Here is a 115343-nt window from a genome sequence, read left to right on the forward strand (position 1 = left end):
CTATCAAAAATCTTGAAACCCGGATGATGGTAAGAAAAGGGACTGCGCTCAATGACCATAAAGGGTAATTGATCATAAAGGGTCAACATGCTAGTCAGCGGCCAATGCGAGGATATTCAGGCTTGATATTCAAGCTATTGCTCTCTGGACAATAAAAAGCCCTCGCATTCAATGAATGCGAGGGCAATTATCGTCATTCCACAAATTTAACGCTTTGCGGATGCCAGTTTCAGTAATATGCCCTGCAGCACGTCGATTTCCGCATAGGTGTTGTAGAACGCAAGCGATGGCCTGACCGTGGTTTCCACGCCGAAGCGCCGCAGGATTGGCTGCGCGCAATGATGGCCGGAACGCACCGCGATGCCTTCCTGGTTCAGGGCTGCGCCGACCTCTTCGCTCTTGTAGCCTTCCAGGTTGAACGAAAGCACGCTGGCTTTTTCCTGCGCTGTGCCGATCAAGCGCAAGCCCGGCACCTTGCTGAGCGCGGCGGTGGCGTAGACCAGCAGCTCGTGCTCGTAGCGCGCGATGTTTTCAATGCCCAAGCGCTCGACATATTCCAGCGCGGCGCCCATGCCGACGGCATCGGCGATATTGCCCGTCCCTGCCTCGAACCTGGCTGGCGCGCCGTGATACACGGTTTTCTCGAACGTGACGTCCTGGATCATGTTGCCGCCGCCCTGCCAGGCCGGCATGTCGTCCAGCACTTCCCGCTTGCCGTAGAGCGCTCCGATGCCGGTGGGGCCGAACACTTTGTGGCCCGAGAATACGAAGAAATCGCAATCCAGCCACTGCACATCGGTACGCATATGTGAAATAGATTGCGCTCCATCGAGCAGGACTTTCGCACCGGCTGCATGCGCCATAGCGATCATCTGCTGCGCGGGCGTGACCGTACCGAGCGCATTGGATACCTGAGTGAATGACACCAGCTTGGTGCGCTCCGTCAGCAGCTTCTGGTATTCGTCCAGCAACACCTGCCCGCTGTCGTCCACCGGGACGACCTTGAGCCTGGCGCCGTTTTCCTGGCAAAGCTGCTGCCAGGGGACGATGTTGGCATGGTGCTCCAGGTTGGTCACGATGATTTCATCGCCTTCTCCCAGATGCTTCCTGCCCCAGGTCTTGGCCACCAGGTTGATCGCCTCCGTCGTGCCACGCACGAACACGATGTTTTCCACCGCGGGCGCATTAATGAAACGGCGCACGGTTTCGCGCGCGCCTTCATAGGCATCCGTGGCACGCGCCGCCAGTTCGTGGGCGGCGCGGTGAATGTTGGAGTTCTCGTGCTGGTAGAAGTAGCTGAGTCTGTCGATCACGGCCTGCGGCTTCTGGGTCGTGGCTGCATTGTCCAGCCAGATCAGCGGCCTGCCATTGACCAGCTCGCGCAGGATGGGAAAATCCTTGCGCACCAGATTGGCATCGAAAGGCGGATGTGCAGACCCGGACAATTCCGGGACGCCAGGCTTTTCTGCGAGGAAATAATATGGCGCGGCCGCCTTGTCTACGCTGCCAAGTCCCGGATTCGCCGGACTACCCGGCACCGCGAACAAATCCTGCAGGTCCACGGCATAGGGAATCTCCACGCCGCCCAACAGGCTACTGATGTCCAAACCCGGGAAAACTGGCGCTGGGCCCGTCGCCCCGGCACGCTCATTGCTGAACTCGGGAGGTAATTGTGATGGCGATACGCCAAGGCTGGGCTGCCTGACAGGTGTAGTTTCATAACCCGGGATGACATTGCCTGCGGCGGGCACGGCTGAAACTACCGAGGGTGCTGGCGGCACAGGCGCGCCTATCCCGGGGCTGTCAGCAGTATAAGGCACGGCGGCATCCGACATGGAGGCAGTAGAAGGAAAGCCTTGCGCGCCCGGCAGAAAGCCCTCGGCATAGATTTCGTTCGCTATTCGCGTCAGCTCGTCGACATCCAGATGCCCGCCCGTCTGCGCTTCCCGGCCAACGGCCAGCGCCGCCGCCATACGCGGATGCTCGCCCGGCAGTGCAGCGAGAATTGTTTCCGGCTCGAACGATGATAGGTCGTCGAAATTACTTGTAGTCATAGTAGTTGCCTACGTCGACATTCTCGAGCACGGCAATCGCATCCTCGGTCAACACCGCCAGCGAGCAATAGAGGGAAACCAGGTACGACGCGATCGCCTTGTGATTGATACCCATGAAGCGCACGGAAAGCCCCATGCTCTGCTGGCCCGGCAGATTGGGCTGGTACAGGCCCACGACACCCTGGCGGCTTTCACCGGTGCGCAGCAGCAGAATATTGGTCTTGCCTTTGGTCACGCGCAGCTTGTCGCACGGAATGATGGGAATGCCGCGCCAGGTGATGAATTGGGAGCCGAACAGGCTGACGGTCGGGGGCGGCACGCCGCGGCGGGTGCACTCGCGGCCAAAGGCTGCAATCGCCTGCGGATGCGCGAGGAAGAAGGCAGGCTCCTTCCACACGCGGGAAATCAGCTCATCGAAATCATCCGGCGTGGGTGCGCCGCTACGAGATTTCACCTTCTGGCTTTCCGCGACATTGTGCAGCAAGCCATATTCCTTGTTGTTGATCAGTTCGCTTTCCTGGCGCTCCTTCACCGTCTCGATGGTCAGGCGCAACTGCTCGCGGATCTGGTTGTGCGGGCTGCTGTAAAGGTCGGAGATGCGGGTATGCACATCCACTACAGTGTTGACGGCGTTCAGCACATATTCGCGGCCCCATTCCTCGTAATCGACGAAGGTCGCTGGCAGCTCGCGCTCGTCCTTGTTGGAACAATCCACCTCGACATGGTGATTGTCCTTGACCTTGTTGACGCGGTAGATGCCCGCCTCGACCGGCACCCACTGCAACAGGTGCACCAGCCAGCGCGGCGTGATGGTACCCAGCATGGGCACGGTTTTTGTGGCATTCGACAGCGTGCGGGCGGCGACATCGCCTAATGCGGTATGTCCCTGATGGATATCGGTCATTTAATACTCTCCTTGTTGATATGCAATTGGTAGATTCGGGCTGCGAAGCCCCTTGGATTCATTGATGGGTCACAGCGCCAGTATGTTGGCTCGTGGGAGCTCCTTCTCTCATCTGCGCCTGGGTGATATTGCTGTTGGCGGGAACGCTGTGCGTCAGCCAGACATTGCCGCCGATCACCGAGCCGCGCCCTATCGTGATGCGGCCCAGAATGGTGGCGCCTGCGTAGATCACCACCTCGTCCTCGACCACCGGATGGCGCGCATTGCCCTTGACCAGGCTGCCGTCCGCATCCACCTGAAAACGCTTGGCGCCCAGCGTCACTGCCTGATACACCCGCACATGGCGGCCGATGATGCAGGTTTCGCCGATCACCACGCCGGTGCCGTGGTCGATGAAAAATCCCTCGCCGATCCGCGCCCCGGGATGGATATCTATCCCGGTAGCGGAATGGGCGATTTCCGTGATCATGCGCGCGATCAATGGCACGCCCAGGCCGTGCAGCACATGGGCGAGACGGTAATGCATGATGGCGTTGATGCCGGGATAACACACCAGCACTTCGTCCACACTGCGCGCGGCGGGGTCGCCTTCATAGGCAGCGCGGATATCGCTATCCAGCAACCGCCGCACTGCCGGCAACTGCGCGGCAAAATCGCGCGTCAGCCGGGTGGCGCGTTCCTGGGGTTGCTGCGCGGCATCATCAATCAGTTTCAGCTCCAGGCGCACCTGCGCCAGCAATCCGCGCAACGCTACATCCAGCGAATGGCCGACGAAATAATCGATGCCGTCATCGCGCAGGTCCGGCATTCCCAGCCGGTTGGGGAACAAGGCCGCGCCCAGGCCGTCGACAATCTCGGCCAACGCCTTGCGGGACGGCAGCTTGGGCGGCCGGTTCAGGCGGTTGCGATGCTCCAGCGAAGCCAGCCTGACATTGCGCAACTCCTGCACAATGCGGCTGATATCCAGCTCATCGCCAGCTTCCGGGCTTGTCTTGCTATCTTTCATTCACATGCTTTCTTCCTGACGCTGAAAACAAAAAAGCCAGTGACCCCATGCGGGGTTCACTGGCTTCCGGTTGTCCGGTCAGCGCATCGCTAACGTACTTATTTTTTATGTCCAGACAAGCGGCGCTTCGGCCTCTTGCTGATCAAGTCGGCTAATAATGCAGCAATTTTTGTGGGAATGGAAGCTTCATCTTTAGTTCAGGATATTTTTTATTGGTTACCATTTAAAATGCAATAAAATTATAAATATATAGAATTATATTCTTTCACATTATTTAATAAATTCTCTATATTCAGTTACGTTCCGTATTCCACTTCTCCGAGGCTCCCATGCTAAGAAAAATAATCTCCATTGGCATCCTGCTGGCTGCTTCTGGCTTTGCTCATGCAGATACAACACTACTCAATGTTTCCTACGACGTGACGCGTGAGTTCTACAAGGATTTCAATCCGGCATTTAGCAAATTCTGGAAACAGAAAACCGGAGAGACTATCACCATCAACCAATCCCACGGGGGCTCCAGCAAACAGGCACGTGCGGTGGCCGATGGCTTGCAGGCGGATATCATTTCCATGAACCAGAGCAATGATATCGACATCCTCTACGAGCGCGGCAGGCTGATTCCTGCCGATTGGCAAAAGCGCCTGCCCAACGCCAGCTCGCCGACCACTTCCACCACCGTGTTCCTGGTGCGCAAGGGCAATCCCAAGCAAATCAAGGATTGGCCCGACCTGGTCAAGCCTGGCGTAGGCGTGATCATCCCCAACCCCAAGACTTCCGGCAACGGCCGTTACAGCTACCTGGCAGCCTGGGGCTATGTCATCAAGCAAGGCGGCGATGACGCCAAGGCGCGCGATTTCGTCACCAAGCTGTTCAAGAATGTGCCGGTGCTGGATGCTGGCGGTCGCGGCGCGACCACTACTTTTGCGCAACGCGAGATCGGCGATGTGTTGCTGACCTTCGAGAACGAAGTGTTCCTCATCAACAAGGAGCTGGGCAACCATTACGACGTGGTTTATCCATCGTCCAGCATCCTCGCGGAAAACCCGATCTCACTTGTCGACAAGGTCGTGGACAAACGCAAGAGACGCGCTGCTGCCCAGGCTTACCTGGATTTCCATTATTCAAAAGAAGGCCAGGAAATTGCAGCCCGCCATTACCTGCGGCCGCGCTTGGCTGAAGTGCTGGCGGCCAACCAATCGCAGTTCAAGCCATTGACGCTGTTTACCGTGGATGAAATTTTCGGCGGCTGGCAGAAGGCGCAAAAGACGCATTTCGCAGATGGTGGCGTGTTTGACCAGATTTACAGCAATAAATAAGGCACAGCCTCATGTCCAATCCCAATATCGCCCCGCTAACCAGCACAAGCGGTCTTCTGGCAATCGACGCCCTGAAAACAGAGTTGCAGGCATCCCTGTCGCTGGATCTGGATGAATACGCGCTGGAAGAGCAAGTATCAGGTGAGTTCAACAGCACGTTCATCGGTGTGCAATTGAATAGCGCCTTCCAGCCGATTTACGACAGCGCCGCTGGCGAGCTGTTCGGGCATGAGGCCCTGCTGCGCCCTTCGCTGGGCGCGCAACAAGCCGTCAGCCCCGAGTTCGCTTTCAATTTTGCCGACCAGGTCGGCAAGCTGGTCAAGTTCGACCGCGTGGTACGCACCCTGCATATACTGAATTTCCGTCAGATTTACGCAGAAAACGGCTTGCTTTTTCTCAATGTGCATCCGCATTTGCTGGCTAGCGTCAATGAACACGGCAAGGTATTCGAGCGCATCCTGCACTCCAACTCCGTACCCACTCATAGAGTGGTGATTGAGGTCCAGGAAAGCACAGGTGAGCACGAAAGTCGATTGGCAGATGCCATCAGGAATTATCAGGAACGTGGCTATCGCATTGCGATTGATCATTTCGGCGGCAAGCATTCGCACATTGAGCATCTCTGGAAGCTATCGCCAGAATTCGTCAAACTCGATCTCGGCATTCTCCGGCAAGCACGAGAAAATATCCGCGCTCGTGCCGCCCTGTCCGCACTGATCAAACTAATACATGATATCGGCGCACAACCGGTCATTACCGGCATCGAATCGCAGGCAGATCTGGAAATCGCCATCGAATCCGGCAGCACGCTACTACAAGGCTATTTCCTCGGCGAACCGGTGGCTGCCGGCAAGCTGCATCTCAGCCAGGCGCTAAAATCCATCCTGCCGCAGCCTCATCCGCCATCAACAAAACAGATTGCATGAAGCATTACCAGTAAACTGCCCGGAATCACAACATGGCCAAAAAAAATAAACCTCATAACGTCCTACCAGGATTCAATCTTTCGTTGGGCTATACCCTGCTCTATCTCAGCTTGATTGTCCTGATTCCCTTATCCGCCGCCTTTTTCAAGACAACTGAGCTCAGCCTCGCCGAATTCTGGCACACCGTCACCACACCACGCGTGCTGGCTTCGTACAAATTGACATTCGGCGCCTCGCTGTTCGCCGCCGTCACCAACGCCTTCTTCGGCCTGCTGACCGCCTGGGTGCTGGTGCGTTACAGCTTTCCCGGCAAGAAGATCATCGACGCCCTGGTGGACCTGCCGTTCGCGCTGCCGACCGCCGTCGCCGGCATTGCATTGACGGCTGTCTATTCCGGCAACGGCTGGATTGGCAGTCTGCTGGAGCCTTACGGCATCAAGGTCGCATTCACGCCGCTGGGCGTGGTGGTCGCCCTCACCTTCATCGGCCTGCCTTTCGTGGTGCGCACGGTGCAGCCGGTGCTGGAAGACTTGGAAGCCGAAACCGAGGAAGCCGCCGCCAGCCTGGGCGCGAACCGCTGGCAGACCTTCCGCCGCGTGATCCTGCCCGCGCTCTGGCCCGCGCTGCTGACCGGCTTCGCGCTTGCCTTCGCCCGCGCGGTCGGCGAATACGGCTCTGTGATCTTCATCGCGGGCAATATGCCCATGGTGTCCGAAATCACGCCGCTGATTATCATCACCAAGCTGGAGCAGTATGACTACACTGGCGCGACCGCCATCGCCGTGGTGATGCTCATCATTTCCTTCCTGCTGTTGCTCGCCATCAACGGCCTGCAATGGTGGAGCAGCCACCGCAACCATTCGGCCAAATAGGAATAATTCATCATGTCATCCACTATTTCCCAGCTCTCGTCATACCATGCCAAGGTGGCGCGCAGCCGCGCGACCTCGGAACCCGCCTGGGTGCGCTGGACGCTGATTGCGTCGGCGCTGGCATTCCTCACGCTGTTCCTGTTCATCCCGCTGGCCGCAGTGTTCACCGAGGCCTTGCGCAAAGGCTTTGACACCTATATCGCCGCGCTGGTCGAACCGGATGCCGTCTCCGCGATCAAGCTGACCCTGATTGCCGCCGCCATCTCGGTGCCACTCAATCTGGTGTTCGGGGTGGCAGCCGCCTGGGCCATTGCCAAGTTCGACTTCAAGGGGAAAAGCATCCTGATTACCCTGATCGACCTGCCTTTCGCTGTCTCCCCCGTGATTGCGGGGCTGATCTATGTGCTGATCTTCGGCCTGCAGGGTTGGTTTGGCGAATGGCTGATCGATCATGACTTTAAGGTGATTTTCGCGATTCCCGGCATCGTGCTGGCGACAGTGTTCGTCACCTTCCCATTCGTGGCGCGCGAGCTTATCCCGCTCATGCAGGCGCAAGGCAAGGAAGAAGAGGAAGCCGGCCTGGTGCTGGGCGCATCCGGCTGGCAGATCCTGTGGAAGATCACCCTGCCCAACATCAAATGGGGCCTGCTGTACGGCGTGATCCTTACCAATGCCCGCGCCATGGGTGAATTCGGTGCCGTCTCGGTAGTATCGGGCCATATCCGCGGCCTGACCAACACCATGCCGCTGCATGTGGAAATCCTCTATAACGAGTACAACTACGCCGCCGCCTTTGCCGTGGCCTCTTTGCTGGCGTTCCTGGCGTTGATTACGCTGGCGCTGAAATCCTATATTGAATGGCAAGGCAGCCAGGCTGCCAGCGCCAGGGAAAAGACAGCTCACACATGAGTCTTTTCACGCCCTAACAACCCTGTCACAAGGATGGCATCATGAGTATTGAAATTCGCAACATCAACAAAGAATTCGGCAGCTTCACTGCCCTGAACAACGTCAACCTGGACGTGCCCAGTGGCGAACTGGTCGCCTTGCTGGGTCCGTCCGGTTGCGGCAAGACCACCCTGCTGCGCATCATTGCCGGGCTGGAATCCCCTGATTCCGGCAGCATTCACTTCCATGGCGAGGAAGCGACCAACCGCGACGTACGCGAGCGCCAGGTGGGCTTTGTTTTCCAGCATTACGCGCTGTTCCGCCATATGACCGTATTCGAGAATGTCGCCTTCGGCCTGCGCGTGCGCCCGAAAAAGCAGCGTCCGACCGAAGGGGAAATCCATCGCCGCGTGCATCAATTATTGGAACTGGTGCAGCTCGACTGGCTGGCAGACCGCTACCCGCCCCAGCTTTCCGGTGGACAGCGCCAGCGTATCGCTCTGGCACGCGCATTGGCAGTGGAACCCAAGGTCCTGTTGCTGGACGAGCCTTTCGGCGCGCTGGATGCCAAAGTACGCAAGGATCTGCGCCGCTGGTTGCGCCGCCTGCATGATGAACTACATATCACCAGTGTATTCGTAACCCACGACCAGGAAGAGGCGTTGGAAGTGGCAGACCGCATCGTGGTGATGAACCAGGGACATATCGAACAGATCGGCTCGCCGCAGGAAGTCTATGACAACCCGGCCTCGCCGTTCGTCTATAAATTCCTCGGCAACGTCAACCAGTTCCACAGTCGCGTCGATGCGGGGCGGGCGCATATCGGCGATCTCGCATTCACGCTGAACGACCACCAGGCGGCGCAGAATCATGATGCATTGGCCTATGTCCGTCCACACGACATCGAGGTTTATACCGAGAAAAATGGCGATCCGGCGTTACAAGCCGTGGTTAGCCATATCCACGCCGCTGGCCCCTTGGTCAGACTGGAGCTGCAAGCTGGTAACGATGCCGATACCATCGAAGCGGAAATCACGCGGGAACGCTTCCGTGAATTGAAGCTGGGGCATGGCAGTCAGGTATTCCTGAAGCCTCGTCATGTGAGGGTGTTTCTACAACAAAACCAGCCTGGCTAAAAATGGCCGCCCCGGATAGATCAGAAAAGGGGGAGAATCCGGGGCAGCCAATCAACCTACATCATCTGCATCTCGGGCAGATGGGAAAACTCATCTGACGGCTTGATATCAAAGGCAATGCAGATACGCTGCTCGTCTGAATGGAATGGGATAGTACGATGAAACAGCGATGATGGGAACAGCACGATATCCCCCACCGCAGGCTGAATGGTCTTGACCGGAAAATCGTCGTGCAACCTGGGGTAATCATCGCCATCGGTGCTGAATTCGATACAGCCCTCATTGCTCCCTTCCAGCCGCTGTGGCAACGCTAAATAAACACAGCCACTCAACCAGCCGATCTCATGGATATGCGAGGTGAGATGCCCGCCCTGGCGCATGCGCACATACCACGAGCTGGCATAATCGACCTGCTTGGGAAAATAGCGCATCAGGTCGCAATCATGCCCGGCAAAATGCTCCGCGTAGGCGACCACTTCCGCCTTGATCAACTCGGCCAGCTGGCGGAACGATTCCTCCTTGCGCTTGAAGAGGTTGCCTGCGGACTGCATGCCGTGGTACAGGCGTCCCTGCTTGCGCTCCGCGATCTCGGTCAGCTCGATATCTTCCAGCAATTGGGTCAGCAAGGCGCTGCCCGGTTGGGCCAATGGCTGGATGCTACGGTGGAAAACGTAATCCATCGGGTTCTTGCAGAACCGGTAGCTATCCTCGGTGCGGAAATTGGTGGCGTAGTGCGTGGACAAGGTCGCGAGAAATGGCGACACATGCTCCGGCGCTGCCAACATGGCTTGAAAGCGCTGCTTGAATGCATCGTACTGTTTTGATTTATAAAGGCAATAGAGGATTCTTTCCTGCCAGTCTTGTTGGCGTGAAGTCTCGAAATAGGGAATCGCCTCGCTGAAGCGCTTTGCTTCATAGAGAAATTGAGCCATGTTGTAGGAAGCAGCCGGATGCGCGGGCGCCATGCGCAAGGCTTGCAGATAGAAATTTACAGCATCTTCCATATTGCCCTGGTCGCGGAATACTTCGCCCAGATTGTTGTGGGCATCAGCATAATTCGGCTGCATCACAATAGCCTGACGATAATGCGATATTGCCTGCTCCAGCGCGCCACGGTCGCGCAGCGCAGTCGCCAGGTTGAAATGCCCCAGCGCATGATCGGAGATGGCCAGCGATTGGCGGTAGCAGGCAATCGCATCGTCCAGGTGGCCTTGCTGCTGCAAGGCAGTACCCATGGCACCATAAGCCTCAAAGAACCCCGGCTCTATCCCGACCGCCTGCTGATAATGCCGGACAGCTTCATCCAGCTGCTGCTTTTTCTGCAACAAGGTCGCCAGGTTGAAGTGCGCCACTGCCAGCCTGGCATTAAGCTGAATGGCGCGCCTATAGGAAGCAATCGCCTCATCATCCCGCCCAAGCTGGGTCAGGACCGAGCCCAGGTTGAAATGCATTTCCGGGATAGCGGGATTGAGCGTGAGCGCCTTGCGGTAGGCCTGCGCCGCATCCGCGAACTTCTGCTGGCCTTCCAGCGATACGCCCAGCACGTTATACACGACCAGCGCATCGGGATATTGTCGAAGCAATGCGCGCGCTTTCTCTTCAACAGCGAGCAACTGGCCGGTATTGTATAGATTGAACAGCGCCTGAATCTCGCCCTGGCTTGGTTGTCTGGCCATTTGCATTCCTTGCTTCATTCCATATGCTTCACAATCGTCACATGCAGCGCGACCTTCTCGGCCACTCATGCAACACTGTGCCAATTCTCCCTTATCGCCGTATGGATTGGCAATAGCGTTCAGGAATCAATCCCATAACACTACTACCATGCAAACAATAAAAAAGCCCTGGAAAACCAGGGCTTTTCACCAGACCATCAGGCCAGAATTGGGAAATTATCCCTCCTTGGATGCACGCTTGCGCTCGTGCTCCAGCAAGTGGCGCTTGCGGATGCGGATATTCTTCGGCGTGATTTCGACTAGTTCGTCGTCGTCAATGAATTCCACCGCGGATTCCAGCGTGAGCTGCACAGGAGGAACCAGACGCACCGCTTCATCCGTGCCAGAAGCCCGGACGTTGGTCAATTGCTTGCCCTTGATCGGGTTGACTACCAGGTCGTTGTCACGGCTGTGAATGCCGATGACCATGCCTTCGTACAGCTTATCGCCAGGAGAGGAGAACATGCGGCCACGGTCCTGCAACTTCCATAGAGCATAAGCCACAGCTTCGCCCTGCTCGGAAGAAATCAGCACACCATTGCGGCGACCGGGCAGATCTGCCTTCACAGGAGCGTATTCATCGAAAATATGCGCCATCAGGCCGGTGCCACGTGTCATGGTGAGGAATTCGCTCTGGAAGCCGATCAGGCCGCGGGCTGGAATCTTGTATTCCAGGCGGGTACGGCCATTGCCGTCGGACTCCATGTTCTGTAATTCACCACGACGGCGACCCAGCTCTTCCATTACAGTGCCCTGGCAATCATCTTCCAGATCTACGGTAAGAATTTCATAAGGCTCGCACCTCTGGCCGTCGATTTCCCGATAGACTACGCGCGGCTTGCCCACGGCGATTTCATAGCCTTCACGGCGCATGTTTTCCAGCAGGATGGTCAGGTGCAATTCGCCGCGGCCGGAAACGCGGAAGATATCCGCATCCGCTGTATCTTCAACGCGCAAGGCGACATTGGTCAGCAATTCCTTGGTCAGGCGGTCGCGAATCTGGCGGCTGGTAACAAATTTGCCTTCGGTGCCAGCCAATGGGGAAGTATTTACCATGAAGTCCATGGTCAAGGTGGGCTCATCCACAGCCAGCAGCGGCAGGCCGACAGGATTATCACGGTCAGCCACGGTCACGCCGATACCGATTTCCTCGATACCGGAAATGATGACGATATCGCCAGCCTCGGCTTCATCGACAGGTACGCGCTCCAGGCCCTGGAAGCCCAGCACCTGGTTGATACGGCCTTGTGCAATCTGCTCGTCGCCCTTCAGCACCGATACCACTTGGCCTGGTTTGATGCGGCCATTCTGGATGCGGCCAACACCAAGGCGGCCAGTATAAGTAGAGTAATCCAGCGCGGAAATCTGCAATTGCAGGCCGGCGTTTGGGTCACCGGCAGGCGGCTGCACATGGCTGAGGATAGTTTCGAACAAGGGACGCATGTTGTCCGACTCGTCTTTCAGGCTCAACTTGGCGAAACCGTTCAGGCCAGATGCATAGACGACAGGGAAATCCAGCTGCTCGTCGGTTGCACCCAGATTGGCGAACAGATCGAAAGTCTGATTGATGACCCAGTCAGGACGCGCGCCCGGACGGTCAACCTTGTTTATGACCACGATGGGGCGCAGGCCGAGCGCCAGCGCCTTCTTGGTGACGAAACGGGTTTGCGGCATGGGGCCCTCGACAGAGTCCACCAACAGCACCACGCCGTCCACCATGCCCAACACGCGCTCGACCTCGCCGCCAAAGTCGGCGTGTCCAGGTGTGTCGACGATATTAATATGCGTGCCTTCGTAATTGACAGCAGTATTCTTGGCCAGGATGGTGATGCCGCGCTCCTTTTCGATATCCCCCGAATCCATGACGCGTTCGGAAACCTGCTGGTGGGCTGCAAAAGTGCCTGCCTGCTGCAGTAGCTTGTCCACCATGGTGGTTTTGCCATGGTCAACGTGGGCGATAATGGCGATATTACGAAGAGCTCGCGACATGTGTAATTACTCTGATTAGTTAGCGAAAAGGGGGCGATTTTAGCACACTAGTTGTTAAACCCGCGCGAAAACCTTTGACAAATTAGAGACAACCTATATACTGCCGGGCTGATTCGATTCGCCATTTGCTGAATTGATGATTCATCGCCCTAGCCTACCCGAAGCCCGATGCATTTTTTGCGGCTTGCTTGCTTTTGTTACCGGTTAGTGGCTATGCCCGTGCGCCGGTAAGAATGCTAAAAATTTTTAGTCATTGCGCCTGAACTCTTTTGCTCACAGCAAAAGTCTTTGTGGCTGCTTGCGCCCTTTTGGGCCTTGTCTGACAAGGTCTTTCAGTTTTCCTTGAAAGGGAATTTTGTGTCTTTTGAAAGTTTGAACCTACATCCTGCCATCCTGCGTGCCCTGACCGAGGCTGGCTACACCAACCCAACGCCTATCCAGGCCCAGGCTATTCCTGAAGTGCTGGAAGGCCACGATCTCATGGCCTCTGCCCAAACCGGCACCGGCAAGACCGCCGCATTCACTTTGCCAGCGCTCAACCTGCTGGCAACTCCGCATCCCGCCAAGAGCCGCGGCCCGCGCATCCTGGTATTGACCCCAACCCGCGAACTCGCTGCCCAGGTCAATGACGCCGCCCGCAAGTACGGCAAGTTCCTGCGCGCCCGCACTGTCAGCATCGTCGGCGGCATGCCTTATCCATTGCAGAACAAGCTGCTGTCGCAGCCTATCGACATCCTGGTTGCTACCCCTGGCCGCTTGCTTGATCACATGGAGCGCGGCCGTATTGATATGTCCCGCCTGCAAATGCTGATCCTGGACGAAGCCGACCGCATGCTGGACATGGGCTTCATGCCGGATATCGAGCGCATTTCCGCCGCGCTGCCCGGCGAACGCCAGACATTGATGTTCTCCGCAACTTTCGAAGGCCAGATCGCCAATATCGCCAAGACCCTGCTCAAGGAGCCCAAGGTCATCCAGATTGCGGCAGTGAAGGAAAAACACGCCAACATCGAGCAGAAACTGCTGTTCGTCGACGATATGGCGCACAAGAACAAGCTGCTGGAACATTTGTTGATCGCCCCTGAAGTCAACCAGGCCATCGTCTTCACTTCCACCAAGCGTCATGCCGACCTGCTGGCGGAAGACCTCTACGCCGCGGGCCACAAATCCGCTGCGTTGCACGGCGACATGACCCAGGGCGCGCGCAACCGCACCCTGACCAAGCTGCGTCATGGCGACGTGCGCGTACTGGTGGCGACAGACGTTGCCGCCCGCGGCATCGACGTGCAGGGCATCACCCACGTCATCAATTACGACCTGCCCAAGTTTGCCGAAGACTATGTGCACCGCATTGGCCGTACCGGCCGCGCGGGCAACACCGGCGTGGCGCTTTCCTTTGCTTCGCACATCGACCGCCATCAACTGCGCAAGATCGAGCAATACACAGGCCAGCGCCTGGAAATCTCCGTGATTGAAGGCCTGGAGCCAAAGCGCCCAGCTCCACGCATGGATAGAAACGACAAGCCGCGCAGCGGCCGTCCAGGTCAACGCCCAGGTGGTAACGGCGGCGGCTATAAATCCCGCGGTCAAGGCTATGGCAACAACCGTTCTGAAGGTCGTGCAGAAGGCCGCTCTTTCGGCGACCGCAACGCGCGTGGTGATGGCCAGCGCAGCGAAGGCCGTTCCTTTGCCGGCCGTAATGAAGGCAATCGTGGCAGCGGCAACAGCCGTCACGATGGCAATCGTCCCGCCCGCCGCGCTTAATCCATTTGTATAGACACTGCTAAAAGACAACGTGAATACAGAAACTATCAGCTTTGCATCGCTGGCTCTGGCGCCTGAACTATTAAAGGCGCTGGATGAGTCCGGCTATACCACACCGACCCCTATCCAGGCTCAGGCGATTCCGCTGGCGCTGAAAGGCACCGACCTGATGGCCGGCGCGCAGACAGGCACCGGCAAGACGGCCGCATTTACCCTGCCGCTGCTGCAGCAACTGCTGCCGCTAGCCAGTACCAGCGCCTCGCCTGCTCGCCACCCGATCCGCGCCCTGATTCTGGCGCCGACCCGGGAGCTCGCCATCCAGGTAGAAGAAAGTGTGAAAGCCTATGCCAAGCATACAGCTCTGCGTTCACTGGTTGTCTTTGGCGGCGTCGATATCAAGACTCAGACTCCCGCCCTGATGAAGGGTGTGGAAGTCCTGGTAGCGACACCCGGCCGCCTGCTGGACCACGTCGAGCAGCGCACCCTGCAGCTCGGCCAGGTGCAGATGCTGGTGCTGGACGAAGCGGACCGCATGCTGGATATGGGTTTCATGCCCGACCTCAAGCGCATCCTTGCCCTGCTGCCCAAGAAACGGCAGACCCTGATGTTCTCGGCCACGTTTTCGTCCGAGATCAAGAAGCTGTCAGAAGAATTCCTCAATAAACCCACTCTGATCGAAGTCGCCCGCAGCAATGCCACAGCCGAGAACGTCACGCAGAAAATCCTGCTGGTGGAATCCGCAGACAAGCAACACGTATTGGCTGACCTGCTGCGCAAGGAAGCGACCCAGGTGATCATATTCACCAAAACCAAGCTTTCCGCCAGCCGCCTGGCACGCCACCTGGAACGCGAAGGCATTGCCGCCGGCGCGATTCATGGCGACAAAAGTCAGCTTGAGCGTATCCAGGCGCTGGATGCCTTCAAGCAGAACAAAATTACCGCGCTGGTAGCAACTGACGTTGCCGCGCGCGGGCTGGATATCGACCAACTGCCCATGGTGATCAACTATGAGCTGCCCAGCGCCGCAGAAGATTATGTGCACCGTATTGGCCGCACTGGTCGTGCCGGCGCTTCCGGCGTGGCGATTTCACTGGTTTCCAGCGAAGAGGAAAAGAACCTCCTGGAAATCGAAAAACTCATCAAGCGCGCCATTCCCAAAGAGCGGGCAGAAGCTCCACAGCGCCCTGGCCGCGACTACCGCAAGCAGTCCTCGCAAACTCAGGAATCTGCTCCCGTGCCACGTCCGCGCCAAGCCGCACGTAAAAAAGAAGATGAATGGTTCTTCAAGCCTTATGAACCTTCCACTGACGCGCCTATTCCCAAGCCCATGTTCAGCAGGGATAAGCCGAAAAAGGAAATTGCCGCGTTGCTGGGCGGACTGGTACGCAAGCAATAATCTGTATTGACTCCAGATATGATAAAGGCGCTTGATAGCGCCTTTATCATATCTATTACTGTAGATCCGCAGACCAGATAACTTCACCCTTCGCGGTTGCGCATGAAGTCAGCCACGCCATGCAGCGCTGCTCCCATTTTCTCGATCAGCTCCTCATCCATCTCAAGCTCGTGCATGGCCTTGATCATGCAATACATCCATTGGTCACGCGCGGATTCATCAATCGGGAATGGCATGTGGCGCATGCGCAAACGGGGATGCCCGTAACGCTCCATATAAAGTTGCGGCCCTCCGGTCCAGCCAGTGAGGAACATGAAGAGCTTTTCACGCGCCGAGTCAAGGTTGGCCGGATGCATGGCGCGAATGCCTGCCGCGCGCGGGTCGCTGTCCATGATGTCGTAGAAACGCTCTACCAGCGTCCTGATCTGCTCCACACCACCCAATACCTCAAACAATGTGGCCTTGCTACTGCCGGGCTCACCTATCTTATCCAGCATGCCTATGCTCCATCCGTTGTTTTGATCAGGCCAGCCACCAGGCGCGCACGCGTCCTTGCTTCATCAACATCGCTGCCGGTAGCGAGCGCCACGCCCATGCGGCGACGCTCGAAGGATTCAGGCTTGCCGAATAAACGGATATCGGATTCCGGCACTGCCAGTGCCTGCTCCACATTCTCGAATACCAGCTGTTGGGTCTCCTGACCACCGTAAATCACGGCACTCGCGCCCGGCTGTCTCAAGCTCACGTTCACGGGCAAGCCGAGAATCGCGCGCGCATGCAGTTCAAATTCGCTGAAACGCTGGCTGGCCATGGTGACCATGCCGGTATCATGCGGCCGTGGGCTGACCTCGGAGAACCATACCTGCTCCCCTTTCACAAACAACTCCACACCGAAAATTCCCAGGCCACCCAAACTATCCGTCACCGCGCGGGAAACTTCCTGCGCGCGCTGCAGAGCCAACGGATGCATGGCTTGCGGCTGCCAGCTTTCGATATAGTCGCCCTTTTCCTGCAAGTGGCCGATAGGCTCGCAGAAGCTGGTCTCGACCTCGCCCTGCGCGTTCATCGCTCGCACGGTCAACAATGTGATCTCATAATCGAAATCAATCTGCCCTTCGACAATCACCTTGCCTTGGTTCACCCTGCCGCCAGTGGCGGCATATTCCCAGGCAGCGGTAATCTGGTCCGGCGAAGTAACGCGCGACTGCCCCTTGCCGGAAGATGACATTGTGGGCTTGATGAAACAGGGATAACCGATACCGCTCTCGATAGCGTCGCGCAAGGCCTGCTCGCTGTCGGCAAAAGCATAAGGGGAAGTTGGCAGCTTCAACTCTTCCGCCGCCAGGCGGCGTATGCCTTCACGGTTCATGGTCAGTTGCACGGCCTTGACCGTGGGAATCACGCGGGTATGCCCGGCGGCTTCCACCTCTGCCAACAACTGAGTGTTCAATGCCTCGATCTCCGGCACGATCAAGTGCGGCTGCTCCTGGGCAATCAAGGCACGCAATGCTTCCGGATCTGTCATATCAATCACATGGGATCGATGCGCTAGTTGGTGTCCAGGCGCATCCGGATAGCGATCCACGGCAATCACTTCAACCCCCAGGCGTTGCAAGGCGATAATCACCTCCTTGCCCAGCTCGCCACTGCCCAGCAGCATGACACGGATGGCAACAGGGGTTAAAGGGGTACCGATCTTCATGAGGTCTCCGGAATTGAGTGCGGGGGAATGGCGGGAATGATACCACGAGCCTCCCGCCCTCGCTCAGGCAGGTATCAGCAAAGGCAATGCACTGAGATTAACAGCGCGGCCTATCAAACCTTGATGCCGTGCCGCTCCATGCGGTAGCGCATGGCCATGCGGGTAATTCCCAGCTGCCGCGCAGCTTCCGAGACGTTGTTGTTGGATTGGCGCAAGGCGTTTTCGATCAGTAGTCTTTCTGCTGATTCCAGGGTCACGCCACTTTCAGTAATCGTTGCGACCTGCTCGCTCTGAAGGCTGCCAGGCAACGCCAGGTCATGCGGCATGATCTGGCTTTCGCGGCCAAGCAGCACCGCACGGCTCACCAGGTGCTTAAGCTCACGCACATTGCCGGGCCATGGATACTCTTGCAGCACTCGTGCCGCTTCCGCCGAAAATGGCCGAGGCTGCAATCCATAACGGCGCTCCGTCTGGGCGGCAAAATGACGCGCCAACAGCAGGATATCGTCGCCGCGTTCATGCAGGGGCGGCATATGCATCGTCAGCACATTGAGTCGGTAAAATAAATCGGAACGGAAAGCACCATCCAGCACCATCTGGTGCAAATTGCGGTTAGTGGCTGCCACAAACCTGGCCAACACCGGATGCTCCTTGGTCGAGCCTAATCGCCGTACCACGCGCCTTTCCAGCACATTCAAGAGCTTGGCCTGCAAGGGCAATGGCAGCTCGCCGATTTCATCCAGAAACAGCGTGCCGTCCTCGGCTGCTTCGATCAGTCCGCAGCGCGGCCCTTGGGCGCTGGTGAACGCTCCTTTCTCATGGCCGAACAACTCGCTCTCGATCAATTCGGCAGGCAAGGAAGCGCAATCCACATGCACAAAAGGCCGGTCGCTGTTGGCGCAGGAAGCATGCAACAGCCGGGCCGCCACATCCTTGCCGGTGCCTGTCTCGCCCTGTATCAACACCGTCGGTGGAATCGCATCGGAAAAAGCTGCAAGCTGGGCAAAACGCTCTATCTGCGCCTGCACACTTTTCATGGCTGGGCTATTTCCCAGCAGTTCAACACCTTCGACAGCGTGTACATTACGCTGCCGCGAATAATCCAGATGATATTTCAGATGGGTCGCAGCCTGGGCTTTCTGTACGGCCAGTAGCAACTCATCAAGGTCCACTGGTTTCTTGAGATAGTCTATCGCCCCCAGTTTCATGGCATGGACTGCGTCGGACACCTCGCCATATGCCGTCATGGCAATCACGGAAATACCCTTTGCCACCAGTTCCGGCAACAAATCCAGGCCATTGCCATCCGGCAGCCGCATATCCAGCAATACCAGGTCAGGCCCTATCTTCTGAACCAGCGCACGTCCGTTTTCCAGGGTTGCCGTATGCTCGCAATCATATCCAGCCTGCTGCAAGCGCTTGGCCACCGCGCGCGCAAAAACCACTTCATCCTCAACGAGCAGGACACGTACCCTGGTCTTGAATTGACCAATTTCAGACTGCTGATTCTGTTCTGGTAATTGTGCCTGCATCGCGAGGGTTACTCCTTTAATACAATTTAGTTAGAGGATGCTACATTCTTGGGTCCACCAAATTCCCAACGCACGCCTACCCATCCAGCGCGCGGAGCGCCCGGAGCACGCAGGCTGGCACGGTGGTCTTCGCCGCCATCGTAAGCGCCATTAGCCAGGAAATAGGATTCACCGATCATGCCACCGCTGCTGTACTCACGATCAAAAATATTGATCGCCTTGGCGAACAAGTGCCAACCGTTGCCGAAGTTGTAGCGGGTGTCCAGGTTGACGATGGTGTAACCACCCAGTTTCGCGCCCTCGCCACGGTCACGGTTGTTCTCGTTGCCGTGCGAATACATGTCGGAGTACATCATGATGTTGGTACCAACAGTCCATTTGGGAGTAATGGCATATTCACCACGCAGCTTCAGGCGATGTTCAGGAATGCCCGCCAAACGGTCGCCCTTGCTGACATTGATGACGTCGTTCTGTGAGGTAGTGTTGACTTCATTGGCCAGTGTCAGGTCGCTTTCATACGTCGCCTTGATATAGCTGTAACCCACTGTCCAGTTGAAATCACCTTGACTGCCCATCAGGTTGGTATCAAGCCCCATGCGGCGTGTCTTGCCCACGTTGTCGAAATATCCCATGCCATTGGTTGCGTTGGCATAAATGAACTGGATGTCATTATGGTTCTGCGCGCGGTAGACGCTGGCTGTCCAACGCAGACTTTCAGTCAGATTGCCACGCAAACCTGCTTCATACGTCTTGGCAACTACTTGCTTCAACGGCGGATCGCCTGCCATCGCATTAGGCAGCTTGCAAGGCTCGTCCGGGTTGGCGCAACCCAGCTCAATCGCGGTTGGCGCACGGCTGCCTTCGTTATAGGAGCCGTAGAATGTCCAATCCTTGCCAGGCGTGAAGTTCAGGCCGATCGCTGGGTTGATACGATTATAGGTATGGTTGCCGGACAGGGACTCGGAACCGGTAGGCTCAAGCTTGTCGCGGTTTCTCACGGACGTATGGTTGTAGCGCGCCGACATGGTCAGATGCCAGAGATCGTTCAATGACAAGGTGTCTGTGGCAAACAGGCTCCATGTGCGGGTACGGCCTGTGAGCTTGACATCACCTTCATCGCTGAACTCGCCGATGCCGTCAACACCGCGGCTAGGATTCACAATGCCAAACTCCGTAGACTGGCTGAATCTAGTCTTGCCTTCATCATAGCCAAAACCAACGATAAACTGATTTTTCTTGCTGAGGACGTCCTGGTTGAAGCTCAGCTGTGTGTTGAAACCATAGCTGTCTTTGCGTGAATTGCTGCGGTTCAAGGCGCCATTACAGGAGTCCTCATATTCCCAGGTAGGATCAGTTCCACAGATACCCACATCATCAATGGCATCCTCGTCCACATCATCATTACCATCACCGTTCAGGGTACGGGTTTTAGAATGACGGAAATAGATGTTGCCGCTCAGCATCACGTCGTCATTGAACCAGTGATAACCGTTCAGATTCACAAAAGACAGGGTGTTACGCGTCTGATCGGGACGGGTCAGGATGGTGTCGCGGCCAAGGGTGCGCATCATTTCGGAAGGAATGAGGCCGTTGCCGATCATGTCGTTGTCGGCACCGGTATAGCTCAGCTCCAGGCGGCTGCTTTCGTTTTGCCAGCCCACCTTGGCAAACATCTGGCGCACATCAGTGGGGGAGTAATCACGCCAGCCATCCTCACGAAAGGAATTGGCAGTAATAAAGAAATCCACTGCACCATCATCCGATAGCACGCCATATTCCACGGAACCAGTCTTGCGGCCCCAGGAGCCAGCACCCAGTTCCAGCGCAGCCCCTTGATGATCACGTCCATTCTTGGTTTGCAGGGACAAAGCGCCACCCAGTGTATTCAGGCCAAACAGAGGATTGGAGCCAGGGATCAGCGCCATATTGGAAATAGCGCTCATGGGAATCAGATCCCAGCTCACCACATCGCCAAATGGCTCATTGACGCGCACGCCATCCACATAGACCGACAATCCTTGCGGTGTGCCGAGCAGCGGCGATGCGGCATAACCGCGGAAGCTGATATCAGGCTGGAACGGGTTGTTCTGTGTGTCGTTGACATTGACGCCCGCGATATTGTTCTGCAAATAATCAGCGATGGTCAGGCTACGCTGTTGCTTCATCTGCTCCCCGCTAATCAGCTGGATGCTTGCAGGCACTTGCGACAAAGGCAGGCCGAGCGACGGCAGCGGCGTGGTGCCTACTACACTAACCTTATCTGTCGTGATGTAAGCCTCTCCAGCATCTGACGCATGCGCCTGGAAATTGATACACGCATTGGCTACCAGCACGGCGACCGTGCTTAGCCTGAAACTCTCTCTCTTAAACATACTTACTCCAAATTAATGTGATTTTTATGATGGACTGGTTTATTTGGATTTATTCCAGCCTTTTCACTTATCAAGATTCGTGCCGGTTTTTAGCAAGGAGATAAGTGGTTGTATTGGCACAAACTCTGCTGGAGAAAGAATGGATATTGTATTGATATTGGCTATATATAACCAATTTTATTGGTTATATATAGCCAATTGGTTGTATGCAGCCATCAATTACATGCTTTGCAGTATGGCTCTTGGAGATTGGTTAAGAAAGCCACGGATACCCAGCCAAGCAGCCGCTGGCACCAGCAAAGCTGCTCCCAGCATAATGCCGGTAGCCGCTGGCAGGTTGAATTGATAAGGAATATTAAATACCTGGCTACTGAGATAATATGCCATGGCGGCGGCAGCCAAAGTGGCAACCAGCGCTGCCAATGCGCCGATAATGGCGAACTCCGTCCAGAGTGCTTGCAATACCTGACGCCTGGAGGCGCCCAGCACCCTTAGCAAGGTCGCTTCCCTGACCCGCTCCTCGCGCGTGGCGACCAGCGCCGCATACAGCACAGCTAGGCCAGTCAGCAAACTGAAGGCGAATACATATTCCAGCGCATGGCTCATCCTGTTCATGATTTCGCGCACCTGATCGAGCACGGCAGCCACGTCGATCACCGTCAAATTGGGAAACTCGCGCACCAACTGGTTGAGCACTTGCTCTTGCCCGCTCGGCAAATGGAAGCTGGTGATATAGCTGGCAGGATAGGCATCAAGCACGCCGGGTGGCGTCACGGCAAAGAAATTGGCCCGCATGGTATCCCACTCCACTTTGCGTATGCTGGTAATTTCCAGCTCCAGCCGTGTGCCCGCCACATCATAGGTCAGCGTATCGCCCAGCTTGAGGCGCAAATCATCGGCTATGCTTTGCTCCAGCGAGAGCATGGGCTTGCCATGATCGGATGGCTGCCACCATTGGCCCTCGAGCAGCTGGTTGTCCTGTTGCATATCAGCCGCCCAGGAAAGGTTGAACTCACGCTCGGCCATCCGGCGCGCCCTTTCATCCTGGTAACTCTCCAGATTGACCGGCTCATGGTTGATTTCTACCAAGCGCCCGCGCACCATGGGGAAAATCTCCACTTTGCCCAACCCCTTATGCTCGAAGAATTGCTTGATGGATGCAATCTGATCCGGCTGCATATTGATAATGAAGCGGTTGGGCGCATCTTCAGGCAAGCTTTGCTGCCAGCTGGTCAGCAGGTCGCCTCGGACAATAGCCAGCAAGATCAGTGCTGTCAGCCCAAGACTAAATCCCGCTATCTGGGTCACTACCATACCCGGCCTGCGTTTCAAGGCTGCCAGCCCTAAACGCCATGAGCCGGTCACATCTTGTGGCAAGTGATTCAATAGTCGCAAACCAAGCCAGGCCAACACAGCCACCGTCAAGAGCAGGCCAGCCAAAGCCAGCAGCACTATCACGGCCAGTTTTACCTGCCCAGCCTGCCAGAAGATCAAGGCGGACAGCACTGCCAATGCTGGAATGAAATGCAGCCAATGCGCCTGATATTGTTCGCCCAGATCGCGGCGCAGAATGCGCAAGGCAGGCACATCGCGCAAACGCGCAAGATGTGGCCAAACCACAGCCAACATGGTGGCGAATCCTGCCGTCACACCCGCCACAGCAGGCATGACCCCTGGGGCAGGCAAAGTTTCAAGCAATAAGCGGTCGGCCAGTGCTGCCAGTCCTGCTTGCGCGGCAAAGCCTATCAATATGCCGATACCGCTACCCAAGGCGGCAATCAGCAGGGTTTGGCTCATCAGGATGCGAAAGATAAAACGCCGCGAAGCGCCGAAACAGCGCATGAGCGCGTAGCTATCCAGACTTTTTTGCACATAGGGCTGACTGGCGAGAAACATCGCAACCATCGCCAGGATCACGCTGACCATAGCTGCCAAGCCAAGAAACTGCTGGGCCTTCTCCAGGGCATTGCGCATTTCAGGCCGCGCATCGATAACGGTTTGCACCTGTTCGCCACGCGCCAGTCTGGATTTAGCCCAATCGGCATATGCTTCAATAGCATCGGCATCGCCAGCCAACAGCAGCTGGTATTTCACGCGGCTGCCGAACTGGATCAGGCCTGTGGATGCCAAATCATCCGCGTTCATCATCACTCGCGGCGCGATGCTGAACATATCCCCGCCGCGCGAGGGTTCACGCTGAAGAATGGCGGAAACCTGCATGCTACGCTCCCCCACCTCCAGCTTATCGCCGATATTCACGCTCAGATTCGCCGCAAGCCGAGGCTCTATCCAGACCGTACCGGGCGCGGGAATATCATCTGCCGCCTGCCCTCCTGTCAGCATCAAGGCAGCTTCCACTTTCTGCCGCAATACAGTCAACTCCCCCCGCAAAGGGAAACCGGCGCCCACCGCCCTGATTTCAGCCAACTGGCTATCGTCGCCATGCAACACCATGCTGGGGAATTCAGCAGTGGACGTGGAGTGCAACCCGCGCTGGCTGGCTTCGTCTGTATAAGCTGCCGGGAGGACATGGTCCGCACTTACCACCAGGTCACCACCCAGTAACATACCGCCCTGCCGCACCAAGGCAGACTCGATACGATCAGTGAAAAAACCTACCGACGTCGTCGCGGCCACTGCCAGCACCAAGGCGAGGATCAATACCTTCACCTCACCAGCCGCCCACTGGCTGCGCAACTGGCGCCAGGCAATCAAGAAAGCCATCACGCGTCCCTTTCCTCATGCAGCTGACCGTCATGCAGGCGTAGCCTGCGCTCACAGCGCCGGGCCAGAGTCATGTCGTGCGTCACGAGAATCAAGGTGGTAGCGGATTCAGCGTTCAGGCTGAACAGTAGCTCAACAATGCGCTGCCCCGTCTGCTCATCCAGGTTACCTGTCGGTTCATCGGCAAACAAAATAGATGGTTGCGGCGCGAAGGCGCGGGCGATTGCCACACGCTGCTGCTCTCCGCCAGACATCTGGCGCGGATAATGTGAAAGCCGGTGCACAAGCCCGACCCGCTCCATCGCGGCCAGTGATTGCTCCCGAGCATCCTTGCGTCCAGCCAGTTGCAGCGGCAACATGACATTTTCCAGTGCCGTGAGGGAAGGCAGGAGCTGGAATGACTGAAACACGAAGCCCATGTTCCGGCCTCGGACGGCAGCCCGGCCATCCTCGTCAAGATGACTGATTTCGCTGCCATTGATCAGCACTTTTCCACCACTGGGGCTGTCCAAGCCCGCAAGCAGGCTCAACAGGGTCGATTTTCCCGAGCCAGAGCTGCCGATAATGGCAATCTTTTCCCCGACTTCCACCTGGAGCGACAAGGACTGCAAAATATCGAGCCTGCCTGCTCCATTTTCTATATATTTATCAAGATCAACTGCTTCAACAGCCAAAGGTAATTGCATCAATGAGGTTCCGTTTCGTATTGTTATTCAGCCTGGTCGGTGCTTTATTAGTTGGCAATGCTGCCCATGCCGCCAGCATTCTGGTTTATGGCGACAGCCTTTCCGCAGCTTATGGCATTCCCCGCGAACAAGGCTGGGTCAGCCTCCTGGAGCAACGGCTAAAACAGCAATATCCCGATTATCAGGTAATCAATGCCAGTATCAGCGGCGAAACCACCAGCGGTGGCCTGAACCGTATTGCAGCAGCCATCAAGCAGCACAAACCCCGCATCGTCATCTTGGAGTTAGGCGCCAATGACGGCTTGCGCGGACTACCGATTACCGATATGCGCAACAACCTCGCCAGTATGATCAAAGCCAGCCAGCAGGCTAATGCCGAGGTGTTATTGGTCGGCATGATGATTCCACCGAACTATGGCCCCAAATACACGCGAGAGTTCACAACCAGTTATGCGGCCTTGGCGAAGGAATTCAAGCTGCCTCTGGTGGATTTCCTGCTGGATGGCGTTGCCGGGCAGGCAGAATTCGTCCAGCCTGACGGCTTGCACCCTACTGCCAACGCCCAGGAGAAAATCCTGGAGAATATCTGGAAAAAATTGCGGCCTCTGCTCAAACCTGGCAAGGCAGCTTCGTAGCATCTCTTGAAGTATTTAACAAACAACTCGCAGTAAGGCTCACTGCTGCTGGCGATTAGATTGCAGCCAGGAGGAATATTTGTTAGCAGCTCTTGCGACTTTTCAATTCGGCAGGCTGCCATTCCACAGTCACGCCCTGCTCGCCCGGCTGGGCCTGCCAACTGGCCGCAACGCCTATCCCAGGCACCAGCACCAGCTCATCCTCAAGGTAAAGCAATGGTAATCGCTCTCTCAGCCACGGAGCGAGATCGGCTTCCTGGAAGAGATATTTAAGCGTGCGTGTCGGACGTCGGGCATTCGGTTTGAAGCGCTCTCCTCCGGACCTATAGCGTATATGGAGCGGTCGATCCTGCAAGCGTGACAATGCCAAGCCAGTTCCTTGCTCATGCCGAAACAACAATCGCCCATTAGCAGGCAGTTGTAGCTCTGTCTCACCTTGCCAGGACAAACTGGCTTCTACAGGAATAGCTGGCTCCCCACTGAGAGAAGCCCAGCCCTGGTAGCGGCGTAGGTACACTGAATCCTTGATATGCACTTTGATACATGCCAACTCACTGGCATGCTGCAACTGCTGCAACATCTCATGCATGCGCTGCATGCCCGGCATAGGCAAACCATGCATGGATAACCACCAGCGCAGTAGATTGCGCGCTCGCTGGCCTGATAATTTGCTCAACTCTCCTACATGAAGCCTGTCATTCACGATGACACTTCCCGCATCCATCGCCGCCAGCTCATCCAGCAATTCTACAGCTTCGGCAATATGCGCGGCAGAGCGAGCCAGCGTGCTCCTGGCTGAAGGAAAGCGCTGCTCAAGCACGGGGAATATTTCATGCCGGCAGAAATTCCTGTCATAGCGCGTATCGAGGTTGCTTTCATCCTCTATCCATTGCAGGCCCATCTGCCTGGCATAGGCTTCAATCTCTGCGCGGGAAATCTCCAGCAATGGCCGCAGCAAGCGGCGCGTCGGGTCATATGCCGCCATACAGGACAATCCCTTGACACCTGCTCCACGCAGCAATTGCAACAGCAAGGTTTCAGCCTGGTCATCCTGATGCTGGCCCAGCAGAATATGATCAGCCTCTCTTGCATGCAAGGCCGCATAACGCACCTGTCGCGCGCTCGCCTCTATCCCCAGGCCCGATTGCTTGTCCACCTGCACATGCGCGCAATCGAATGGCACCTCCAGCTTCTGGCACTCCATTGCGCAAAACCCGGCCCAAGCATCGGCATTCGGGCTCAGTCCATGATGTACATAGATAGCTTCCAGGGTATAGCCATGGTGCGGCCTGGCATCAACCAGCAATTGCAGCAGCACACGTGAATCCAACCCGCCACTGAATGCGACAAGCAAGTGCTGCCCTGGTTTGGTATGCAGGGAAAGAAATTGATCCAGATGAAGCGCCAGATCCGGCGATGAGTGAGGCATTGCGGCAGGCTCGCGGGAATGGAAAGATCGCTCTCCATTCCCGGATGAGGATTTACTTGACAGGGATTTCCTTGAACTTGCCATAACTCATGAGGCGTTCATGTCGCACTTCCAGCAAGTTTTCCAGCGATTGTCCCCGTAGCTGGGCCAACTCTTCAGTCAGGGCACGGCGCAGGTTCTGCATCATATCCTCAGGCGCGCGGTGAGCGCCGCCCATGGGCTCCGGCACGATACGGTCGACCAGCCCCAGTGTCTTGAGTCGTGAGGCGGTAATGCCGAGTGTTTCAGCAGCCTCGGAGGCCTTGTCCGCGCTCTTCCAGAGAATAGAGGCGCAACCTTCGGGGGAGATGACCGAATAAGTGGAATATTGCAGCATCATGAGATGATCCACCACACCCAACGCCAATGCGCCGCCGGACCCCCCCTCGCCGATAATCACGCCAATGATGGGCACGTTCAGCTCAGCCATGACATACAGATTGCGCGCGATCGCTTCCGATTGCCCGCGTTCTTCCGCGCCAATGCCGGGATAAGCGCCCGGGGTATCGATCAGCGTAATGATAGGCAGCCTGAACTTCTCGGCTAGGCGATAAAGTCGCAAAGCCTTGCGGTAGCCTTCAGGCCGCGGCATGCCGAAGTTGCGGTACTGACGCTCCTTGACGTCGCGGCCTTTCTGATGACCGATCACCATGACAGGCTGTCCATCGAAACGGGCAATGCCGCCTACAATGGCAGGATCGTCGGCAAAGGCGCGGTCGCCATGCAATTCCTCAAAATCCGTGAAAATGCCGCGGATGTAATCCAAAGTGTAGGGGCGTTGCGGATGCCGCGCGACCTGGGAAATCTGCCAAGCGGTGAGCTTGGCATAGATATCCTTGGTCAGCGTCTTGTTCTTCTGCTGCAGGCGGTCAATCTCCTCAGAGATATCCAGCGCGGAGTCATCCTGCACATAGCGCAGCTCTTCGATCTTGGCTTCCAGTTCGGCGATGGGTTGCTCGAAATCCAGGAAGCTGGTTTTTACATTGTTGGTTTTGGCGTTCATAGGCGGTCAATTATAAAGTATTTTCACGTTTTCATCGCTGAGCCAACCTTTCAGCCCATGCAATAACTCATCCTGCAACTCCACACGCCAGTCATTACCCAGCATGAGTTCCACCTGCGCCTCCTTGTTGCGGTAGGCTATTTTCACTGCGCAGCCACGCCCGGTTTCTGGCGTGCCGGGTTTGCAATAAGGCGCCAATAATGTACGCAACTTGTCGGCATCGGCCTGGCCGTTGCAACTCAGTCTGAGCAGGTTGGCATATGCGTTGCGCGCGCCGGCAATGTCAGTCACGCGCCGCGCGTTCACGCGAATGCCGCCCGAGAAGTCATCATGACTTACCCTGCCTTCGACCACCAGCAACTGGTCTTCCTTGATCAAGGCCGCGCTTTCGTTGAGCACTTCACCGCTCACCACGATATCCACGCGGCCTACCATATCGTCCAGCGTCACAATCGCCATCTTGCCGCGCCCGGTCATGCGCACGCGCACACCCATGACAATCCCAGCCATCAATTCCGCCTGGTCGCCAGGCTTGAGGCTGGCAAGATCGTGACGCACAAAGGTAGCGACTTCCTTGCGATATGCCGCATAGGGATGGCCGCTGAAATAAAAGCCAAGTGCTGTCTTTTCTTCCTGTAATTGCTGCTTTTCAGGCCATGGCTCCGTTTCCGGCAGTACATGCACGGCGCTATCTATCACCGAGCCGAACAGGCTATCCTGCCCGCTCGCCGCTCCGTTCTGCTCAGCAGCCGTGATCGCCAAACTCACTCCAGCAAGCAAGGCGGCCCGGTTGGGTTCCATCTTGTCAAACGCGCCTGCGCGAATCAGCGACTCGATCACGCGGCGGTTGACCTTGCGCAGGTCCAGACGGTTGCAGAAATCAAACAAATCCTTGAAATCGCCGCCTTCCTTGCGCGCGGCAATGATCAACTCAATCGCCGCCCAGCCCGTACCCTTGATGGCACCCAGGCCATACAGTATCTGCTTGTCGTTGATCGGCTTGAAGCGGTATTCGCTAGCGTTGATATCCGGCGGCAGCACCTCCAGGCCATTGAGTATGCAATCGTCATAGAACAGGTGGACGTTGTCCGTATTATTCATGTCGGCAGACATGGTGGCGGCAAGGAAAGCCGCAGGATAATGCGCCTTGAGATAGGCGGTCTGGTAGGCAACCAAGGCATAGGCAGCAGCGTGCGACTTGTTGAAGCCGTAGCTGGCGAACTTCTCCATCAAGTCGAACAATTCCCCGGCCTGCTTTTCAGAGGTACCGTTCTTGACGGCTCCCTCGATGAAAATGCTGCGCTGCTTGGCCATTTCCTCGGGTTTCTTCTTGCCCATGGCGCGGCGCAACAGATCCGCACCGCCCAGGCTGTAGCCTGCCACTACCTGGGCAATCTGCATCACCTGCTCCTGGTAGACCATGATGCCATAGGTCTCTTTGAGGATGGGCTCGGTCGCCGGATGCGGATATTCCACGCGCTGCAGGCCATGTTTGCGGCGGCAGAAATCCGGAATCAGATCCATCGGTCCGGGGCGGTAAAGCGCCACCAGGGCAATGATGTCCTCGAAGACGTCCGGCTTGGCCTGCTTCAGCATATCCTTCATGCCGCGCGATTCCAGCTGGAACACCGCCGTGGTATTGGCCGCCTTGAGCAACTGGAAACTGGCCTTGTCGTCTATGGGCAAGGTCTCGAACTCAAGCGGCTCCAGCCCTTGCTCGGCACGCTGCAGGTTCGCGCTTTCCAGCGCCATGTCGAGAATGGTAAGGGTGCGCAGGCCCAGGAAGTCGAACTTGACCAGCCCGACCGCTTCCACGTCGTCCTTGTCATATTGGCTGACCACGCTCTCGCCGCCAGCCTGGCAATAAATGGGCGAGAAGTCGGAAATCTTGCCTGGCGAAATCAGCACGCCGCCTGCATGCATGCCGATATTGCGGGTCAGGCCCTCAAGCCGCAAGGCAAGCTCAAGCAGTTCTCCCACTTCTTCTTCCTGCTCGCGGCGTTCCTTGAGCTGCGGCTCTTTTTCTAGTGCATCGCTCAGGGTAATACCCAGCTCGTTCGGGATCAGCTTGGCCACGCTATCGACAAAATTGAACGGCAGATCGAGTACCCGGCCCACATCGCGGATAACGGCCTTGGCGGCCATGGTACCGAAGGTGGCAATTTGCGATACGGAATCCAGGCCGTATTTACGCTTCACATAGTCGATGACGCGATCGCGGCCTTCCTGGCAGAAGTCGATATCGAAGTCGGGCATGGAAACCCGCTCAGGATTGAGGAAGCGCTCGAACAGCAAGGCATACTGCATTGGATCGAGGTCAGTAATCCCCAAAGAGTACGCCACCAACGAACCCGCGCCGGAACCCCGGCCAGGGCCGACAGGAACGCCATTGTTTTTGGCCCAGTTGATGAAGTCGGCCACGATGAGGAAATAGCCAGGGAACCCCATCTGGATAATGATATCGGTCTCGAATGCCAGGCGTTTTTCATATTCGGCCCGCTTGGCCTCGCGCCTGGCTTCATCCGGGTAAAGCACCTTAAGTCGCTCTTCCAGTCCAACCTTGGCTTGCGTCACCAGATATTCATCGAGGCTTTCACCGTTGGGTGTCGGGAATTGCGGCAGGTAATTCTTGCCCAGAGTCAGGGTCAAATTGCAGCGCTTGGCAATTTCCACGCTGTTGGCGAGCGCTTCGGGAATATCGGCAAACAGTTCAACCATCTGCGCCTGAGTCTTGAAATACTGCTCTGCCGTGAATAATTTTGGCCGGCGGTTATCTGCCAGCACATAACCTTCGGCAATGCAGACGCGGGCCTCGTGCGCCTTGAAATCGTCCGGCGCCATGAACTGCACAGGATGGGTCGCCACCACCGGCAACTCCATCTCGCTGGCCAACGCCAATGCGGCAGCAATATAGGCTTCCTGCTGCGCATGGCCCGCGCGTTGCAATTCGATATAGAACCGTTGCGGGAACAGCGATGACCATGTCGTAGCAAGCTGTTGTGCCTGGCTCATATTGCCTTGCAGCAATGCCTGGCCCACATCGCCGCCCATGGCGCCAGAGAGCAGGATCAAGCCCTCTGTGCCGCCCTCCTGCAGCCATTCGCGCTTGATCTCAGCGCGACCGCGATACTGGTTATGCAGATAGGCTCGGCTCAACAGTTCACACAGGCGCAGATACCCGGCGTGGCTCTGGCACAGTAACAGCACGCGGTAAGGCAGGTCGCGCTTGGATTCATTTTCCAGCCAGATATCTGCCCCGATCAGCGGCTTGACGCCCTTGCCTCGGGTAGATTTATAGAACTTAACGGCGCCAAACAGGTTAGACAGATCAGTCAATGCCAGCGCGGGCATCTGATCTGCCGCCGCCTGCCTGACATAATCGCCGATACGCACGGTGCCATCGACAACAGAATATTCGCTATGGCAGCGCAGATGGATAAAGGAAGGATTCGACATACTGTCCCAATTTTACCTGATTCAGGCCTGCTTGATGTCACCAGTTTGCATCAGCAGGCCCGCACTGGGACCGCTCTCAGGTCAATAACTGACGCAAGGTGACAGCAAGCTCGTCCTCATGCACAGGCTTGCCAAAGAAGGCGCTGACGCCGAGGCTTCTGGCCAATGCCTGGTGTTTTTCCGCCGTGCGCGAGCTCACGATCACCAGCGGGATATTGCGTGTGCGTTCGTCATCCCGCACATTGCGGGCAAGCTCGAAGCCATCCATGCGCGGCATCTCGATATCGGTCAGTATCACCGCTGGCAAGGCCTGCTGCATGGCCTGAATCGCTTCTATGCCATCCTTGGCTGTGACTACTTCATAACCCTCACGCTCCAGGAAGCGGCCCAGCACCTTGCGCATGGTCAGCGAATCATCCACAAGCAATGCCAACGGTTTGCTTGGAGCCGCAGAAGCTCCCACTGTCACGGCAATATTAAGGCTGCCTGCGGACAAAGCCTCGCGGTTGGCAAGCTGTAGCGGATTGATGATCAACACAATGCTGCCGTCCCCGAGCACGGTAGCTCCCATCATGCCCGGCACGCGCGCGAGCTGTGGGCCAATACGCTTCATCACCAACTCCTGGTTCCTCAGGATGTCATCGACATGCAGTGCAATCCGGTAATGGCCGCTACGCAACAACATGACAGGCGTATAGCGCTGACTTTCCGCCGCGACCTGCATATCGCCGCACAGCCTGCCAAGGAAATAAACTGGATAATCCTGGTTGGACCAGCGCAACTTGCCATCCGCATAAGCCGCAGCCAAGGCATCAGGCTTCAACTTCAGCACCTGCTCCACTATGACGGCCGGTAAGGCAAACTGTCGACTGCCATAGCGCACCAATACCGCCTGAGATACCGAGAGCGTCATCGGCATGAAAATAGTGAATACCGCTCCTGCACCAGGATGGTTGCTGATATCGATCCGTCCGCCCAATGCCGTGATATCGGTACGCACGACATCCAGGCCCACGCCTCGCCCTGCTATCTGCGACACACTGCTGGCAGTGGTAAATCCTGGCTCAAAGATCAATGCCAATAACGCTTCGTCACTTATTTCCTGACCGGGCTGCAATAGATGTTGTGCCAGGGCACGCTCACGCACCTGCTCAAGGTTGATACCCATCCCATCATCGCTGACCGTCAGGATGATTTCATCATTTTCCTGGCGCACCTTGAGCGAAATATTGCCTGCTCCGGCCTTGCCATGCTGCTGACGCACCTCCGGGCTTTCCACGCCATGCGCCACTGCATTGCGCAGGATATGTTCTATCGAAGCGCCCATGCGCTCCAGCACGCTGCGGTCAATCTCGGTATCGTCGCCGTCCAGTGTAAGCTCAACCTGCTTGCCAAGCTCACGCGCCGTCTGGCGCACGATGCGATGCATCCTCTCCGCCATTACCGAGAACGGCACCCGGCGTATATTCATCAGGCCGTATTGCAAGTCGCGATTCATGCGTGATTGCTGTTGCAACGCTGCCTCGGTTTCACTGAGGTTATGCAGCAAGCCGTGCTGGATGGTGGAAACGTCGTTAACGCTCTCCGCCATCATGCGGGTGAGCTCCTGCAAACGGGTGAAGCGATCAAATTCCAGCGGGTCGAACGTTTCGTTCGATTCCTGCAACAGCGTCATGCGCGATTGCAATTGGCTCTCGGCTTCAATTTCCAGTTCACGCAGGTAATTACGCAAACGCTGCACGCTCTCAGTCAAGTCTAGCGAAGATTGCTTGAATGCCTGCATTTCGCGCTCCATGCGTGAGCGAGTGATACTGACTTCACCAGCCTCATTGATCAGGCGATCCAGCACCTCGGCACGCATGCGCAGGTATTGAACACGTCGCTCACGCCCGGCCCGGGGCGCAGTTGCGGCCTGTCGGCCGGCCGGCAATGTCGTTTGTCCACCCAATGCCTCTTCCAGTAAGGCACCCATGCGATCCAGACCAGCAAACATCTCTGTAAAATCATCAGCCTGCGGCGCATGCTTCATGGCACGCATGACCAGGTCTTCCATACCATGCACCGCATCGCCGAGACTGCCCTGTCCCGCCATGCGCGCGCTGCCTTTCAGGGTATGCAGGGCGCGTTGCAGCATATCAGGGTGTTCTGCTTCCTGCGGCTGCGTATGCCAGGCCCGCAACTCCCGCCCGATCAAGGGCATCAGGTCATTGGCTTCTTCCACAAAGAGTGTGAATAGTTCCTGGTCAACCGGCAACCGCTGCAGGGGCTGTGCATGTTGCGTACCGGCATCAAGCGCTTCCAGCTCATTGACCGCAGAGTTGTTGATCATCTCGTTGACCGCTGCTTCTGCCTCCAGCAGGCTGGCCATGACATCCTCGGATTTTGCAAGCCGCGGCGCCAGGGCCACTACATTGCTGCCTGTCGCCAGATCAATGACAGGAACGGAAGCATCCTTGGTTGCTTTTTCAAGAGCACGCAACAAGGCGGTGGCTGCCCTGGATTGCTTACGCTCACGCGCCTTGTCGAGCATTTTTTCCAGGGTGTCAACAGTATTCTGCAAGAGTTCAACAGTTTGAGCGGTCCAATTCCCCTGGTGGTCATCCAGCCAATGCTCCAATGCGCGCGCAACATTGGACAATGCCCTGAAACCAATGGCCGCTGCATTGCTAGCCAGGGTGTGGACCGCCCGACGTGTATTATTGTCAGGGAGCAATACGGGTTCACTGCGATGCAACACCATTTGCAGGCCGTCCTGCAATTGCTCGAGATGTTGGCCTGCTTCCTGGATGAACATGGCAAACAAGCTACGGCTGACCTTGCACGTGCCCCCGATCACCACCTCTTCTTCCACCTGTTCAGCAGAGGGAGCTTGCGTCAACGCTGTGCGCAGGTCATTCGCGCGTCGCTGCCAGTAAAGCACATCCACATTGAGCGCTGCCTTATCCTGTAACTTGGTTACCCAATCGGCAAAACCGGCACTGGCTTCCTCCACAAAAGCAATCACACTTGCCTCCGGCGCCAGTTTTCGTTCCAGCAATTGGTTAAGCAGCATTTCCACGCTGGCAGCCACATCCCCCAGGTCAAACAGGCCTACAGTACGACCGCTACCCTTGAGTGTATGGAAACCGCGCCTGACCTCCCCCAATGCCTGTTGATCTGTAGGATTGATACGCAATGCCTGTAGGTGCTGCGCAATGCCGGCCAGCACTTCTTCCGCCTCGGTGAGATATATCTCCAGCAGCTCTTCATCAATGGCAGCAGGCGCAGCCTGAATATCAGGCTGGCCTGTAAGCTCAGCTGTTATGCCAGGATCAGCTTGCCGCACCTCCTGTAGCCTGGATAAGGCATCTTCCAGCGCCAATGTGCCGCTGACCGCATGTGGATATTGCTCTACATACATCCCCACCAGGCTCAGACTGTCCGCAAGCACCTCAAACACTTCCTGTCCCGGCTGGATATCATTGGTCTGCAAGCCAAGCAGGACATGCAATGCCGCCTGTGTCAGCGAACCCACTTCTGGCATATCCAGTATTTCCAAAGTGGAGCCGACCTGCTGCAAAGGCACGATAGCCTGCGAGACCGGCAACAGATCATTGGGTTGGCGGAAATACGTATCAAGCAATTGCTCGACTATTTGCAATGTCGCCCCGGTTTCGCGTGCCAGCGCATGCTGAGCTGTGCTTTGCACGCCCGCATCAGGTGCCAGATCAGGCTCATGCCCAGCAAGCAGTTCTTGCAGGCGCTGCTGCTGATTTTCCAGGGCCAGTTGCAACTGCGGTGTCTGGTCGCCATATTGCTGCAGCGCTTCGGTCAGCAATGTCAGTGTCGCTGCCACCTCGATCAACAAATTGTCCTGATGGCTGACATGACCGTTCTGCAATGTCTGTACCGCCTCCGCAACCAGAGCGAATAACTGCTTGACCGTTGTATTGGATAATCCCTGATAGGTATTGAGGATGCCCCCAAAACGCGCCAGGAACTCCTGAAATACGGCATGGCCTTCGCTGGCGCGATCCCAGATATCCTTGAGCGCCTCCAGCGCTACCTGGCATTGCGCCACGCATTGTCGCTCTTCAGCACCGGGCACGGCTGTCGCCGCCTGAGGAATCAGATGCTGCAATTCAAACAGCTCACGTACCACCGCAAGGCGCTCGGAATCCCGCTTGCTGATGGCAATAAAATACAAAAGGTCACGCAGCAGCAGGCTTGCCGGGCGGCTGCCCCCTTCGCTGGCTGAGCGTAGCTCCTGATCCAAACGGCGGCACAACCGCTTGACGCCAGCATCATTGGCCTGGGTTTCATCAGTCAGGGTATCGATGAATGCGGTGGCAACCCACCATAATGTCTTCTGAGCAGCCTGACTCTGTACCAACTGCACTTTTTCCAGCGCAGCCGACATTTCATACAAGCCCTGCTGGTCGCCCTTGAGCCAGGATAGTAATGATTTCTGGAAACGTGCCCGTTGTTCTTTCAAGACACCGGGCAGCCCACCCCCTTCGGCATCCAATGTTTCTAGAGGAATATCCCGCGGCAGCCGCTGACTGGTATCAGGAAAAAACAATTCCGACTCTTCCAGTGCCTCACCATGCACCGCTGCCAGGCGCTGCAATTGGCCAGAGAGCCGTAACGGTTGGTCCGGCTTGCCGTTCATCAACTCCTGCAAATATTGTTGCAGATGCAGAATCGCCTGCCGAAGCACATCCAGCGCTTCGCCTTCCAGCTTCAACTCATTTTTTTCCAGCTTGGCGACAACGGTTTCCATTTCGACGCAATATCGCTTGCAGCCTTCCAGGCCCACCATATCCAGCGCGCCGTTGACTTGATAAAGGTGCGTCCTGGCAAACCGCAGCGGTGAAAGATCTCTGGGATTACCTGCAAGAGCCGCCAGCTGGACCTGTACCTGCTCCAGCGCCTGGTCTATTTCTTCCTTGACCCAGCTCAATGGGCCGATATCGAAATCTTCCACCACTTTTCAGGATCCTAATGCAGCTTGAAGCCTGCAACTGAAGAGCGCAGCTCTTCTGCAAGCGTGGTGAGCTGGCCTATCGAACTGGCAGTTTTTCGCGTACCTTCTGAAGTTTGCAAGGTAATATTTTGAATTTGCTGCATATTCAAGCTTACGGTTGCAGCAGCCTTGGTCTGCGCTTCTGTCGCATTGGAAATTTCCTCGATCAACCGCGCCAGGCTATTGGTCACGTTATCGATTTCACTCAAGGCCTGGCCCGCAGCATCGGATAACCTTGCCCCTTCCACCACGCCTTCCGTGCTTTTTTCCATCGCTGCCACAGCGCTATTGGTATCTGTCTGGATGGTTTTCACAATCGCGCCGATCTGCTTGGTGGCTTCGGAAGAGCGCTCGGCCAAACGCTGCACTTCTTCCGCCACCACCGTGAAGCCACGGCCTGCCTCGCCTGCGGAAGCAGCTTGGATCGCTGCATTCAAGGCCAGGATATTGGTCTGCTCGGTAATATCGGAAATAAGGTCAACGATTTCACTAATTTCCTGAGAACTCTCGCCCAATCTCTTGATTCTTTTTGATGTTTCCTGAATCTGCGTGCGAATTTCATTCATCCCGACAATGGTATTCTGCACAGCCCGCGCACCCTGATTGGTCGCATCCAGAGAGCGGCGCGCCACACTGGAGGCTTCCTCGGCGTTCCCGGAAATCTGCAGGATGGACTGGGTCATGTGGTTGACGGCCTCCCCTGTTTCGGTGATTTGCTGCGATTGAAGTTCGGCTGCATTCAGCAGCGCACTGGAAGTATCCTGCGCCTGAGCTGTCGCCTGGTTCACCTGCTCTGTCGCGCGGTTGATCTCGGTGACCAGGTCACGCAGGCTATCAATGGTGTAGTTGATGGAGTCGGCGATCGCGCCAATCACGTTTTCCGCCACCTCAGCCTTCACGGTCAGATCGCCATCAGCGAGGTCGCCCATTTCATCCAGGAGGTTCAGAATCGCTTCCTGGTTATTGAGGTTGGTCTGCTCGATTTCCTCGAACCGCTCACGCGCGCCTGTCACCTGCTGATATCCCATGCGCACAACCAGCGCCAGCACCACAATGCTTGCCACCACGGAGAGCGCCAGCCACCAGCCAGCCTTACCTTGCTCCTGGTAGCTTGAGCGCATCTGATGCGCTGCCCGCATGGTGTCATCGCTGGCAGCAGCCAGTCCAGTTAGCTCGCCCGACTGCGCCTGGCTCTTCAGATTTGTCCATGCCCGCTCCAATTGCTGCAGGCTTGCCTGGGCATCCGCTGTTTTCAGTATTGCCGCGTCCTGTAAGTCGCGCACCCCGGCAAGGTCACTAGTCGCCTGGTCCAATGCGCCACGCATGCGGTCTGCCGCGGCGGCATCGCCTGCATCCTTCATTGCGGCATCACGCGCCACCTGCTGCATGGCTGCATTGAGGGAAATCACGGTATCAGTGAATTGATTGTTCCGCGCCGCCTGGAACTGATTCAAGCCCAACCCAAGCAAGGCCAGTACCAGCGCCAGCAGCAATGCAACCAAGGTGAGCCGGTTGCTTTTTCCGACTTCATCGGAACCTCCTGCCGCTGCCTTTTTGCCGAATAATTTTTTAAAAGCGAAAAAATCCAGTGCCATTGATGTCTCCCAGTGCTCTTTCAGGCCGCAACCTGAAGAAATTCCCTTTTACCCAGGAGCCGCGCCATATCCAGCGCCTCCCATTGGTTGTGCTGTTGATCCTCGTATCGTGCGGTCACATAGTCGGGCACATCCGCCACCAGTCCCAGCGGTTTCAACTCGCCCAGATTGCGCAACCCTGCCAGACCATCAATCAGGAAGCCGGCATTGAGGTCAAAATCATCATGCGCCAGCAGTATGCGGCTATCCGCCATAAGGACCGGCTGTTGCTGCCTGATGCCGAAGAATTGCGCCATGTCCGTGATGGCGTACAGATTGCCGCGCACATTGGCCATACCTAAAAACCAGGCTTGCGTCAGCGGCACATGCAAAATCTCCGGAACGGGCAACACTTCGCTGATTTCATGCAGGGACACCAGATAGCGCTGGCCGCCGGCATAGACGCCCAACCATGCGCTATCGACCTCCTGCGCTTCGCTGACGTGTTGCAGCCGCTCAAGAATATATTGCTGGTATTCCTGCAAATTGAGTCTGGATTTGCTCATCTCAGCCCAACTCTGCAATCTTGCCCAGCAATTCGTCGTAATCCACAGGCTTGATCACGCAGGCCTTGGCGCCTTGCCGTAGCGCCCACAGGCGATCGGTCGCCTGACCCTTGCCGGTACAGACAATCACGGGAATATGCGCTGTTGCAGGATTTTTGGATAAAGCGCGCGTTGCCTGGAAACCATTGAGCCGTGGCATGACCACATCCATTAGCACCAGATCCGGCATGGAGTCATTGACCTTGTCCAGGCAGTCCTGGCCATCTTCGGCAGTATTAACCTCAAAACCCGCCTTTTGCAGCATCTCGCTCAAATACAAACGGTCAGTCGCCGAATCGTCAACCACCAGGATTTTCTTGATTGCCATCTGTTATGTCACCCTGTTATTTATCTGTGGCATGCATCGTATGCTGTCGCACTGCATCCAGCAGGGAGTTTTGTGTGAAAGGTTTGGTGAGATATTGGTCTGAGCCTGACATGCGTCCGCGCGCGCGATCAAACAAGCCATCCTTGCTGGAAAGCATGATTACCGGAATGAACTTGAAGCGCGCATTGCGCTTGATCAGCGAGCAGGTCTGGTATCCATCCAAGCGCGGCATCATGATATCGACGAAAATCACGTCCGGCAGATGCGTGGCTATCTTGGACAAGGCATCAAACCCGTCCTCGGCGAGAAACACCTCGCATCCTGACTGACGCAGGAAAATTTCAGCGCTTCTGCGTATGGTCTGACTGTCATCAATCACCATGACCTTCACACCAGATAGATCAGTTTCCCCCACCCTTTAATCCCCTGTTGTATTGGCAGGCTGCATCAAGCAGCAGGCTTGTATGGACACAAAACAGCATGCCCGGTTTCCAGCCATTCTATCTATAGAGTTCAACGCGGCGCAATACCACACCTGCAAAAGCGGGTTGTCAATCCCTGAACAAAAAGGTTAAATAAGCTGCTCGGCCGGGCATGATGATTTATACCGGCATACAAAAACAATATCTCCAATAACACAAAATACCGCACTCCATCTTAATAAGCGGCCCTGTAGGGAACATAGATCATGCAAGTCAGACAAGAAGCCCTTACGGCAAAGATGAGCCTCAAGGATTTGCCACCATCCTCGCCGTTGCCCAATGCGCAGCTGGTGCTGGTATTCGGCTCTGTCAGGCGCTTCAGCGATGCCAAACTTCCGGCACAACTCAAGGCTCGGTACCCTACTGCCCAGATCGTCGGCTGTACTACCTCCGGTGAGATTGGCCCCGATGGTGTCAGCGACGACAGCCTACAGATCACCGCCATTACATGGGACAAATCCACACAGCGTGTCACCTACGCACGCGCCAACAACATGCAGACCTCCGCCGAGACAGCCATCAATCTCGCCAAGCAGCTCAAGGCCGACAATTTGCGTACCGTGCTGCTGCTCTCTGATGGCCTGCACATCAATGGCTCCGAATTACTGCAAGGCTTCCAGAGTGTATTAGGAGATATACCGATTGTCGGCGGCATGGCAGGCGACAATGCTGAATTCTCCAAAACGCTGCAACTCCTCAATGACAGTGTGGAAGAAGGTTTGGTCATCGCAATTGGCTTGTACGGCGACAAGCTGATTACTGCCAGCGGGGCGCTCGGCGGCTGGAAGCCTTATGGCCCGCCGCGCAAGATCACCAAATCCGAAAAAAACATCGTCTACGAAATGGACGGTAAGCCGGCTTTGCCGCTCTATCGCATGTATATCGGCGACCAGAATGCCAAGACTTTGCCCGGCTCCGGCCTGCGCTTCCCGTTCGCCGTCATTGAGGAAGGCAAGCGCGAAGTAGAGAAAGTGCGCACCTTGCTCGCCATCGACCCGGCAAAAAACAGCTTGACCTTCGCAGGCAATGTCGAAGAAGGCGAAACCGTGCGACTCTGCCAGACCAACCATGACCGATTGGTGGAAGGAGCAAGCGGCGCTGCCAGGCTGGTTACCGGCAATCTCAATACCAGCCAGCCGGGGCTGGCCTTGTGTGTCAGCTGTGTTGGGCGCAAACTAGTGATGGCTGACCAGATTGCGGATGAAATCCATGCGGTACAGCAGGCATTGGGGCACCAAACCGTGCTGACCGGTTTTTACTCTTACGGCGAGTTCTGCCCTCGGCCCAACACTACAGATAGCGTATTGCACAATCAGACCATGACCATCGGCTACCTAAGCGAAGCTTTGTAATAGTGGAGCTTTGGTAGTCAGGAAACTCTGTGACTGGTCTACCCTCAAACCTACTCAACCATTAGAAAAGGACATAATCCATGGCAACCGTGACTCTCAAAGGCAATCCTGTACAGATCGGCGGTAACCTGCCGCAAACAGGCGAAACCGCCCCTGATTTCCAGCTGGCAGATGCAAAGCGCAACCTGGTCGGCCTGGCCGACTTCACTGGCAAGCGCAAAATATTGAATATTTTCCCCAGCGTCGATACGCCGACTTGCGCCACATCTGTGCGCACGTTCAACAAGCAGGCCAGCGGCCTCGACAATACCGTGGTGCTGTGCATTTCTGCCGACCTGCCATTCGCACAGAGCCGCTTCTGCGGCGCCGAAGGCCTGGAAAACGTCGTGACCCTCTCCACTTTCCGCGACACCGCCAAATTCTCCAAGGATTACGGCGTGCAAATTGTGGACAGCAGCCTTGCAGGCCTGACTGCACGCGCGGTGGTTGTGCTTGATGAAAACAACAAGGTGCTGCACAGCGAGCTGGTCAGCGAAATCGCCAACGAACCTAACTACGATGCCGCGCTGGCCGTTCTGTAAATACCGTAATTGCACAGCCGTAGCCTAGTTGCGGCTGTGTTTTCATGTTTTTGTCTTTTTTACTCACTCCTTGAGCTCTTCCCCGTATCTCATTCTCGGCTATCAGGTATTCAACGCCGCGCTACCCAAAACCTGGCTGACGCAGGCGCATGCCGCCGCTGCATCCGCTATCCAGCGCTATCGGGAAACAGAGCCTGTCACGCATGCCAATGGGGTCAGCCTGGGGGAGTTTGCGCAGGCCAGTCCGCACCGCAACCCGAGTGTCGACGGCAGCGCATTCCTCAATGAGCCTTACATCATCGGGGATCTGCTGGCGGTAGACAGGTGCTTTGGGCCGCTGCTCTCAGAACCAGCGCTATGGTCAATCGCGGCCAGCCTGCTGGATGTGGAATTGAGGCATGTCGTTTTCCACTACTCCAACCTCACGCGCAAACCGGCAGGTATCGGGCCGTCGATCAGTTGGCACCGCGATGCGGAAACTACTTATTTCTGCCCTGACGACGACCGCTTCCTGCGCCTGTTGATTCCGCTGCAGGGCATGTCGCAGGAAAATGGTGGCACCGCGGTGATGCCGGGTAGCCACTTGAACAAAATCAGGAAAAACGAACTGGACGGCAGCGCCGTTATTTACCCCAGCCTTGCCGCAGGCGACGTGCTGGCGATCCACCCACAGTTACTGCACGGCGGCGAACCCAATCGCAGCAGCAAGGAACGCGACGTCCTAATCGTACAATTCGGCGTCTCGGGCGCTGGCTTCCGCTATCAGGAAACGATGGAACTAGGCTCCCTGCACGCCCGCGACACCTTCATCGCGCTTTAGGTCAGGCCACTGCCAGTTCTTCCGGCAGCTCTCCCGGTTTGCGATGTATTTGGTATCCCATCCACAAGCTGTTCGCAATCTTGCCTGCCATGAGTTCGGCCTGGGCCTGCATGGCCCGGTTGGGCTGGTTGGCAAGGGCCTGGTGGAACAAGGCCAGCCAGTGTCCAAACAGCTCCGCGCTCAGGTCCGGCAAGGCAATGTGCTTGGGCATGGGCGCCCCGGAAAAACGCCGGCTTCCTAGCAGAATCGCGCACCAGAAATCCTCCAGCTTGCTCAGGTGGGCATCCCAGTCGCTGATATGTCCGTTGAAGATCGGCCCCAGGCGCTCGTCCTGGCGCACAGCAGCATAAAACGCATGCATCAGCGATCTGATCTCACCTTCCGTACAAATTGCACCGTTATCCATTTCCCGCTCCTTTGGAATCCCTACCGATTAAACGACAATTGTTTCATTAAATATACAACAATAATGCAGAAATGAATATTCCCCTGGCTGCATATTGCAGCAAACCAGGAGGAAATATATCGATATTATTTCAATTCAAACACTTGCTGACCACTTCGAATACATCACGTGAAAGTCCGGATGTATCCATAATGGTTTCCAAAGCATTTTTCATCTGTATCTGCAATACAGGCGTATAGCGCCGCCATTCGCGGAATGGCGTGATCTGGCGCGAAGCAATCTGCGGATTGATGGCATTCAGCTCAATGATGGCATCCCTGACCAAGGCATAGCCCTGGCCGCTGGGATCATGAAACTTCACGGGGTTATTGACGGCAAATGCCGAGTAAAGCGCGCGCACGCGGTTCGGGTTCCTGATATTGAACTCGGGATGTTGGCGCAGGCGGGCGAAATCCTCGAAGATGCTTTCCCGGTTGGCGATCGCCTGCAACGAAAACCACTTGTCCACCACAAGTTGGTAATCCTTGAAACGCTCATAGAAATCGCCAAATACTTCATCGCGTTGTGGCTGGTGACTGTCGGCCAGGCTGGCCAAGGCCGCTACCCGGTCCGTCATGTTGTCGGCCTGCTCGTAATGCGCCTTGCCGCGCGCCGCGCAGCCAGTGCCATTGGTGACGGTCAGCAGTTCAAGCACGGTATTCCGCAACGCCCTGCGTCCCATCGCCTGCGGCGTGATGGAGAACTCGCCACTGCCGCCATTGCATTCGTAGAGGCGCACCAGCGTATCCTTATGCGCGCGCTTGATGGCCTTCAGGATGGCGGTGCGCGCCTGGTCGATCGCCGCGGGATCGACGACCTCCTGCGCTTGCGCGATCACGGCGACCGAGGGCAAGGACAAGGCCCGCGCGAGCAACGCCTTGTCGGTCTCCTCATGCATGCCCTGCTCCAGCAGGATGCCGACATCATCGACAAACTGCGTAATATCGGCCTCGGGGTTTGCTATCAGACGATGGATGGTACGCAACGCGATGGTTTGCCCGGCTTCCCATTTGTTGAAGCCATCAATATCCTTGAGCCGCAGCAGGCGCAAGTCGTCGTCGCTGAGGTCCGTAGTCAGCTTCACCGGCGCGGAAAATCCGCGCAGGATGGAAGGCACAGGCCGGGAAGCGACCTCGTCGAAAACGAAGCTTTGCTCGCGCCCGGTCATTTCCAGAATGCGGGTGGCATGCGTTTCCTCGCCCACTTCATTGAGCAAGCCCACCGCCACCGGGATCAGCAGCGGCTTTTTATCGGTCTGCCCCGGCGTATCCGGCTGGGATTGCTTCAGCGTCAAAGTATATTGGCGGCTTTCTGGGTTATAGCTGCCGCTCGCCTGCAGGCTTGGCGTGCCCGCCTGTTTGTACCAGAGGAAAAATTGCGACATATCCCGGCCCGAGACATCGGCCATGCACTGCACGAAATCGTTGATCGTGACCGCTTGCCCGTCGTAGCGGTCGAAATACAGGTCGGTCGCCTTGCGGTAGGTGTCCGCGCCCAGCAAGGTATGCTGCATACGAATGAGCTCTGCGCCTTTTTCATACACGGTCATGGTGTAGAAATTGCTGATCTCGATGAAATTGTCCGGTTGCACAGCATGCGCCAGCGGACTGGCATCTTCGGGGAATTGCAGCCGGCGCAACTGGTCCACGTCGTCGATCCGCTGCACGGCGCGCGAGTTCATATCTGCGCTGAATTCCTGATCACGGAACACGGTCAACCCCTCCTTCAGCGACAACTGGAACCAGTCGCGGCATGTCACGCGGTTACCGGTCCAGTTATGAAAATACTCATGCGCAATCACCGCCTCGACGCTGAGAAAATCCGCATCGGTCGCCGTTTCCTGGTGCGCCAGCACCAGCTTGGTGTTGAAAATATTGAGCGAGGTATTTTCCATCGCTCCCATGTTGAAATCGCTGACCGCCACAATGTTGAACAGATCGAGCTGATATTCGCGACCGTACTTTTCCTCGTCCCACTGCATGGCCTTTTTCAAGGAAGCCATGGCATGGCCGCACTGCCCTTCGTCGCCTTGCCTGACATAGATATGCAGATCCACATGGCGGCCAGAACGGGTCTGGAAAGTGTCGGCGATACGGACCAGGTCGCCGGCGACCAGGGCAAACAGATAGCAAGGCTTGGGGAACGGATCGCGCCATTCGGTGAAGTGGCGATCATCGCCGATCTCGCCAGAAGCCGCCAGGTTGCCGTTGGACAGCAGCACCGGGTAGCGGGCCTTGTCCGCCTCGATGCGCACTGAGAAAATACTCAACACATCCGGCCGGTCCTGGAAAAAGGTGATGCGGCGGAAGCCTTCCGCCTCGCACTGCGTGCAGAATGTCCCTTGCGATTTGTATAAGCCTTCCAGCGCGGTATTGGATTCCGGGTGTATCTCGGAAGTAATGGTCAGTGTGAACTGTTCCGCTGGCTCTTCGATGATGAGCGCGTCATCTTCCAGCCGGTAGCCTGTAAATGGCTTGCCATCCAGTTCCACCGCCAGAATGCGCTGGTCCTGCCCGTTCAACACTAATTGCCGGGAAACGGCTGCCGGGTTCCTGCTATAGACCACTTCCGACCTGACGATAGTCTTGTCCTCGAACAGCTCAAACCTGAGGCTGATATCCGATGCCAGGTAAGGCGCGGGAGTGTAGTCCTTGAGGTAGATGGTCTGCGGCGTAGTTTCTTTCACTGGCAACATGGCTGGCACTTCTTCTTTAAGATGGTTGAATTTCGATGATAGCTGGCAGTCAGGCAACTACCCTCGACATAATATTACTCCTGATACGCCGTGTATTTGGCATTGCTGCCTCTGGCCTTTTCCACCGGATATTTCTTTGCGTTGAGGTCTATCTTGGCATTGGCAGCGGCAATCAGGTCTATGCCGCACACCTCTGCAATGCGTAACAGGTAAACGAACGTATCCGCCAGTTCGTGGCCGATCTCGATTTTGCGCTCATCGCTCAAGGCCGCGCTTTCCTGCGGCGTGTCCCACTGGAAATGCTCCACCACTTCCGCCGCTTCGACGATCATCGCCATCGCCAGGTTCTTGGGCGTATGGAACTGGTCCCATTCGCGCTCCGCGACGAACTGGTTGATGCGCGCGCGCAGGTTTGCCAGGGAATCCTGTTGCGGCTCAGTCATGGAGTTTCTCCTTGCGGTTGGAGCCTGCCACCATCTTGATCTCGAACAGGCGACACTCCAGCGCGCCATTGAAGAGCGGTGTGCGCTTGCTGGGCGCGAGGCGCATGAGCTTGGGCAGACGCATGTCGTTGGTGAGGAAATAGGCGTTCCAGCCGGCAAACTGCTTTTTGAGCACTTCGCCCATCTTCGGATACAGCGCCGCGAGTTCCTCGTCCTCGCCGATACGCACGCCATAAGGAGGGTTGGCAACCAGCACGCCTTCCGCAGCAGGCGGGACAACCTCGACGAAATCGCGGTGCGCCACCTGCACGGCATTGAGCAAGCCTGCTTGCTCCAGGTTCTTGCGCGTGACGCGCACGGCGCGCAAATCTGCATCGCTGCCGTACAGCTTCTGGAAAGTCACCGGCTTGGCGCGCGACTTAGCTTGTTTGCGCAGGGATTGCCAGGCGGCGGCATTGAAATTGCGCAGTTTTTCGAAGCCAAAGCTGCGGTTGCTGCCCGGCGCGATATCCAGCGCAATCATGGCCGCTTCCAGCAGGAAGGTGCCGCTGCCACACATCGGATCCAGCAACGGCGTGCCGGGCTGCCAGCCGGAAAGCTTGAGGATGCCCGCAGCCAGATTCTCGCGCAGCGGCGCCTCTATGCTGGCGCGGCGCAATCCACGCTGGTACAGGGGGTTGCCCGAGGTATCAACATATAACTGGTACTCCTCCGCGCCGAGATAGGCATGAATGCGCACATCCGGCTCGCGCGTATCAATCGAGGGACGGCTGCCGACTCCTTCTCTGAAGCGGTCGCAGACGGCGTCCTTGATGCGCAGCGTGGCGAATTCCAGGCTCTTGAGCGGGCATTTGACGCCCGTGACCTTGACCATGAAGTCCTGCTCGACGTCGAACCATTCGCTCCAGTCCACCTTGCACGCGCTCTGGTACAGCTCGTCCTCGTTGCTGTAATGCCCTTTGGCGACCCGCAACAGAATACGCGTCGCGATGCGGCTTTCCAGGTTGGCACGATAGCAGAGCAGCAGGTCGCCGGCAAAGCCGACGCCGCCGTCCGTGGGCGTGACCTGGCGGGCGTGCAGCCCCTTGAGCTCTTCTTCCAGCAGGGACTCCAGCCCGCGTGGACAAGTGGCGAAAAATTGATAATGCATAGATAGCCTTATTCAGGATTCAAACAGCAAGCGGTTGTTGGTGCTGGGGTTGTGCTCACGCAAGCGCTCGACGAACTCCAGGAATTCGATCTTGTGCTCCACCTCCAGCGCCTTGGCGCGTACGCGCAAGGTGCTCCAGCGCAAGTCGTTGGGTGCGCGCTTGAAGCCAAACACCACCACGTTACCCGGCCTGCCGGTGGGCATGACCAGCATGCGGCCGTGAAAGCTGGTCTCGATGCGTTGCAGGTAAACATCATAGTTTTTGTCGCTGCCCCAGAGGTTGATGGCACACATGCCATCCAGCGTGATGGCCTCGAAACAGGAATCGAAAAAATCCTGCGAGCATAACTCTGCAGGCAAGCCGCTGCTGCCAAAGGCATCCATCATCAACATAGAAGTTGTGGCCGGATTGTCATGCAGAAAAGCCACCGCATCGCCTTCGATAATCTCGAAGCGCTGGTCATTTTCCGGTGTATAAAAATGGCTACGCGCGACCTCGATAATGCGTGGGTTGATTTCTACTACGCGCGTTCTGACCTGCGGCAGATGATGATAAACATATTTGGGAATCGAGCCGCCGCCGAGGCCGAGCACGACAAGGTCGCGCGGCTGCTTCTGGAACAGCAGGTAGACCATCATGCCGCGCGAATAGCGCAGCTCCAGCGCATTCGGTTCCTTGACCCGCATCGAGCTCTGAATGGTATCCGAACCCAGGTGCAGGGAGCGCACCCCATCCACCTCACTGACATCCACTCGATCCTCGTTGGTGATTGACTTATGGATGCTGCGTGCAATTTTTCTGCCCACCCTCAGCATCAGGCAGCCTCGTTTTCTGCAGTCGCCTCGTGATGCTCCACGGACTTGAAGCGGCTTTCCAGCTCGATCAGCAAGGTATCCACCTTCTGTATCTCGATCAGCACACGGCTGCCCGGCGCCAGCTCTGGCATGCCGTGCACCTTGACCATCAGCGGCATGCCGTCCAGCCTGACCAGGCTTTCGCGCCAGACCGTCGCGCCGATTTCATGAATATCCTCCTGCAACAGATATTGCAGGCACCAGTAGCGCTCCATGCGCGTCTGGAAGTCGCCATAGGCGTTGTAGGTCAGGTCGAAATTGCGCATGACGACGACAATATCGTCGCTGCCTTGCGGGTACACAGGCTCCTGTTCCTGCACCACCGAGATGATCTGACGCTGGTTGACGAGATCGACCGCGCGGCGCAACGGCGACGTGCTCCAGCTATATTGATCGACGCCCAGCCCCTGGTGCGGCTCGGCCTTGACCGTCATATACACCTTGCCGTTGCCCTGGGCGCGGTAGATGCCCGGCACGTGGTGCTCCGCGAGCAACCCGCCCCAATGGCTATTGGCCTCGATCATGAGTTCCGACACCAGCTTGTCGATCGGCGCGCCGCGACGGCGGCCGACAATGCTCACGCGACCGTTCCGCACATAGAAGTTATAGTCGGTCTGCGGCGGACGGGTCGGGTCGTATTTGCCCCGCCCCTTTTCCAGCGCCTCGGCCAGCTGAAACAGGAACAGCAGCTTGTGCCAATAAGGATGCCCGCTATCCTGCTCCAGCGTGTTTTCGTTGAAATAGGGTTCCAGCGTGTCGTGACGCAAATTGGCCGCCACCTTGACCTGCTCCACCCGGCTTTCGCGCGCGAGAATGCTAAAATCGGGCGCGACATCCAGGTAAAGCGACAAGGCGGGCCGCCATTCCCCTTCGTTGAGACTGAATGGGGTTACCACGTCTTCTGGCAGCATGGTGATCTTGTTGCCAGGCATATACACCGTGGACAAACGCTGCAGCGCCACCTGGTCCAGCGCGCTGTCCGGTTCGATGCCCAGCGCGGGTGCTGCGATATGGATGCCGACGCGGGTCACGCCGTCGGCCAGCGGCACCAGGGTAAAGGCATCATCAATCTCCGTGGTGTTGCTGTCATCAACACTGAATGCTTCTGCCTCGACGCGTGGCAGATCCTGTGGCAGCACTAGAGGTTCAAAGGCCGGGAAGCCCTCGCCCTCGGCAAAATACTCGCGCAGGAAAGCGCCCAAATGGTAATCATATTCAGAAGAAATGGCACCACATGCCGCCAGCACGCGCACCATGTGCTGATGGGTCTCTGTCGCCGCCTGGTCCAGCGCCTTCCACTCCAGGCTGTTCTTGTCGGGCTGATAGAGCAAGGCATCAATCACCTTGGCATCAAATTCGGCAGGCAATTGCCCGCTCTTGAGCTGCTCCACATATTGCGCCACTTTTTCAGCCTGCAGGCGCTTTTTCTCCAGGCCGGCCAATGCCGCCTGCAAGGTTTCCTCGGGTGCCGCCTTGTAGCGGCCCTTGCCCTTGCGATAGAAATACATGGGGTTGCCGTGCAGGCGAAGTGCAATCGCCGCGGATTGGGTAGCGGTAGGCTTGCCGCCGTAATACTCCTGCGCCAGCTCATCAAAACCAAACTCCGCCTCGTCGCAGCATTCCCACAGGAAAGGCACATCCAGCGTCTCGGCTTCGGCGGCGGCGTTTTCCATAAACCCCGACAACGCACCTTCAAAATGCATCAGCACATTGGAGGACTTGATCTTGGAGCGTTTGCCGGAAATGGATTCCACCTGGAGAGAGCCGGGGTTTTCCGTCATGACCGAGGCAACCTTGAAACTGCCCTCTTCTTCAAAAAATACGTTCATAATCCTGCTTTTTTAGCGTACCCAGTTGACGGCACGCGTTGATTGTCTGTAATTTACCGGCTATGCACAAAGCCGAACGAATGATACATGAGATTGGGCAACGCCCCACCTCTTCCCGTGTTGCCGTATTGAACATCCTGCTGGAATCGGAATTTCCGCTCACGCACCATGAGTTGCTGCACACATTGACCCAGGATGCGCCGTTTGACCGCGTGACCCTGTACCGCGTCCTTGACTGGCTTGTGGAACACAACCTTGTGCATCCCATCATGGGAGAAGACCGCGCCAGGCGTTTTCAACTGACCCTGCGCAACGCCAAGCACCAGCACGCGCATTTCGAATGCTCGTCCTGCGGCAAAATATTCTGCCTGGACGAAGTCAAGCCGCGCATTCCCAATAGCGTACCCTCGCATTTTACCGTCGAGTCGGTCGAACTCAATATAAAAGGTCAGTGCGACCATTGTAATTCCGCGAAAAACTAACCTAGTTTAGGCCAGCCTTTCACATATCGCTGGCCAATTTCAATATTTCCCATCCAGACATCTATTCCACCTCCCCAATATTAAATGCAACATAGTTGCAAAAATAAGCACCACACCTTAAAATGCAATAATGTTGCACAAATACCTTAAAAACCATGCCGAGTCCTGATATCGCCAGCATTGAAGCATTGCTCTCCATGCCGGATGAGCAATACATGAATCCGCAGCAACTCGCCTTCTTCCAGCGTTTACTCGAACAGCAGCTTGCGCATATCCGCGACAACGCCGCCGAAACCGGCAAGCACCTAAGGGAGCATGAGGAATTTCCCGATCCGGCAGACCGCGCCACGCAGGAAGAACTGCATTCGCTGGAGTTGCGCACGCGCGATCGGGAACGCAAGCTGGAAAAGAAAATCAACGCGGCATTGCAGCGTATCCGCGACGGCGTATATGGCTATTGCGAAGAATCCGGCGAGCCCATCGGCCTGCAGCGCCTGCTGGCCCGACCGACCGCTACCCTTTCGGTGGAAGCGCAGGAGCGCCATGAAAGGCGCGAGCGGCAATTCAATCATTAGGAACGGCTGACCAAGCTCAGCGAAACGATCCCGGACAAGCACTCTGCCCGCGAGCAACAGAAAAGCCGGGAGCGTTTTGCTAGCCATCCTCAAGAATCAAGCAAACCCAGGAGCCACCATGCACACTACCCGCAAACTCCCCGTCACCGTGCTGTCCGGCTTTCTCGGTGCGGGTAAGACCACCCTGCTCAACCATATCCTGAACAACCGCGAGGACAAGCGCGTCGCCGTCATCGTCAACGACATGTCGGAAGTCAATATCGACGCGCAACTCGTCCGCGAAGGCGGGGCCGATTTGTCGCGCTCAGAGGAAAAACTGGTGGAAATGAGCAACGGCTGCATCTGCTGCACCCTGCGCGAAGACCTGCTGGTCGAGATCAAGCGCTTGGCGGAAGCCGGACGCTTCGACTACCTGCTGATCGAATCCACCGGCATTTCCGAGCCGCTTCCCGTCGCCGAGACCTTTACCTTCCGCGATGAAAACGGCATCAGCCTTTCCGACATCGCACGGCTCGACACCATGGTCACTGTGGTGGATGCTTTCAACTTCCTGCGCGACTATGCCTCGCGCGACATGCTGGCGCAACGCGGCTCCTCGATGGGCGAAGGCGACGAGCGCACCGTCGTCGACCTGTTGATCGAACAGGTCGAGTTCTGCGACGTCATCGTGCTGAACAAGACCGACCTGGTCGGCCAGGAGGCATTGCAGCAATTGCACGGCATCCTGAAAAGCTTCAATCCGCGCGCCCGGATCGTGGAAAGCGAATTCGGCCGCGTGCCGCTCGACCAGGTGCTCGACACCGGGCTGTTCGATTTTGCCGAAGCCCAGTCTGCCCCCGGCTGGCTCAGGGAGTTGCGCGGCGAGCATACGCCGGAGACCGAGCAATACGGCATTACGAGCTTCGTTTACCGCGCGCGCCGACCTTTCCACCCGGAAAGGCTGTGGCGATGGTTCTCACGCGAGTGGCCGAACGTCATCCGCTCCAAGGGGCATTTCTGGATTGCGAGCCGCCCCGCCTATTGCGGCAGCTGGTCGCAGGCCGGTTCCATCACCCGGCACGGACCGGCCGGATACTGGTGGGCCGCCACGCCCAAGCCCTACTGGCCCGAGGATATGGAATCGCTCAACACCATCCGCTCGCGCTTTTCCGGCGAATTCGGCGACCGCCAGCAGGAGATTGTGCTGATCGGCAGCAGGATGGACGAAGCCGCCCTGAGACAGGAGTTCGACCATTGCCTGCTGACCGATGCCGAACTCAGGCTCGGCATGCAGGCATGGGCGGACTTCAACGACCCCTTCCCCGCCTGGGACCGCCAACCTGAGGAAAGCGCAGCTTGACTCCTGCCGGCACGCTTGTCTTTGCCCAGGTGCCGCCATTCTCGTTTAAAATGCGAATGCCGCAACCCAATGCGGCATCCTGCTATCCTCACAACCATACCCAAGGGACTCAAGGAATTTTTCAATGACGCTGGACCATCGCATCCCGGTGACGTTGCTGACCGGTTTTCTCGGCAGCGGCAAGACCACGTTGCTCAACAAGCTGCTCAACCACCCCGGCATGAAGGACACCGCCGTCATCATCAACGAGCTCGGCAGCGCCGGGCTGGACCATATCCTCGCCCGCACGGTCGAGAGCCAGCATATTGCCGACAACACCGTGCTGTTGGAGTCCGGCTGCCTGTGCTGTACCCTGAGCAACGAGCTGGCAGACACCATGCGCGACCTGTTCTTCAAGCGCCAGCTGGAAGCAATTCCGGCTTTTTCCCGCCTGATGATCGAAACCACCGGCATGGCGGACCCCGGCCCCATCATGGCCAACCTGCTCAACGAGCCGGTGATTTCCTCCACCTATCGCCTGGACGCGGTGGTGGTTACCATAGACAGCACCTACGGACTGCAGCAGATTGCGGGCCACGGCGAGGCGCGCAAGCAAGCCGCCGTGGCGGATGTGCTGCTCATCACCAAGACCGACCTGGCATCGGCGGAAAGCCTGGACGCGCTCGCGGCGGCGCTGCAGGAGCTCAACCCCGGCGCCACCCAATACCGCATCAGCCATGGCGAGATAGATCCCTCCGCAGTGATTGACGCAGGCCTGTTCAATCCCGGCGGCACGCAGGCGCAACCGCAGCGCTGGCTGCGTGCGCCGTCGCGCTCCAAGGCCAGGCGCGGCATGCTGCCGCAAGCGGTGCATGAGGACGAAATCGTCAGCTTTACCGTGACCATGCCCAAACCGTTGACCTGGCTGCAGCTCGAACCCGTGCTGCAATGGCTGTGCGCTACCCACGGCGAGCGTCTGTTGCGCCTGAAAGGCATCATCCATGCCGAAGACCTGCCCGCGCCCCTGGCCGCGCATGCGGTACATCACACGCTTTATCCGCCCAATCTGCTGCAAGGCTGGGACGAGGATGAGCCGATTACCAGGATTGTCCTGATTGGCAAGGGCCTGGATGAGCTTGGCATTCGGGAAGCACTGATGCAGATATAAAAGCCTGGCAACCTTCCGTCCCTGTCATGCTGGGCTCGACCCGGCATCTCGTTTGGATGGGTTGCAGCATTCCCTTCTGTCGACAAGGTCCCGGCTCAAGCCCCAGGTGACAGAAAGTAGTTAGCGTCATGCAGGTACATCGTCAGGAGAATATTGTTAGCCGCGCTAAGCGATGAACCTGGCCAAGGGCTGCAACAACTGCCTCGTTTCGTTCCCGATAGACGTCTGACTAATCAAGACAAGGCGACTATGGCGCTCACTTCCTTGCCATTGCGGCAAGGCTTCCGGCTCATGCAGGATATGCTGCACGCGATGCACGGCCACGGGCGCATGCTCGCCCTCAATAAAAAACAGCCCCTTGAGCCGCAATAGGCCAGCATCCTGGTAATCCCGCAACAATTCCAGCCACTGCATGAAATCCTGCCGGGGGATAGGTTTCAATTCCAGGCTCAAGCTCGTGACTTCTCCCCCATGCAACACAGGCACATGCAGTACAGATAACCAATGCGGAAAACCCGTCTCCGGCCTCATGCCGAACAAAAGATCAGGAGTCATTGACAAGACAGCCGGATCCAGCAGCACGACCTGGGCTGCCGGATTGACCTGATGGAGATAAGCCTGCAACCTGGACAGCTCCGCAACATCAGCAATATCCGCCTTGGAAACCAACAGGCGATCTGCAAGTTGCACCTGTTTCATAGCCTCCGGGTGTTGCGCCAGAGTATGCATGCCCAGCACCCCATCCACCAGCGTCACTACGCCATCCAGTTGATAGGCTGCCGCAACATAGGTATCCGTCATCAATGTATGCAAGACAGGCGCTGGGTCGGCCATGCCGCTGGTCTCGATCACCACGCGCTTGAATTGCCGCACGCCATTGCGTGAGAAGCGCCAGTGAATGTCTTTCAGGGTTTTCTTGAGGTCGGTACGCAACTGGCAACATAGGCAGCCATTACTCAGCTCCACCACCATGGCCTGCTCCAGTTGATGCGCGACCAACTGATGGTCGAGGCCAATCTCGCCGAATTCGTTGATGATCACCAACGTATCCTGCGCATCTGGCTGATGCAGCCACCGATTGAGCAGTGTGCTCTTGCCTGCACCGAGAAAACCGGTGAGCACCGTCACTGGCAACCGCATCTGGTCAGACATGCTTAGCTTCCTGCCTGTTGCGTACTTCATTTCCTTGCCCCGCAACCATTCTCCCCTTGCCAAATGACATGGCTAGTCGGTAAAGTCCTACGTGCGATTCAGTGAATTCTGATATTGCGCATTGGATGTACGGCATACGCTCTTTTCTGATCTGCTGCAGGAAGTTAGCTCTCTCTTTCAACACCAAGAAAAAGGAAAACACCATGCAAAACATTATTGCCATTCTCATTCTCATTGCAGACATTTACGCAATCATCAAGATTATCCAGAGCTCGGCAGATACGGTAAAGAAAATCCTTTGGATTCTTGGTGTCCTGATCTTCCCTGTGCTGGGCCTGATCGTCTGGTATCTGGCTGGCCCCGGCAGCAAGTCCGACTAACTCATCAATAAGCAGGCTACTTCCCGTAAGTTGCCTGCATTATCCAAAGGTCTTACATTATGCTCGTCACCTTCTCCACCGCCCGTTATAGCGACATCACTCTGTTTGGTGATGTCGCCACCCAACTGCTGCATCTCATGGGCCACAGCGGCACCGTGCCCAGCGCCCTTCTGGCCGACGATGTGCCGCAGGCATTGCAACGTTTGCAGCAAGGCCTGCAACAAGCATCTTCTGCTGATGCGACGGAATCGCCAGATCCTGAATCGGCGGGAGAGCCTGCAGTCAGTCTGCAAAAACGCGCATTGCCATTGATAGAGCTACTGAACTCCGCCATCGCCAACAATAGCGATGTCACGTGGAAATAAACAGCCAGAATCTCCACCAGCTCCATTAGCCAGTAAATTTTCCTTTCATGAACAATGCCGATTTTCACGATAAATCCTTCATTTTCCTGTTATTGCTGGTTTCTGTCGGACTGATCATCATCCTGCTGCCCTTTTACGGGGCAGTGTTCTGGGGCGTCATCCTCGCCATCCTGTTCACACCACTCTACCGGCGTTTGCTACGCGTCACGCGCAACCGCAAGAACCTGGCCGCGCTTGGTACACTGGGCGCTTGTGTCCTCATCGTCATCGTGCCGGTTATCCTTATCGCCAGTTCCATGATCCATGAAGGGGTCACGCTGGTGCAGAAAATCAAGTCGGGCCAGATCAATCCCGCCCTCTATACCCAGCAAATTCTCGATGCGGCGCCATCGCCGGTGCATCGCGGCCTGGAGCGTATCGGACTGACCGACGTCAAAAGCCTGCAAATAAAGCTCTCGGAAGCAGTCATGGAAGGCAGCCAGTTTCTGGCAAGCAAGGCTGTCCGCATCGGCCAGAATACCTTCCAGTTCGTGGTCGGCTTTGCGGTCATGCTGTATCTGATGTTCTTCCTGTTGCGCGATGGCAGCGCGCTTTCCATGCGGGTAAAACAGGCCATCCCGCTCAGCGCGGAACACAAACGCCACCTGTTCAACAAGTTCACCACCGTGATCCGCGCCACGGTCAAGGGCAATATCCTCGTCGCCATCACCCAAGGCGCATTGGGCGGGTTGATTTTCTGGATACTCGATATACAGGCGGCCTTGCTATGGGCTGCCATCATGGCCTTCCTCTCGCTGCTGCCCGCTGTCGGTGCCAGCCTGATCTGGGCGCCAGTTGCTATCTATTTCATTGCCACTGGCGAACTCGGTTCCGGGATTATCCTGATTGCCTTTGGGGTATTCGTGATCGGATTGGTAGACAATATCCTGCGTCCCATACTAGTCGGCAAAGATACCAAGCTACCGGACTATGCAGTCCTGATCTCTACATTGGGCGGCATGGCGGTATTCGGCCTCAATGGCTTTGTAATCGGCCCATTGATTGCAGCCCTGTTTTTCACCATGTGGGATATTTTTTCCACTTCCAGACCACACGACAGGGCTTAGTTAAAACAAGGCAGCCTGTACCGGTGAGTTGGCTGTTTGTTTTCTTTTCCTTGATTTCTTTATCTGGCGCCGCGCATCTGGTATCGGCAAGGCATCATCTGCAAACAGACTGGACTGTACTGGAAACATATCCTCCTGTTCCTGCCAGTTCTGGAATTCGGGCCGCAATTCGGCATCAATCCTGATATCGGATTTCGGCACGCAGCAACATGGCAGGATTTCGTCTGCAGCAATAAAGGCCAACGGCTGCTCCAGGTATTGCACCTCGCCGTCCAGCAATCGCACCCTGCACATGCCGCAATAACCTCCTCTGCACTGATACTCGACCTCGTGGCCTGTGCGTTCCAGGCCATCGAGCAGGGTTTCTTGGGGAATGAGGCTAAAGCTGGTGTGCTGGGTACGAACCGTGCTCAAAGCTCGAAATCGCCCAAGTCGTCGCTGCTGACTTCGGAGTCGATCTGGCCGATGAGGTAGGAGCTCAGTTCCACTTCCTGCGGCGCGACCTGCACCGTGTCGGAAGCCAACCAAGTATTGATCCAAGGGATGGGGTTGCTCTTGGCATTGGGAAACGCAGGCGGCAAGCCAACTGCCGACATGCGGCTATTGGTGATGTATTCGACGTATTGACAGAGAATGTCGCGATTGAGGCCGATCATCGAACCATCCTTGAACAGGTATTCCGCCCATTGCTTTTCCTGCTCGGCCGCCGTTCTGAACATCTCGAAGCATTCATCCTGTAACTCGCTGGCAATCACCGCGAATTCAGGATCATCCTGCCCGGCACGCATGATGTTGAGCATGTGCTGGGTGCCGGTGAGGTGCAACGCCTCGTCGCGGGCGATCAGGCGGATGATCTTGGCATTGCCTTCCATGACCTTGCGCTCGGCAAAGGCAAAGGAACAGGCAAAGCTGACATAAAAACGGATGGCCTCCAGAATATTGACGCTCATCAGACAGCGGTACAACAGCTTCTTGAGCTCGCGCAAGTGAACGGACTTGGTTTCGCCATTAATGACATGGTCGCCCTCGCCGAGCTGCGAATACAACATGGTGTAATGGATCAGGTCATCATAATAGGCGGAAATATCACTGGCACGCGCCACGATATGCTCATTACGCACGATGTCGTCAAAAATCAGCGAAGGATCGGAGACGATATTGCGGATGATATGGGTATAGGAGCGCGAGTGTATGGTCTCGGAGAACGCCCAGGTCTCGATCCAGGTTTCCAGCTCCGGCAGCGACACCAACGGCAGCAAGGCCACATTGGGGCTGCGGCCCTGGATGGAGTCCAGCAGTGTTTGATATTTCAGGTTGCTGATGAAAATATGCTTTTCATGGTCAGGCAGACCCTGGTAATCCGCGCGATCCTGCGACACATCCACTTCTTCCGGCCGCCAGAAGAAGGAAAGCTGCTTCTCGATCAACTTTTCGAACACCGGGTATTTCTGCTGGTCGTAGCGCGCGACATTGACCGGCTGCCCGAAGAACATCGGCTCCTTGAGCTGTTCGTTGTCGACCTTGGAGAAAATACTGTATGCCATGACTTGTCCCGATATATCCCGTCAGGGCGGCGCATGACCGCCCTGTTTTATTTAGTCCTGTTACCTAGATCTTGCACGCGCCGCTTTCGCAACCGTCCCCTTCACCTTCGGTGCCGCCCTCGCTCGCGCCATCGCGGGTGTTATGGTAGTACAGGGTCTTCACGCCCAGCTTGTAGGCTTGCAGCAGGTCTTTCAGCAATTGCTTCATCGGCACCTTGCCGCCTTCGAAGCGCTTGGGATCGTAATTAGTGTTGGAGGAAATCGACTGGTCGACGAATTTCTGCATGATGCCCACCAGCTTGAGGTAGCCGTCATTGTTGGGCAGCGACCACAACAACTGATACTGGCCGCGCAAGCGCTCTATCTCGGGCACTACCTGTCGCAAGATGCCATCCTTGGATTGTTTGACCGATACCAGGCCGCGCGGTGGCTCGATGCCGTTGGTGGCGTTGGCAATCTGGCTGGAGGTCTCGGAAGGCATGAGCGCGGTCAAAGTGGAATTGCGCAGGCCATGCGCGACGATGTCCTTACGTAGCTGCTCCCAATCCAGTTGCAAGGCTTCCTGGCACACTGCATCGAGATCTTTCTTATAGGTGTCGATAGGCAAGATACCTTGCGAATAAGTGGTTTCATTGAATGCGCCGCACGGGCCGAACTCGCGCGCCAACTGCACCGAGGCTTTCAACAGGTAGTACTGGATCGCCTCGAAAGTGCGATGGGTCAACCCCAATGCAGCTTCGTCGGTATAGCCGGTGCCATTCTTGGCGAGGTAATAGGCGTAATTGATCACGCCCACGCCGAGCGAGCGGCGCTTGTTGGTGGCATTGAGTGCGGCTTTGACCGGATAATCCTGGTATTCCAGCAGCGCATCCAGCGCACGCACCACCAGATCGGCCAAACCCTCCAGCTCATGAAGGTCCTCCAATGCACCAAGGTTGAACGCAGACAAGGTACACAACGCAATTTCGCCGCTCTCGTCATTGATATCGTCAAGCGGATGCGTGGGTAGCGCGATTTCCATGCACAGGTTGGATTGACGCACCGGGGCCAGTTTGGGGTTGAACGGACTATGCGTGTTGCAATGGTCCACGTTCTGAATATAGATGCGGCCAGTACCCGCGCGCTCCTGCATCAACAATGAGAACAGGTCCACGGCTGGCAGGCTACGCTTACGGATGCTGTCGTCGGCTTCATATCGTGTATACAAGCGCTCGAATTCATCCTGATCGGCGAAGAAGGCTTCATAGAGGCCGGGAACGTCGTGCGGCGAGAACAGCGTAATGTCGCCGCCCTTGATCAGGCGCTGGTACAACAAACGGTTGATCTGCACGCCGTAGTCGAGGTGGCGCACACGGTTTTCCTCGACGCCGCGGTTGTTCTTGAGCACCAGCAATGATTCAACTTCCAGATGCCACAACGGGTAAAACAAGGTTGCCGCGCCGCCACGCACGCCGCCCTGCGAGCAGGATTTCACCGCAGCCTGGAACAGTTTGTAGAAAGGCAGGCAGCCAGTGTGCTGCGCCTCGCCGCCGCGAATCTCGCTGCCCAGCGCGCGGATGCGTCCAGCATTGACACCGATGCCCGCACGTTGCGAGACATACCGCACAATCGCGCTGGTGGTAGCATTGATGCTGTCCAGGCTGTCGTCACACTCGATCAACACGCAGGAGCTGAACTGGCGGGTGGGCGTACGCACGCCGGACATGATGGGTGTAGGCAGGGAAATCTTGAAGGTGGATACAGCGTCGTAGAAGCGCTTGATGTATTCCAGGCGTGTTGCGCCTTCGTACTTGGCAAACAGACACATTGCCACCAGCATGTAGAGGAATTGCGGGCTTTCATAGATTTTCTTTGTTACCCGGTTCTGTACCAGGTATTTTCCCTCAAGCTGCTTCACCGCAGCATAAGAGAAATTCATGTCGCGCCAATGATCAAGATGCGCGTTCAACTCATCAAATTCCTCACGGCTATAGTCCGCCAGGATATGACTATCATATTTGCCCATCTCGGTGAGTTTGGTCACGTGATCGAACAGATGCGGCGGCTCGAACTGACCGTAGGCGATCTTGCGCAGGTGGAAAATCGCCAGGCGCGCGGCCAGATATTGGTAATCCGGCGTTTCTTCCGAGATCAGGTCCGCAGCGGACTTGATGATGGTTTCATGGATGACATCGGTACGAATCCCGTCATAGAACTGGATATGCGACTTCAGTTCGACCTGCGATACTGATACATTATCCAGCCCCTGCGCCGCCCAATCGATCACGCGGTGAATCTTGTCCAGGTTGATTGGCTCCCGGCGACCATCACGCTTGGTGGCGCTCATGGATTCATACTTTGTCATCTATGACTCCCGTTCAGGAAGCAAGGCAGCCAGAAAACAAGAAATGCCACATGGTGTTGAACAACACGTAACATCTCTGATCACAGACTCGAATCTCGCCTGTTTCAATCTGGTGGAATACCTTGCTTCAACCGTTTAAATAATAAAGACAGTTTTATGCTTGGCAATGATTCAGCATGGATGAACACTTCCGCGCCCCGTTTCCGCCCGGATCACGTTCTTGACACAAGGGCAGGACAACCATCCCGCCACCCTGTCAAAAAGGCAATAATACGCCTCTATCCTGTCTGTTCCAATGCGAATCAAATGCTGTAACGAATCGAACTATACCTCAATAAAATGGGGTAGTGTTAGGCAAAAAACACTAGATATAGTTTTTTGGCGATAGATTACGGATTTTTAAAGAGAAATTTTTATCAGGGAAATTTTCTTCCGCCACAGATGCGCCATCCATGCCAAAATCCCCTTTTTTTCTATTGACTTTTCATGAAGCCAGCCACACTTCCCGAACCTGTTCGCACGGAGATTGACAACATCCCCGGTAAGCTGTTGCTCGAATTCGGCGCCAGTTGGTGCAGCTATTGCCAGGCTGCTCAATCCCACCTGCTTGTCGCCCTCGCATCATTCCCGAACCTGCGTCACATCAGGATAGAAGATGGCAAAGGCCAAGCCTTGGGTCGCAGTTTCCGCGTCAAGCTGTGGCCTACCCTGATCGCGTTGCGTGATGGTATGGAAATTAGTCGCGTCGTGCGCCCGCAATCCGCCACGGAAATCCAATCGCTGCTGGAAGCGTTGAATCACTGAATTGCATGAGGTCGAATCTGGCCTGCCCTCATGCATGCACGGCAGCAGCCAATTCCCGCACTTCTTCCAGCTTTTTATCCACCCATGTCAGCCGGTCGTTGCCACCAGCTTCTGCAGTAGCCAGGGGCGTATGCAGCAAGGAGCAATCAGGTGCAACCCACAAACGCTCCCCGAGCTTTCTGGCCACAGGCTGCAATAGTGCGAGTTTGCTCCGCGCATCACCAGCTTCGGCATGGCGAGCGGCCACAATTCCGGCAGACAGCACCCAATGTCCAGGCAAGGCGTTTACCCATGGCGCAAGCTGTTCCGGCGCATGCACGAGGTCAATATGAATCCCGTCGAACGGCAAATAAGTGATATAGCCCTGATACCGCGCCACATTGGCAAAATAGGTCGCCAGCAGCAATTTGGGGCGCGTGGTGCGGAACCAGGCATAAGCACGCTCTACTGCCTTAAGCCATGCATCGTCCAGATCCAGGCCAAATACCGGCTCATCTATCTGCACCCACTCAATTTTCCTGTGATACAGCTCTTTCAGTAGATGGGCATATTGCTCTGCCAGGTTGTCAATCAGGCTCAGTTTGTCGATTCCATCCGCCTTACTCAGATATAGCAGGCTCACCGGCCCCAGCAGCATTGGCTTGATGGTTTTACGCAGCTTGCTGGCTTCCTCCAGCTGCGTCAGGAAATCGTGGGCATTGATGGAAAACCGGGTCTGCGCATCAAGCTCAGGGACGATGTAATGGTGTTCAGTACCAAACCACGATGCCTGTGCCATGGCGGGCTGGCTGTCAGTGCCAAACGCCAGCGTGAAATAGTCATGTTCCGTCAGCGGCTCTTTCAGGCCAAAACGCGCGGGAACAGCGCCAAACATGATGGAATGGTCCAGCACATAGTCATGAAAAGTGAAATCCCCCACAGTGACGAAATCCAGCCCTGCCTGCTTGCGCCATTGCTCTTCGCGCAAGCCCTTGCCGATTTCCCTCAAGCCAACTTCATTGAGGTCACCTCTCAGGAAAGCCTCGCACGCGAACTTGAGCGCACGCCGCTCGCCGATGGATGGATATCCCAGAATATGCACAACCGCCATACAAACTTTCCCATGAAAAACCAGCGTGGGATTGTCTGTCATGAAGCAGATTCAAAAAAGAGAAAGTTTTTTTGATAAACTTGAATTTCATTCATAGCAAGAAATATGCACCATGCTGGAAATCCGTCACCTGAAATCGCTGATCGCCATTGCCGAAACCGGTAAGCTCGTGCATGCCGCAGAGCGCGTATTTCTCACTCAATCCGCCCTTTCACACCAGATTCGTGTGCTGGAAAAGCATTATGACACTCCATTATTCCAGCGCACCGCCCACGGCATCCGCTTCACGCCAGCGGGAGAGCGTTTGCTGGCATTAGCCAGGGAAATTGTGGAAGCGCAGGAAAAAGCCGAACGCGACCTGATCCGCCTCAAGAGCGACCAATCGGGCGAATTGAGAATCGTGCTGGAGTGCCATACCTGCTTCGATTGGCTCACGCCGGTGATGGATGCCTTTCGCCGCGCCTGGCCGGAAGTGGAGCTGGATTTGGTGGCCGGTTTCCACAGCGACCCCTGGCATTTGCTGCATGACGGCAAGGCCGATCTCGTCATTGGCAGCTTGCCGGAAAGACTACGCGATCTGGATGCAATTCCGCTGTTCAAGTTCGAGATCATGGGCGTGTTACCGCCGGAGCATGAGCTGCGCAACAAGCCACGCCTGATGGCGGAAGACTTCACCGGGCAAACCCTCATCACCTACCCCGTGCCGGAAGAGCGCATCGACGTCATCCGTCAGGTGCTCAAGCCTGCCAACATCGAATTCAGCCGCCGCACCAGCGAACTCACCATCGCCATCATGCAACTGGTCGCCAGCCGCCGCGGCATTGCCGCACTGCCCAACTGGGGCATACAAAGCTATGTCGAGCATGAATACGTGATCGCCAAGCCGATAGGCGCCCAAGGCCTCTGGTCGGAACTGCATGCGCTTGGGATGCCGGATGTCATGACGCGCTCTTATACCCAGGATCTCGCTAGAATCATTCGCGATACCTGCATGGAAAAGTTGAGTGAAATCAAGCTACTTTGAATCTCGCTATCACACCTAATCAGCAAGCTCATCGGTTTCAGATTAAGGTGCGTGGATATGCCTACACGAGTCCCAGGCTTTGGAATAGGCATTAAGGCAATAATGGCAATCCAAGCTCCTTGAGAAATTCATTATGTTTCCTCTTGGCCTCCTGAATTCTCTGCTCTATTGAAATCAAATCGTCATTCACCATGCCCAGGTTGATTTCTTCTTCTGCGATAGCCGTGCTTACATAACGAGAGATATTCAGGTTGAAATCGTTCTTCTCGATCTCGTCCATGCCTACCCGGCGCGAATAGCGCGGCTCTTCCTTGCGGAACTGGTAGGTGTCGATGATCTTCTCGATATGTTCAGGCAGAAGCTGGTTCTGCCGTTTGCCTTTCTCGAAGTGCTCGGCGGCGTTGATGAACAGCACGTCATCGGGTTTTTTGCACTTCTTCAGCACCAGGATGCACACCGGGATACCGGTAGAGAAAAACAGGTTGGCGGGCAGGCCAATCACCGTGTCGATGTGGCCATCCTTCAGCAGCTTGGTGCGAATGCGTGCCTCGGCTCCACCACGGAACAGCACGCCGTGGGGCAGGATGATGGCCATTACACCGTCTTGCTTCAGGAAGTGGAAGCCGTGCAACAGGAAGGCGAAGTCCGCCGCTGACTTCGGTGCCAAACCATAGTTCTTGAAGCGAGTGTCCTCGCCCAGTGCCTCGCTCGGCTCCCAGCGGTAGCTAAATGGCGGATTGGCAACCACGGCATCAAACTTCGGCATCCTGGCCGGATTGGTTTCACGCAGCATGTCCCACTCATTGAGCAGGGTGTCACCGTGGAAGATGTCGAACTCTGAATCCTTCACCCCGTGCAGCAGCATGTTCATGCGCGCCAGGTTGTAGGTGGTGATGTTCTTCTCTTGGCCGTAAATTTTGCCGATGCCGTGCGACCCCATGCGATGGCGCACATTCAACAGCAACGAGCCCGAACCACAGGCAAAATCCAGCACGCTATCCAGATGCGAGCGCTTGCCCGTGGCAGGCTCCTGGCTGTCCAACGTGACGATGGCCGACAGAATGTCTGAAATACGCTGTGGCGTGTAGAACTCGCCGGCCTTTTTACCGGAGCCCGCCGCGAACTGGCCAATCAGGTACTCATAGGCATCGCCCAGCCTGTCACTGTCGGTGGAGAACTGCCCCAGTCCCTTGGCAATTTCGGCGATGATCTTGCACAGGCGGGCATTGCGCTCGGCGTAGGTCTTGCCCAGTTTGTCCGACGCCAGATTGATCTCCGAGAACAGGCCCCGAAAGGTGCTGGCGAAGGACTCTTCCTCGATGTACTTGAACCCCTTCTGCAAGGTATGCAGCAGCTCGTCATCCTGCGTGCGCGCCATCTCGGCGATGTTGCCCCACAGGTATTGCGGCTCTATCACGTAATGCACCTTGCGGCGCATTTGCTTTTCGAACTCGGCGACATCCTCTAGGTTACTTTCGTACCAGAGCTGTAGCGGCGTGGAGACCGAGCCATCAATCTGCCGAGGGTAGTCCGATCCCAGCTCCTTCTGAGCAGCCACCTCGTAGTTGTCCGACAAATAACGAAGGAAGAGAAAAGCCAGCATGTAATCGCGGAAATCGTCTGCGTTCATTGCACCACGCAGTTGGTCGGCAATGGCCCAAAGGGTTTTGCCCAGTTTTTGTTTTTCGAATTCGGTCATGGTGTACCTGCTGTTGCAGCCTCGGGAACTTGAGGGAACAAATTGGGGTTGAATGGATAACGGCTTAAAAAATCATCGAGAATCTTGGATTCATAGAAAAACTTCCACTCATACAGATGAAACCATTTTCAAATGATTGATTGAGCTTTCAAATTTTATCTTATCTGAAAAAACCAATACCTCATCACCGATCCTATTAGAGGTCGAGTGCTGTAGCTTGTAAGCCCTTCTCTCAAAAGACTGATACAGGTTGGTTATAAAAGAGTGATTGTCATACGACAAAAGCCATGGCGTTGAAAGCTGGCTTACATACTGCGATAGCCGTCTGTGATCATCATCTTTGTATGCATTCAAATATAGATTTGATCCCTTTTCATAGTAAGGAGGGTCAAGATATAAGAAGGTTTTATCCGCATGAGAAATAAACTTTTCGATCAAATTTATTCCATCCATATTTGTCACTTCGATACGATCTGCAAAGCGTGAAATTTTTTCTATCCTGCGGATTAATTCAGCCTTATTGAACCGGGCATCAATTTTGTATTTTCCTTTTTGTTGAAGGCCACCAATGATGCCAGCATTCAAAACACCTGAAACATTTGTTCGATTAAGAAAGAAAAACGACGTGGCCAAATCAAAACTATCTACATAAACCTTCTGACTAATAGCCTCTTTACACTTGCACCAAGTGTCCACTGTGACCGGTGTTTTCTCGATCCACTCAATCAAACGATCCGGCTGAGTCACACATACACTCCAAAAGGCATAAACCAATGGATCCAGGTCGTTAATAACAATGCTATCGGCATACTCCTCATAAAGTAGACGAAGCGCCAAGCCAGCTCCTCCAGCATAAGGCTCTATATATTTGCAGCCATCCAGACCGTTTTCAGATATTAGGCTGGAAACAAAAGTGAAGATGCAGTTCTTCCCTCCAGGGTATCTGAGTGGGGAATGTACAAGACTCATGACTTCTTCCCGTGAGTTATCCTCAAAATTCCCCCCAGAATTATTGAAAGAGCTATGGCCTGCTCCTCATTTCTGGAATTAGCGTAGTCATGTGCGCCAGTCTGAAAAAGCTGTACAACTTTTCCTTTTTCCACGCTCTGGTTTGATAATAATGTTTTTGTGTTCTTATCAAGAGATTGCTTTGCTTGGTCAAAATTTTCCGTCAGATAGTTCTTTAAATCTTTATTGGCATCACGTGCGGCTGTCTCGGCAAGCATACGTAATGACATTCTAAAAATGACTATAAAATCATCACTAAAAGTCATTTTCTTGCTTTTATATACATTATATATCTGCTCAATATCTCTGTAGAGGTTGTTAATATGACCTGAGCCAAGAGAAAGAGCCCCACCAAAAACTATTTGCTTTGGTGCATCTTGTCTCCTAGTTCTCGGAGACGTTGGCCCAGCCTCATCATTTCTTGTATTTCTATTATCACTTTGATTTTCCGCATCAGAATCCCCTTTTGATTCTGACTGGCGCCCCGTATTATGGTAATCCCCCATGTTATCCGTATTCCCATTAGGTTCAGTGTTACCATGTTTTTTATCAAACCCACCAGAGTCACTATTCAAAACGCCATTGACAAATGCGATACCTTTTGCAGCTGTATATACTGCATCAACCTTTTCATCTCTTAGAGCCAAGACAATTTTTTTTAGGTTATTAATATTCTCAAATAAAAAATGATCGTCACTCTTGCTAATAACGAGTTTTTCTTTCACTTGCTTGTAACTCAACAAACGGTCAAGAGTTGTTTTATTGACTTTTAACTTGTCCTCGGCGGTTATCAAACTCCTGTAAGTCAGCAAGTCTAAGGCTTGTAACCCAATGGTAAAATTACCTTCAAATCGATTTTTCTGCTCTGAATCCCATGAAATCTGCCCCTTACCCTCTTGCGGGCCACTATGGTTGATTGATATCCAGTGTTTCGCAGCTTCACGGCTATCAAATATTACACAGTCAACTTCAGATGGGATTGTTCCTTTGGCTTTGAGAATAGTGTCAATTCTCTTCCGTATTTTAGGATCAGAATCAGACAACGAGGGAGTTTCCAGAATTTTCAACGCTGTTACCCTACGATTTCCATCGCCATCAATAAACTTGCTACCTTCCTTGAAAAGAATCAGTTTTGAACTAGGATTCAGCCCATTTTGATAGATGTCGGAGGCCAAATTAACAATTTTAGTACCTTGATCTTTCAACATAGCCTGAATCGCTTCACGCTGATTATTTACGGGAGGAAACCTTGGGTTTTCCTGATCCAATTGAATTTTGCTAATTTTGACTGGGTTTTCTATGTAATTTTTCTTCATTCCAAACTCTCCATGACAGGAAAAATCTGCTGCATCAGGCCCTTTTTGTGGGTTTTTAGGCTGTCGATTTTCTGGCTTTGCTCAGCGATGTGGTCATCAAGGGAAGACAAACAGTCGGCGATGCGTTGTTGCTCGGCGGTATCCGGCAGCCAAATTTTCAGACCTTCAAGGATTTCGGTTTCTATTTTTCCTGCCCCAATGCCTGTTTCATTAACCGCTATACGGGAACTCAGAGAAATAAGTTGGTAAAGCAAAAATATTGAGATTACATCCGGCGTAACGGTCAGTGCCTTTACATCTTGATTAAAAGCCACGTCACGTAACGCGATACAAATAGGCACCCTCTTAAAGAGCATGCTCCCACGCACAAGGATTAATATGGCCCCTTTTTTTGCTAGGCGGGTACCATTTCCGATGGCCATAGTAGTAACCCGAAGATCAGCATCGGAAATATTCATGTCATGCATAGAGGACGCGCTAATCCAAGGAATATCGCCCTCCCAGTACGCTGGCTCTGCCTTTGGAGGCGTCCCCCCAGAGGAAAACTTAACCAGCATATTCAAAGGCTTGAATTTATGTTCCGGAGTATCAAAAAACTCTAGAAACCGCAGCCGTGGCACGGTTTCGCCTTCGCGGGGGAAAAGCTGCTGCATCAGGCCCTTTTTGTGGGTCTTGAGGGTGTCGAGTTTTTGGGTTTCCGCTGTGATCAGATCATCGAGGGAGGATAGGCAGTCGGCGATTTTTTGTTGTTCGCCAGACTTAATATCTGGAAAAACAACTGTGCGCTCCTTCAGTATAGAAAAATGACGCTTGTAGTCTTCCATCGCCAGTGGGTGGTGGCTAAGGGAATGGAATAAAAATTCAGCGGAGATGGTCGGCTTTGCCTTGAGAATTTTGATGCCATCGGCGCCTTGTGCAAACGGATTTTCAACAAACTTGAGGGCGCAGGTGTGGTCGCCAAATATGATCAGCGGCAACGATTCGGCAATTACAGCGCTTTCATCATCAGTCCAGCCGCAAATAAGTTCTTGAGACTGATCGATGATGGGAAACTTACCTTGCATCCGATAGCTAGACGACTGCAGTTTCGCCGGTGGGCTAACCGTAGTAATAAGTTCCCCCAATTTATCCTTGCCCCATTCCGCGGTTTCTAGAAACTCCGAAAACCGCAACCGAGGCACCAAGGCCGCTTTGTCCTTGGTGTTTTTCTTCACTTCACTCATGACGCTTGCCTTGTTCAGATTCTTGCAGCCATTGCCGCCCCAGAGCCGTCAGGCGGTATTGCTGCAAGCGGCTATTGGGTTTGTCGGGCAGGGTCATTTCGATCCATCCTGCGGCCAACAGGAGCCGGATTTGCCTGTGCAGTTCACCCGACACACCGCGGTGGCCCAGACGCGAGGCAAGTTCTTTCTTGCCCCGCGGCTCCTGTTCCAGCCACAGCACCACTTTTGCTGCCAGCTTCGACTCTAGCCGTGACTCTAGCCGCTCGGTCTCGACTTGTTCGGTTACTTGTTCACCTTTGGCCTGCCATTGCGGAGCGGGCCGCTGCACTTGTGCGGTGAACTGGTTGCCGGTGATTTCACTGATCAGGTCAATCTGCGGCCATTCGTCCAGCACGCGTGGGATACCGCTGCCCATGCTCGGCGCAGTCGCGGAGCCGGACAGATATTCACCACAAGAAAAACGAGCGTTGCTGTATATCACTCGTTCTCCAGCCTATCCGGTTTATTCAGGGTCTTTTTTTCTTCCGCAGTCAGTCGCCGCTCCACCTTTTTCACATCCTCAGCGGCTGGCAGGCTTTCAGGGCGGATGCCGCGATTAAGCAGCGTTTGGCGCACGGCTTGGTTGTTGGTGACATGCTCGCTGGAAATCTGCGCCTCGCTTTGCATCTGCTGTGTGCGGGCATTGTGGATAGTGATTTCAGCGGCAAAATCCTTGGCTTTCAAAATGATGGTGGGTGCAAAATCTGCCAGCGGGCGGCTGTCGGGTACTCTCCACTGGGCTTTCATGGCCTGGGTATTTTTGCCAAATAGTGCGGTATCTCCTTTGCTGCGGATCAGGGCAAAGTTCTGGTTGCCGCCGGTCTGCTCGTAGATCACGCTGGAGAGTTCTTTCTCGGTATCTGACAGCTTTTTGCGGGCTTGTACGCGCTCAGTTTCCAGCAAGCGTTGTTCAATCAGTTCAGCCTTGCGGGTTTGCATGGCGAAGTAGGTTTGGGCAAAGGCGATTTCCTGCTTTCTAGAATCGCCATTTTGAGCAATCAGGTAGCAGGCATAACGGGTAAGCATGATGTCGCTGATCTCGCGCTGACTGCCGGAACCGAGTTCAACCATTTTGTTGACGTCAACAAAATGGTTGCCAACGTCATGCCCTGAGATTTCGCAGGCGGTTTTTGCCTTGGAGATAGCCGCTAAAAAATTACGCCATTCGCTGTAGCCCAGCAGATGTTGTAGATCCCTCGCCAGCCAGTATTCCACACCGTTCTCAGTGTGCTGGGCATGGCCTTCAAAGGTGGCGGTGAGGCTGTGGATTAAATCGTTTTGCATGGTTAATTTCCTTCCCTGTCAGTGCTCATAAGCATCCAGCCCGGATATTTCCCTGCCTTGTGCCAGCTTGCGCAGCAAGGGTGATAGATCTTCCATCAGGGCCAGTTCTTTTTGTGTGCGCACCTTCCAGCCCAGTTCCAGCGGGGCCATCAGCTCCGACAGGCGTTCGCCATCGAAAATGCGGCGACGCAGGATTTCATCGACAAACACTTGCAGGGCATCAGGTGTAAGCGCATGGCGGTTGGCAATGTCGGCAAGCTCTTTTGCTTTCTTCTCTGCTTTGAAACGCTCAAATCCGCTGCGAATTTGTTTTTCGTCCAAGGCTTCATTGACCGGCAGGCCACGGATGTACTCAGCAATATCCTCGCGCTCGTCGATGAACTTGGCATCGGACTGGATCAGGCCGATGAGCTGCTCGCGGTTCATGGTGAGCTTGCCGGGCTTCTGCTGGGTCAGCTTGGCGATGAGGCCCATGATGTAGTCGTAGTCGATGACCGCCGAGGCGAAGAGCACGAACTCGAAATCAAGCTGCTGCACCGCGTTGAGTGCTTGGTCGCCGTCCTTATTCTGAATCTCTTTGAGCTGCTTGGCGGTTTCCAGGTAGGTGCTGCGAAAGCTCAACAACTGATCCTTGGGCAGCAGGGTTTCGATTTTTTCTTGCTGCTCGGGCTCCAGATCGGTGTATTGGTCAAGCTGGGTTTTGAGCCGCTGCACTTCTTTGAAGCGATTGACGAACTCGATACGGGCGGTATCGCCTTTGAGGTTGTATACCGCTTCAGGCTCGCATACCAGGTTTTTGCCCACCATGAATTTCTCCATGGCCTGAACGGCTTTGGCATAGGCGTCAATCACTGCTTTGGCAGGCTCTACCAGCCAGATTTGGCGCGGGTTGTCGATTTTCTCGCCGGAGAACAGGGCAATGGCCTCTTCCACTGATTGTTGCTGTTGGCGAAAATCAAGGATGTGGCCGTAAGGTTTGCTGTCGTTCAGTACGCGGTTGGTGCGCGAGAACGCTTGAATCAAGCCGTGATGCTTGAGGTTTTTGTCCACGTACAAGGTATTGAGGTACTTGGAGTCAAAACCGGTGAGCAGCATGTCCACCACGATGGTGATGTCGATCTTTTGCGCAGCGGGAAGATCAGTATTCGGATACTGCTGATCCTTGATGCGCTTTTGCACATCCTGGTAATAAAGGTCGAACTCGCTGATGCGGTGGTTGGTGCCAAAGCGTGCGTTGTAATCGGTAACGATGCGGGTGAGCGCCGCCTTCTTGCCTTCGGGGTCTTGCTGGTTGTCTGCCTTCTCTTGCGGCAGGTCTTCCTGAATCTGCTGTACGTCCTTGTTGCCCTCGGCAGGCGGGGAAAATACGCAAGCGACGTTCAGTGGGCGGAATTCCGGGTCTTGTTCGGCTTTTTGCTGTTGAATTTCCGCGAACAGCTCGAAGTATTCGATGGCATCGTTGATGCTGGCCGTTGCCAACACCGCGTTGAACTTGCGGCCATTGGTGGCGGCATCGTGTTTGGCGAGGATGGTCTCGATGACCTTGGGTTTGGCCACACCTTCACCAGGTTTGGGAGGATTCTTGCCTTCGGGCTTGAAGTAGTCCACGTGAAAGCGGAGAACGTTGCGATCTTCAATGGCGTGAGTGATGGTGTATTGGTGCAGGCAGCGCTGGAACAGGTCATCGGTGGTGCGGTAGCTGGCCTGCTGGCCTTCGATTTGCTGATAGCTGGCGTTTTTCTCGAAGATGGGGGTGCCGGTAAAGCCAAAGAGCTGGGCGTTGGGGAAGAACTCCTTGATGGCTTTGTGGTTGTCGCCAAACTGCGACCGGTGGCATTCATCAAAGATGAACGCCATGCGCTGATTGCGAAGCGGTTCCAGACGCTCCTTGTAGTTGCGCTTGTTGCCGCCGTTGCCTTTGTTGTCGTCCAGCGCCAGACCCAGCTTCTGAATGGTGGTGACGATGACCTTGTCGGCGTAGTCATCCGATAACAGACGGCGCACCAGGGTTTCGGTGTTGGTGTTCTCTTCGACGCAGCCTTCCTGGAAGCGGTTGAATTCCTCGCGGGTCTGGCGATCCAGGTCTTTGCGGTCCACCACGAACAGGCATTTGTCGATATCTGGGTTGTCCTTGAGCAAGGTGGATGCTTTGAATGAAGTCAGCGTCTTGCCCGAGCCGGTGGTGTGCCAGATGTAGCCGTTGCCGCAATTCTGGTGGATGCACTCCACAATGGCTTTGACGGCATAGATTTGGTATGGCCGCATCATCAGCAGCTTCTGTTCGCTGGCCACCAGCACCATGTAGCGGCTGACCATCTGGCCCAGGGTGCACTTGGCCAGGAACTTCTCGGCAAAGCTATCAAGCTGCGTGATTTTCTTATTGTCCTCGCTGGCGAACTGGTAGACCGGCAAGAAGCGTTCATCAGCGTTGAAGCTGAAGTGCCGTGCATTGTTGTTGGCGAAGTACCAGGTATCGGTGCGGTTGCTGACAATGAAGAGCTGAAGGAAGCACAGCAGCGTTTTGCCGTAGCCATTACCAGGGTCAGTTTTGTAATCAACGATCTGCTGCATGGCCCGGCGCGGGCTGACGGCCAGCGTCTTCAGCTCAATTTGCACCACCGGCACACCGTTGATGAGCAGCATCACGTCGTAGCGGTGATGGCTGTTGTCAGTGTTCATACGCAACTGGTTGACGACCTCGAAGTCGTTCTTGCACCAGTCACGGATGTTGACCAGGGTGTAGTTCAGCGGCGTACCGTCGTCGCGCTCGAAGCTGTTGATGTTGCGCAGCGTTTGAGCGGCGTTATAGACATCAGGTGTGATGATAATGTCGAGCAGATGCTGAAATTCGCTGTCGGTCAGGTGCACTCGATTGAGCGCCTCGAACTTCTGGCGGAAGTTACGTTCTAGCGCTGCACGGTCGCGGATGTCCGGTCGCAAGGTATATTTAAGATCGGCCAGCTTGGCGACCAGATTCCGCTCGATCTGGCTTTCAGTGATATTCATCCTAACGGCTTAATTGAATTCCAAAGCACTGGATTCTACAGGATCAACACCACTATCAGCTATCAATGGAAAAGCTCAATAGCTGCCATTGCATTTTCTCACTCGATAGTGATTTTCCGCCCTTGCGCCGCCGACTGCATCGCCGCCACAATGGCCTGGCAATTGCCGCGCGCATCCGCCAGGCTGAGGAACGGCGGCTTGCCGTTGAGCACGCAGTCGCTGAAATGCTCGATTTCGAGGATGAAATGGCTGCTTGCGGGCAGGCGTTCTTCCCAGAAGCGGCCGTCCTCGGTCCACCAGGTGATGACCGGCACATCGCCCGCCTGCTGCCAGACGGTATGGCATTTCAGGCCGCCCTTGCTGCCGGTCACCTGGTATTCGGAGCGGCGCGAGCATTCGAAGCCGATATCGAACTGCCCTTGCCTGCCTTCGCCGAAATCGAATACGCCGCTGGTGGCGATGTCGGCCCCGCTTTCAGTGTATTGCGCTATCGTCACGACGCTCTTGGGTTCGGTGCCAAAAACGCTGCGCAATGAATGGATGGCATAGGGCCCGATATCCCACATCGCGCCACCGCCATGGTCCACATCCTTTTCCAGGCGGTAGAGCCGCGCGGGCTTCATGATGAAGGAGTAGCTCGCGCGCACGAACTTCACGTCGCCGATCACGCCGGAACGCAGTAACTCCTGCACGCGCGCGAATTGCGGATGGAAGACGTACATGAAGCCTTCCATCACGGTAACGCCCTGCTGCTGTGCCGCATTCGCGATGGCATCCACGTCAGCCACGGTCAGCGCCAGCGGTTTCTCGATCAGGACGTGCTTGCCCTTCGCAATCGCCTTCAACGCCCATTCGGTATGCTCATGGTTGGACATCGGCAGGTAAACGGCCTCGACATTGCCGTCGTCAAGCAATGCCTCAGGCTCGTCATAGCACTTCACGGCGCTTGCTGCCTGGGGCGCATGCTTTTGCACGATTGCAGCGGCGGCCCCCGGACGGCGGCTGGCAATTGCTACCAGCTCGGCATTGGCTGCATCAACGATGGCTGGCAACAGGCGCTCATTGACGCGGGCCGCGCCCAAAATACCCCAGCGTAATTTTCTTTCCTGATTCATGTTTCTTCTCCTCCTAAAAGCGACAATTTCGTGATCATCCGGTTAAGGCTGCGTGCCTGGAAAACCGGGAATCAACTCAGTATCTTCATGTTGCACCAGTAATGTTCTTTCCACATGCATCATTAGCTCGCGCGACGCATAGCCATCAGCAGGCAAGGTGTGCGCCAATTGATAGCTGCGAATGGCGCTTTGGGTCTTGCTGCCAGGCAAGCCGTCAGTGCCGCCGGTATCGAAACCCAGATTGGTCAATTGCTGTTGCAATCGCTTAATGGCCTCCATGCTCACCGGCTCCTGCTCGGCTGGCAGCGCGGCGCGTAATGCGGGCGCCCCCAGAAAACGGTTGGCAAGATGCCCCACAGTCAGGGCGTAATGCGTGGAGCGGTTCCATTGCATCACCACGTTGAAATTGTCGAACACCATAAACGCCGGGCCGCGCCAGCCCTGCGGCAGGATGATGGCAGCATCACGATCTGCGGCTGGCAAGGCCTGTCCCACGACCTTCACACCCATGGCCTGCCATTGCGCCACACTGTGTTTCTGGTTGATGGCGGCCTGTTGCCAGGCAAAATCTTCCGGCAGGTTGACCTCGATCGCAATCGGCTCATTGCGCTTCCAACCTATCGAGCTGAGGTAACGTCCTGCCGAATACATGGCGTCGGAGAGGGATTGCCAGACATTGATCTTGCCATCGCCGTCGCCGTCCTCGGCATAGGCCAGAAAGGTGGAAGGCATGAATTGCATGTGCCCGACCGCTCCCGCCCACGATCCCACCATGTTGGCTGGCGCGACATGCCCGGCATCGAGGATACGCAACGCATCCAGCAACTGGCTGCGGAAAAAGCTATGCCGCCGCCCCTCATACGCCAGAGTAGCCAATGCCTGCGGCGTGGAAAATGTCCCCATCACCTGCCCGTAATTGGTTTCCAGCCCCCAGAACGCCATTAGCACCTCAGGCGGCACGCCGTATTTCTGCTCCACGCCTTGCAACAAGGCGCTTTGCTCGCGCAACAACGTCTGGCCGCGCTCCACCTGGCGCGAAGTGACACGACGGTTCAAGTAGGTCATGAAGGTCTGGATAAACTCGGGCTGGGATTGATCGAGCTCGATAATGCGGCTGATAGGCTGCGCATTGGCAAATGCCGCCTGCAAGCTCGCGGCTGAAATACCTTGTGCCTGTGCCTCACGGTTAAAATCCGCCAGCCAGGCTTCAAAACTCTGCTCCGCCGCCTGGGACAAGGGGCTTGCCACCCCTCCCGCCACCAGCACCGTAGCCACGACCTGACGCAAACTGAACACCACATTCTCCTTATATATTGATGCAACAACCACAAGGCAGATGACACACGACATACCCAAAGCGAGTATGCCCTAAAAATCAGCGACAACGCCTTCACAAAACCAAGGGCGAGCGCAGCGATGCCAAGTAGCATTGGTTTTCCCCGTCTGACAGCACCGAGTAGCGCAAATCTGGCTGGAAAAGAGCTTGCGTCTGTTTGAGCGCAGCGAGTTCAGCAAGCTCCCAGACGGATTGAGCAACGCAGGGAACCGAGAGCTTTGCTCTCGGTACTGGCAATCGGGTCGTCTTTCCTTTGGTTACTTTCCTTTGACGAAGCAAAGGAAAGTAACTCGCCCGGCAAGGCGAAAAGTCTCTTCCCGCAACCTGCAATAAGAATGACTTCCACCATCATCACCGCACCAAATCCTCCCAAGCCTTATCCAACCGCTTGGCCGATACCGGGAACGGCGTCTTCAACTCCTGCGCAAACAGCGAAACCCGCAACTCCTCGATCAACCAGCGGTAATCCAGCAAGGCAGGCGGCACTTCATGGCTGGCCTTGCGCAAGCCCTGGATGCACGTTTCCCAGCGTTCCCAGATTTGCTGCACGGCCTGCCCGCTGCGGGTGTCACGCTCGACACTGCCGGGATATTTCTCGAGGCGCAGACGCATGGCCTTGATATAGCGCGGCAAGTGCTGCAGGGTTTCCCACGGCGTCGCGCTGAAAAAACGCTTGGGCAACAGGCGCGCGAGCTGGCCTTCCAGCTCCTTCTTGATTCTGGACAGGTTGGCGGGAGCGGCGTTCAACTTTTGTGTGAGTTGCGTGTATTCCGCGGCAATTGCCGTCGCCAGCCTGCCTGCACCCTCCACCACCGCAGGCAGGCGGGTGCGCGCACGGGTCTTCAACGCCATGAAATCCTGGTTGCTGCGCGGCAGCTCATCCTCGCCGATGAACGCCCGGTCGCTGATCGCGACCAGCATGTCTTCGCGCAACTCGTCAGGGTTCATGATGTTGCGCAACTGCAAGGCATATTGGTTGAAGCCGGGCAGGCCTTTTTCCAGCTGCTTCATCTGCTCCTTGAGCTCGAAGCGCATCAGGCGGCGTACCCCCGCCCGGTGCGCCAACCTCGCCGCCAGCTCGGTATCGAAAAGCTTGATGGCGACGCTGTCGGCGTTGTCCTCCAACGCCGGGTAGCCGGTCAATTGGCGTCCGTCGCGGCTGAAACTCAAGGTCGGCGGCAGGTCGCCGAAATCCCACTGCTTGAGGCCGGATTTCTCGATGCCGGGCGAACTGCTGCGGAAAGTCAGCTGCGCCGCCTGGCCGAGCTGCGCCTTGAGCGCATGCCAATCGCGGCCGCTGCCCAGTTCGCGGTTTTTCTCGTCCACCACACGGAAATTCATGTAAAGGTGCGCATCCAGCGCATCGGCCTGCCATTCACCCGCGCCCAGCTTCAAGCCGGTACGCTGCTGGACATAGCTTGCCAACGCGGGCAGCAATGCCCCGTCTTTTTTGGATGCTGTTTCCAGGAAGCCGGTCACGAAATCCGGCACCGGCACGCAGACGCGGCGCAGCGTCTTGGGCAGTGCCTTGACCAGCGCCGTGACCTTGTCGCGTATCATGCCCGGCACCAGCCATTCCGCCTCCACCGGGTTGAGCTGGTTGAGCAAGGCCAGCGGCACGGTCGCCGTCACGCCATCCAAGGGATGCCCAGGCTCGAAGCGGTACTTGAGCGGCAACTTGACGCCGTCCAGCTCCAGGCTTTCCGGGAACTGCACCTCGGTAATGCCCGCCGCGCCGTGGCGCATCAGGTGGTCGCGCGTGAGATAGAGGATTTTCGGATTGTCCTTTTCGGCGTCCTCGCGCCATTTCTCGAACCCGGCGCCGTTGACGATGCCTTCGGGAACGACCGCGTCGTAGAACGCAAACAGCGTATGCTCGTCCACCAGCACGTCCTGCCGCCGCGCCTTGTGCTCCAGCTCCTCGATCTCGGCAATCAGGCGGCGGTTCGCTGCGAAGAACGGCGCGCGCGTATCAAACTCCATGTTCGCCAGCGCCTCGCGGATGAAAATCTCGCGCGACTCCTTGGGGTTGATCGGGCCGTAATGCACGCGGCGGCGCGGCACCACGGTAAGGCCATACAGGCTCACGCGCTCCCAGGCCGCTACTTGCGCCGGCTTACGGTCCCAGCGCGGGTCGCTGTAGTGGCTCTGCGTCAGGCCGCGCGCCAGCGGCTCTATCCAATCCGGTTCTATTTTCGCTACGCAACGCGCATAGAGCTTGGTGGTTTCCATCAGTTCCGCCGCCATCACCCATTTGGGCCGCGCCTTCTTCAAGGTGGAACCGGGCGCGACATGGAAGCGGATACCGCGCGCGCCGAGATAATTGTCCGCCTCGCCGTCCTTGAAACCGATATTGCCGAGCAACCCGGCAAGCAAGGCGCGATGCACCTGTTCATAGGAAGCGGGCTGCTCATTGAGCTTGAGTTCCAGCTCGTCGGCGATCTCGCGGAGTTGCTGGTACAGCTCATGCCACTCCTTGAGCCGCAGGAACGAGAGGAAATTGCTGTGGCACTTGTTGAGCAAGTCCTTGTTCGATTTCTTGGTCTTGAACGCGTCCTCGTACCATTCCCACAGCTTGATGAAGCCGAGAAAATCGGAATGCTCGACCTTGAACTTGGCATGTGCCTGGTCTGCCGCCTCGCGCTTGTCCATAGGCCGCTCGCGCGGGTCCTGGATCGCCAGCGCGCTGGCGATGATGAGAATTTCGCGCACGCAGCCCTGCTTCTTGCCTTCCAGGATCATGCGCGAGACGCGCGGGTCCAGCGGCAACCGGGCCAATTGCCTGCCGGTTTCGGTGATGTTCTGCTCCGCATCCACCGCGCCCAGCTCCTGCAATAGCTGGTAGCCGTCGGCGATATATCGCGAGCTGGGCGCCTCGATGAACGGGAACTCCTGCACGTTGCCCAGCTTGAGCGCGGCCATGCGCAGGATGACCGCGGCCAGCGAGGATCGCAGGATTTCCGGGTCGGTGAATTCGGGACGGTTGTTGAAATCCGCCTCGTCGTAAAGCCGGATACAGATGCCGTTGGACACCCGCCCGCAACGGCCCGCGCGCTGGCGTGCCGCCGCCTGCGAGATTTTCTCCACCTGCAACTGCTCGACCTTGGCGCGTGCGCTGTAGCGGTTGACGCGCGCCAGGCCGGTATCGATGACGTACTTGATGCCCGGCACGGTAAGCGAAGTTTCTGCGACATTGGTTGCGAGCACCACGCGCCGCCCGCCGCTGGAGCGGAATACTTTCTGCTGGTCTTCTATCGACAAGCGCGCAAATAGCGGCAATATCTCGGCATGGCGCAAGTGCTTATTGAGATAATCCGCCGTCTCGCGGATCTCGCGCTCGCCCGGCAGGAACACTAGGATATCGCCGCCGCCAAGCCGGGAAAGCTGCTCCACGGAATCAAGGATTGCCTCTTCCATCGCCTCCTCGGCATCGTCCTCTTCCAGCCACTTGGCCTCGGCGCGCGGCTTGCGCTGGATGCCCATGATGTCCTGGCCGAGCAGCTCCACATCATCGTCGTCATCCAGCCATTTGCGGATGGGGAGGTCGATGTTGCCAGACTTGCGCTTGATGCCGATGTCCACGATATCTTCTTGCGGCGACTCTTCCCGCATCGCAGCAGGCTTGGGAGCAGCAACCGGCGCGGGCGGTGCGATCACCATGCGGCGACCCAAAGGCCGGTAGCGGATTTCCACCGGATAGGTACGGCCTGACACCTCGATCACGGGCGCATTATTAAAGTGTTGAGAGAATCGCTCGGCATCAATCGTCGCCGAAGTCACGATCACTTTCAGGTCAGGGCGTCGCGGCAATAGCTGCTTGAGATAGCCAAGCAGGAAATCGATATTCAGGCTGCGCTCGTGCGCTTCGTCGATGATGATGGTGTCGTAGGCGTTGAGGAACCTATCGCCCTGCGTTTCCGCGAGCAGAATGCCGTCCGTCATCAGCTTGATATAGCTAGTCGCCAACACCCGTTCGTTGAAGCGCACCTGGTAGCCCACCGCCTCGCCTAGCGGCGATTTCAGCTCCTGCGCGATACGCGCAGCCACGGATCGCGCCGCAATCCGCCGCGGCTGGGTATGGCCGATCATCCCCGCCACCCCGCGCCCCAGCTCCAGGCAAATCTTGGGCAACTGCGTGGTCTTACCGGAACCCGTTTCGCCGCTGACGATCACCACTTGGTGCTTGCGTATTGCATCAGCGATTTCATCCTTACGGTTGCTGACCGGCAGCTCGGCGGGATATTCAGGTCTGGGCAGCTGCTCAAGCCGGGATTGGCGCCGTTGCACGGAAGCCTGGATCTTGGCGGCCACATCCGCCAGGGACTGGTCAACAGGTTTGCCCTGCTGCTGCGATGCATTCAGCTGTTGCAACCGCCGCCTTAACGGGAACTGGTCCTGCAACATGCATTCGGGAAGCTGCGCCTGCAATCGCTGCAGCATCTGGCGCTCGGAAACGGGATTGGGTGCACTCATAGATAGGCGTGGATTTTAGCATGGCTATGGAAACTTCATCGCCACGCCCCCAAGCATCAAGAGTGTTGCTGTATTAGTCAATTGAGACTAATTGCCAATACTCTCTTCAGTGGAGATAATCGTGAACGTAAAGAAATAAAAACTATTAATAACAAAACTTAATTTTGGGAGTAAAAATTGAAGTTAGTCCAATGTCTATTCTTGCCGTGATTCTGACACCTACATTCGGCAACGCAGCACCCAGCTATTCCCTTAGCCAACTAAGCGCACCAACCGGTTTCAGTTTCATCGTTGCCTCGGCGATCAATCAAAACGGCCAGATCGCTGGCACCAGTGCTTTTATTGATGTCGAACCAGCACACTCCCCAGGATATATTGTTGGAGCACGAGCCACTATCTGGCTGAATGGAAACGCGCAAGCAATTGACGGTGGTGCAGGTAAATACAGTCACGGCAACGCCATCAACGACCTTGGGCAAGTGGCCGGCGTCAGCTATACGCAATCGCCAGATTTCATGCAATACAACACTCAAGTTCCGGAGGGCTTGGAGTCCATTCCTCCGGGCCCAACGACCTACGATGCACAAGCAACCGTCTGGCATAACGGAACTGTTACCACCTTGGCTGGGTTGAGCAATCAATACGGCACCGCCAATGCAATCAACAACCAGGGACAATTGGTCGGCTGGAGTTTCAACGATCAAAACAAACAGACTGCCACATCATGGCGTAACGGAAACGCGATTGCCCTCACCACTACAGGATCCGCCAGTGAAGCGAGCGACATCAATAACCAAGGACAGGCGGTAGGCTGGCAAAATATAGGGGACCGGGCAAATGCGGTTTTCTGGACCAGCGATAATCAATTGATTGAGCTGGCTTCATTGGGTGGCATCGGCAGCCAGGCTTTCGCCATCAATGACGCTGGCTGGGCGGTAGGCTGGAGCACCTCGGCGGACTTGCAACAACATGCCACGCTATGGGCCGATGGCGAAGCAATCGACCTTGGTATACTAGGCGGCCATGCCAGCTACGCCTATGGCATCAATAACCTGGGCCAGGTCGTCGGCAGCTACATCAACAGTCCGCAAGACGGGTTTGCAGAATTCGCCATCCTCTGGGAAAACGGCAATGCCATCAACCTCAATAGCCTGATTGGCGACAGCATGGGCGTTACCCTGATTTCCGCCAACGGCATCAATGATCAAGGCTGGATTATTGCGCAGGGTGAAGACAGTCATGGACATCTGGGTTATTACCTGCTCGCTCCAGTCCCGGAGCCTTCCACCTATGCCCTGCTGCTGGCCGGGCTTGGCCTGATTACAGGCGTTTCTCAACGAAAATCCCGCGCAATAAACGCCTAGAACTATTCGTTTCCCAAACCCTGCTTGATCAAGCAGGGATTTTTTTGGCTACATCAGCCGCCACCCCATTACCTTTTTCCGGCCAGCTCGCATTCCGCTAGGCCTATCGAATTGCACTCCGGATGCATTGCTCATAACGTACCTCGCGAGTTTGGAACCAATATCAGCAAATTGTATTGCCTATTCTTTTACATCTTCTTGCTTTTTTTATACCGCACATGTAATCTAAATAGTAATTATTATTATTATTAATATATACGAATATTGAGATGCGCTCCTTATATCTTAGGAGAACCGCACTTGAAAAAAGATCAGCCTTCTCGCTCATAGAGAAAGCTATCCACCCCGACGGTGAGAGTCCGTGGGTAATTGAGAATGTATTTGAGTACTGGCGCCTTCTCGGGGAAGGGATTTCAGGTGCTCTCCATCAAGGAACAAATCAATGAAAATGACAACCACGTTTGCTGCCCTGGCTTTGGCTGGCGGCGCATTCTTCAGCAGCCATACTTTCGCTGCCGATAATGTTTGGTACAACGACTACCCATGGGGCGATGTTGCAGACGCCACGGATTACGCTGAATGGCACACATTCAGTGGCAGACGCGATGCAACACCTCAGTTCGGCGGCAACGCCTTAGTGAATGCCCAAGCGGGAGTATTCCCCGCCAGTTCTGGCAATCTCTATCATTTCTCGAGCAATGATGCCACTTACAACTTCCAGTTGACGAGCATTGGCGCAGTCGGTGACATATTCGACGTCTATCTCAAAGTCAAGACCAACGGCTCAACCTTCCTCCCGACAGCTACACTTGACGGTATAGAAGCTACAAAGATTACCCAATTTCATGATGTTGTCGAATTCGAGGGCTTGGGTTCCGGCTATGTAGAAGAAGCCTACTGGGTTTGGGAAAGCGTCGCCATTACCAGTGCAAATCAAGTATTCAACTTCAGTGCCCTCGCCAAGTCCCACACTAGCTTGGATCAATTGGCGCTGGCTACTGTTGCAGTTGCGGCAGTACCAGAGCCCAGCACCTACGGCATGCTGGCGCTCGGCCTTGGCATGCTGGGCTTCGTAGGCAACCGTTCTCGTCGTAAGCACACCACCTAATCGGTCAAACTGACGTTCCAGATACGGTATCCAAGCGTTCCTTGGGTGCCGTTTTACTGCTCATGCCCCATCGCACTACTCTTCATCATGACCATCAAAGAACAAATCGGCTTCGTTCGTCCATTATTGGCTGCAAGCCTGTTTATATTGACGCTACATGTCAATGCAGTCTTTGCTCATGAGCAGCAATCCGATGACCATGACGCAGAATCCATAGAACTATCTTCTCCCCAAACGCTTCACAAGAAATCAAGTGATACTCCAGGTACCGCAGTTCTTCCAGAAATTGGTGTCAGCGCAAGCAGCATCAAGCAGAAAACCGTTACCATCAACCGAACACAAACTATTACGACCATAGAAGCCAAAGAGCTTGAAAGAACCCAGCCCGCTACCATATTCGAGGCCGTGCGCGATGTTCCCGGCCTGGCAATCGAAGGCGGCCCCCGCCCTAGCGGCATGTCGTTCAATATCCGCGGCTTCAATGACAACGAAGATGTTCAGGTGCGTGTGGACGGCGTTCCGAAAGGTTTTGAAAAATATCGATTTGGCGGCACCTTTGCCGAGCCGGAACTGTTGAAATCCATCGAGGTGCAACGAGGGCCGCAAATTTCCAGCGGCTCAGGCTCCATAGGCGGCACTGTCCTGCTTCGCACCAAGGATGCCGCTGATCTGCTGAAGCCTGGTCAACGCTATGGCGCACGTATGAAATTCGGCTATGCGGACAATAACGATGAATTCCAGAAATCCTACCTCGTGTATGCGCGCCCTCACGACGCGATCGATATTTTATATAACCGTGCCTATCGTCACTCTAATGACATCACGCACGCAGACGGTAGCAAACTGGAAGCATCCAATGGCGATTCAAAATCCCAACTCCTGAAAGTCAGTATTTTTCCTACGGATACGCTGGAGCTTTCCACATCCGTTGTGCTGCTCGAAGAATCCGGGTTGCAGCAATACGATGCAACAGGGTCAAACCCCGATGCCTTCGGCAATGTGGTTCGCACGGTAGAAGACTACAGCATTTCCGAAACTATTCGCTGGAACCCCGATCATCCATGGATCAACCTCGTTGCCACCATCGGCAAAGGGCACACGAAAATGGATGATCTTTGCTATTTTGCAATCAATATAAAATGCACTAAAGCTTTAGGTACGAGATACGATCATCTCAACTTTAAAAGTACTACCATAGACATCGCGAATACTGCTGACATATTCACGCGGGAAAAATTCAGCCTGTCGCTATTGAGCGGATTGCAACATCGGAGCATCAGCAAAGAAGTCAGCAGGAAATACGATAACAACAACAGCTGCAAAGATCCTTTCCGTGATCCAAACTACCCTTGTAATGACGGGTTCTGGGCAGCCAGTGTTTCCGGCAAAAACACCTATTCCGCCTTTTACGCCCAGCCACGGTTGCAAATCGACCGGCTAGGAATTATCCCGGGGTTCCGCATCGATTGGTATGAGATCAAGACGCTTGAGCCCCGCGTCAAAAACCACTTAGCGGAAAAAGGCCTGTCGGACAGCATCAGCTTCGCGCATAAAACCTACAGCCTCGGTTTGACTTTTGACTTGATTCCCAAGCAACTGGTCTTGTTCGGCAACTATGCCCAGGGATTCCGTCCTCCATCCGCCAACGAGTATTTCTCATATTCGAAAGATGCAGATTTTCCTTACAATGGCTACGATGGCGGTGAAGGAAATTGCGCAACCCCTTCTACCAACTATATTTGCGGGGATGTGTATAAGCTGCAAAAAAGTGAATCTCGCGAAATCGGCTTGAGCTACGAAAACCCGCGCCTGTTCAATAGCGAAGTACAGTTGATGTCGAAACTCACCTATTTCGAGATAGACACCGACCACTTGCTACGTTCCTTCAGCATGCAACCAAGCACCGGCATGACAACCCAAGACGGCAAGGAAAGAAGAAAAGGCAACGAGGTCGAAGGAAGTTTGCTTTACCGCGACGCCTATGCGCGGGTTGCCTTTTCCAATACTTGGGGTACCGAAATCGATAACGCAGGAGATTCGGCAAAACTCTATCGTATTCCCGCAAAAACCTTCAATCTGACCATCGGCACCCAGATCCTGAAAAACCTGGGAGCCAATATTAGCTATAGAAAAGTATCCCCTCGCTTGGCATTAATCGGAAACTCTGGCCTTGGCATCCAGGACGGTTATGAAATATTCAATGCAGGACTCTATTGGGTAGCTTCTCCTCAGCTTGCTTTCCGCTTGATCGCCGAGAATATTAAAAACAAGGATTACCATCTCAATGCTGGCGGAGACTTTTCTGGATTCCAAGGCAACCGCGCCGCAGGCCGCAACATCCGCTTCATTACCGAGATAACCTTCTGAATTTTAAAACGCACCCTAATGCGAATGGGTTCATATTTCCATTGCATCAACCAATGATAATTGTTATCATTTATTTTAATGTTACTATTATTATGCAAGTATATCTATTTAACCCTTAGACACTGAATTTATGTTGCCAGCAAAAGCTCCCGTCAAGACCTGTCTACTCAACCTTTTGGATGAATTGGTCGAACATGACGGCTTTGGCAGCCTCAAGGTGGATATCCGCCTGCTCCGCCGCGGACAGAAGGAAATCATTATTGATTGCGGCAAGCAGTATCGCTTTGTCGTGGATTTCCAGCCTGTAGGCAATGATGGAGATAAAAATCAGGATAGCTCGACCAATTAATGGAATTGGTTTTCTGATCGCACCCGTTCATAGGGTGATGATCATTGATTGCTCGACGGTGTGGGTCCGTGAGCCTAAATGTTGAATTGAATGCTTACACCTTCAAGGGGAAGGGGTCGATGGCATTCACTTAATGATTAAAGGTACTCATGATGAAATTTTCAGCTTTAGCTCTCGCTACAGGTTTGGCTTTCAGCTCTTCCGCCTTCGCAACTGTCAACTCCTGGGATTCAACAGCGCCTTGGAGCGGCTCCACGATTGATTATGTAGAGTGGAACAACTTCGCTTTTGACAGCTCTGCTGGCAACAGCTACACCGACTCTACTCCTGATGTGGCAGGTGCCGGTAGCCTGACAGCAACCGGCACCCCTATCATCACCTCCACCTCCAATATCTATAGCTGGCAAGAGAACCCAATCTCTTACAACGCTTCTTTCACCGCATCCACCAGCGGTATTTTTGATATTTACCTGCGTCTTTCTATATCTGGCTTGGCAGCAGGCAACACTGCTTCCCTGGTCGGTGTCGGCGCAGCGACAGCCGTAGCCATAGATGCGGGCACAGGCACCGCTACAGGAGCAGGGACATTCTATCAATACAACGGTACTCAATTCGGCCTGGTTGATGCAGAACGCGAATTTTACTTTGTTTGGAATGACGTCTCCCTGACTCAAGGTAGCGCTGTCAGCTTCACATGGACAGACCCAGCCGCTCACGTCAGCCTGGACCAACTGGCACTCGCTACTGTGGCTGTTGCGGCTGTTCCTGAGCCAAGCACCTACGGCATGCTGGCGCTCGGCTTGGGCGTGCTCGCCTTTGCTGGTCGCCGTTCCCGTCAGAACAACGCCTAAGTCTCAATCAGACAACAGGCAACACCTTACCAGCCCGCCTTCGCGCGGGTTGGTATCTTTACACTCAATCGGGGTAACATCATGACGTTTTCTTACAAGCTTGCTGCCATCGCCTTGGCAGCAAGCGCGACTTTCGCCACTTCCGCATCCGCCACTACCAATGTTTGGGATTCCGCTACGCCTTGGGGCGACGCAACGCCTGTGCAATACGTAGAGTGGAACTCCTTTGATACCGTCGCAGGTGACAGCACACCCGAAATCGGCGCAGGCACCATCAGCCTGACTCCTCCTGCTGCCATACAAATGGGCGAAGGCATCTACACCCTGTTCAACATCCCGACCTTCACTGCCACATTAGCTGGCACTGCCGGCGTGTTTGATGTCTACCTGCGCACAGCAGCACAAGGCAACACATTGGATACTACAGCCACATTGAACGGCACCAGCGCCACTGCTGTCGTCGCCTTCAGCGGAGTAGGTTCCCAGGGCGATGAGCAGGAACTCTACTGGGTCTGGAACAATGTCGCAGGAGCCGACCTCTATACGTTCCAATTCAAGGCCGCATCTGAGCACATCTTTATCGACCAGATTGCCTTGGCAACTGTGGCTGCAGTACCTGAGCCAAGCACTTATGCCATGCTGGCGCTCGGCCTGGGCATGCTTGGCGCTGCCAGCCGCCGCACCCGCAAACAAAACTAAGCTTTTTTAGCAGCACGCCTGTCATGCGCTCATGCATGACAGGCGCATTTTTCCATAGCACTCACATTCATCTTTTGGACAATGACAACCGCCAGCTTCAGCGTCTTGAACCGCCGCATCATATTGACGCTTGTTCTGATGTCAGCCCTGGCGTATCACCCTCTCTCTGCGTTGGCAGATGAGCCTGAAGAAGAGAAGCAAATAGAATCACCCGGTAAAACACCGCCCGCTCCTGCCGCAAAACCAGCGCAAGGCAATGCCGCAGCCACTGTATTACCAGAAACCAGCGTCAGCTCTTCCAGAATTCAGGACGAGCACATCAACAAAACGCAGTCCATCACCAAGATCACCGCCGAAGACCTTGAAAGACGGCAAGTCTCTACCGTATTCGATGCCGTAAGAAACACGCCCGGTGTCAGCATCGACGGTGGCCCGCGCCTCAATGGCATGAGTTTCAATATTCGTGGATTCGAGAGTAGCGATGTCGCGGTGTCTGTCGATGGCGTGTTGAAAAATTATAGTAAATATCGTTCAAAAGGGACTTATATCGAGCCTGATCTATTGAAAACCATAGAGATCAGGCGCGGCCCGCAAATCAATACCAATTCTGGCTATATTGGAGGCGCAGTTATTACCAGAACCAAAGATGCCGAAGATTTTCTCCGCCCAGGCCAAACCGCAGGCGCCCGCATCAAATTTGGTTACGGCAACAACAATGATGAATATCTGCGCTCCTATCTTGCCTATGCGCGCCCGCATGAAAGAATCGACTTAATCTACAACTATACCAATCGTCAATCCAATGACATGACGCTTGGAAATGGCGATAAATTTGCATACTCGAACATCAATACTGTTTCCGAGTTATTCAAAATTACTTTATATCCTGTGGATTCATTAAGAGTTTCAACCTCGCTGGCAAAACTCAAGCAAGCACCTACCGCGCAATTGTATGACACCATCACAGATTTGATATTTTCCACCCCTTATGTTCTGCGTGCGATCGATGAAGAAACGATTTCACAAACATGGGAGTTCACCCCGGACAATCAATGGATCAACCTCAAGGCAAGCATAGGGACAGGGCATACGAAGCAGGATGAGACAACTCCACATGGCTGGGTAGGCAACAATGGGAGCGGGATGTTTGATTTTGGTGACCGCATAGATACTTATAGTTTCAAGAATACGAATGTTGATCTTGCCAACACAGCCAATATTTTTACCAGCAAAGATCTCAATCTGGCATTGCTGATTGGCATCCAATACGCAAAACAAGAAACAATCACTCACCGGACATACACAAGGCCCAACGCAGTTTCTGCCGTGATGGTGGACAATAATCCAACACCATCAGCCCTTAACACGAGTACGGCGTTTTACATTCAACCTACAATACAGATTAAACGGTTAACCATTACACCCGGTTACAGAAAAGATTACACCTCCTTGGAAGCGCTAGATCAATACAGACAAGCCATGGATGCTGCCAAACAGCGTCATGAAATCCAATTCAGGGAAGAGATTTATAATCTGGCACTAGCTTTTGATATTCTTCCAGAAAATCTTACCGTTTTTGCCAATTATGGACAGGGTTTCAGTCCAATTCGCGCAGGATCGGCCTTTATTCTCGGGCCAATAGTTGCTGGAGTACCTTCGAGCCAGAGCCTATGCCCCCGAGATTATTCGTCATGTGATGACACTTATCGTCCCCAACGGGTTGAAAGCACAGAAGCAGGTATCAATTACGCAACCAATCACTTGTTTGGACAGCCGATTCAACTCACATCAAAAGCTACTTTTTATCATATCCACACCAGCAATGCGGTGATGAATGCAGGCAATCCACAATACCTGACCCAGCGCAGAAATGGTTGGGAATTTGAGAACCATCTCAATTACAAACAGCTATACATGCAGGCATCCTACTCAAGAATTGCAGGCAGTGTGTCATATCCGAACACCAATGCTTCCCGTCCGCTTTATACCATCCCTGGGAATGCATTTAATTTGACACTAGGGGCAAATATTGGGAAAAACTTCGATATCAACCTCAACTACCGCAGAGTTTCAGATCGGCTCTATTTGAATGGTTTGTCTGGTGCAACAGCACGTTTTGCCACTCAAGATGGTTACGAACTTTTTAATGCTGGCATACGATGGAGCCCTAACCAACACCTTACGTTCAGGCTTGTTGGCGAAAATCTCGGTGATAAAGAATATACCCTGGACGGTGGATTCAGTGGGAATATCGGCCTGCCCGGCCCCGGGCGTAACATCAAATTCTACACAGAACTTATTTATTAACTCTATCATCAATATTGGATCAACCAGAGGAGGCGTCATGAATCAATTGGCTACAACCGAACAGCAATACCAGGCTTTTCAGAATGCAAAAAAAGAGCAGAAACTGCGCAACCGCGAAGCGGCGCAGGCCATCGGTATCAGCGAAGGCCAGGCTATTGCGAATGCGATAGGCCGCGAAGCCATCCGCCTGAAGGCTCCGTTCCAGGACATTATTGCGGATGTACCCAAGCTGGGCCGAGTGATGGCGTTGACCCGCAATGAGAGCACCGTGCATGAAAAAATCGGTACTTATGAAAATATCTCATTCGGCCATGCCGGCCTGGTGCTGGGTCCGGATATCGATTTGCGAGTGTTCTATTCTTACTGGAAACATGGTTACGCCGTGACCGAGGAAACTGAAAAAGGCCCGCAGCGCAGCCTGCAGTTCTACGATGCCACCGGCACCGCCATTCACAAAATTCATCTGAAAGACTTCAGCAATGTGGATGGCTGGAACGAGATTGTGCAAAAGCACCGCAGCGATGATCAAACGCCTGGACAAGCAGTGGAGAGCGCCCAGCCTGCCCCGGCAGAGAAACCCGATAGCAAGATTGACCAGGAAGGCTTCAAGGCAACCTGGCTGGCGATGAAGGATACCCATGACTTCTTCCCGCTGCTGCGCAAGTTCGGCGTAAGCAGGCTGCAAGGTCTGCGTCTGGCACCGGAAGGCTATGCCTACAAGGTGGATAACATTTCCACCCAAAAGGTGCTTGAAATCGCCGCCGCAGATGGCACCAGCATCATGTGTTTCGTCGGTAACCCCGGTAATATCCAGATTCACACCGGGCCGATCAAGAACGTTAAGGAGATGGGGCCATGGATCAATGTGCTGGATGAGACATTCAACCTGCATTTGCGCACTGACCTGATTGCAGAATCGTGGGTAGTGAGAAAACCAACAGATGACGGCGAGGTAACCTCATTGGAAGTGTATGACAAGGATGGCGAAATCATGGCGCAGTTCTTTGGCGAGCGTAAGCCAGGCAAGCCCGAGCTGGCGGCCTGGCGCAATATCGTGGCCCAGTTGCCTATCCTGGCTTAGAAGAACGGTAGAAAAAGATGATGAAAAGCCGCGCTTTGCTGTTTGCTGCCATGTTCATGATTGGCAGCCATGCTGCCCATGCTGCTGAAAAGCTGCTGACCATCGGCGGAGCTGTCACTGAAATTGTCTATGCGCTGGGCAAGGGTGACGAAGTGATTGCCAATGACCTGACCAGCGCCTACCCGGAAGCAGCGGCGGGTAAACCGAAGGTGGGCTATATGCGCACCTTATCCGCCGAAGGGCTGATTTCCACGGGTGCCACGCTGATTATCGCCGAGGCGGGCGCTGGCCCGCGCAATGTGATTGACCAAGTGCGCAATGCAGGGGTGAAAGTGCTTCAATTGCAGGAAAACACTCATACCCCACAGCAAGTAGCGGCAGACATCCGTACGATAGGCAGACAACTCAATGCCAACACCACGGAGCAAGTAGCCAAGCAATTTGAAAACGCCTGGAAAGAAACCGAGTCCCAGCTAGTCAAATTGCCAGGACAGCCGAAAGTGTTGTTTGTCATGAGCAATGCAGGCCGCGGCGCACAAGCGGCAGGTGACGACACAGCTGCCTCTGCCGTCATCCGTCTGGCACGTGCAGAGAATGTCATGGCGGGACAATACAAGGGCTACCGCCCTCTCAGCGCTGAAGCACTGGTCGCCGCCGCGCCTGAGGTCATCATCGTCACCAATGAAGGGCTTGAAGCCAGCGGTGGCCTGCAAAATTTTCTGAAAACACCGGGCATCGCCATGACGCCCGCGGGTAGAAATAAGCGTATTGTAAGCATGGATACGCAATATATTCTGGGCTTCACGCCTCGCCTGCCCTCCGCACTGGCTGAGCTGGCTCAGGCCATTCGCAAACAATGAGTGTTGTCGCACCTTCAATGCATCCCATCATCGCCGCAAGCCGTAGCATGCAATTACGTAGCCGGGTGTTGATCGGGCTTGGCGTCACGCTTGCCATCCTGATTGTGCTGGCAGCCGGGATAGGCGCAGTCAGCATTCCACCTTTGGATGTCTTGAATCTGCTGATGCGTCCGCCTGGTTCTTCCAGCTGGCAAGCCATCCCGCAGGAACAGATGCAACAGGCCATGGTGCTGTGGAACATCCGCCTGCCGCGCCTGGCCTTGGGCGTCCTCACCGGTATAGCGCTCGCGGTTTCAGGTGCAGCCATGCAGGCGTTGCTGCGCAATCCGCTGGCTGAGCCCGGCCTGGTTGGCGTTTCCGGTGGCGCGGCGCTGTTTGCGGCGCTAGCGATTGTGCTGGGCGGTAGCTGGATGGTGGCGCTACATGATGTGATCGGCGAATTCGCCTTGCCTATTTTTGCCTTCATCGGCAGCCTGATTGCTACTCTCCTGATTTTTGCCATTTCCACGCGCCAGGGCCAAACATCTATCGCCTTAATGCTGCTGGCGGGGATTGCCATCGGCTCGCTCTGCGGCGCATTGATCGGGCTGATGACCTTTATCGCCTCCGATTTGCAGATGCGCTCCCTCAATTTCTGGTCGCTTGGCAGTCTGGGAGCCGCTACCTGGCCAATGGTCACCATGGTGGCCTGCTTAAGCGGCAGTTCCGTGTTTATTCTGCTCAGGCAATCCAGCGCGCTCAACACGCTGGCACTGGGCGAGGTGCAGGCCAGCCTGCTTGGAGTCTCCGTGCGCCGACTCAATCAGATATGCATCGGGGCAATTGCGCTGGCTGTCGGCGCTGTGGTGTCTGTAACTGGCATCATCGGCTTCATCGGCCTGGTGGCTCCACACCTGGTGCGGCTCGCCGTTGGGCCTGACCAACGCCTGGTCATGCCCGCATCCGCGCTGGTAGGTGCCATTCTTGTGCTGTTGTCCGACCTGCTGGCCCGCACCATCGCCACTCCCACAGAAGTGCCTGTCGGCATCATCACTGCCCTGCTCGGCGTGCCTTTCTTCCTGGCGCTGCTGTTCCGCATGCGGCGCAAGATCGGAATGTAAGCCAAAATGCTGAACGTCATCGACACTACGCTCAATATCGGCAGCAAAAGGCTGCTTCACAATATCAATTTCACGATTGCGCCAGGCGAACTGGTTGCGATCTGCGGCCCCAACGGAGCAGGCAAAAGCTGCCTGATCCGCCTCATTTCTGGTGAATTGAAGCCCAGCCTTGGTGAAATCCACTGGGCAGGCAAGCCGCTATCTGCATGGAATCTGCTCCAGCTCGCCCGCCAGCGGGCGCTCATGCAGCAGCATGCGGAAGTCGGCTTTGCCTACACGGCGCTGGAAATCATCCTGCTGGGCCGCCATCCCCATCATCAGGGAGCCAGCCGCGCGCAGGATTACCAGATCGCCCTGGCTGCCATGCAGGAAGTCGATGCCGTTCATCTTGCCAATCAAATATACACCACCCTTTCTGGCGGAGAACAGGCACGGGTGCAGATGGCACGCGTACTGGCGCAGATATGGGAAAGCACGGCAACACCACGCTTGCTGCTGCTGGATGAGCCCACCGCTGCGCTGGATCCACTGCAACAACACCGCATGCTTGATATTGCCCGCAAATGGGCGGACAAAGGCGATATTGCCGTGGTCGCCATCGTGCACGATCTCAACCTTGCGGCTCAATATGCCGATCGCATTGCTTTGTTACGTGATGGGAAATTGCAGGCAATCGACACGGTAGAAACCATTATGACACCCGCGATGGTGGAAGCCTGTTTCGACCTGCCCTGCATATTGCTCAACCATCCAGATGGTGGCACACCAATGATTGCCGCACGCAGACGAAGCGAATAACAACCTGTTCACGAGCTTTTCATGGAATACATGCGTTGCCGCTGTTATTCCAGCCCTCAAGCCGCAGTTTCTTGAGTAATGCCTCCCGCATGACAAGAAGCAAGGGTAAGTTTTAGCTGATCAACCTATCTAAACCATCAGAGGTATTCACATGAGCACACTGAAAACGGTGGAGATCAAGGCCTTTGTTCCGGCAAAAGATTTCCAGCTTTCCCAGCAGTTTTATCAAGATATCGGCTTCGAAAAACGCTCGGAAGGTGGTGGTATTGCCTATTTCTGTTTTGAACATTGCGCCTTCCTGTTACAAGATTTTTGCGCGGAAGGACTCGCTGAAAACTTCATGATGCATCTGCTGGTGGAAGACGTCTCCGCCTGGTATGACAAAATCCAGCAGGCTGACATCGCCCGTAAATATGGGAGCAAGATTTCAGGCCTGACCGATCAGCCTTGGAGAATGCGTGATTTTGCCTTTACCGACCCCAGTGGCGTGCTCTGGCGCATCGGACAGAATATTTGATGATTATATGCGCCATGACCTTAACTTATAGCTAAGCAGTTAGACGCGCATTAAAAAGATCAATCCAGCCAGATCAGGCTGGCCATGCGTCCTGTCACCTCATCTCGCCGGAAGGAGAAAAAGCGCTTGGCGTCATGGTAGGTGCATAAACCGCCGCCATAAACCGCGGTCACACCTGTATTGGACAAGCGTTGCCGTCCCAGCAGGAAGATATCTCCGAACCATTTGCCAGAAACAGCAGGTTTGAATGCCTGCTCTGCTTTCGCATCGCGCTCGATGAAGGCAGCCCTGACCTCGTCGCCCACCTCAAATGCATCGGGGCCGATGGCAGGCCCCAGCCAGGCCAATAACTCGTTGCCAGGTTTGTTCATGGCCTGCACTGTCGTTTCGATCACGCCATCCAGTAAACTGCGCCAGCCCGCATGCACGGCAGCCACGATGGTGCCAGCCTGGTCGCAGAGCAATATCGGCAGACAATCCGCCGTCATGACGGCGCATATGGTATGCCGGGTACGCGCAAACGCCGCATCGGCATCCGGCACGCAACTCGCAGTGCTGGCATCTACCACTTCTATGCCATGCACTTGGTTGAGCCACACTGGTTCCGTCGGCACATAGCGGTTCAGACGCTGGCGGTTGGCTGCCACGTCCAGCGGAGCATCACCGACATGCATTCCCAGGTTCAGGCTGTCGTAAGGAGGTTTACTGATCCCACCGGCACGTGTGGTCTGCAAGGCTCTGACATTGGCGGGCGCAGGCCAATCGGGGATGATCAGGTCATGGTCATTCAGCATCATCGTCCTCCTCAAGCCACTCATCGTCGTCATCGCCGATGTATTCATAGGCGAATTCGTCATCGTCCACATAAAAGGCATCTGCTTCTTCCGGCGGCACATTTTCCGCGCGGATGGCTTCCAATAGCATCTTCATATCAGCAGCCAGCTCCACTTGCCATTCCATCTGCTCGCCGGTAGCTGGATGTTTCAAGCCCAGTCGGATAGCGTGCAACGCTTGGCGCTTGAAGTTCAGCAGCACCGTGCGGAGATTGTCTGAGATGTGACGCAGCGGCAAGATGCCGCGAATACCATAGACAGGATCGCCCACAATCGGTGCCTTGAGATGTTGCATATGCACGCGGATCTGGTGCGTACGCCCGGTTTCCAGAAGGCAACGCATATAGGTATACACTGCAAAGCGGTCCAGCACTTCATAATGGGTGACAGCAGGCTTGCCCATGCGGTTCACTGCCATCTTGGTGCGTGCATGCGGATGGCGGCCAATGGGCTGGTCAATCTTTCCATTGCGCCACACCTGGCCCCAGACAATAGTGCGGTATTCGCGCTTGACGGTACGCGCCTGTAACTGGCGCACCAGGTTGGTCTGCGCCTCAAGCGTCTTGGCGACGACCAGCAGCCCGCTGGTATCTTTATCCAACCGGTGCACAATGCCGGCACGCGGCACATCCTTGAGCTGCGGCGCGTGATGCAGCAAGGCGTTGAGCAATGTGCCGCTCCAGTTGCCTGCCGCAGGATGCACCACCAGCCCTGCCGGTTTATTGATGACCAGGATATGCTCGTCCTCGAATACCACGTCCAGCGCGATATCCTCCGGCTCAAACGCCAGCGACTCCGGGACAGTCTGCGGGATGATCTGCACCTGCTCACCACCCCACACCTTGAACTTGGCGGTAGGTGTTTCACCAGCGATGGTAACCAAACCATCCTTGATCCAACCCTGGATGCGCGAGCGCGAATGCTCAGGCATCAGGCGTTGTAATGCCTGGTCGAGGCGCATGCCGCCAAGCTCCTGGGTAATTGTGAGAGTAATAGGCTGTGTGGTGTGGCTCATCGGTTATAATTAAAAAATATAGCCCTGTTCTCAGGGCTGTTGCATTATTGATCGGCATCCACAACCTTAATCATGGATTTGTAAATGAAGCATAGTTTAGCGTTAATTGCAGCACTCTGGCTCACCGGCTGTGCGATTTTCGGCGCACCGACCGAACTGGATGAAACCAAGGGCTGGCCCGTGCAGCGCATCTATGCTGCTGCGGAAGAGAACATGAAAACCCGTGATTTCGATAAAGCCATCAAGTATTTCCAGATCCTGGAGTCGCGCTACCCCCATGGCCGCTATGCCACACAATCCCAGCTTGACGTGATCTACGCCCATTACAAGAAAAGTGACCCGGCCGCGACCATGGCTGCCGCCGATCGCTTCATCAAGTTGCACCCCAACCATCCCAATGTAGACTATGCCTACTACATGAAAGGCCTGGCAACCTTTAATGAGCGCGGCTTGGTCGAAAAACTTACCAAGCAGCAGATCAGCGACCGCGACCCAAAATCATTGCGCGAATCCTTCCTTTCCCTCAAGGAACTGGTGAACCGCTATCCCAACAGTCGTTACGTCAAGGATGCCAGCCTGCGCATGAGTTATCTGGTCAACTCCCTGGCACAGCACGAAATGCATGTGGCGCGCTACTACATGAAACGCCAGGCTTATGTGGCCGCCGTCAACCGCTGCAAATATGTCATGGAATTCTACCCGGACACACCTGATGTCGAGGAAGCGCTGGTGATCATGATCAGCGCCTATGACGCCATGGGCATGAACGACCTGCGCGACGACACCAAGCGCGTCCTGGTCAAGAACTACCCCAACAGCCCCATCCTCACCGGCAATGCGCCCAGCGACGAGCGCGTATGGTGGAAATTCTGGGAAAGCCTGCTTTAAAGCAATCAGCAGAACTCACCTGGCATGTCGCCATACCTTGTTGTATCGTTCTTACTACTGCTTGCAGAGAAACATCTAGCTAGAGTACTACGCTGAGTCTCGTCAGCCACTTCACTCTTATCAAAAACTTGGCCGGGCAACTGCCCGGCCAACGTCACCAGTACATCTGAATATCAAATATCTCAGCCTTATTTCTTGATCGCTGGCTTCTTCCTGATATTCCGCGCGCTTGCCACTACTCCCGGCTGTTTTCCGGCCTTGCGGCCTTGCTCCTCATTACGGCGCGCATTCATGGTCGCCCGCTCCGCAGTCTTGCGCCTGCGCATGCTGACAATCCCCTCGCCCTGCTTGCGCTCTTCCGGCTCCGCAAACGGATTATCGCCCTGATTAAACTGGACACGCAGCGGCGTGCCAGTAAGCTGGAACGCCTGGCGGAAAACGCCAGCAAGGTAGCGTTTATAGCTATCCTTGATCCCTTGCACATGGTTGCCATGAATTACCACGATAGGCGGGTTGCTGCCACCTTGGTGGGCATAGCGCAGCTTGGGGCGTATGCCCTTGCTGATCGGCGGCTGGTGCTGCATGGTGGCATCCTCCAGCACACGGGTGAGTTGCGGGGTTGAAAGCTTGGCCATGGCAGCCTTGTAGGCCGCATCAACGGAGCTGAACAACTCTCCCAGCCCTTTCTTGCGCAGGGCGGAAATATAGTGAAACTTGGCAAAGTCGAGGAATTGCAATTTACGGTCAATCTCGCGCTTGATCCACTCGCGCTTGTCCTCTTCCAGGCCGTCCCATTTGTTCACTGCTACCACCAATGCACGGCCGCTGTCGAGAATATAGGCCGAGACGTGCGCATCCTGCTCGGTAATGCCTTCCTGGGCATCCACCACCAGAATCGCCACATTGGCTTCCTCGATCGCCTGCATGGTCTTGATTACGGAGAATTTCTCCACAGCCTCGAATACCTTGCCGCGCTTGCGCACGCCAGCGGTATCGATAATGGTGTAATCCTTGCCGTTGCGCTCCAGATCGAGATAAATGGAGTCACGGGTCGTACCTGGCTGGTCGAACGCAATCACGCGTTCTTCGCCCAGCAAGGCGTTGACTAAAGTGGATTTGCCCACATTCGGGCGACCGACAATGGCTACCTTGGGTACCTGGTTGGCTTTGGCTTTATCCTCTTCATCAGGCTCGGGGAAGTTTTCCAGAGCAAGCTCCACCAGGTCGCGCACCCCCTCCCCATGCGCTGATGAAATCGCCAACGGGTCGCCTAGCCCCAGTTCATGAAACTCGGCACTGGCGATAGCGCGGTTCATGCCTTCGGTCTTGTTCACGGCAAGCAGGATGGGGCGTTGGCTGCGGCGCAGGCGCTCCGCAATCACCTTATCCTGTGGCGCCAACCCATTACGGCCGTCCACCAGGAAAATCACCACATCGGCTTCATCAACTGCAAGCAGGGTTTGCCGCGCCATTTCCTTGAGGATGCCGCTATCAACTAGCGGTTCGAATCCACCGGTATCCACCACCAGATAAGGTTTGCTGCCCACCACACCACGGCCATAATGCCGGTCACGCGTCAGGCCCGGCAAATCGGCAACCAAGGCATCGCGCGTCTTGGTCAGGCGGTTGAATAAGGTGGATTTGCCGACATTGGGACGGCCTACCAGAACGATTGTAGGGAGCATGGTTTATTTGGCTACTGAAATAGCGAAGAGGCCACCCTTACGGGTCTGCACCAGGAAACCATTGGTTCCCAGCGCCACCGGCTGAGGCATGACAGGGCTTTTTTCGGTTTGCAGCCTGGCGACAAAATTGCCTTCATCCCTGTCCATGAAGTGGACATAACCCTCAACATCGCCCACCGCCACCACGCCCCCCATGGGCAGCGGCGCGCTCAATTGACGATTTTTGAGGTCTGGCTGACGCCAGAAGGTGCGTCCACTGGAATAATCAAGCGAGAATACAGAGCCAGCGCTGTGGGAAACATACACTCTCGCCTCTTCAGCGCCGAGGCCCGTATAGCTGGAAAGATCCCTGGTCCAGGTCACACGTCCTGTCGTGCGCTCAACGGCAGCCACACGACCTTGGTAGGCAGCAGCATACACCATCGGCCCATCCACGACCGGCAGGCTGGTGATGTCGGCAATCCGCTCCAGCTCAGTGGTGCCTTTGGGCAAGGCTACTGAAGCCTCCCACAGAGTTTTTCCATCCTCAGCTTTCAATGCCACCAGCTTGCCACCGGCAAACCCTGCATATACAGCGCCATCAGCGATGGTGACACCTGCGCTGCTTCGCAAGGTCAATGTTGGCGTCGCGCGCTCGTACACCCACTTACGGGCGCCATCCTTGACATTCAAGCCAAAAATCCGGCTATCGCCGCAGCGCACGACCACTACATCCTGGTCCACTTGCGGCGCGCTCAGCACTTCGCTGCTGACCTTGGATTTCCATAGCAACTTGCCATCAAGGTTATAAGCCAGCACGTAGCCCTTGGGCGTGCCAACGAGTACCAACTGATTACCGAAGCCAACGCCGCCGGTCAACGGCTCGCCAGCATTGATTTTCCATACCTGCTTGCCCTTGATGGCATCTACCTTGGCAATATCGCCATTACCGCTCGCAGCATAGATAAAGCCATCTGCCGCCGCAGGGATAAAATCCGCCAAAGCAGATTCTCCCAGCCTGGCTGACCATACAATTGTCGGCTTCAGGGTAGCTTTGAAATTGACGAGCTCAGCAGGCGGGTCCACATCGTCCCGCCCAAACACACGCTCGGAAATATCCGTCTTGAGATCGGTCAGCGAGGTGCAACCGCTAACGGCAAAAGATGCTGCTATCAGCAATGAGATTAAACGCAAACCTTAGCCTCCCAGCGCTTCCAGTTTGTGTTCTGTATATTTGTGATAATCACCCTGCACATCCAGCTTGGTTAGTGCGTCCTTGTAAGCAGCCTTGGCTTCATCCGTCTTGCCTTGTGCGGCAAGTACGTCGCCCTTGAGATCGGCAAACAGGCCTGCATAGCCGGTGGCTTCATATTTTTCTGACAAGGTCTTCAAGGCCTCATCATAAGCCTTATCCTCATACTGAATGGTTGCCAGTTGCAATAGCGCAATTGCACGGATGGAATCTTCCGTTGCATTTTTCGAGGCCCATTCCAGTTGCGCCTTGGCGCTTTCCTTGTCTTGTTCCTGATAGTTCAGCTTAGCTACTGCCACAGCAGCGCGGCCCGCATAAGGCGTGGAAGAATATTTGTCCATCAATTCGGCGGATAAGGCGCGGATTTTCGCCACATCCTTGATATCGGTATTCGCCATGTTCTGGTATTGCACAGAAGCCGATGCAGATTGCCGGTATTGGTAAAACTTCCAGCCTTCGTAACCACCAAAGCCAACCAAGGCCAATACGGCAACGCCCATTACCTTGTTGCCGTTATGCTTCCACCAGGTCTTGAGCGCGTCCAGCTGGTCTTGTTCTTCCAAATCGTATGCCATTGCTTTTCCTAAAATTACGCCGCCATGGACTTGCGTCCGGGGATAGAATTCAACAAATTACGGGTATATTCCTGGGCGGGAGCCGCGTAGACATCGTCCACAGTGCCCTCTTCCACGATACGCCCCTTGTACATCACTGCAATCTCGTCCGCGATATGCCTCACCACGCGCAGGTCATGCGTGATGAAGAGATAACTCAGGTTCATCTCCTGCTGTAGGTTTTTCAACAACAACAGAATCTGCGCCTGGATAGACACATCCAGCGCAGAAACCGGCTCGTCGCACACCACGACCTTGGGCTGTAGTACCAAAGCGCGAGCAATGCCAATACGCTGGCGCTGCCCGCCGGAGAACTGATGCGGATACTTGTTCATGTCGGCAGTGCTCAGGCCGACCCGCTCCAGCATCTGCGCCACCTTGTCCTGCTGCTCGCGGGAAGTGCCGATGTCATGGATCACTAGCCCTTCTCCCACGATATCCCGCACTTTCATACGTGGATTAAGGGAGGCAAAGGGATCCTGGAAAATCATCTGCAGGTGGCGGCGTTCCTGCCGCAAGGCGTGTCCGGAAAGGCGGGCCAGATTGCTGCCCTGGAACATGACTTCGCCGCTGTCCAGCGGCTGCAATTGTAACAGACATCTTGCCAAAGTGGATTTGCCGCTGCCCGACTCGCCCACGACCGCCAGCGTGCTACCGGCGCGCAAGGTGATGCTGACATCGTCCAGCGCTTTGACCTTGCTGCTGCCGAAGCCAAAGCGCCCGCTTCTTTGCGTATAAGTCTTGTTTAGCTTGTTCGCAGTAAGAATAGGCTGATCCAGCATCGTATTCATCAGGCTACTCCCGCATTCAACCAAGCATAATCAATGGGTTTGAGTGGCTTCTTGCCTTCGGCATCCGGTACACAGTCAAGCAATGCCTTGGTATAAGGATGCTGCGGGTGGTGCAATACCTCGGCCACCGGCCCGTATTCGACGACCTCGCCGCGGAACATTACCACTACCTCGTCGGCAATATCAGCCACAACGCCGAAATCATGCGTAATGAACAGCATGCCCATATTCATGCGCTGCTTGAGATCATCCAGCAGCTTGAGGATTTGCGCCTGCACAGTCACATCGAGCGCCGTAGTAGGTTCGTCGGCGATCAGCATGGAAGGCTCGCAGGCAATGCTCATGGCAATCATGACGCGCTGGCGCTGGCCGCCCGACAATTCATCTGGATAACTGTTGGCCCGTTCCGGCGGAATACCCACCTGCTGCAGCAATGCAGCCACACGCGACTTGAGAGCTGACCCGCCCAGCTTGAGATGCTGCGCTAGACTTTCACCAATCTGGTAACCCACAGTCAGCACCGGATTGAGTGAAGTCATGGGCTCCTGGAAAATCATGCCGATTTCCCTGCCGCGGATCTTCTGCAGCGCAGCATTGTCCGCATGGGCGATATCCTGTCCCTTGAAATGGATCTGGCCGCTTTTCAGCTGCAGCTGCTTGGAAAGCAAGCCCATCACCGCCAGCGCCGTCAGGCTCTTGCCACTGCCGGACTCGCCCACGATGCAAATCGTCTTGCCCGCCTCCAGCGCAAACGAAACCTGGTTGACCAGCAAACGCTCCGGTTCGGCCTTGGGCGCAATGGTCAGGTTCTGGATGCGCAGCAGTTCGGTCATGTATGCAATGCCTCGATAACTTCTGAGAGCGTCATTCTGCGTTGCTCGCCGTTTTCGCGCAACGGTTTCAGGCAGACCTCGCTGGCCGCCACTTCATCCTCGCCCAGGATCAGCGCATACGGCGCGCCGCTCTGGTCGGCTTTTTTCATCTGCGACTTGAAGCTGCCGCCGCCAGCGTGCAGGTTCACGGCCAAGCCGCTGTCCCGCAAGGCTTCCGCAATCGGCAAGGCGGCCCTGGCCGCCACTTCTCCCACATTGACTAGGTAAACATCAGGGCTGTTCGACGCAGTGACACCGCATTCCTGCATCAGCAGGAACACACGCTCCAGGCCGATACCAAAGCCGCAGGCCGGCGTTTTCTTTCCGCCCAAGCTTTGCACCAGCGTATCGTAGCGCCCGCCACCCGCTATCGTGCCTTGGCTGCCCAGCTTGTCCGTCACCCATTCGAACACAGTACGGTTGTAGTAATCCAGGCCGCGCACCAGGCGGGTATTCAGCGTCCACTTGACGCCAAGCTGGTCAAGCTGGTGGGTCAGCTCGTCGAAATGGGAACGGCTTTCCTCACCCAGGTTGTCGAGCAGCTTGGGTGCAGCCTCGATCATGGCCTGCATCACAGGATTCTTGCTGTCGAGGATACGCAGTGGATTGGCGTGCAGGCGGCGCTTGGCATCGTCATCGAGGATATTTGCATGCTGCTCGAAATAACGGATCAATACCTGGCGATATTCGGCGCGCTCGTGGGCATCGCCAATCGTGTTCAATTGCAGTTCAACTGCATCCGCCACGCCCAGTTCGCGCCACAGGCGCGCCAGCATCGCGATCTGCTCGGCATCCACATCCGGGCCTTGATAGCCAAACGCCTCGGCGCCGATCTGGTGGAATTGGCGTTGTCGGCCTTTCTGTACATTCTCATGGCGGAACATCGGCCCCATGTACCACAAACGCTGCGGGCCGTTATAAGTCAGGCTGTGCTCGATCACGGCGCGCACGCAGCCCGCGGTGCCTTCCGGGCGCAAGGTCAGGCGGTCGCCGTTGAGCTTGTCCTCCCAGGAGTACATTTCCTTTTCGACGATATCGGTATGCTCGCCCACGCCACGGATGAAGAGCTCGGTCGGCTCCACAATCGGCAGGCGGATATTGCGATAGCCGTACTGTGTCAGAACATGTCTGGCACCGTCTTCGAGGCGCTGCCAGAGCGGTGTTTCTACCGGCAGGATGTCATAAAACCCTTTGATACTTTGAAACTTTTCGGACATGGGATGGGAGTGAGTTGATTATTCTTAAATAGCCTTGAGTGGAATGGTCCTAGACCTGGAATTTTCCACCTGGCGCAGTTTGCCGCCTTCAGCATAATGAGTTTGCACGTATTCTTCGACGATTTGCTTGAATTCGTCTGCGATGCCATCGCCCTTGAGGGTCACGGTCTTTTCCCCGTCGACGTAGACAGGCGCGACAGGCACTTCGCCGGTTCCCGGCAGGCTGATGCCGATATTGGCCAGCTTGGATTCGCCCGGACCGTTTACCACGCAACCCATCACGGCTACGCTCATATTCTCCACACCGGGATACTGGCTGCGCCAGATGGGCATCTGGTCGCGCAAATAACGCTGAATGGACTGAGCCAGTTCCTGGAAGAAGGTCGAGGTCGTGCGTCCACAACCCGGACAGGCCGTGACCAGCGGTGTGAAAGAGCGTATGCCCATGGTCTGCAGGATTTCCTGCGCTACGACCACTTCCTTGGTGCGCGGCTCGCCAGGCTCCGGCGTCAGGGAGACGCGGATGGTATCACCTATGCCCTCCTGCAGCAGCACGGACAATGCGGCCGTGGAAGCCACGATGCCCTTGGAACCCATGCCTGCTTCCGTCAGCCCCAGGTGCAAGGGGTAATCGCAACGTCCGCCAAGGTCACGGTAAACCCGGATCAGGTCCTGCACCGCGCTCACCTTGCAGGAAATAATGATGCGGTCGCTGGGCAGCCCCAGCGCTTCCGCTTCGGCCGCATTCTCCAATGCCGACTGGATCAGCATCTCGCGCATTAGGGCTTCGGCGCTCAAAGGCGCTGCGCGCTTGGAGTTCTCGTCCATCATGCGCGCCATTTTCGCCTGGTCCAGGCTGCCCCAGTTAACGCCAATGCGCACCGGCTTGCCATAATCAATCGCCGCCTTGATCATGGCAGAGAACTGTTCATCACGCTTGGAACCCTTGCCGACATTGCCCGGGTTGATGCGGTACTTGGCCAGCGCTTCCGCGCAATCAGGATATTGCGCCAACAGGCGGTGCCCATTGAAGTGGAAGTCCCCGACCAATGGAACACTGCATCCCATCTCATCCAGCCGCCGCCTGATCGTGGATACCTGCGCGGCAGCCTCCGGGGAATTCACGGTGATCCGCACCACTTCGGAACCTGCGCGCCAAAGTTCATAGACCTGCTGCACGGTCGCAGCGGCATCTGCGGTATCGGTATTGGTCATGGACTGCACCACCACCGGCGCGCTGCTGCCTACCGGGACATGGCCGATCATCACGGTCTTGGTAGTGCGCCGACTGAGAGTTTGATAATCCAAGAACTACTCCAACGTCAGACGCGCCACATTGACCTTGGTGTAAGGAGCCAGGTCAACAGGGCTATTGTTGTATTCAAGCTTGGTACCGGTCGTGTTGCCGATGATGATGCGCAATGGCGGCTTGCCAGTGACAGTTTCCTCGCTGTTCGCCAGCAAAGTCTTGTTCAATATTTGCCTGCCATTGCCATCCGAAACGCTGATCCAGGTTTGACTTGTTACTGAAAACTTAAGGTTTGCTCCCTCAGCAGCAGGCTGCTCCCCTGCTCCGGCTGTTTCAGCTGGAGTAACGGGTACGGCGGGCGCTGCCTGTGGTGAAAGTTGTGCTGCAGGAGGAGCATCAGTGGGTTCCGTTGGTTGAACGGTAACAGGCGCATCCGCCTGAACTGGCGGCACGGATTGTTGCGGCAATGCCGATGATGTGCCATCCGTGTCTGCAAGCGGAATATCCGTATTTCCCAGGATCTCAGCGATAGTGCCATTTGGCAAACCTGCATCCGGAGCATGTTTCTGGAAATAATCGACATACAATACCCAGCCAAACAACAAGACCACTAACAAGACACCGAACAGGATATAGGGCCGCCACGAGATATTGCCAGCTTCACCTGACAGGACGATATTGGCGGAGGGAACACTGATTGCCTGATTTTCCTGTGCGGGCACGTATTGACTGTAAACTCGCAATAAAGGCGCAGCATCAATATTGAGCAGACGTGCGTAGTTACGGATGAAACCGCGTGTAATCACCGCCTCTGGCAATACAGAAAAATCATCATTCTCCAAGGCATGTACCTGGCGCAAGCCCAGCCGTAAACGGCTGGCAACATCTTCAGCGCTCAGCCCCTGCTTTTCTCGCGCAGCAGTCAGCACCGGGCCGAGCCGGTCAATATTGGCTGCTGCCGGTTGTAATTCCTGTTCAGGAGAATTTTGCTCACTCATTATTACTGTCCTGACAACAATTGTTTGGCCTGCTCAGAGTGAGGAAAAGTTCTCCTCAACTGCAAGGCATAGCTGGCTTCCTTGTCCCGATCACCCGCCTGGCGCGCCAGCCTGATTCCCAGCCACAGCATTTCAGCCGTCGGGGATCCGCTGTCCAATGCAGGGTTCAGGTAATTACGCGCATTCACATAATCACCCCTGTTAAAGGAAATTACCGCCAATTGATAACCAGCCTGGAACAATTGCGGCTGCAATTCCAGCGCATGTCGCAGGTAAAGCTCAGCCTGCTTGGTATCCTGCTTGCGTAGCAAACAAGTGCCTGCATTCATATAGGCAACGCCAGGCGTTACATAAAGCGGGTTCTTGACTGCCTCGTTAAACTGGGTAATGGACTCATCAATGCGATTACGGGAGCAAAGGAAACTGCCGTAATTGTTACGGGTTTCTGAACTTTTCGGGTCAAGCTGCAATGCCTTGCGGAATGCAGTATCTGCTTTCTCATCTTCACGCAGCTGGCCATATACCAATCCGAGGCCATTATAGGCAGGCGCATAATACGGATTGATTTTGGCGGCGATTTCAAACTCTTCCAGCGCCACTGCGATCTGGTTCTGGGCATAGTAGCCAGCGCCAAGTTCGGTATGCGCCTGGGCACGCTCACGGGAGGCTTCCGTGTCCTGCCGTGTTTCAGTGGCAGCACAAGCAACAAGCAACAACCCGGCAACCATCACCAGGTATTTTTTCACGCAACAGCCTCCACCTTGATACGGCGCAAGGACCGCTTGGTCCTGTCCTGCACCTTGCCTGCCAACTGGCCGCAGGCAGCGTCTATATCCTCGCCACGGGTTTTACGCGTGGTCACAACATAGCCCGCCTGCATGAGAATGTCGCGAAAGCGGCGGATATTGTCCGGCTTGGAAGTATCGTAGCCGCTGTTCGGGAATGGGTTGAACGGGATCAGGTTGAACTTGCACGGCACATCCCTGACCACATCCAGCAATTGTTTCGCATGCTCCATGGTGTCATTGACACCGTCCAGCATGACATATTCGAAAGTGACGAAATCACGCGGCGCCTTTTCCAGATAACGCTGACAGGCGGCCATCAGTTCGGCGATCGGGTACTTGCGGTTGATCGGCACGATTTCATCGCGCAGGGCGTCATTGGGCGCATGCAGGGAAACTGCCAATGCTACCGGACACTCGTCTCTCAGACGATCCATCGCGGGTACCATGCCGGAAGTGGACAAGGTCACGCGGCGGCGGCTCAGGCCGTAGGCGGAATCATCCAGCATGATATTCATGGCAGCAACCACATTGTCGAAATTCGCCAGGGGCTCGCCCATGCCCATCATCACGACATTGCTGATGATGCGGTCGCCCTTCGGGTCGCGGCCCAGTGCCTTGTTCGCCACCCATAGCTGGCCGATGATCTCGGATACGCTCAGGTTGCGGTTGAATCCCTGGCGGCCTGTGGAACAGAATGAGCAATCCAACGCGCAGCCGACCTGGGATGATACGCACAATGTGCCACGGTCATCCTCAGGGATAAACACGGTTTCAACGCCATTATTTGCGCCTGCGTCAATCAGCCACTTGCGGGTACCGTCTTCCGACACCTGTTCGAGACGGACTGACGGAGGCGTAATCACGGCCTCCTTGGCGAGCTTTTCACGCAACGCCTTGGCAATGTCGGTCATCTCCCCAAACTCGCTCACGCCGAAATGATGCATCCAGCGCATCATCTGCTTGGCACGAAAAGGCTTCTCGCCGAGACCTTGAAAGTACTCTGCGAGGGTGGCCTGGTTATAGTCGAGAAGATTAACCGTCATGCGCTGCAAACCTTAGCGGCTGTAAACCTGGGATTGCGGGAAGAAATAAGCGATTTCGATCGCGGCATTTTCCAGGGAATCGGAACCGTGCACAGCATTCGCATCGATGCTGTCAGCAAAGTCAGCGCGAATAGTACCTGCATCTGCCTTTTTCGGATCAGTCGCACCCATCAGGTCGCGGTGCTTGAGCACAGCGTTCTCGCCTTCCAGCACTTGCACCACCACAGGACCAGAGATCATGAACTTGACCAGGTCATTAAAGAAAGGACGCTCCTTATGAACAGCATAGAAACCCTCTGCATCAGCCTGAGACAGTTGCACTTGCTTGGAAGCAATGATCTTAAGGCCAGCATCTTCAAAACGAGTGTAGATTTTGCCGATTACGTTCTTGGCAACTGCATCGGGTTTGATAATGGAAAGGGTACGTTCAACAGCCATGATGACTCCAAAGATATTTTAAGATAAAAACAACTACGAAAAGACCGATAAAATAACATTTTAATGGCCTAAAATAAAGCTGACCCTTGATAAATGCTCTGTGCTCTCCTGTATCAACTTGGTATGAGCGCACTCAATAATAAGCAGCTATGATGACAGCTTGACGCCATCACATCGCCAATACCGTCACGGAATACCACATTAAAAAACCCGCCGCAGCGGGTTGGATGAGTCCTGATCAAGCTTGCAAGCTGCGCTGCCGACGCGCCTCGTAAAGACATATCCCGCTGGCAACTGATACGTTCAGGCTTTCAACCGAACCAAACATCGGAATGCTGATCAGCGCATCGCAGGTTTCCTGCGTCAAACGGCGTAAACCCGCTCCTTCCGCGCCCAACACCAATGCAAGCGGGCCAGATAAATCGGTGGATACCAGATCAGCATTGGCTTCCGCTGCGGTGCCCACGACAAACACGCCGGCCTCCTGCAATTCGCGCAAGGTACGTGCCAAGTTAGTCACGGCAATGAAAGGCACGGTTTCCGCTGCGCCGCAAGCTACCTTGCGCACCGTCGCATTCAAACCTGCCGCCCGGTCCTTGGGCGCAATAACGGCATGCACACCCATCGCATCCGCCACCCGCAGGCAGGCTCCGAGGTTATGTGGGTCCTCGACGCCATCAAGCACCAGGAAGAACGGTGGCTCTTTGAGGTCGGATTCGAGGATGTCGTGGATATCCTTATAAGGAATTGGTGTATCCACCACGCGGGCGATCACGCCCTGGTGCCGGGCATTACTACCGGCCATCCCGTCCAGGCGGGCGCGTTCCACATGCATCACGCGCACATTGGCGTTTTCAGCCATGTGCAGCAAATCCTTCATACGGGCATCGACCCTATCCTTGTCGATCAGGATTTCCTGGATGCTTGCTCCATGCTGACGCAATCGGCTCAATACGGCATGAAAGCCGAACAAAATACGGGTATCACTCATTCAATCAACTAGCTTTCTTCTTGGTTGTCACTTTGGCCTGGCTTTTTCCACTGCTGGCGCGGGGCGGTTTGGTTCTTGGTTTCTTGACAGCCGGTTTTGCAACTGCTCGGCGCACCTTTGGCTTGCTGCCCTCCTCCTGCACCAAAGTCTCGACCAACGGCTCCGGCACCTTGGCCACAGCAGGCTGGCGACGCTTGGGTTTCTCCGCTACCGCCCCTAGCACAGCCTCTTTTGCTGGCGGCCTGGCGACTGCTGGTTTAGCTACACGCCGTTTAGGCGCTTCATCGGAAGCGGATGATGCCTGTATTTGATCCTCCCTGGCAACCAAGCTGAAATCCACGCGGCTGGTTTCAAGGTCCACACGTGCCACTTTGACCCGCAACCTATCTCCCAAACGGTAGCGCACACCGGTTCTTTCGCCCAGCATTTCATGCCTGACCTTGTCAAAATTGAAGTAATCGTTACCCAGCTCGGTGACATGTAACAGGCCCTCGACATACACGCTGTCCAGCGCCACGAAGAGGCCGAAGCCAGTCACTCCAGCCACAGTACCGTCGAACTCTTCACCCAGCTTGTCCTGCATGTAATAGCACTTGAGCCAGGCTTCCACATCGCGCGTTGCGTCATCAGCGCGCCGCTCGGTCATGGAGCAATGCTTGCCCAGCTCCTGCCAATCCCCGGCCTTATATTGCTCGCCATTCAATACCGCCTTGATGGCACGGTGAATCAGCAGGTCAGGATAACGGCGGATAGGTGAGGTAAAGTGGGCATAGGCTTCGTACGCCAAGCCAAAATGGCCGATATTATCAGGGCTGTAGACCGCCTGCTGCATGGAACGCAGCAATACCGTCTGCAACAACTGTTCATCAGGCCGTCCCTTGATCTGGGCCAGCAACTTGCCGTAATCCTTGGCATGCGGCGTATCACCCCCACCTAGCGTGAAGCCGAACTCGCCCATGAAAGTGCGTAACGCCTCCAGCTTTTCCTCGGTCGGACCGTCATGTATCCGGTACAAGGCCGGATGGTCATGTTTGCCGACAAAATCGGCAGCACAGACGTTGGCTGCCAGCATGCATTCCTCGATCAGGCGGTGCGCTTCGTTACGGACGCTGACCTCAATGCGCTCGATCTTGCCGTTGTCATTGAACACCATCACGGTTTCGTTGCTTTCGAACTCGATCGCGCCGCGTTTTTCCCGTGCGGCCAGCATGACCTTGTACAGGCTGTACAAGTGCTGCACATGCGGCATCAGCCATGCATATTCCCGCGCAACATCGCCCTCGGGATTGCTAATCATGTCAAAAACCTTGGTATAGGTCATGCGCGCCTTGGAACGCATGACAGAGGGGTAAAACTTGTATTGCCCGATACGGCCGGTGCTGCTGACCTGCATATCGCACACCATGCAGAGCCGGTCCACATTCGGGTTGAGCGAGCATAGTCCGTTGGATAATTCCTCGGGCAACATGGGAATCACGCGGCGCGGGAAATAAACCGAATTGCCGCGCTCGTAGGCATCCTTGTCCAAACCGTCGCCCGGCCTCACATAAAAACTCACATCCGCAATCGCCACCACCAGACGCCAGCCCTTGCCCTGAGGTTCGCAATACACTGCGTCGTCAAAGTCGCGCGCCGTTTCCCCATCTATCGTTACCAGAGGCAGCTCGCGCAAATCCACGCGACCCTTCCAATCGGCAGCGCGCACCTGCTTGGGATATTTCTTCGCCTGCTTGAGCGCGGCTTCGGAGAATTCATAAGGTAAATGATGCTTGCGCAAGGCGATCTCGATCTCCATGCCTGCATCCGCATAATTCCCCAATACCTCAATCACCTTGCCGACTGGCTTGGCATACTGCGACGGCTGCTCAGTCAGCTCCACCGTCACCACCTGGCCATCCTTGGCGCCCATATCTAGGTGATAGGGAATCAGGATATCCTGGCTCATGCGCTTATCTTCCGCCGCCACGATGGTTACGCCATGGCTGCTGATCACGCGCCCCACCAATGTCCTGGTCCCGCGCTCCAGCACCTCGACGATACGCCCCTCGGGGCGCCCCCGTCTGTCGGTACCCGCAGGCCGCACCATGACACGGTCGCCATGCATCACCTGCGCCATCTCGCGCGGCGAAAGGAACAAATCGTCCCCACCGCCATCGGGAATGAAGAATCCAAACCCATCAGGATGGCCCTGCACCTTCCCAGCCAACAGGTTGACCTTGCCTGTGATGCACAGCGCCCCCTTGCGGTTCTGGATAAGCTGGCCGTCACGCTCCATCGCCGCCAGGCGCCGCCCGAAAATCTCCTGCTCGGATTTTTTGATCCCCACCAGCTTATAGAGCTGCTCCACCGTGACCGGCACCCCCTGCTCTTCCATCACGGAAAGAATAAACTCCCGGCTGGGCAATGGATGGGCGTATTTCTCCGACTCTCTTACGGCATGGGGATCCTTCGCTCTCGCTCCTTTGGCCTGGCGTTGCGAGGCAACCTTCTTCACGCTTATTTTTTCAATCTGCTTTTTTTTCGTTGACAAAGTATAACTTTCCTATAAAATGCGCGGCTCATCGACGTTTCGATGCCCAGATGGCGGAATTGGTAGACGCGCTAGGTTCAGGTCCTAGTGGTGGAAACACTGTGGAGGTTCGAGTCCTCTTCTGGGCACCAAATGATTGATCAAAACTCGCACCGTTACTGAATCTCAGGCGGTGCATTTTTGTTTCTATACCTAAAAATATACCTTCAAACACTTGCCTAGACCCAGTCCTCAAACTCATTAGCGGGCATTGTCCCATTAAAACCATTGCAGGTCTAAGACAATATCTGCCTCTACCAGCCCTCAGTATCAAACCCAGTTCACTCCGGCTTTTTACCGAGTCAGAAAACTCTCACCTTTTATCGAGTCAAGAAATTCAAGCAAACCCCAACATTTCTCAACAGCCTTTTTACGGACTGTAATAATTCCCCCTTTTTTATGGACTAAAGAAAATCCCTTTTTTATGGACTCCGAAAACTCAGGGGGAGTCAGACATTAAAGTCGCTTAGCAAGGGCAACAGCATCCCGCACTATGTCATGGAACTCTGAAACTGTTACACGTACCATGCCATAGGGTGCTTGGACTGAGTAACCGTCCCTAGTGGTCTTTACTGTAGCCCATTGACCAGTGCCATAGCGCCCATATTCAAGCACTGGCCCATAAGGCAGGGCATTGATGATCCAGACTGGTTGTGAAATGGGTATTGCAGCAAAGCGCGAGTGTGCATCGAGATCGACTGATGTTTTCTTGGTTGTGTAAGTACCCGGACCGCGCTCAATGTGCCAATTCGCTCTGAATCTTCCAGTGTCCACCGGGCTCTTCAAAACAATCCGCGTGAATATCTCTCTCCTGGTTTCTTGAACCACTACATCCAACCTGGCGCCTGTTTTGTCTGCGAATCTCGCAATGCTGCTGCGAATGAATTGCCCATTTAAATGTTTCCTTTTGCTCGCAATTGAAACCGTCCGAGATGAAAACGCTATACACAGGATAGCGAATTGTGTTTTTTGCCCCTAATTCGCTATATAGCGTTTTATGCTTTTCCGTGACCGGTCGATGTCATGATCTGCACAAACGATCTTGCAGACTTCCTGGCAGGCTGGCGTGTTACTCCCAAATGCTGGGCATATGGTGCAGGGTCAGCATGGATAGCATCGCTCACGAAAGGCCACAAGGCAGAATATTGCACCGGATCACTGGACAGGGCTTTGATTACATCCTTGGCCAGCATGGCCTTGTCCTTCTCGCTTAGCTTTGCACCTCCTTGGCTTAACCCATATTGCCTTGCTACCTCGCTATAAAACAGGTTACGCAGACGGTTCATGTTGCCCGTATTGCCGATCATGTCACGTCCCTGCATGCGACCATCTACCAGCGGCAATATCACGGCATGGGCATGCGGGGCTGCTTCGTCCAAGTGAACATCAAAAGCCAGCAATTCACCCTGCATATTGCGTTGCACCCAAGACAAACAATCCTCAAAGAATGGCCTGTTATCTTGCTGGTGGCAGTCAATAGGGAGGCTAAAGAGGATCTCCACGCCCATCACGCCATTTTTACGGGGCGTTTCTATCCCAGCCTCAAGCATGGCGATTTTTGCGCGTACAGCGATTTCCCGAGCGCTCCCGTCACCATACAGAGAGTAATTAAGCGAGCTTCTGCTAGCATCAATATGCCCACCAGCGCCACGCTCTTGCTGTATCTCTCTGCGATTGTGCTTGAGTGCCTCCTCTATGCCACTCTTGCCCTTGATGCGTCCCAGCCGGAATATGTGACTGGAGGCCATCGATTAGCCAATCCAATTTGCTTCTGTCATGACTGACTCCCCTAGACAAGCTGGATTGCTGGTGGGATTAATGCCTGCAGTGCTACCTTGGCTCTCTGATAGGCTTCTTTCCCATTACTAGCTCCATGGGCTGCACTTGCTGCAATGAACTGCGCCGCCACCAGCATGCTTTTGTGTGGAAATGGCAAGGCGCTACGTTCCCTGGCGCCAATGCCTACAGCCTTGTTAACCAGCTTATTAAAGTTCATGTGAATGTGGCGGCTGTGGGCATCGAGATTCGCCAGCTCATCATGCATCGCGTGATAACCGGGCAGATACTCGGTCTGATGGGTTTCTAAGGCTTTCCGAGCATCGCGGAACGCCTGAACCAGCTTCACCTTGAGGGCGCGAACCTTGGCAGTATTGCGGCTGTAAGTGAGTAACAGATAGGCTTGATCTTCGTTGAGCATGGCATAGTGCTCAGGCCTGCCACCAGCCGAACCCTTGGGTGGTTTTCCGGTTTGAAACCGGATTACTCCCAATTGCTCAAAGTCGCTTTTGTAGTCCTTGATCAGCTCGTAGGTGTTCTGGTGTTTTATCCCCAGGCTATCAGCAATCAATCGACTATCAATGCGAGGCTCGGCTTTTACCTGGATATGGATTAAAGACTGGTGGCTCATGCTGCCCTCCATACATAACGAGCTACGCGGTGCTGCTTGCCTTGCTCGGTAATGTCGTTAGTCCAGACGGTATCTATCTTGCAGCCACGTTCCCTCAGCTCAAGGATGCGAGGGGCTGGCGCAAGAATATCAAGATCGCGCCTGGCTTCTATGGTGGTGATTGAGCCATGCTCTTGCAGGTGCTCTACCAATCGGGTGCGTTGTGAATTGGCTGAATTATCGTTATGCTTGCCGGTGTTCTTCGGGGCTGCCTTCGGGTGGCCTTTTTTCTTGTCCATGATTAGGCGGCCTCCTTACCTTGGCTAGCTTCAATACGGGCTTGCGCCCATGCTTCAACATCCGAGGCCTTCCAGGCGGTGACATTGGCAGATAGCTTGATAGGTTTGGGGAATTGCCCTTGTTTCGCCCAGCTCCAAATGGTGGATCTAGAAACGCCCAACAAGGCTTTGAGTTGTGGCAGGCGGTAAAACTGTTGTGTGGCTTGATTCAGTCCCATATTCAAATCCTTTTGGCTGGATTGATTAGCGCTGCACCGTGCGGCACTAGATGGGAATGAATTAAATAGTTTAAAGGCAGATCAAAACATGCCAATAAATGTGATTAATTGGCGCTAGAGTGGAAGAATTTCCCTTTTCCACAATAACCCTTCGTCTCCAACTATGATGTTATACACATACATCACCTCTATGTTTTTTTGCCGTCCCCAATCAATTTTTCCACTCACAATTACCTTAATTTCACCATCCTCATTAGAACTACCCAAAACTTTCCAGCCTTTTTCCTTGGCTTTCTGCACATATTTTTGAATTTCTCGCTCATCTTTACCGGTTAGACTCGCTATCTCAGCAACTGTTAATCCCGCTCTCGCGGCAAGCATAAATGATGGGCGTAAATAATTTTCCGGCCTCCCTTTCTGACCATGAGACAAATGAAAATAAAGTGCATTAAGCGTTTCTTGAGTAATGTTTTGAGCCTCAAACTCATCTAAAAATCTATCAATAGCGATTTGCTTTTTCACTCCACCCTCCCTTAAGCATCTGCCCACCAGCCAGACAGAGGGAAAGTCTCTCCCAGTCTGGCTAGCTGAGACAATGACAACTATACGTAATGTGCTCCGACCTGCTCCATTGCAGCATTTACCTCATTCATAGAATCGCCCGCTAAATATTCAATGTGCCTAACCAATGCAATAATTTCACTATCTTGAGTTAAACGGCATATGGTGCTGCTTAATGTTTTGATAAGTTCCTCATTGCACTGAGAAATGCAATCGGCATGCCTTAAAGTCCACTCTTACAAGGTCTAGAGCTTCAATACCAGCAACAATATCTTGATGATTGGCGACTACTATTGCACGTTGCCTATCGCGCTGAGGATCGCTAAAAAGCAGTCGTCCTAATTTGATATTGAAATTGCTGTACTCATTCCCAGATTGGGATAGTGTAGAATCGGCGCCAGCCATAGCGTGATACTCCTGTGAAGTATTGCATTGTGGTAAGGGTTGGCTGGTGCACCTCTCACAGTTAACCAGCCTTCCCGCTAATGCCTGATACCGTCAGGCGGCGGTGTTGCTCTTTATGCCGTTTTCAATGGGATTACCTTCGCCCCATTCTGTACCGCATCAATGTAATCTGCCCATCGCTGAATGATCTGGTGGCGCTCCTCCAGGAACTGCGCGCGGTCGTAGGCAGCTTGTATCTCATCCTTCTTGGCATGGGCGATCTGGGCTTCCAGCACATCAGGATCAATCCGCAGACGCTCACGAGCAATGGTTCTGAATGTCGCCCTGAAACCATGAGAAACCGTCACACCACGCAAGCCAGCCTCCCGTAATGCCTTGCTGATGCTATCCCTGTTCAGATGCTTGCCGATTGGATCACGCTCACCAGGGAACACAAATGGGGAGTTGCCACTGTAGGCAATCGCCTCTTGCAGCAACGGGATCAACTGCTTGGGTAATGGGGTGATGTGGTCATTGCCTGTTTTCATTCGCCTGGCTGATACGTGCCACTCCCCTGCCTCCAGATCCAATTCTGATTTGAGCATGCCCGCCACCACACCAGGACGTGAAGCGGTATATAACAGGGTCTGTACAGCCACCCGCATTTTGTGTGACTCAATACTGTTGATCTTGCTCAACATACTGGGCAAGTCGTTGGTCTTGGTCACTGCAGCGTAATGCGCTCGCTCCATCTTGGGCAGCACGCCCTTGAGGGATAGCAGCTTGCCCTCCTCACGCAAGCCTTCCTGAATGGCATAGTCCACAATCTGGTTCACGTACTGCCTAGCCTTCACGGCCAATCTTGGGCCTCGCTCATGAACATACAGCAGCACAGGTTTGACATCAGCACTAGAAAGCTCAGAAATCGCTTTAGAGCCGATTTTAGGGTACAGGTAATCGTCTAGCACCTCCCTGGCCTTTCGCGCCGTTTCTGAGGCCCAGCCTTTCGATTTGTGGGCATGCCATTCTTCACCCACAGACTTGAAGGTTCCCCGGACGCTGGCTTTGAGTTGCTGCTTGGCTTCTTTCTTTGCGATAGCAGGATCAATCCCACCAGCAAGGGTCTCTCGTTGATTCTGGGCAAGTGCTCTAGCCACAGGTAAAGAGGTTTCAGGATATGAGCCCAAGCCGATCCAGTTCCGGCGGCCGTCAGGGCGTGTATAGCGAAACACCCAGCGCTTATTTCCACCTGTATCAACAACCAATGACAAACCACGCCCATCAGCCAGCGTCTTTCCTGGCTTGGCGGC

95 protein-coding genes and 1 tRNA gene (1 of these 96 cut by a window edge) are annotated in these 115343 nt (G+C 55.2%); 34 read left to right on the forward strand and 62 right to left on the reverse strand.

The window, feature by feature from the left end; all coding sequences use genetic code 11:
- Positions 1 to 206: 206 nt before the first annotated feature.
- From V7Z75_RS01685 to epsC, 3 genes are read right to left on the reverse strand one after another with little or no spacing between them, the layout of a single operon-like run.
- Positions 207 to 2054 carry a family 2A encapsulin nanocompartment cargo protein cysteine desulfurase gene (locus tag V7Z75_RS01685; protein ID WP_334106697.1) on the reverse strand — a complete coding sequence of 616 codons (1848 nt, stop codon included), beginning with the start codon at positions 2052 to 2054 and terminating at the stop codon, positions 207 to 209.
- Positions 2041 to 2958, reverse strand: coding sequence for a family 2A encapsulin nanocompartment shell protein (locus tag V7Z75_RS01690; RefSeq protein ID WP_334106698.1), 918 nt, complete (start codon positions 2956 to 2958; stop codon positions 2041 to 2043). Before V7Z75_RS01690 ends, V7Z75_RS01685 begins: the two co-directional genes overlap by 14 nt.
- Before the next feature lie 58 nt (positions 2959 to 3016).
- Entirely contained in the window at positions 3017 to 3964 is a 948-nt protein-coding gene (gene epsC, locus V7Z75_RS01695; RefSeq protein WP_334106700.1) for a serine O-acetyltransferase EpsC, read from the reverse strand.
- Between the two features lie 329 nt (positions 3965 to 4293).
- On the opposite strand from epsC, the gene V7Z75_RS01700 reads away from it, so the two are divergent.
- The 5 genes from V7Z75_RS01700 to V7Z75_RS01720 are packed head-to-tail and all read left to right on the forward strand — an operon-like array spanning position 4294 to position 9105.
- Positions 4294 to 5283, forward strand: coding sequence for a sulfate ABC transporter substrate-binding protein (locus V7Z75_RS01700; protein ID WP_334106702.1), 990 nt, complete (start codon positions 4294 to 4296; stop codon positions 5281 to 5283).
- Between the two features lie 11 nt (positions 5284 to 5294).
- Complete coding sequence (locus V7Z75_RS01705) at positions 5295 to 6209, forward strand: EAL domain-containing protein (RefSeq protein WP_334106704.1); 915 nt, start codon at positions 5295 to 5297, stop codon at positions 6207 to 6209.
- A 32-nt stretch (positions 6210 to 6241) separates the two neighbouring features.
- A complete protein-coding gene (gene cysT, locus V7Z75_RS01710; protein ID WP_334106706.1) occupies positions 6242 to 7081 on the forward strand; it encodes a sulfate ABC transporter permease subunit CysT in 840 nt (279 codons plus the stop codon).
- Positions 7082 to 7093: 12 nt separating this feature from the next.
- Positions 7094 to 7990, forward strand: coding sequence for a sulfate ABC transporter permease subunit CysW (cysW, locus tag V7Z75_RS01715; protein WP_334106708.1), 897 nt, complete (start codon positions 7094 to 7096; stop codon positions 7988 to 7990).
- 41 nt (positions 7991 to 8031) lie between these two features.
- On the forward strand, positions 8032 to 9105 hold the full coding sequence (locus tag V7Z75_RS01720) for a sulfate/molybdate ABC transporter ATP-binding protein (protein WP_334106710.1): 1074 nt from the start codon (positions 8032 to 8034) through the stop codon (positions 9103 to 9105).
- Between the two features lie 56 nt (positions 9106 to 9161).
- Here V7Z75_RS01720 and V7Z75_RS01725 read toward each other — a convergent pair whose 3' ends face one another.
- Both V7Z75_RS01725 and typA read right to left on the reverse strand, forming a co-directional pair.
- Positions 9162 to 10781, reverse strand: coding sequence for a tetratricopeptide repeat protein (locus V7Z75_RS01725; RefSeq protein WP_334106711.1), 1620 nt, complete (start codon positions 10779 to 10781; stop codon positions 9162 to 9164).
- Between the two features lie 216 nt (positions 10782 to 10997).
- Positions 10998 to 12809 carry a translational GTPase TypA gene (gene typA / locus V7Z75_RS01730; RefSeq protein WP_334106712.1) on the reverse strand — a complete coding sequence of 604 codons (1812 nt, stop codon included), beginning with the start codon at positions 12807 to 12809 and terminating at the stop codon, positions 10998 to 11000.
- 357 nt (positions 12810 to 13166) lie between these two features.
- Between typA and V7Z75_RS01735 the strand changes: the two genes are divergently transcribed.
- Positions 13167 to 14573 carry a DEAD/DEAH box helicase gene (locus V7Z75_RS01735; protein WP_334106713.1) on the forward strand — a complete coding sequence of 469 codons (1407 nt, stop codon included), beginning with the start codon at positions 13167 to 13169 and terminating at the stop codon, positions 14571 to 14573.
- Between the two features lie 31 nt (positions 14574 to 14604).
- Entirely contained in the window at positions 14605 to 15969 is a 1365-nt protein-coding gene (locus tag V7Z75_RS01740) for a DEAD/DEAH box helicase (RefSeq protein WP_334106714.1), read from the forward strand.
- 83 nt (positions 15970 to 16052) lie between these two features.
- Here V7Z75_RS01740 and V7Z75_RS01745 read toward each other — a convergent pair whose 3' ends face one another.
- The 6 genes from V7Z75_RS01745 to V7Z75_RS01770 all read right to left on the reverse strand — a co-directional run bounded on the left by V7Z75_RS01745 (position 16053) and on the right by V7Z75_RS01770 (position 24985).
- Positions 16053 to 16466 carry a group II truncated hemoglobin gene (locus tag V7Z75_RS01745; RefSeq protein ID WP_334106715.1) on the reverse strand — a complete coding sequence of 138 codons (414 nt, stop codon included), beginning with the start codon at positions 16464 to 16466 and terminating at the stop codon, positions 16053 to 16055.
- A 2-nt stretch (positions 16467 to 16468) separates the two neighbouring features.
- Entirely contained in the window at positions 16469 to 17671 is a 1203-nt protein-coding gene (purT, locus tag V7Z75_RS01750; RefSeq protein ID WP_334106716.1) for a formate-dependent phosphoribosylglycinamide formyltransferase, read from the reverse strand.
- Positions 17672 to 17784: 113 nt separating this feature from the next.
- Positions 17785 to 19203 (reverse strand): sigma-54-dependent transcriptional regulator, encoded by a 1419-nt coding sequence (locus V7Z75_RS01755; RefSeq protein ID WP_334106718.1) that lies wholly within the window; start codon positions 19201 to 19203, stop codon positions 17785 to 17787.
- A 26-nt stretch (positions 19204 to 19229) separates the two neighbouring features.
- Positions 19230 to 21575 (reverse strand): TonB-dependent receptor, encoded by a 2346-nt coding sequence (locus tag V7Z75_RS01760; RefSeq protein ID WP_334106719.1) that lies wholly within the window; start codon positions 21573 to 21575, stop codon positions 19230 to 19232.
- Between the two features lie 219 nt (positions 21576 to 21794).
- Positions 21795 to 24299 carry an ABC transporter permease gene (locus tag V7Z75_RS01765; RefSeq protein ID WP_334106882.1) on the reverse strand — a complete coding sequence of 835 codons (2505 nt, stop codon included), beginning with the start codon at positions 24297 to 24299 and terminating at the stop codon, positions 21795 to 21797.
- Positions 24299 to 24985, reverse strand: coding sequence for an ABC transporter ATP-binding protein (locus tag V7Z75_RS01770; protein WP_334106720.1), 687 nt, complete (start codon positions 24983 to 24985; stop codon positions 24299 to 24301). The genes V7Z75_RS01765 and V7Z75_RS01770 overlap by 1 nt, the downstream gene beginning before the upstream one ends.
- A gap of 2 nt (positions 24986 to 24987) precedes the next feature.
- Here V7Z75_RS01770 and V7Z75_RS01775 point away from each other — a divergent pair, with 2 nt between their 5' ends.
- Complete coding sequence (locus V7Z75_RS01775) at positions 24988 to 25620, forward strand: arylesterase (protein WP_334106722.1); 633 nt, start codon at positions 24988 to 24990, stop codon at positions 25618 to 25620.
- An 82-nt stretch (positions 25621 to 25702) separates the two neighbouring features.
- Here V7Z75_RS01775 and tilS read toward each other — a convergent pair whose 3' ends face one another.
- The 8 genes from tilS to V7Z75_RS01815 form a co-directional block, all read right to left on the reverse strand.
- Entirely contained in the window at positions 25703 to 27049 is a 1347-nt protein-coding gene (tilS, locus tag V7Z75_RS01780) for a tRNA lysidine(34) synthetase TilS (RefSeq protein ID WP_334106724.1), read from the reverse strand.
- Positions 27050 to 27101: 52 nt separating this feature from the next.
- The gene (locus V7Z75_RS01785; protein ID WP_334106726.1) at positions 27102 to 28091 is read right to left on the reverse strand and encodes an acetyl-CoA carboxylase carboxyltransferase subunit alpha; all 990 of its coding nucleotides are present in this window, start codon (positions 28089 to 28091) and stop codon (positions 27102 to 27104) included.
- Positions 28092 to 28097: 6 nt separating this feature from the next.
- Positions 28098 to 31547, reverse strand: coding sequence for a DNA polymerase III subunit alpha (gene dnaE / locus V7Z75_RS01790; RefSeq protein ID WP_334106728.1), 3450 nt, complete (start codon positions 31545 to 31547; stop codon positions 28098 to 28100).
- Positions 31548 to 31623: 76 nt separating this feature from the next.
- Positions 31624 to 36513, reverse strand: a complete 4890-nt coding sequence (locus V7Z75_RS01795) for a hybrid sensor histidine kinase/response regulator (protein WP_334106730.1) — start codon at positions 36511 to 36513, stop codon at positions 31624 to 31626.
- 14 nt (positions 36514 to 36527) lie between these two features.
- Positions 36528 to 38147 carry a methyl-accepting chemotaxis protein gene (locus tag V7Z75_RS01800; protein WP_334106732.1) on the reverse strand — a complete coding sequence of 540 codons (1620 nt, stop codon included), beginning with the start codon at positions 38145 to 38147 and terminating at the stop codon, positions 36528 to 36530.
- Positions 38148 to 38167: 20 nt separating this feature from the next.
- The gene (locus tag V7Z75_RS01805) at positions 38168 to 38692 is read right to left on the reverse strand and encodes a chemotaxis protein CheW (RefSeq protein ID WP_334106734.1); all 525 of its coding nucleotides are present in this window, start codon (positions 38690 to 38692) and stop codon (positions 38168 to 38170) included.
- Between the two features lies 1 nt (position 38693).
- Complete coding sequence (locus V7Z75_RS01810) at positions 38694 to 39059, reverse strand: response regulator (RefSeq protein ID WP_334106735.1); 366 nt, start codon at positions 39057 to 39059, stop codon at positions 38694 to 38696.
- A gap of 16 nt (positions 39060 to 39075) precedes the next feature.
- A complete protein-coding gene (locus V7Z75_RS01815) occupies positions 39076 to 39441 on the reverse strand; it encodes a response regulator (protein ID WP_334106884.1) in 366 nt (121 codons plus the stop codon).
- Positions 39442 to 39747: 306 nt separating this feature from the next.
- Here V7Z75_RS01815 and V7Z75_RS01820 point away from each other — a divergent pair, with 306 nt between their 5' ends.
- From V7Z75_RS01820 to V7Z75_RS01830, 3 genes are all read left to right on the forward strand, one after another.
- Positions 39748 to 40893: an FIST signal transduction protein gene (locus tag V7Z75_RS01820; RefSeq protein ID WP_334106736.1), complete on the forward strand. Its 1146-nt coding sequence runs from the start codon at positions 39748 to 39750 to the stop codon at positions 40891 to 40893.
- An 80-nt stretch (positions 40894 to 40973) separates the two neighbouring features.
- A complete protein-coding gene (gene tpx, locus V7Z75_RS01825; protein ID WP_334106737.1) occupies positions 40974 to 41474 on the forward strand; it encodes a thiol peroxidase in 501 nt (166 codons plus the stop codon).
- 70 nt (positions 41475 to 41544) lie between these two features.
- Positions 41545 to 42294 carry a phytanoyl-CoA dioxygenase family protein gene (locus V7Z75_RS01830; RefSeq protein WP_334106739.1) on the forward strand — a complete coding sequence of 250 codons (750 nt, stop codon included), beginning with the start codon at positions 41545 to 41547 and terminating at the stop codon, positions 42292 to 42294.
- A gap of 1 nt (position 42295) precedes the next feature.
- Here the strand turns inward: V7Z75_RS01830 and V7Z75_RS01835 are convergent, their stop codons facing one another.
- The 6 genes from V7Z75_RS01835 to V7Z75_RS01860 form a co-directional block, all read right to left on the reverse strand.
- Positions 42296 to 42700, reverse strand: a complete 405-nt coding sequence (locus V7Z75_RS01835; protein ID WP_334106740.1) for a group III truncated hemoglobin — start codon at positions 42698 to 42700, stop codon at positions 42296 to 42298.
- A 130-nt stretch (positions 42701 to 42830) separates the two neighbouring features.
- Positions 42831 to 45434 carry an aminopeptidase N gene (gene pepN, locus V7Z75_RS01840; RefSeq protein WP_334106741.1) on the reverse strand — a complete coding sequence of 868 codons (2604 nt, stop codon included), beginning with the start codon at positions 45432 to 45434 and terminating at the stop codon, positions 42831 to 42833.
- A 74-nt stretch (positions 45435 to 45508) separates the two neighbouring features.
- Complete coding sequence (locus V7Z75_RS01845; RefSeq protein ID WP_334106743.1) at positions 45509 to 45877, reverse strand: nucleotide pyrophosphohydrolase; 369 nt, start codon at positions 45875 to 45877, stop codon at positions 45509 to 45511.
- On the reverse strand, positions 45870 to 47027 hold the full coding sequence (locus V7Z75_RS01850; RefSeq protein ID WP_334106744.1) for a THUMP domain-containing class I SAM-dependent RNA methyltransferase: 1158 nt from the start codon (positions 47025 to 47027) through the stop codon (positions 45870 to 45872). The genes V7Z75_RS01845 and V7Z75_RS01850 overlap by 8 nt, the downstream gene beginning before the upstream one ends.
- 12 nt (positions 47028 to 47039) lie before the next feature.
- Positions 47040 to 47843, reverse strand: a complete 804-nt coding sequence (locus V7Z75_RS01855; RefSeq protein ID WP_334106746.1) for a polyamine aminopropyltransferase — start codon at positions 47841 to 47843, stop codon at positions 47040 to 47042.
- Positions 47843 to 49711: a ribonuclease catalytic domain-containing protein gene (locus V7Z75_RS01860; protein ID WP_334106748.1), complete on the reverse strand. Its 1869-nt coding sequence runs from the start codon at positions 49709 to 49711 to the stop codon at positions 47843 to 47845. Before V7Z75_RS01860 ends, V7Z75_RS01855 begins: the two co-directional genes overlap by 1 nt.
- An 80-nt stretch (positions 49712 to 49791) precedes the next feature.
- Here V7Z75_RS01860 and V7Z75_RS01865 point away from each other — a divergent pair, with 80 nt between their 5' ends.
- From V7Z75_RS01865 to V7Z75_RS01880, 4 genes are all read left to right on the forward strand, one after another.
- Positions 49792 to 50193, forward strand: a complete 402-nt coding sequence (locus tag V7Z75_RS01865; protein WP_334106749.1) for a Fur family transcriptional regulator — start codon at positions 49792 to 49794, stop codon at positions 50191 to 50193.
- Between the two features lie 155 nt (positions 50194 to 50348).
- A complete protein-coding gene (gene dksA, locus V7Z75_RS01870) occupies positions 50349 to 50768 on the forward strand; it encodes an RNA polymerase-binding protein DksA (RefSeq protein WP_334106751.1) in 420 nt (139 codons plus the stop codon).
- 118 nt (positions 50769 to 50886) lie between these two features.
- Entirely contained in the window at positions 50887 to 52107 is a 1221-nt protein-coding gene (gene zigA, locus V7Z75_RS01875; RefSeq protein WP_334106753.1) for a zinc metallochaperone GTPase ZigA, read from the forward strand.
- Positions 52108 to 52231: 124 nt separating this feature from the next.
- A complete protein-coding gene (locus V7Z75_RS01880; protein ID WP_334106755.1) occupies positions 52232 to 53254 on the forward strand; it encodes a CobW family GTP-binding protein in 1023 nt (340 codons plus the stop codon).
- Positions 53255 to 53419: 165 nt separating this feature from the next.
- On the opposite strand, the gene V7Z75_RS01885 is transcribed toward V7Z75_RS01880, so the two are convergent.
- Entirely contained in the window at positions 53420 to 54406 is a 987-nt protein-coding gene (locus tag V7Z75_RS01885) for a CobW family GTP-binding protein (RefSeq protein WP_334106757.1), read from the reverse strand.
- 203 nt (positions 54407 to 54609) lie between these two features.
- Between V7Z75_RS01885 and V7Z75_RS01890 the strand changes: the two genes are divergently transcribed.
- Genes V7Z75_RS01890 through V7Z75_RS01900 form a run of 3 tightly spaced genes read left to right on the forward strand, consistent with a single transcriptional unit; the run spans position 54610 to position 56257 of the window.
- Positions 54610 to 54786 (forward strand): PLD nuclease N-terminal domain-containing protein, encoded by a 177-nt coding sequence (locus tag V7Z75_RS01890; RefSeq protein ID WP_334106758.1) that lies wholly within the window; start codon positions 54610 to 54612, stop codon positions 54784 to 54786.
- A gap of 59 nt (positions 54787 to 54845) precedes the next feature.
- The gene (locus V7Z75_RS01895; protein ID WP_334106760.1) at positions 54846 to 55151 is read left to right on the forward strand and encodes a DUF1840 domain-containing protein; all 306 of its coding nucleotides are present in this window, start codon (positions 54846 to 54848) and stop codon (positions 55149 to 55151) included.
- Between the two features lie 47 nt (positions 55152 to 55198).
- Positions 55199 to 56257, forward strand: a complete 1059-nt coding sequence (locus tag V7Z75_RS01900; RefSeq protein WP_334106762.1) for an AI-2E family transporter — start codon at positions 55199 to 55201, stop codon at positions 56255 to 56257.
- On the opposite strand, the gene yfaE is transcribed toward V7Z75_RS01900, so the two are convergent.
- The 3 genes from yfaE to nrdA form a co-directional block, all read right to left on the reverse strand.
- Positions 56258 to 56671 (reverse strand): class I ribonucleotide reductase maintenance protein YfaE, encoded by a 414-nt coding sequence (yfaE, locus tag V7Z75_RS01905; RefSeq protein ID WP_334106763.1) that lies wholly within the window; start codon positions 56669 to 56671, stop codon positions 56258 to 56260.
- Positions 56668 to 57801: a class Ia ribonucleoside-diphosphate reductase subunit beta gene (gene nrdB, locus V7Z75_RS01910; RefSeq protein ID WP_334106764.1), complete on the reverse strand. Its 1134-nt coding sequence runs from the start codon at positions 57799 to 57801 to the stop codon at positions 56668 to 56670. Before nrdB ends, yfaE begins: the two co-directional genes overlap by 4 nt.
- Positions 57802 to 57865: 64 nt before the next feature.
- Entirely contained in the window at positions 57866 to 60145 is a 2280-nt protein-coding gene (nrdA, locus tag V7Z75_RS01915) for a class 1a ribonucleoside-diphosphate reductase subunit alpha (protein WP_334106765.1), read from the reverse strand.
- A 486-nt stretch (positions 60146 to 60631) separates the two neighbouring features.
- On the opposite strand from nrdA, the gene V7Z75_RS01920 reads away from it, so the two are divergent.
- Positions 60632 to 60949, forward strand: coding sequence for a thioredoxin family protein (locus tag V7Z75_RS01920; protein ID WP_334106766.1), 318 nt, complete (start codon positions 60632 to 60634; stop codon positions 60947 to 60949).
- Between the two features lie 28 nt (positions 60950 to 60977).
- On the opposite strand, the gene V7Z75_RS01925 is transcribed toward V7Z75_RS01920, so the two are convergent.
- Entirely contained in the window at positions 60978 to 62039 is a 1062-nt protein-coding gene (locus V7Z75_RS01925; RefSeq protein ID WP_334106768.1) for a hypothetical protein, read from the reverse strand.
- A 112-nt stretch (positions 62040 to 62151) separates the two neighbouring features.
- Between V7Z75_RS01925 and V7Z75_RS01930 the strand changes: the two genes are divergently transcribed.
- Positions 62152 to 63063 (forward strand): LysR family transcriptional regulator, encoded by a 912-nt coding sequence (locus V7Z75_RS01930; RefSeq protein ID WP_334106770.1) that lies wholly within the window; start codon positions 62152 to 62154, stop codon positions 63061 to 63063.
- 91 nt (positions 63064 to 63154) lie between these two features.
- On the opposite strand, the gene V7Z75_RS01935 is transcribed toward V7Z75_RS01930, so the two are convergent.
- The 10 genes from V7Z75_RS01935 to hrpA all read right to left on the reverse strand — a co-directional run bounded on the left by V7Z75_RS01935 (position 63155) and on the right by hrpA (position 79493).
- Complete coding sequence (locus tag V7Z75_RS01935) at positions 63155 to 64762, reverse strand: type I restriction-modification system subunit M (RefSeq protein ID WP_334106772.1); 1608 nt, start codon at positions 64760 to 64762, stop codon at positions 63155 to 63157.
- 108 nt (positions 64763 to 64870) lie between these two features.
- Entirely contained in the window at positions 64871 to 65731 is an 861-nt protein-coding gene (locus V7Z75_RS01940; RefSeq protein WP_334106773.1) for a DNA adenine methylase, read from the reverse strand.
- Positions 65728 to 67086, reverse strand: a complete 1359-nt coding sequence (locus V7Z75_RS01945) for a hypothetical protein (RefSeq protein WP_334106774.1) — start codon at positions 67084 to 67086, stop codon at positions 65728 to 65730. The genes V7Z75_RS01940 and V7Z75_RS01945 overlap by 4 nt, the downstream gene beginning before the upstream one ends.
- A complete protein-coding gene (locus V7Z75_RS01950) occupies positions 67083 to 68309 on the reverse strand; it encodes a restriction endonuclease subunit S (RefSeq protein ID WP_334106775.1) in 1227 nt (408 codons plus the stop codon). Before V7Z75_RS01950 ends, V7Z75_RS01945 begins: the two co-directional genes overlap by 4 nt.
- A complete protein-coding gene (locus V7Z75_RS01955) occupies positions 68302 to 68790 on the reverse strand; it encodes a Fic family protein (protein WP_334106777.1) in 489 nt (162 codons plus the stop codon). The genes V7Z75_RS01950 and V7Z75_RS01955 overlap by 8 nt, the downstream gene beginning before the upstream one ends.
- Positions 68787 to 69632, reverse strand: coding sequence for a DNA damage-inducible protein D (gene dinD, locus V7Z75_RS01960; RefSeq protein ID WP_334106778.1), 846 nt, complete (start codon positions 69630 to 69632; stop codon positions 68787 to 68789). Before dinD ends, V7Z75_RS01955 begins: the two co-directional genes overlap by 4 nt.
- A gap of 18 nt (positions 69633 to 69650) precedes the next feature.
- Entirely contained in the window at positions 69651 to 72638 is a 2988-nt protein-coding gene (locus tag V7Z75_RS01965) for a type I restriction endonuclease subunit R (RefSeq protein ID WP_334106779.1), read from the reverse strand.
- Positions 72639 to 72736: 98 nt separating this feature from the next.
- Positions 72737 to 73753 (reverse strand): Gfo/Idh/MocA family protein, encoded by a 1017-nt coding sequence (locus V7Z75_RS01970; RefSeq protein WP_334106780.1) that lies wholly within the window; start codon positions 73751 to 73753, stop codon positions 72737 to 72739.
- A gap of 42 nt (positions 73754 to 73795) precedes the next feature.
- Entirely contained in the window at positions 73796 to 75049 is a 1254-nt protein-coding gene (locus V7Z75_RS01975; protein ID WP_334106782.1) for a lytic murein transglycosylase, read from the reverse strand.
- A 391-nt stretch (positions 75050 to 75440) separates the two neighbouring features.
- The gene (hrpA, locus tag V7Z75_RS01980) at positions 75441 to 79493 is read right to left on the reverse strand and encodes an ATP-dependent RNA helicase HrpA (protein ID WP_334106886.1); all 4053 of its coding nucleotides are present in this window, start codon (positions 79491 to 79493) and stop codon (positions 75441 to 75443) included.
- 260 nt (positions 79494 to 79753) lie between these two features.
- Between hrpA and V7Z75_RS01985 the strand changes: the two genes are divergently transcribed.
- The 12 genes from V7Z75_RS01985 to V7Z75_RS02040 all read left to right on the forward strand — a co-directional run bounded on the left by V7Z75_RS01985 (position 79754) and on the right by V7Z75_RS02040 (position 92963).
- Positions 79754 to 80926, forward strand: coding sequence for a PEP-CTERM sorting domain-containing protein (locus V7Z75_RS01985; protein ID WP_334106783.1), 1173 nt, complete (start codon positions 79754 to 79756; stop codon positions 80924 to 80926).
- A 442-nt stretch (positions 80927 to 81368) separates the two neighbouring features.
- Positions 81369 to 82034, forward strand: a complete 666-nt coding sequence (locus V7Z75_RS01990) for a PEP-CTERM sorting domain-containing protein (protein ID WP_334106784.1) — start codon at positions 81369 to 81371, stop codon at positions 82032 to 82034.
- Between the two features lie 87 nt (positions 82035 to 82121).
- A complete protein-coding gene (locus tag V7Z75_RS01995; RefSeq protein ID WP_334106785.1) occupies positions 82122 to 84401 on the forward strand; it encodes a TonB-dependent receptor domain-containing protein in 2280 nt (759 codons plus the stop codon).
- A 130-nt stretch (positions 84402 to 84531) separates the two neighbouring features.
- Positions 84532 to 84750 (forward strand): hypothetical protein, encoded by a 219-nt coding sequence (locus tag V7Z75_RS02000; RefSeq protein WP_334106786.1) that lies wholly within the window; start codon positions 84532 to 84534, stop codon positions 84748 to 84750.
- Between the two features lie 149 nt (positions 84751 to 84899).
- Positions 84900 to 85601: a PEP-CTERM sorting domain-containing protein gene (locus V7Z75_RS02005; RefSeq protein WP_334106788.1), complete on the forward strand. Its 702-nt coding sequence runs from the start codon at positions 84900 to 84902 to the stop codon at positions 85599 to 85601.
- An 81-nt stretch (positions 85602 to 85682) separates the two neighbouring features.
- Complete coding sequence (locus tag V7Z75_RS02010) at positions 85683 to 86300, forward strand: PEP-CTERM sorting domain-containing protein (RefSeq protein ID WP_334106790.1); 618 nt, start codon at positions 85683 to 85685, stop codon at positions 86298 to 86300.
- Positions 86301 to 86381: 81 nt separating this feature from the next.
- Positions 86382 to 88607, forward strand: a complete 2226-nt coding sequence (locus V7Z75_RS02015) for a TonB-dependent receptor domain-containing protein (protein WP_334106791.1) — start codon at positions 86382 to 86384, stop codon at positions 88605 to 88607.
- A gap of 37 nt (positions 88608 to 88644) precedes the next feature.
- Positions 88645 to 89688, forward strand: coding sequence for a hemin-degrading factor (locus V7Z75_RS02020; protein ID WP_334106793.1), 1044 nt, complete (start codon positions 88645 to 88647; stop codon positions 89686 to 89688).
- Positions 89689 to 89705: 17 nt separating this feature from the next.
- A complete protein-coding gene (locus V7Z75_RS02025) occupies positions 89706 to 90548 on the forward strand; it encodes a heme/hemin ABC transporter substrate-binding protein (RefSeq protein WP_334106795.1) in 843 nt (280 codons plus the stop codon).
- Entirely contained in the window at positions 90545 to 91648 is a 1104-nt protein-coding gene (locus V7Z75_RS02030) for a FecCD family ABC transporter permease (protein ID WP_334106796.1), read from the forward strand. Before V7Z75_RS02025 ends, V7Z75_RS02030 begins: the two co-directional genes overlap by 4 nt.
- 6 nt (positions 91649 to 91654) lie before the next feature.
- A complete protein-coding gene (locus V7Z75_RS02035; RefSeq protein WP_334106798.1) occupies positions 91655 to 92446 on the forward strand; it encodes a heme ABC transporter ATP-binding protein in 792 nt (263 codons plus the stop codon).
- A gap of 151 nt (positions 92447 to 92597) precedes the next feature.
- Entirely contained in the window at positions 92598 to 92963 is a 366-nt protein-coding gene (locus V7Z75_RS02040) for a VOC family protein (protein ID WP_334106800.1), read from the forward strand.
- Positions 92964 to 93022: 59 nt separating this feature from the next.
- Here V7Z75_RS02040 and pgeF read toward each other — a convergent pair whose 3' ends face one another.
- A complete protein-coding gene (pgeF, locus tag V7Z75_RS02045) occupies positions 93023 to 93757 on the reverse strand; it encodes a peptidoglycan editing factor PgeF (protein WP_442919858.1) in 735 nt (244 codons plus the stop codon).
- Positions 93747 to 94811: a 23S rRNA pseudouridine(1911/1915/1917) synthase RluD gene (rluD, locus tag V7Z75_RS02050; RefSeq protein ID WP_334106803.1), complete on the reverse strand. Its 1065-nt coding sequence runs from the start codon at positions 94809 to 94811 to the stop codon at positions 93747 to 93749. The genes pgeF and rluD overlap by 11 nt, the downstream gene beginning before the upstream one ends.
- A gap of 84 nt (positions 94812 to 94895) precedes the next feature.
- Between rluD and V7Z75_RS02055 the strand changes: the two genes are divergently transcribed.
- Positions 94896 to 95699, forward strand: a complete 804-nt coding sequence (locus V7Z75_RS02055) for an outer membrane protein assembly factor BamD (RefSeq protein ID WP_334106804.1) — start codon at positions 94896 to 94898, stop codon at positions 95697 to 95699.
- 188 nt (positions 95700 to 95887) lie between these two features.
- Here V7Z75_RS02055 and der read toward each other — a convergent pair whose 3' ends face one another.
- The 13 genes from der to rnr form a co-directional block, all read right to left on the reverse strand.
- Positions 95888 to 97384 carry a ribosome biogenesis GTPase Der gene (der, locus tag V7Z75_RS02060; RefSeq protein ID WP_334106806.1) on the reverse strand — a complete coding sequence of 499 codons (1497 nt, stop codon included), beginning with the start codon at positions 97382 to 97384 and terminating at the stop codon, positions 95888 to 95890.
- 3 nt (positions 97385 to 97387) lie between these two features.
- Positions 97388 to 98557, reverse strand: coding sequence for an outer membrane protein assembly factor BamB (gene bamB / locus V7Z75_RS02065; protein WP_334106808.1), 1170 nt, complete (start codon positions 98555 to 98557; stop codon positions 97388 to 97390).
- A gap of 3 nt (positions 98558 to 98560) precedes the next feature.
- Positions 98561 to 99190 (reverse strand): YfgM family protein, encoded by a 630-nt coding sequence (locus V7Z75_RS02070; RefSeq protein ID WP_334106809.1) that lies wholly within the window; start codon positions 99188 to 99190, stop codon positions 98561 to 98563.
- A gap of 14 nt (positions 99191 to 99204) precedes the next feature.
- Positions 99205 to 100020, reverse strand: coding sequence for an ABC transporter ATP-binding protein (locus V7Z75_RS02075; RefSeq protein WP_334106811.1), 816 nt, complete (start codon positions 100018 to 100020; stop codon positions 99205 to 99207).
- Positions 100020 to 100853 carry an ABC transporter ATP-binding protein gene (locus V7Z75_RS02080; protein WP_334106813.1) on the reverse strand — a complete coding sequence of 278 codons (834 nt, stop codon included), beginning with the start codon at positions 100851 to 100853 and terminating at the stop codon, positions 100020 to 100022. Before V7Z75_RS02080 ends, V7Z75_RS02075 begins: the two co-directional genes overlap by 1 nt.
- On the reverse strand, positions 100850 to 102109 hold the full coding sequence (gene hisS, locus V7Z75_RS02085) for a histidine--tRNA ligase (RefSeq protein WP_334106814.1): 1260 nt from the start codon (positions 102107 to 102109) through the stop codon (positions 100850 to 100852). The genes V7Z75_RS02080 and hisS overlap by 4 nt, the downstream gene beginning before the upstream one ends.
- A 24-nt stretch (positions 102110 to 102133) precedes the next feature.
- Positions 102134 to 103375 (reverse strand): flavodoxin-dependent (E)-4-hydroxy-3-methylbut-2-enyl-diphosphate synthase, encoded by a 1242-nt coding sequence (ispG, locus tag V7Z75_RS02090; RefSeq protein WP_442919859.1) that lies wholly within the window; start codon positions 103373 to 103375, stop codon positions 102134 to 102136.
- Between the two features lie 45 nt (positions 103376 to 103420).
- Positions 103421 to 104356: a helix-turn-helix domain-containing protein gene (locus V7Z75_RS02095; RefSeq protein ID WP_334106817.1), complete on the reverse strand. Its 936-nt coding sequence runs from the start codon at positions 104354 to 104356 to the stop codon at positions 103421 to 103423.
- 2 nt (positions 104357 to 104358) lie between these two features.
- Positions 104359 to 105102, reverse strand: coding sequence for a type IV pilus biogenesis/stability protein PilW (gene pilW, locus V7Z75_RS02100; RefSeq protein WP_334106819.1), 744 nt, complete (start codon positions 105100 to 105102; stop codon positions 104359 to 104361).
- Positions 105099 to 106187 (reverse strand): 23S rRNA (adenine(2503)-C(2))-methyltransferase RlmN, encoded by a 1089-nt coding sequence (gene rlmN / locus V7Z75_RS02105; RefSeq protein WP_334106821.1) that lies wholly within the window; start codon positions 106185 to 106187, stop codon positions 105099 to 105101. The genes pilW and rlmN overlap by 4 nt, the downstream gene beginning before the upstream one ends.
- A 12-nt stretch (positions 106188 to 106199) precedes the next feature.
- A complete protein-coding gene (gene ndk, locus V7Z75_RS02110) occupies positions 106200 to 106625 on the reverse strand; it encodes a nucleoside-diphosphate kinase (RefSeq protein ID WP_334106823.1) in 426 nt (141 codons plus the stop codon).
- A gap of 238 nt (positions 106626 to 106863) precedes the next feature.
- Positions 106864 to 107616 (reverse strand): 23S rRNA (guanosine(2251)-2'-O)-methyltransferase RlmB, encoded by a 753-nt coding sequence (gene rlmB / locus V7Z75_RS02115; RefSeq protein WP_334106825.1) that lies wholly within the window; start codon positions 107614 to 107616, stop codon positions 106864 to 106866.
- A gap of 4 nt (positions 107617 to 107620) precedes the next feature.
- Positions 107621 to 110146 (reverse strand): ribonuclease R, encoded by a 2526-nt coding sequence (gene rnr, locus V7Z75_RS02120; protein WP_442919854.1) that lies wholly within the window; start codon positions 110144 to 110146, stop codon positions 107621 to 107623.
- 44 nt (positions 110147 to 110190) lie between these two features.
- On the opposite strand from rnr, the gene V7Z75_RS02125 reads away from it, so the two are divergent.
- Positions 110191 to 110277: transfer RNA gene (locus V7Z75_RS02125), tRNA-Leu, on the forward strand.
- Between the two features lie 903 nt (positions 110278 to 111180).
- Here the strand turns inward: V7Z75_RS02125 and V7Z75_RS02130 are convergent.
- The 7 genes from V7Z75_RS02130 to V7Z75_RS02160 form a co-directional block, all read right to left on the reverse strand.
- Positions 111181 to 111933 carry a plasmid recombination protein gene (locus V7Z75_RS02130; protein WP_334106826.1) on the reverse strand — a complete coding sequence of 251 codons (753 nt, stop codon included), beginning with the start codon at positions 111931 to 111933 and terminating at the stop codon, positions 111181 to 111183.
- 41 nt (positions 111934 to 111974) lie between these two features.
- A complete protein-coding gene (locus tag V7Z75_RS02135) occupies positions 111975 to 112592 on the reverse strand; it encodes a Rha family transcriptional regulator (protein WP_334106827.1) in 618 nt (205 codons plus the stop codon).
- Complete coding sequence (locus V7Z75_RS02140) at positions 112589 to 112870, reverse strand: helix-turn-helix domain-containing protein (protein WP_334106829.1); 282 nt, start codon at positions 112868 to 112870, stop codon at positions 112589 to 112591. The genes V7Z75_RS02135 and V7Z75_RS02140 overlap by 4 nt, the downstream gene beginning before the upstream one ends.
- Before the next feature lie 2 nt (positions 112871 to 112872).
- Positions 112873 to 113088, reverse strand: a complete 216-nt coding sequence (locus V7Z75_RS02145) for a helix-turn-helix transcriptional regulator (protein ID WP_334106831.1) — start codon at positions 113086 to 113088, stop codon at positions 112873 to 112875.
- 114 nt (positions 113089 to 113202) lie between these two features.
- Positions 113203 to 113610, reverse strand: a complete 408-nt coding sequence (locus V7Z75_RS02150) for a hypothetical protein (RefSeq protein ID WP_334106832.1) — start codon at positions 113608 to 113610, stop codon at positions 113203 to 113205.
- A 231-nt stretch (positions 113611 to 113841) separates the two neighbouring features.
- Positions 113842 to 114054 carry a hypothetical protein gene (locus tag V7Z75_RS02155; protein WP_334106834.1) on the reverse strand — a complete coding sequence of 71 codons (213 nt, stop codon included), beginning with the start codon at positions 114052 to 114054 and terminating at the stop codon, positions 113842 to 113844.
- A gap of 113 nt (positions 114055 to 114167) precedes the next feature.
- Positions 114168 to 115343 carry the 3' portion of a tyrosine-type recombinase/integrase gene (locus tag V7Z75_RS02160; RefSeq protein ID WP_334106836.1) on the reverse strand. 42 nt of this gene lie beyond the right edge of the window, so 1176 of the gene's 1218 nt are visible here — the last part of the coding sequence; the start codon falls outside the window, past its right edge — the gene reads right to left on this strand; the stop codon is at positions 114168 to 114170.

The organism is Methylobacillus sp., assembly GCF_036844465.1.
Taxonomy (GTDB): Bacteria; Pseudomonadota; Gammaproteobacteria; order Burkholderiales; family Methylophilaceae; genus Methylobacillus.

Excerpts from the sequence above, each read along its gene's own strand:
- der (WP_334106806.1), bottom strand. The coding sequence starts at position 97,384 with ATGCTCCCTACAATCGTTCTGGTAGGCCGTCCCAATGTCGGCAAATCC.
- V7Z75_RS02055 (WP_334106804.1), top strand. The coding sequence starts at position 94,896 with ATGAAGCATAGTTTAGCGTTAATTGCAGCACTCTGGCTCACCGGCTGT.
- V7Z75_RS01815 (WP_334106884.1), bottom strand. The coding sequence starts at position 39,441 with ATGGTGATTGATGACAGTCAGACCATACGCAGAAGCGCTGAAATTTTC.
- V7Z75_RS02005 (WP_334106788.1), top strand. The coding sequence starts at position 84,900 with ATGATGAAATTTTCAGCTTTAGCTCTCGCTACAGGTTTGGCTTTCAGC.
- V7Z75_RS01860 (WP_334106748.1), bottom strand. The coding sequence starts at position 49,711 with ATGAACGTATTTTTTGAAGAAGAGGGCAGTTTCAAGGTTGCCTCGGTC.
- V7Z75_RS01850 (WP_334106744.1), bottom strand. The coding sequence starts at position 47,027 with ATGCATTATCAATTTTTCGCCACTTGTCCACGCGGGCTGGAGTCCCTG.
- V7Z75_RS01965 (WP_334106779.1), bottom strand. The coding sequence starts at position 72,638 with ATGAATATCACTGAAAGCCAGATCGAGCGGAATCTGGTCGCCAAGCTG.
- V7Z75_RS02075 (WP_334106811.1), bottom strand. The coding sequence starts at position 100,020 with ATGAATACGATGCTGGATCAGCCTATTCTTACTGCGAACAAGCTAAAC.
- V7Z75_RS01880 (WP_334106755.1), top strand. The coding sequence starts at position 52,232 with ATGACGCTGGACCATCGCATCCCGGTGACGTTGCTGACCGGTTTTCTC.
- cysT (WP_334106706.1), top strand. The coding sequence starts at position 6,242 with ATGGCCAAAAAAAATAAACCTCATAACGTCCTACCAGGATTCAATCTT.
- V7Z75_RS02080 (WP_334106813.1), bottom strand. The coding sequence starts at position 100,853 with ATGACCGAACTGCTGCGCATCCAGAACCTGACCATTGCGCCCAAGGCC.
- V7Z75_RS01890 (WP_334106758.1), top strand. The coding sequence starts at position 54,610 with ATGCAAAACATTATTGCCATTCTCATTCTCATTGCAGACATTTACGCA.
- V7Z75_RS01755 (WP_334106718.1), bottom strand. The coding sequence starts at position 19,203 with ATGCAGGCACAATTACCAGAACAGAATCAGCAGTCTGAAATTGGTCAA.
- ispG (WP_442919859.1), bottom strand. The coding sequence starts at position 103,375 with ATGATCGGCCATGTCCCGGTAGGCAGCAGCGCGCCGGTGGTGGTGCAG.
- V7Z75_RS02015 (WP_334106791.1), top strand. The coding sequence starts at position 86,382 with ATGACAACCGCCAGCTTCAGCGTCTTGAACCGCCGCATCATATTGACG.
- V7Z75_RS01945 (WP_334106774.1), bottom strand. The coding sequence starts at position 67,086 with ATGAAGAAAAATTACATAGAAAACCCAGTCAAAATTAGCAAAATTCAA.
- rlmN (WP_334106821.1), bottom strand. The coding sequence starts at position 106,187 with ATGACGGTTAATCTTCTCGACTATAACCAGGCCACCCTCGCAGAGTAC.
- V7Z75_RS02135 (WP_334106827.1), bottom strand. The coding sequence starts at position 112,592 with ATGAGCCACCAGTCTTTAATCCATATCCAGGTAAAAGCCGAGCCTCGC.
- tilS (WP_334106724.1), bottom strand. The coding sequence starts at position 27,049 with ATGCCTCACTCATCGCCGGATCTGGCGCTTCATCTGGATCAATTTCTT.
- V7Z75_RS02070 (WP_334106809.1), bottom strand. The coding sequence starts at position 99,190 with ATGGCATACGATTTGGAAGAACAAGACCAGCTGGACGCGCTCAAGACC.
- V7Z75_RS02010 (WP_334106790.1), top strand. The coding sequence starts at position 85,683 with ATGACGTTTTCTTACAAGCTTGCTGCCATCGCCTTGGCAGCAAGCGCG.
- V7Z75_RS01705 (WP_334106704.1), top strand. The coding sequence starts at position 5,295 with ATGTCCAATCCCAATATCGCCCCGCTAACCAGCACAAGCGGTCTTCTG.
- V7Z75_RS01820 (WP_334106736.1), top strand. The coding sequence starts at position 39,748 with ATGCAAGTCAGACAAGAAGCCCTTACGGCAAAGATGAGCCTCAAGGAT.
- nrdA (WP_334106765.1), bottom strand. The coding sequence starts at position 60,145 with ATGACAAAGTATGAATCCATGAGCGCCACCAAGCGTGATGGTCGCCGG.
- V7Z75_RS01925 (WP_334106768.1), bottom strand. The coding sequence starts at position 62,039 with ATGGCGGTTGTGCATATTCTGGGATATCCATCCATCGGCGAGCGGCGT.
- V7Z75_RS01775 (WP_334106722.1), top strand. The coding sequence starts at position 24,988 with ATGAGGTTCCGTTTCGTATTGTTATTCAGCCTGGTCGGTGCTTTATTA.
- cysW (WP_334106708.1), top strand. The coding sequence starts at position 7,094 with ATGTCATCCACTATTTCCCAGCTCTCGTCATACCATGCCAAGGTGGCG.
- V7Z75_RS02020 (WP_334106793.1), top strand. The coding sequence starts at position 88,645 with ATGAATCAATTGGCTACAACCGAACAGCAATACCAGGCTTTTCAGAAT.
- V7Z75_RS01970 (WP_334106780.1), bottom strand. The coding sequence starts at position 73,753 with ATGAATCAGGAAAGAAAATTACGCTGGGGTATTTTGGGCGCGGCCCGC.
- V7Z75_RS01725 (WP_334106711.1), bottom strand. The coding sequence starts at position 10,781 with ATGGCCAGACAACCAAGCCAGGGCGAGATTCAGGCGCTGTTCAATCTA.
- typA (WP_334106712.1), bottom strand. The coding sequence starts at position 12,809 with ATGTCGCGAGCTCTTCGTAATATCGCCATTATCGCCCACGTTGACCAT.
- hisS (WP_334106814.1), bottom strand. The coding sequence starts at position 102,109 with ATGTCCGAAAAGTTTCAAAGTATCAAAGGGTTTTATGACATCCTGCCG.
- purT (WP_334106716.1), bottom strand. The coding sequence starts at position 17,671 with ATGAAGATCGGTACCCCTTTAACCCCTGTTGCCATCCGTGTCATGCTG.
- V7Z75_RS01810 (WP_334106735.1), bottom strand. The coding sequence starts at position 39,059 with ATGGCAATCAAGAAAATCCTGGTGGTTGACGATTCGGCGACTGACCGT.
- V7Z75_RS01760 (WP_334106719.1), bottom strand. The coding sequence starts at position 21,575 with ATGTTTAAGAGAGAGAGTTTCAGGCTAAGCACGGTCGCCGTGCTGGTA.
- V7Z75_RS02025 (WP_334106795.1), top strand. The coding sequence starts at position 89,706 with ATGATGAAAAGCCGCGCTTTGCTGTTTGCTGCCATGTTCATGATTGGC.
- V7Z75_RS01935 (WP_334106772.1), bottom strand. The coding sequence starts at position 64,762 with ATGACCGAATTCGAAAAACAAAAACTGGGCAAAACCCTTTGGGCCATT.
- dinD (WP_334106778.1), bottom strand. The coding sequence starts at position 69,632 with ATGCAAAACGATTTAATCCACAGCCTCACCGCCACCTTTGAAGGCCAT.
- V7Z75_RS01950 (WP_334106775.1), bottom strand. The coding sequence starts at position 68,309 with ATGAGTGAAGTGAAGAAAAACACCAAGGACAAAGCGGCCTTGGTGCCT.
- rluD (WP_334106803.1), bottom strand. The coding sequence starts at position 94,811 with ATGAGCCACACCACACAGCCTATTACTCTCACAATTACCCAGGAGCTT.
- V7Z75_RS01930 (WP_334106770.1), top strand. The coding sequence starts at position 62,152 with ATGCTGGAAATCCGTCACCTGAAATCGCTGATCGCCATTGCCGAAACC.
- V7Z75_RS01765 (WP_334106882.1), bottom strand. The coding sequence starts at position 24,299 with ATGGCTTTCTTGATTGCCTGGCGCCAGTTGCGCAGCCAGTGGGCGGCT.
- pepN (WP_334106741.1), bottom strand. The coding sequence starts at position 45,434 with ATGTTGCCAGTGAAAGAAACTACGCCGCAGACCATCTACCTCAAGGAC.
- V7Z75_RS01855 (WP_334106746.1), bottom strand. The coding sequence starts at position 47,843 with ATGCTGAGGGTGGGCAGAAAAATTGCACGCAGCATCCATAAGTCAATC.
- V7Z75_RS02140 (WP_334106829.1), bottom strand. The coding sequence starts at position 112,870 with ATGGACAAGAAAAAAGGCCACCCGAAGGCAGCCCCGAAGAACACCGGC.
- zigA (WP_334106753.1), top strand. The coding sequence starts at position 50,887 with ATGCACACTACCCGCAAACTCCCCGTCACCGTGCTGTCCGGCTTTCTC.
- V7Z75_RS02130 (WP_334106826.1), bottom strand. The coding sequence starts at position 111,933 with ATGGCCTCCAGTCACATATTCCGGCTGGGACGCATCAAGGGCAAGAGT.
- V7Z75_RS02030 (WP_334106796.1), top strand. The coding sequence starts at position 90,545 with ATGAGTGTTGTCGCACCTTCAATGCATCCCATCATCGCCGCAAGCCGT.
- V7Z75_RS01940 (WP_334106773.1), bottom strand. The coding sequence starts at position 65,731 with ATGAGTCTTGTACATTCCCCACTCAGATACCCTGGAGGGAAGAACTGC.
- V7Z75_RS01745 (WP_334106715.1), bottom strand. The coding sequence starts at position 16,466 with ATGCTGGATAAGATAGGTGAGCCCGGCAGTAGCAAGGCCACATTGTTT.
- dnaE (WP_334106728.1), bottom strand. The coding sequence starts at position 31,547 with ATGTCGAATCCTTCCTTTATCCATCTGCGCTGCCATAGCGAATATTCT.
- V7Z75_RS01690 (WP_334106698.1), bottom strand. The coding sequence starts at position 2,958 with ATGACCGATATCCATCAGGGACATACCGCATTAGGCGATGTCGCCGCC.
- epsC (WP_334106700.1), bottom strand. The coding sequence starts at position 3,964 with ATGAAAGATAGCAAGACAAGCCCGGAAGCTGGCGATGAGCTGGATATC.
- V7Z75_RS01770 (WP_334106720.1), bottom strand. The coding sequence starts at position 24,985 with ATGCAATTACCTTTGGCTGTTGAAGCAGTTGATCTTGATAAATATATA.
- V7Z75_RS02145 (WP_334106831.1), bottom strand. The coding sequence starts at position 113,088 with ATGGGACTGAATCAAGCCACACAACAGTTTTACCGCCTGCCACAACTC.
- V7Z75_RS01920 (WP_334106766.1), top strand. The coding sequence starts at position 60,632 with ATGAAGCCAGCCACACTTCCCGAACCTGTTCGCACGGAGATTGACAAC.
- V7Z75_RS01700 (WP_334106702.1), top strand. The coding sequence starts at position 4,294 with ATGCTAAGAAAAATAATCTCCATTGGCATCCTGCTGGCTGCTTCTGGC.
- rlmB (WP_334106825.1), bottom strand. The coding sequence starts at position 107,616 with ATGAGTGATACCCGTATTTTGTTCGGCTTTCATGCCGTATTGAGCCGA.
- V7Z75_RS01985 (WP_334106783.1), top strand. The coding sequence starts at position 79,754 with ATGTCTATTCTTGCCGTGATTCTGACACCTACATTCGGCAACGCAGCA.
- V7Z75_RS01720 (WP_334106710.1), top strand. The coding sequence starts at position 8,032 with ATGAGTATTGAAATTCGCAACATCAACAAAGAATTCGGCAGCTTCACT.
- V7Z75_RS01800 (WP_334106732.1), bottom strand. The coding sequence starts at position 38,147 with ATGGCACTGGATTTTTTCGCTTTTAAAAAATTATTCGGCAAAAAGGCA.
- V7Z75_RS01990 (WP_334106784.1), top strand. The coding sequence starts at position 81,369 with ATGAAAATGACAACCACGTTTGCTGCCCTGGCTTTGGCTGGCGGCGCA.
- V7Z75_RS01885 (WP_334106757.1), bottom strand. The coding sequence starts at position 54,406 with ATGTCTGACCAGATGCGGTTGCCAGTGACGGTGCTCACCGGTTTTCTC.
- V7Z75_RS01895 (WP_334106760.1), top strand. The coding sequence starts at position 54,846 with ATGCTCGTCACCTTCTCCACCGCCCGTTATAGCGACATCACTCTGTTT.
- pgeF (WP_442919858.1), bottom strand. The coding sequence starts at position 93,757 with ATGCTGAATGACCATGACCTGATCATCCCCGATTGGCCTGCGCCCGCC.
- tpx (WP_334106737.1), top strand. The coding sequence starts at position 40,974 with ATGGCAACCGTGACTCTCAAAGGCAATCCTGTACAGATCGGCGGTAAC.
- V7Z75_RS01835 (WP_334106740.1), bottom strand. The coding sequence starts at position 42,700 with ATGGATAACGGTGCAATTTGTACGGAAGGTGAGATCAGATCGCTGATG.
- ndk (WP_334106823.1), bottom strand. The coding sequence starts at position 106,625 with ATGGCTGTTGAACGTACCCTTTCCATTATCAAACCCGATGCAGTTGCC.
- V7Z75_RS02000 (WP_334106786.1), top strand. The coding sequence starts at position 84,532 with ATGTTGCCAGCAAAAGCTCCCGTCAAGACCTGTCTACTCAACCTTTTG.
- V7Z75_RS01685 (WP_334106697.1), bottom strand. The coding sequence starts at position 2,054 with ATGACTACAAGTAATTTCGACGACCTATCATCGTTCGAGCCGGAAACA.
- dksA (WP_334106751.1), top strand. The coding sequence starts at position 50,349 with ATGCCGAGTCCTGATATCGCCAGCATTGAAGCATTGCTCTCCATGCCG.
- V7Z75_RS01865 (WP_334106749.1), top strand. The coding sequence starts at position 49,792 with ATGATACATGAGATTGGGCAACGCCCCACCTCTTCCCGTGTTGCCGTA.
- V7Z75_RS01845 (WP_334106743.1), bottom strand. The coding sequence starts at position 45,877 with ATGACTGAGCCGCAACAGGATTCCCTGGCAAACCTGCGCGCGCGCATC.
- V7Z75_RS02155 (WP_334106834.1), bottom strand. The coding sequence starts at position 114,054 with ATGGCTGGCGCCGATTCTACACTATCCCAATCTGGGAATGAGTACAGC.
- V7Z75_RS02035 (WP_334106798.1), top strand. The coding sequence starts at position 91,655 with ATGCTGAACGTCATCGACACTACGCTCAATATCGGCAGCAAAAGGCTG.
- V7Z75_RS02095 (WP_334106817.1), bottom strand. The coding sequence starts at position 104,356 with ATGAGTGAGCAAAATTCTCCTGAACAGGAATTACAACCGGCAGCAGCC.
- V7Z75_RS01805 (WP_334106734.1), bottom strand. The coding sequence starts at position 38,692 with ATGAGCAAATCCAGACTCAATTTGCAGGAATACCAGCAATATATTCTT.
- V7Z75_RS01995 (WP_334106785.1), top strand. The coding sequence starts at position 82,122 with ATGACCATCAAAGAACAAATCGGCTTCGTTCGTCCATTATTGGCTGCA.
- V7Z75_RS02040 (WP_334106800.1), top strand. The coding sequence starts at position 92,598 with ATGAGCACACTGAAAACGGTGGAGATCAAGGCCTTTGTTCCGGCAAAA.
- V7Z75_RS01900 (WP_334106762.1), top strand. The coding sequence starts at position 55,199 with ATGAACAATGCCGATTTTCACGATAAATCCTTCATTTTCCTGTTATTG.
- hrpA (WP_334106886.1), bottom strand. The coding sequence starts at position 79,493 with ATGTTGCAGGACCAGTTCCCGTTAAGGCGGCGGTTGCAACAGCTGAAT.
- nrdB (WP_334106764.1), bottom strand. The coding sequence starts at position 57,801 with ATGGCATACAGTATTTTCTCCAAGGTCGACAACGAACAGCTCAAGGAG.
- V7Z75_RS01785 (WP_334106726.1), bottom strand. The coding sequence starts at position 28,091 with ATGAACGCCAAAACCAACAATGTAAAAACCAGCTTCCTGGATTTCGAG.